93 protein-coding genes (1 of these 93 running past the window's edge) are annotated in these 115343 nt (G+C 51.0%); 76 read left to right on the top strand and 17 right to left on the bottom strand.

The features are described 5' to 3' along the window. On the top strand, window positions 1-2207 hold the 3' portion of the coding sequence (locus tag HEQ50_RS03155; RefSeq protein WP_168899081.1) for a YfhO family protein. The gene continues 355 nt to the left of window position 1, outside the view; the window shows 2207 of its 2562 coding nt (coding positions 356-2562); its start codon lies off the left edge, out of view; it ends in the stop codon at window positions 2205-2207. A gap of 137 nt (window positions 2208-2344) precedes the next feature. Here HEQ50_RS03155 and HEQ50_RS03150 read toward each other — a convergent pair whose 3' ends face one another. Further along, entirely contained in the window at window positions 2345-2617 is a 273-nt protein-coding gene (locus HEQ50_RS03150; RefSeq protein WP_168899080.1) for a hypothetical protein, read from the bottom strand. Window positions 2618-2861: 244 nt separating this feature from the next. Between HEQ50_RS03150 and HEQ50_RS03145 the strand changes: the two genes are divergently transcribed. Then, window positions 2862-3410 carry a GNAT family N-acetyltransferase gene (locus HEQ50_RS03145; RefSeq protein ID WP_168899079.1) on the top strand — a complete coding sequence of 183 codons (549 nt, stop codon included), beginning with the start codon at window positions 2862-2864 and terminating at the stop codon, window positions 3408-3410. A 59-nt stretch (window positions 3411-3469) separates the two neighbouring features. On the opposite strand, the gene HEQ50_RS03140 is transcribed toward HEQ50_RS03145, so the two are convergent. Further along, window positions 3470-4462 carry a serine hydrolase gene (locus HEQ50_RS03140; protein WP_168899078.1) on the bottom strand — a complete coding sequence of 331 codons (993 nt, stop codon included), beginning with the start codon at window positions 4460-4462 and terminating at the stop codon, window positions 3470-3472. A gap of 290 nt (window positions 4463-4752) precedes the next feature. Here HEQ50_RS03140 and HEQ50_RS03135 point away from each other — a divergent pair, with 290 nt between their 5' ends. Both HEQ50_RS03135 and HEQ50_RS03130 read left to right on the top strand, forming a co-directional pair. Further along, entirely contained in the window at window positions 4753-5937 is a 1185-nt protein-coding gene (locus HEQ50_RS03135) for a cation:proton antiporter (RefSeq protein WP_168899077.1), read from the top strand. A gap of 92 nt (window positions 5938-6029) precedes the next feature. Beyond that, window positions 6030-6494, top strand: a complete 465-nt coding sequence (locus tag HEQ50_RS03130; protein ID WP_168899076.1) for a hypothetical protein — start codon at window positions 6030-6032, stop codon at window positions 6492-6494. Window positions 6495-6653: 159 nt separating this feature from the next. On the opposite strand, the gene HEQ50_RS12875 is transcribed toward HEQ50_RS03130, so the two are convergent. The 4 genes from HEQ50_RS12875 to helD all read right to left on the bottom strand — a co-directional run bounded on the left by HEQ50_RS12875 (window position 6654) and on the right by helD (window position 11266). Beyond that, on the bottom strand, window positions 6654-6767 hold the full coding sequence (locus tag HEQ50_RS12875; protein ID WP_168899075.1) for a type II toxin-antitoxin system CcdA family antitoxin: 114 nt from the start codon (window positions 6765-6767) through the stop codon (window positions 6654-6656). Window positions 6768-6864: 97 nt separating this feature from the next. Further along, a complete protein-coding gene (locus HEQ50_RS03120) occupies window positions 6865-7461 on the bottom strand; it encodes an SdpI family protein (protein WP_168899074.1) in 597 nt (198 codons plus the stop codon). 113 nt (window positions 7462-7574) lie between these two features. Beyond that, window positions 7575-8051 (bottom strand): hypothetical protein, encoded by a 477-nt coding sequence (locus HEQ50_RS03115; RefSeq protein ID WP_168899073.1) that lies wholly within the window; start codon window positions 8049-8051, stop codon window positions 7575-7577. 908 nt (window positions 8052-8959) lie between these two features. Then, entirely contained in the window at window positions 8960-11266 is a 2307-nt protein-coding gene (gene helD / locus HEQ50_RS03110) for an RNA polymerase recycling motor HelD (RefSeq protein ID WP_168899072.1), read from the bottom strand. A gap of 522 nt (window positions 11267-11788) precedes the next feature. On the opposite strand from helD, the gene trpS reads away from it, so the two are divergent. The 16 genes from trpS (at window position 11789) to HEQ50_RS03030 (ending at window position 26592) form a co-directional block, all read left to right on the top strand. Continuing rightward, on the top strand, window positions 11789-12808 hold the full coding sequence (gene trpS / locus HEQ50_RS03105) for a tryptophan--tRNA ligase (protein WP_168899071.1): 1020 nt from the start codon (window positions 11789-11791) through the stop codon (window positions 12806-12808). Between the two features lie 20 nt (window positions 12809-12828). Then, window positions 12829-13749 (top strand): Ppx/GppA family phosphatase, encoded by a 921-nt coding sequence (locus HEQ50_RS03100; protein ID WP_168899070.1) that lies wholly within the window; start codon window positions 12829-12831, stop codon window positions 13747-13749. Window positions 13750-13761: 12 nt separating this feature from the next. Beyond that, window positions 13762-15024, top strand: a complete 1263-nt coding sequence (locus tag HEQ50_RS03095) for a hydroxymethylglutaryl-CoA reductase, degradative (RefSeq protein WP_168899069.1) — start codon at window positions 13762-13764, stop codon at window positions 15022-15024. Between the two features lie 12 nt (window positions 15025-15036). Next, entirely contained in the window at window positions 15037-16005 is a 969-nt protein-coding gene (locus HEQ50_RS03090) for an IpaB/EvcA family protein (RefSeq protein ID WP_168899068.1), read from the top strand. A gap of 597 nt (window positions 16006-16602) precedes the next feature. Further along, window positions 16603-17301 carry an NAD-dependent protein deacylase gene (locus tag HEQ50_RS03085; protein WP_168899067.1) on the top strand — a complete coding sequence of 233 codons (699 nt, stop codon included), beginning with the start codon at window positions 16603-16605 and terminating at the stop codon, window positions 17299-17301. Window positions 17302-17311: 10 nt separating this feature from the next. After that, the gene (locus tag HEQ50_RS03080; RefSeq protein ID WP_168899066.1) at window positions 17312-17638 is read left to right on the top strand and encodes a hypothetical protein; all 327 of its coding nucleotides are present in this window, start codon (window positions 17312-17314) and stop codon (window positions 17636-17638) included. An 11-nt stretch (window positions 17639-17649) separates the two neighbouring features. Further along, window positions 17650-18498, top strand: coding sequence for a DUF72 domain-containing protein (locus tag HEQ50_RS03075; RefSeq protein ID WP_168899065.1), 849 nt, complete (start codon window positions 17650-17652; stop codon window positions 18496-18498). A 161-nt stretch (window positions 18499-18659) separates the two neighbouring features. Further along, window positions 18660-20693: a methionine--tRNA ligase gene (metG, locus tag HEQ50_RS03070; protein WP_168899064.1), complete on the top strand. Its 2034-nt coding sequence runs from the start codon at window positions 18660-18662 to the stop codon at window positions 20691-20693. A gap of 746 nt (window positions 20694-21439) precedes the next feature. After that, complete coding sequence (locus tag HEQ50_RS03065; protein WP_168899063.1) at window positions 21440-22219, top strand: TatD family hydrolase; 780 nt, start codon at window positions 21440-21442, stop codon at window positions 22217-22219. Then, window positions 22206-22775 carry a ribonuclease M5 gene (gene rnmV, locus HEQ50_RS03060; RefSeq protein WP_168899062.1) on the top strand — a complete coding sequence of 190 codons (570 nt, stop codon included), beginning with the start codon at window positions 22206-22208 and terminating at the stop codon, window positions 22773-22775. The genes HEQ50_RS03065 and rnmV overlap by 14 nt, the downstream gene beginning before the upstream one ends. Next, window positions 22768-23658, top strand: coding sequence for a 16S rRNA (adenine(1518)-N(6)/adenine(1519)-N(6))-dimethyltransferase RsmA (gene rsmA, locus HEQ50_RS03055; protein WP_168899061.1), 891 nt, complete (start codon window positions 22768-22770; stop codon window positions 23656-23658). Before rnmV ends, rsmA begins: the two co-directional genes overlap by 8 nt. Before the next feature lie 98 nt (window positions 23659-23756). After that, complete coding sequence (locus HEQ50_RS03050) at window positions 23757-23993, top strand: Veg family protein (RefSeq protein WP_011667243.1); 237 nt, start codon at window positions 23757-23759, stop codon at window positions 23991-23993. Between the two features lie 211 nt (window positions 23994-24204). Continuing rightward, entirely contained in the window at window positions 24205-25059 is an 855-nt protein-coding gene (gene ispE, locus HEQ50_RS03045) for a 4-(cytidine 5'-diphospho)-2-C-methyl-D-erythritol kinase (protein WP_168899060.1), read from the top strand. A gap of 217 nt (window positions 25060-25276) precedes the next feature. Next, window positions 25277-25588: a hypothetical protein gene (locus HEQ50_RS03040; RefSeq protein ID WP_168899059.1), complete on the top strand. Its 312-nt coding sequence runs from the start codon at window positions 25277-25279 to the stop codon at window positions 25586-25588. 88 nt (window positions 25589-25676) lie between these two features. Beyond that, on the top strand, window positions 25677-26252 hold the full coding sequence (locus tag HEQ50_RS03035; protein ID WP_168899085.1) for a uracil-DNA glycosylase family protein: 576 nt from the start codon (window positions 25677-25679) through the stop codon (window positions 26250-26252). Between the two features lie 154 nt (window positions 26253-26406). Further along, the gene (locus HEQ50_RS03030) at window positions 26407-26592 is read left to right on the top strand and encodes a hypothetical protein (RefSeq protein ID WP_168899058.1); all 186 of its coding nucleotides are present in this window, start codon (window positions 26407-26409) and stop codon (window positions 26590-26592) included. A gap of 87 nt (window positions 26593-26679) precedes the next feature. On the opposite strand, the gene yicI is transcribed toward HEQ50_RS03030, so the two are convergent. Further along, window positions 26680-28968, bottom strand: coding sequence for an alpha-xylosidase (gene yicI / locus HEQ50_RS03025; protein ID WP_168899057.1), 2289 nt, complete (start codon window positions 28966-28968; stop codon window positions 26680-26682). 503 nt (window positions 28969-29471) lie between these two features. On the opposite strand from yicI, the gene HEQ50_RS03020 reads away from it, so the two are divergent. The 14 genes from HEQ50_RS03020 to HEQ50_RS02955 all read left to right on the top strand — a co-directional run bounded on the left by HEQ50_RS03020 (window position 29472) and on the right by HEQ50_RS02955 (window position 43809). After that, window positions 29472-30872 carry a glycoside-pentoside-hexuronide (GPH):cation symporter gene (locus HEQ50_RS03020; RefSeq protein WP_168899056.1) on the top strand — a complete coding sequence of 467 codons (1401 nt, stop codon included), beginning with the start codon at window positions 29472-29474 and terminating at the stop codon, window positions 30870-30872. Between the two features lie 22 nt (window positions 30873-30894). Next, window positions 30895-32052 (top strand): ROK family transcriptional regulator, encoded by a 1158-nt coding sequence (locus HEQ50_RS03015; protein ID WP_168899055.1) that lies wholly within the window; start codon window positions 30895-30897, stop codon window positions 32050-32052. 92 nt (window positions 32053-32144) lie between these two features. Then, the gene (locus HEQ50_RS03010) at window positions 32145-33626 is read left to right on the top strand and encodes a 6-phospho-beta-glucosidase (RefSeq protein WP_370520125.1); all 1482 of its coding nucleotides are present in this window, start codon (window positions 32145-32147) and stop codon (window positions 33624-33626) included. Continuing rightward, a complete protein-coding gene (locus HEQ50_RS03005) occupies window positions 33610-34527 on the top strand; it encodes an ROK family protein (protein WP_168899084.1) in 918 nt (305 codons plus the stop codon). The genes HEQ50_RS03010 and HEQ50_RS03005 overlap by 17 nt, the downstream gene beginning before the upstream one ends. A 325-nt stretch (window positions 34528-34852) precedes the next feature. Next, window positions 34853-35788, top strand: a complete 936-nt coding sequence (locus tag HEQ50_RS03000; RefSeq protein WP_168899053.1) for an alpha/beta hydrolase — start codon at window positions 34853-34855, stop codon at window positions 35786-35788. A 91-nt stretch (window positions 35789-35879) separates the two neighbouring features. Next, a complete protein-coding gene (locus HEQ50_RS02995) occupies window positions 35880-36815 on the top strand; it encodes a metal ABC transporter solute-binding protein, Zn/Mn family (RefSeq protein WP_168899052.1) in 936 nt (311 codons plus the stop codon). Beyond that, on the top strand, window positions 36815-37513 hold the full coding sequence (locus HEQ50_RS02990; protein ID WP_168899051.1) for a metal ABC transporter ATP-binding protein: 699 nt from the start codon (window positions 36815-36817) through the stop codon (window positions 37511-37513). Before HEQ50_RS02995 ends, HEQ50_RS02990 begins: the two co-directional genes overlap by 1 nt. Continuing rightward, window positions 37506-38303 (top strand): metal ABC transporter permease, encoded by a 798-nt coding sequence (locus HEQ50_RS02985; protein WP_168899050.1) that lies wholly within the window; start codon window positions 37506-37508, stop codon window positions 38301-38303. Before HEQ50_RS02990 ends, HEQ50_RS02985 begins: the two co-directional genes overlap by 8 nt. A 403-nt stretch (window positions 38304-38706) precedes the next feature. Continuing rightward, window positions 38707-39546 carry a pur operon repressor gene (purR, locus tag HEQ50_RS02980; protein WP_168899049.1) on the top strand — a complete coding sequence of 280 codons (840 nt, stop codon included), beginning with the start codon at window positions 38707-38709 and terminating at the stop codon, window positions 39544-39546. A gap of 11 nt (window positions 39547-39557) precedes the next feature. After that, a complete protein-coding gene (gene glmU, locus HEQ50_RS02975) occupies window positions 39558-40937 on the top strand; it encodes a bifunctional UDP-N-acetylglucosamine diphosphorylase/glucosamine-1-phosphate N-acetyltransferase GlmU (protein WP_168899048.1) in 1380 nt (459 codons plus the stop codon). A gap of 83 nt (window positions 40938-41020) precedes the next feature. Further along, window positions 41021-42001, top strand: coding sequence for a ribose-phosphate diphosphokinase (locus HEQ50_RS02970; protein ID WP_057732706.1), 981 nt, complete (start codon window positions 41021-41023; stop codon window positions 41999-42001). 174 nt (window positions 42002-42175) lie between these two features. Continuing rightward, a complete protein-coding gene (locus HEQ50_RS02965; RefSeq protein ID WP_168899047.1) occupies window positions 42176-42526 on the top strand; it encodes a DUF3899 domain-containing protein in 351 nt (116 codons plus the stop codon). A gap of 16 nt (window positions 42527-42542) precedes the next feature. Then, window positions 42543-43262, top strand: coding sequence for a class I SAM-dependent methyltransferase (locus HEQ50_RS02960; protein WP_168899046.1), 720 nt, complete (start codon window positions 42543-42545; stop codon window positions 43260-43262). A gap of 271 nt (window positions 43263-43533) precedes the next feature. Then, window positions 43534-43809, top strand: coding sequence for a hypothetical protein (locus HEQ50_RS02955; protein ID WP_168899045.1), 276 nt, complete (start codon window positions 43534-43536; stop codon window positions 43807-43809). 245 nt (window positions 43810-44054) lie between these two features. On the opposite strand, the gene yidA (HEQ50_RS02950) is transcribed toward HEQ50_RS02955, so the two are convergent. From yidA (HEQ50_RS02950) to HEQ50_RS02935, 4 genes are all read right to left on the bottom strand, one after another. After that, window positions 44055-44864, bottom strand: a complete 810-nt coding sequence (gene yidA, locus HEQ50_RS02950; protein ID WP_168899044.1) for a sugar-phosphatase — start codon at window positions 44862-44864, stop codon at window positions 44055-44057. 16 nt (window positions 44865-44880) lie between these two features. Continuing rightward, window positions 44881-45696 carry a sugar-phosphatase gene (yidA, locus tag HEQ50_RS02945; RefSeq protein ID WP_168899043.1) on the bottom strand — a complete coding sequence of 272 codons (816 nt, stop codon included), beginning with the start codon at window positions 45694-45696 and terminating at the stop codon, window positions 44881-44883. Then, window positions 45697-47064 (bottom strand): HD domain-containing protein, encoded by a 1368-nt coding sequence (locus HEQ50_RS02940; protein WP_168899042.1) that lies wholly within the window; start codon window positions 47062-47064, stop codon window positions 45697-45699. Between the two features lie 79 nt (window positions 47065-47143). Next, entirely contained in the window at window positions 47144-47977 is an 834-nt protein-coding gene (locus HEQ50_RS02935; RefSeq protein WP_168899041.1) for a lipoate--protein ligase family protein, read from the bottom strand. A 233-nt stretch (window positions 47978-48210) separates the two neighbouring features. Here HEQ50_RS02935 and HEQ50_RS02930 point away from each other — a divergent pair, with 233 nt between their 5' ends. The 5 genes from HEQ50_RS02930 (at window position 48211) to HEQ50_RS02910 (ending at window position 52034) form a co-directional block, all read left to right on the top strand. Continuing rightward, window positions 48211-48651, top strand: a complete 441-nt coding sequence (locus HEQ50_RS02930) for a DUF1934 domain-containing protein (protein WP_168899040.1) — start codon at window positions 48211-48213, stop codon at window positions 48649-48651. Between the two features lie 44 nt (window positions 48652-48695). Then, window positions 48696-49352: a DNA-directed RNA polymerase subunit delta gene (rpoE, locus tag HEQ50_RS02925; protein ID WP_168899039.1), complete on the top strand. Its 657-nt coding sequence runs from the start codon at window positions 48696-48698 to the stop codon at window positions 49350-49352. A 169-nt stretch (window positions 49353-49521) separates the two neighbouring features. Further along, a complete protein-coding gene (locus HEQ50_RS02920) occupies window positions 49522-51126 on the top strand; it encodes a CTP synthase (RefSeq protein WP_168899038.1) in 1605 nt (534 codons plus the stop codon). Between the two features lie 347 nt (window positions 51127-51473). Beyond that, window positions 51474-51617 carry a type II toxin-antitoxin system RelE/ParE family toxin gene (locus HEQ50_RS12870; RefSeq protein WP_168899037.1) on the top strand — a complete coding sequence of 48 codons (144 nt, stop codon included), beginning with the start codon at window positions 51474-51476 and terminating at the stop codon, window positions 51615-51617. A gap of 135 nt (window positions 51618-51752) precedes the next feature. Beyond that, the gene (locus HEQ50_RS02910; RefSeq protein WP_168899036.1) at window positions 51753-52034 is read left to right on the top strand and encodes a helix-turn-helix domain-containing protein; all 282 of its coding nucleotides are present in this window, start codon (window positions 51753-51755) and stop codon (window positions 52032-52034) included. Between the two features lie 222 nt (window positions 52035-52256). On the opposite strand, the gene HEQ50_RS02905 is transcribed toward HEQ50_RS02910, so the two are convergent. After that, window positions 52257-52676 (bottom strand): MarR family winged helix-turn-helix transcriptional regulator, encoded by a 420-nt coding sequence (locus HEQ50_RS02905; RefSeq protein ID WP_168899035.1) that lies wholly within the window; start codon window positions 52674-52676, stop codon window positions 52257-52259. 115 nt (window positions 52677-52791) lie between these two features. Here HEQ50_RS02905 and alsS point away from each other — a divergent pair, with 115 nt between their 5' ends. After that, window positions 52792-54468: an acetolactate synthase AlsS gene (alsS, locus tag HEQ50_RS02900; RefSeq protein ID WP_168899034.1), complete on the top strand. Its 1677-nt coding sequence runs from the start codon at window positions 52792-52794 to the stop codon at window positions 54466-54468. A 13-nt stretch (window positions 54469-54481) separates the two neighbouring features. Beyond that, a complete protein-coding gene (gene budA / locus HEQ50_RS02895; RefSeq protein WP_168899033.1) occupies window positions 54482-55189 on the top strand; it encodes an acetolactate decarboxylase in 708 nt (235 codons plus the stop codon). Between the two features lie 534 nt (window positions 55190-55723). Here the strand turns inward: budA and HEQ50_RS02890 are convergent. After that, window positions 55724-58057 carry an ATP-binding cassette domain-containing protein gene (locus tag HEQ50_RS02890; RefSeq protein WP_168899032.1) on the bottom strand — a complete coding sequence of 778 codons (2334 nt, stop codon included), beginning with the start codon at window positions 58055-58057 and terminating at the stop codon, window positions 55724-55726. 412 nt (window positions 58058-58469) lie between these two features. On the opposite strand from HEQ50_RS02890, the gene HEQ50_RS02885 reads away from it, so the two are divergent. The 14 genes from HEQ50_RS02885 (at window position 58470) to HEQ50_RS02820 (ending at window position 85202) form a co-directional block, all read left to right on the top strand. Beyond that, entirely contained in the window at window positions 58470-59006 is a 537-nt protein-coding gene (locus HEQ50_RS02885; RefSeq protein ID WP_168899031.1) for a TetR/AcrR family transcriptional regulator, read from the top strand. Window positions 59007-59130: 124 nt separating this feature from the next. Continuing rightward, window positions 59131-60420, top strand: coding sequence for a UDP-N-acetylglucosamine 1-carboxyvinyltransferase (locus HEQ50_RS02880; RefSeq protein ID WP_168899030.1), 1290 nt, complete (start codon window positions 59131-59133; stop codon window positions 60418-60420). A gap of 100 nt (window positions 60421-60520) precedes the next feature. Then, entirely contained in the window at window positions 60521-60772 is a 252-nt protein-coding gene (locus HEQ50_RS02875) for a type B 50S ribosomal protein L31 (RefSeq protein ID WP_168899029.1), read from the top strand. Between the two features lie 816 nt (window positions 60773-61588). After that, the gene (locus HEQ50_RS02870; RefSeq protein WP_168899028.1) at window positions 61589-62974 is read left to right on the top strand and encodes an FAD-dependent oxidoreductase; all 1386 of its coding nucleotides are present in this window, start codon (window positions 61589-61591) and stop codon (window positions 62972-62974) included. A 283-nt stretch (window positions 62975-63257) separates the two neighbouring features. Beyond that, a complete protein-coding gene (locus HEQ50_RS02865) occupies window positions 63258-64652 on the top strand; it encodes an FAD-dependent oxidoreductase (RefSeq protein WP_168899027.1) in 1395 nt (464 codons plus the stop codon). Window positions 64653-64856: 204 nt separating this feature from the next. Continuing rightward, window positions 64857-65564: a class A sortase gene (locus tag HEQ50_RS02860; protein ID WP_168899026.1), complete on the top strand. Its 708-nt coding sequence runs from the start codon at window positions 64857-64859 to the stop codon at window positions 65562-65564. 545 nt (window positions 65565-66109) lie between these two features. Then, window positions 66110-66826 carry a WxL domain-containing protein gene (locus tag HEQ50_RS02855; RefSeq protein ID WP_168899025.1) on the top strand — a complete coding sequence of 239 codons (717 nt, stop codon included), beginning with the start codon at window positions 66110-66112 and terminating at the stop codon, window positions 66824-66826. 134 nt (window positions 66827-66960) lie between these two features. After that, window positions 66961-68010, top strand: coding sequence for a DUF916 and DUF3324 domain-containing protein (locus HEQ50_RS02850; RefSeq protein ID WP_232842659.1), 1050 nt, complete (start codon window positions 66961-66963; stop codon window positions 68008-68010). Window positions 68011-68433: 423 nt separating this feature from the next. Next, entirely contained in the window at window positions 68434-70740 is a 2307-nt protein-coding gene (locus HEQ50_RS02845; protein ID WP_168899024.1) for a hypothetical protein, read from the top strand. A gap of 445 nt (window positions 70741-71185) precedes the next feature. After that, complete coding sequence (locus tag HEQ50_RS02840) at window positions 71186-73612, top strand: hypothetical protein (RefSeq protein WP_168899023.1); 2427 nt, start codon at window positions 71186-71188, stop codon at window positions 73610-73612. A 563-nt stretch (window positions 73613-74175) separates the two neighbouring features. Beyond that, on the top strand, window positions 74176-76698 hold the full coding sequence (locus tag HEQ50_RS02835; RefSeq protein WP_168899022.1) for a hypothetical protein: 2523 nt from the start codon (window positions 74176-74178) through the stop codon (window positions 76696-76698). Between the two features lie 282 nt (window positions 76699-76980). After that, on the top strand, window positions 76981-79128 hold the full coding sequence (locus HEQ50_RS02830) for a hypothetical protein (RefSeq protein WP_168899021.1): 2148 nt from the start codon (window positions 76981-76983) through the stop codon (window positions 79126-79128). Between the two features lie 668 nt (window positions 79129-79796). Next, on the top strand, window positions 79797-82055 hold the full coding sequence (locus HEQ50_RS02825) for a hypothetical protein (RefSeq protein WP_168899020.1): 2259 nt from the start codon (window positions 79797-79799) through the stop codon (window positions 82053-82055). An 819-nt stretch (window positions 82056-82874) separates the two neighbouring features. Further along, window positions 82875-85202 carry a hypothetical protein gene (locus HEQ50_RS02820; protein WP_168899019.1) on the top strand — a complete coding sequence of 776 codons (2328 nt, stop codon included), beginning with the start codon at window positions 82875-82877 and terminating at the stop codon, window positions 85200-85202. A gap of 371 nt (window positions 85203-85573) precedes the next feature. Here the strand turns inward: HEQ50_RS02820 and HEQ50_RS02815 are convergent, their stop codons facing one another. Further along, a complete protein-coding gene (locus HEQ50_RS02815) occupies window positions 85574-86032 on the bottom strand; it encodes a low molecular weight protein-tyrosine-phosphatase (protein ID WP_168899018.1) in 459 nt (152 codons plus the stop codon). A gap of 105 nt (window positions 86033-86137) precedes the next feature. Here HEQ50_RS02815 and HEQ50_RS02810 point away from each other — a divergent pair, with 105 nt between their 5' ends. From HEQ50_RS02810 to HEQ50_RS02765, 10 genes are all read left to right on the top strand, one after another. Further along, window positions 86138-86716 carry a LemA family protein gene (locus HEQ50_RS02810; protein ID WP_168899017.1) on the top strand — a complete coding sequence of 193 codons (579 nt, stop codon included), beginning with the start codon at window positions 86138-86140 and terminating at the stop codon, window positions 86714-86716. A gap of 8 nt (window positions 86717-86724) precedes the next feature. Further along, window positions 86725-87618 (top strand): zinc metalloprotease HtpX, encoded by an 894-nt coding sequence (htpX, locus tag HEQ50_RS02805; RefSeq protein WP_168899016.1) that lies wholly within the window; start codon window positions 86725-86727, stop codon window positions 87616-87618. A 73-nt stretch (window positions 87619-87691) separates the two neighbouring features. Continuing rightward, a complete protein-coding gene (locus HEQ50_RS02800; protein ID WP_168899015.1) occupies window positions 87692-88477 on the top strand; it encodes a hypothetical protein in 786 nt (261 codons plus the stop codon). A 292-nt stretch (window positions 88478-88769) separates the two neighbouring features. Then, a complete protein-coding gene (murF, locus tag HEQ50_RS02795; protein ID WP_168899014.1) occupies window positions 88770-90158 on the top strand; it encodes a UDP-N-acetylmuramoyl-tripeptide--D-alanyl-D-alanine ligase in 1389 nt (462 codons plus the stop codon). Between the two features lie 191 nt (window positions 90159-90349). Further along, complete coding sequence (locus HEQ50_RS02790; protein ID WP_168899013.1) at window positions 90350-91909, top strand: DEAD/DEAH box helicase; 1560 nt, start codon at window positions 90350-90352, stop codon at window positions 91907-91909. 454 nt (window positions 91910-92363) lie between these two features. Continuing rightward, window positions 92364-93506: a hypothetical protein gene (locus HEQ50_RS02785; RefSeq protein WP_168899012.1), complete on the top strand. Its 1143-nt coding sequence runs from the start codon at window positions 92364-92366 to the stop codon at window positions 93504-93506. Window positions 93507-94175: 669 nt separating this feature from the next. Beyond that, window positions 94176-94532, top strand: coding sequence for a holo-ACP synthase (gene acpS / locus HEQ50_RS02780; RefSeq protein WP_168899011.1), 357 nt, complete (start codon window positions 94176-94178; stop codon window positions 94530-94532). A gap of 5 nt (window positions 94533-94537) precedes the next feature. Next, window positions 94538-95662 (top strand): alanine racemase, encoded by a 1125-nt coding sequence (alr, locus tag HEQ50_RS02775; protein WP_168899010.1) that lies wholly within the window; start codon window positions 94538-94540, stop codon window positions 95660-95662. 83 nt (window positions 95663-95745) lie between these two features. Beyond that, entirely contained in the window at window positions 95746-95979 is a 234-nt protein-coding gene (locus HEQ50_RS02770; protein WP_168899009.1) for a hypothetical protein, read from the top strand. A gap of 29 nt (window positions 95980-96008) precedes the next feature. Continuing rightward, window positions 96009-96407: a type II toxin-antitoxin system PemK/MazF family toxin gene (locus HEQ50_RS02765; protein ID WP_168899008.1), complete on the top strand. Its 399-nt coding sequence runs from the start codon at window positions 96009-96011 to the stop codon at window positions 96405-96407. 217 nt (window positions 96408-96624) lie between these two features. Here the strand turns inward: HEQ50_RS02765 and cbpA are convergent, their stop codons facing one another. The 3 genes from cbpA to HEQ50_RS02750 form a co-directional block, all read right to left on the bottom strand. Further along, window positions 96625-97266: a cyclic di-AMP binding protein CbpA gene (cbpA, locus tag HEQ50_RS02760; RefSeq protein ID WP_020090453.1), complete on the bottom strand. Its 642-nt coding sequence runs from the start codon at window positions 97264-97266 to the stop codon at window positions 96625-96627. A gap of 191 nt (window positions 97267-97457) precedes the next feature. Further along, the gene (locus HEQ50_RS02755; RefSeq protein WP_168899007.1) at window positions 97458-98846 is read right to left on the bottom strand and encodes a L,D-transpeptidase family protein; all 1389 of its coding nucleotides are present in this window, start codon (window positions 98844-98846) and stop codon (window positions 97458-97460) included. 504 nt (window positions 98847-99350) lie between these two features. Continuing rightward, window positions 99351-100310: an L-lactate dehydrogenase gene (locus HEQ50_RS02750; protein WP_168899006.1), complete on the bottom strand. Its 960-nt coding sequence runs from the start codon at window positions 100308-100310 to the stop codon at window positions 99351-99353. 556 nt (window positions 100311-100866) lie between these two features. Here HEQ50_RS02750 and pth point away from each other — a divergent pair. The 11 genes from pth to dusB all read left to right on the top strand — a co-directional run bounded on the left by pth (window position 100867) and on the right by dusB (window position 115195). Beyond that, a complete protein-coding gene (pth, locus tag HEQ50_RS02745; RefSeq protein WP_168899005.1) occupies window positions 100867-101424 on the top strand; it encodes an aminoacyl-tRNA hydrolase in 558 nt (185 codons plus the stop codon). A 17-nt stretch (window positions 101425-101441) separates the two neighbouring features. Continuing rightward, window positions 101442-104975: a transcription-repair coupling factor gene (gene mfd / locus HEQ50_RS02740; RefSeq protein ID WP_168899004.1), complete on the top strand. Its 3534-nt coding sequence runs from the start codon at window positions 101442-101444 to the stop codon at window positions 104973-104975. Between the two features lie 561 nt (window positions 104976-105536). After that, window positions 105537-107117, top strand: coding sequence for a polysaccharide biosynthesis protein (locus HEQ50_RS02735; RefSeq protein WP_168899003.1), 1581 nt, complete (start codon window positions 105537-105539; stop codon window positions 107115-107117). 1 nt (window position 107118) lies between these two features. Further along, a complete protein-coding gene (locus HEQ50_RS02730; RefSeq protein ID WP_168899002.1) occupies window positions 107119-107394 on the top strand; it encodes an RNA-binding S4 domain-containing protein in 276 nt (91 codons plus the stop codon). Between the two features lie 117 nt (window positions 107395-107511). Next, window positions 107512-107922 (top strand): septum formation initiator family protein, encoded by a 411-nt coding sequence (locus HEQ50_RS02725; protein ID WP_168899001.1) that lies wholly within the window; start codon window positions 107512-107514, stop codon window positions 107920-107922. Between the two features lie 327 nt (window positions 107923-108249). Then, the gene (locus HEQ50_RS02720) at window positions 108250-108789 is read left to right on the top strand and encodes a S1 domain-containing RNA-binding protein (protein ID WP_168899000.1); all 540 of its coding nucleotides are present in this window, start codon (window positions 108250-108252) and stop codon (window positions 108787-108789) included. A 158-nt stretch (window positions 108790-108947) separates the two neighbouring features. Next, complete coding sequence (gene tilS / locus HEQ50_RS02715) at window positions 108948-110315, top strand: tRNA lysidine(34) synthetase TilS (protein ID WP_168898999.1); 1368 nt, start codon at window positions 108948-108950, stop codon at window positions 110313-110315. 16 nt (window positions 110316-110331) lie between these two features. Continuing rightward, window positions 110332-110874, top strand: coding sequence for a hypoxanthine phosphoribosyltransferase (gene hpt, locus HEQ50_RS02710; protein WP_057732807.1), 543 nt, complete (start codon window positions 110332-110334; stop codon window positions 110872-110874). 108 nt (window positions 110875-110982) lie between these two features. Then, window positions 110983-113100: an ATP-dependent zinc metalloprotease FtsH gene (gene ftsH, locus HEQ50_RS02705; RefSeq protein WP_168898998.1), complete on the top strand. Its 2118-nt coding sequence runs from the start codon at window positions 110983-110985 to the stop codon at window positions 113098-113100. A gap of 179 nt (window positions 113101-113279) precedes the next feature. Continuing rightward, window positions 113280-114167, top strand: coding sequence for an Hsp33 family molecular chaperone HslO (gene hslO, locus HEQ50_RS02700; RefSeq protein WP_168898997.1), 888 nt, complete (start codon window positions 113280-113282; stop codon window positions 114165-114167). Between the two features lie 8 nt (window positions 114168-114175). Then, on the top strand, window positions 114176-115195 hold the full coding sequence (dusB, locus tag HEQ50_RS02695; RefSeq protein ID WP_168898996.1) for a tRNA dihydrouridine synthase DusB: 1020 nt from the start codon (window positions 114176-114178) through the stop codon (window positions 115193-115195). The last annotated feature ends 148 nt before the right edge of the window (window positions 115196-115343 follow it).

Here is a 115343-nt window from a genome sequence, read left to right as displayed (position 1 = left end):
TTGCAGGAACTATGACTTTTTACTTACAAGAGCATTGGCGGACACAACATCCTCTAAATGTTGTATTTGGCTTGTCATTTGCCTTCAGTGGTTTTGTAGCATTGAATTTCTTTAACTTAATGTGGTTGGATGCTCTGATTTTTCTGCCATTGATCACTTGGGGAATTGATCGCCTGGTTGTAACGGGAAGAACTGGAGGATACTTTGGCTGGTTGCTGGTTAGCGTACTGACTGATTACTATCTGGGCTATATGACGTGTTTATTTGTTGTGGCCTATTTTGTTTACATGTTGACTGCGGATTGGCCGCACGGTCAGCCTATGAAAAAATGGTTTCAAGAACAAGTCCACCTCATTTATCGATTTATTGGTGCTTCATTACTGAGCGTTGGAAGTACGTTAATCGTTTTACTTCCAACTGTCCTTAGTATGTTAACGACACCGAAGACACAGACCCAATCAGAAAATTTTCATTTATCTCCGATGTTTGGGCTGGAATTCTTCGATCAATTGACAGTTGGTTCAGCCAATTATTTGCAGCGATTGAACCATGGACCGGCGATTTTTGTTTCGTCATTGGTCATTTTATTGGTGATCTCATATTTTGGCCTTCCTCAAGTGAAGCGCGGAGCCAAGATCCGTGCAGGACTGTTGCTGCTGTTTCTTTTCTTAGGGATGTGGTTACAGGGGTTCAATACAGTTTGGCATTTGATGACGCCTCCCGCTGGCTACCCATTTCGAAATAGCTTCTTTTTCAGTTTTGCCTTAATTTTAATTGCTAGTAGTGCCTGGCAAGCCGGGATATTTCGATTGCCAAAGTGGCTTCGTTGGGGGATACCCCTGATTCTCGGTGCACTGATGATTTTGGGAGAAGCCCTGATTCCCTTAATGCAATCTGTGATGCAACCGGGCTATTACGAAAGTTTACAGCCCCTAAATTGGACAGCTATTATCACAGGATTAATTATTCTGGGTGTTACGGCGGGAAGCCTTTGGTTGGGATCAAAGTGGTTAGTATTGTTGTATGGCGTGGTTATTATTGAATTATTTGTTAACTTTAGTTTTGCATTAGTTGGGATAGACTATGGAAGCCAGAAGCGCTATGCCAGCGCTTATACGCAAGCTGAGCAGTCTCTTCAGGCGGTGACAAAAGCAACGACAGTGTATCGAATTCGTAATGACAGGCCGACTGTGGCACCTGGATTTCAGCATCATTATAATCCCTATAACGATGCCATGTGGATGGGTTATAACGGGACAACTGCGTATAGTTCGACAGTTTCCGCTGGTACGATTACATTGGCTAAGCAGTTGGGCCTTTATACGCGTAATGAACGGCGGCTGAGCAATCAAGGGTTTACGCCGGTGACTGAAATGCTGTTTGGCATTTACGAGAAGGTATCTTCGAGTGATACTACACGCGTTGGTAGTTATAGTGGGATGGGGTTTGCGGTCAATTCCCGGCTGTTTAATATTAAGCTCGGTAATGCCGCAATTTCAAATCAAGAAAATATTTTGCAAGCACTTCGGCCAAGTAAACATGCTTACTTCACGTCGGTAAAACCTGGTCGTGACAAAGTTCGAGCTGTTTGGTGGATTCATCATCATCGCACTAATTTTGTGTACAACCATACCTGGCAGGTGACCGCGCAGGCAACTGGTAGAATTTATCTTTTTGATCCAACCAGCACGAGCAAGTATTCCACAATGAGCGTTAATGGTCATAGCGTTTCACCTAAGATGTTTACAGATGGCAATACGAGTATGATTAATCTCGGTGAGCATCATCAAGGGGAAGTTTTACGTATCAAATATGCTAGTAATCGTGCAACACCCAAAGAGATGGAAGTGGCTACTTTACCTGCAAATCGTTTATCAGCGGTTAAGCGAGCTGTCAGTGTTCACTCTTTACAGTTAAGACGACGACAGGGTCATTTACGAACTGAGTATCGAGGAACGATGACTGCGACAACCAGTAAGCCATGGGCCTACTTGAGCTTGCCACAGGAAAAAGGCTGGCGAGTGACCGTTAATGGACAATCTGTGAAGACACGGGCGATTTTAGGGGAAATGACAGCGATTCCCTTAATGAGCGGTAAAAATAGAGTCGTCATTCGCTACCACGTACCAGGCGGAATAGCAGGATTAGCGGTAACCTTAATATGTGTCGATGGATACGTCGTTCTTTGGCGGCGTAAGTGGCTATAGAATTTGTGTTAGAAGGAGAGCAACTAACACAAACTTTAAGCTGGTCAGTACAAACAAAGGAACCCGATAACTTTCCTCACGGCAAGTTATCGGGTTCCTTTTAAGTTGGGTTCTTTGTTTCTTTTGTTTTGATTGACTTAAAGCATATGTAAAATCAAAATTGCCAAACCAATCTGCAAGATCAAAATCGAAATAGCCTCAAATTCGCGGTAGAGCTTCTCGAAGCAAATACCACTGAGTGTGACCAAGGCAGATAAAATGAAGATAGCAGCCAGTGCTCCCCATAAAATACTCAAAACATGACTGGGTACGTTCACAATGGTACAGACTCCCACCGCGAGTAGCGCATAAAAATCAAAAAGGCCAATCCGAAACACTCCCCTGAGTGTAGGATGTAATAATTTAGTCAAAATCCTCGACTTCTTCCCCGAATAATAGTGTTAACAATAGTTAATCCAACCTCCGAAAATTAGATTAACATTAAAACGTTGTTAATAATTTAATTATCGCCATCTTTCATGATTTGTCAATCATTAATGGCAGATCGAAACCGGGGGCATTTGGGGATTGGGTTAGAGACTTAACCGGAACCTAATTGGGTACATCATTTTCGATCTTTGGTATACTGGATAAAATACTTGGGAGATGACCGTTATGACTGTAACTTTAGCGCCGTTGACTGCCGCAGAAGCCCCAGCCTTTTGGCAATTGGCCTATAGTGATCCGCAGGCCGAGTGGTGCAAGTGGAACGGACCATATTTCCACGACGCAATGCCCAGTGAACAAGAATTCTTAGAGGTGGTTGCGCCCCATCAGTATATCGGCAATGCTTTCCGCCAGATCATTCGGGTGGACGGTCAGTTGGTCGGAAGCGTCTCGGCTTACTATGAGGATGGGGACCTTCGCCGCTGGCTGGACGTTGGCATCGTTATTTACGCTACGGATAGGTGGCAGCGCGGTATTGGGAAGCAGGCCCTAACGCTGTGGCTCGACTGGCTGTGGCAACACGTGGATCTGCCCCACATCGGGCTCACCACTTGGTCGGGCAACGTACGGATGTGTCGGTTGGCGGAGAGCCTGGGGCTAACGCAGGAGGCCCGTGTCCGTCAGGTGCGGTATTGGCAGGGGCGTTACTGGGACTCGGTCAAGTACGGCTGTTTGCGCGAGGAGTGGGCGACCAGACAGGCCCATTTGGCCAACTAAAAATTGCTAGGTAAGCTAAAAATGACCATCCCAATTGTTTCGTGGGGTGGTCATGACGTTTACTTACTCAAGTTCTTCACGAGGTTGGGATTGTAGACCAACTTTTGAACGTGGGTCGTGATCTTTGCCATTCGAGGGAACCCGCTAAAGCCGGTTTGTTCGTGGCCGTGGGTCATGATGACCAGGATGTAGCGTTCGCCGTTGGGCAAGGTCACGATGGCCGCATCGTTATTGGTGTCGGCCAGGAAGCCCACCTTGTCAGCTACTACGGTGCCCTTCTGCGCGGCCGCCGCACCGGTTGGAATCCCCGTTCGGTAGACCTGTTGCTTCATGAAGGACAGTAGCTTTTGTCGATCGGCGGCGTGGCTAAACGGCCCCTTTTGCTGGGCGAGATCCTTCAACACCAAAGTTAGACTATAAGCCGTGGTAACAGCCGCCTGGCCACTGACGAAGGTCGGCGAATAGTAGTGTTGACTCGCCAGATAGTCGTCCAGATTAACCGGACCATAGGTGTCGATGGTGTCTTCGGCGAAGTCGTTGGCACTGTTCACAATCATCCGTTGGAAACCGTCCTCGTCCGTTGGCGTCCAGGTGTATTGGCCGGTTGCGTGCAGATGAAAGAGATAAGCAGCAACGTACAGTTTATAGGTGCTGGCTGAGATCTCGGGGGTGTGGGCGTTGGCCGAGGTGGCCAGCGCGCCGGACTTATAGAATTTCCGTGCCGTTGCTGATTTTGCGGCGGGACTCCCGGCGACTGGGCCAAGATTGTAGAAGCTCACGCTAGTCGTGCCATCGGCCGTGACTTTCTTGAGGTAGCTATGTAGTTGATGCTTGACGTGGCGTTGTTGATGCGTGATCTGTTGCGTGGTCACTTGCCGAGCTGAATCGGCCTTATCAGTGCTGGCGCGGTTGCGGTGGGCCTGCACCGTTAGCAAGCTGGCAAAGAGAATAAAGAAGATGAGCAGGCTGGTCAAGAACCGGCGATCGCGGAATAACTTAATCAGCCGACTAATGTGAATCTTGTGGCGCGGTGGTCGGTAACCGTGTTTCATTTGAAGCATCTCACTTCGATTTTAGATTTGGGTTGGTAAAGATGACGATTAATTGTAAGCGTAGTCAAATTGTAACACTAATTGTTACCGGTTAGTACCAGATTTTGGGTGATTGATTAACATTGAAAATATTTGATGCGACCATTTCGTTTGCCAGCAAGGGGACCGTAGCAGGCTGACCGCTGGGAAAATGGTCAAAATGAAAGATAGATTCCCGCGGCCTGCCCCTTTTGCGTGGTTCGTAAGTGGCGTATGATAGAGACTAATTAATTTGACGAGGAGGGATTCACGTGGCTTTTTTGGGAACGTTGTGTTTGATTTTAGTGCTAACCACGCTGGCCGGTAATTTTGCGAACCGGTTAGGGGTCCCTGCCGTGATTGGCGAGCTGTTGATTGGGATTTTGATTGGTCCAGCGCTATTGGATTGGGTTCAGCTCAACAGTTTGGTGAATTTGTTCGCCGATATCGGGGTGGTCATTCTGATGTTCTTGGGTGGATTGGAGAGTAACCTCGAACTCCTGATGAAATACCTGCGGCCGGCCATTGTCGTGGCCACCTTGGGCGTGATCTTTCCCATCACCCTGATGGGCGTGGCGTCCTGGTGGTGGGGCTTTAGCGCCTTGGAATCACTCTTTATCGGGGTGATTTTCTCGGCGACCTCGGTCTCCATCTCCGTGGCCGTTCTAAAGGAATTTCACGCGCTGTCCACGCGGGAGGGCGCGACCATTCTCGGGGCGGCCGTGGCCGATGACATCATGGGCGTGATCCTGTTGTCATTGATGATTAGCCTCTTGGCCAGCCAGGGGATCAAGGCGGCCGGGAGTCAACCGAATTTGGCCGTGGTATTGATTGAACAGGTGGCCTTCTTCGGGGGGACTTACATCCTCGTGAAATGGGTGGCCCCGTACCTCATGCACCTGAGTGAACGGCTGGTGATGGCGTCCAGTGTGACCATCATGTCGATGGTGATCTGCTTGGGGATGGCTTGGTTGGCCGATATCGTCGGCTTGAGTGGAGCGATTGGTGCCTTTTTCGCGGGGATCGCCGTGGCCCACACGCCATATCGCGCGGTGTTGGCCGATCACGTGGAACCCCTGGGCAACGCCATCTTCATTCCGGTCTTCTTTGTGAGTGTCGGGCTGAACATGACGCTGGATCATATGGCGGCCAATATGGGGATTATCGTGATTCTGACGATTCTGGCCTGCCTGACCAAGCTGTTGGGCTGTGGCCTAGGGGCCCGGTTGTGCGGCTTTTCGTGGACCAGTAGTAGCGTCATTGGGACGGGGATGATTGCCCGCGGTGAGATGGGCTTGATTACCGCCCAGATTGGCCATCAAGCGGGCCTGTTGGGCAACGCCAGCTATTCGGCGATGATCTTGGTGATCGTTCTGGCCACCGTTCTGGCCCCGTTACTCTTGAAGCAGACGTTGAAACGTATGCCCAAGGCGGCAACGGCCGCGACGCCCGAGTGATGCCGATAACGCTTGCTTTTCACCGAGCGGACGCGTAAGGTCTAAACAGGTTGACTGACACACGGTAATTGACTTCGGAGGAGGAGATACACATGGCAAAACCTTATTTTTTAATTGGCTTAGCGGCGCTATCGTTAGGTCTAGCGGCAACTGATTTGACTACGGCTAAAGCAGCCACCTGGCATGCGGGGACGCCCAAAGCCTTGCGGCATACCTGGTTCCACAACGGCAAGGGTGATAACAAGGCTTACATTACATACAGCAAGACCAAGAGCACGGGGAATCTCTTTGGTTTTGATACGGCGCGTCAACGCTATTACCGCTTGCCGGGCTATGGACTGAAGAAGCTACGTTATCAGTCGCTGGGGCACGGCGTTTATCGCTTGTCCGGTATTCAATATTCGCCCAAGGGCAGTCGGGTCCAGTTCGATGGCCAGCGGCTGACGTATAAGGTGAAGTTAAAGAAACAGACGGTTCATTTCTACAAGGGCTACGCCAACTATGGGCGTAAAACGACTTTTCCGGTCATGAAGACGCCGGTTGGGTTGACGCATTAACCGGAGAAAAAGGTTACGCATGGCAGTGGTTGAGTTAGCCCATGATGATTCTAGTGATCGATGTGTTACCCTAATTTTTAAGGGCTGAATGACAAAATATCCCGGTACTTTGAATGGTGATAAACGCCACGACTCAGAGTACCGGGATTTTTAAGTGTTTTAGGCTTTGTCGAGTTTGCGCTTTAGGACTTTTGTGAGCACAGCACTGAAATTAATCCCCCGTTCGCTGGCTGCTTGCGCGAGATCAGTTAGAATTGTTATGTTCTTTTTCACCTCTGGGGTTAACGCTTAACTTATTTTCGGCAACGGTCTAGGTGCGGCTACAATGGGCCTTGATACGTATTAAAGCAAACAAAACAGCTCACAATCATTACGGTTGTGCCTGATGATACGCATAGCTCACGGTGATGGCGACAAAGAGGATGACGCCAATCATCAGCGACATCAGGAACCAGTTGGCTTGAAAGGAACCGACAATCAGGCTAACGACGCCGACCACGAGTAGGAGCCGAGCGCCAAGGATATTGGTCTTGAGCCAGATTTCGGTAGAATTACGCGTCCACGGCAGTCGAATCCCGTAGCCGCCGTTGGGCCGGATGTAGGGCATGGGGACGCCGAGGAGGGAGAATAAAATGCCCAGTCCCGCCTGAGAACTCGCGAGGTAGGCGGTGTCGAGAGCCTGAGGGAGCAACAGGAAGAGCAGGATGTAGACGGCAAATAAGACGTTGAGATCCAGCGAGATTTGCCGCAGAACGGGCCGTTCAAAGCGGGTTTTCAGCACACGGGGTAAGAAAAGAACGGCAATGTAGGCAACGGTAAAACATAGGAGTGTCCGCAACGTTCGCAGTGGCTGGATGGGGCCCAACGCCACTCGCAGGACTTGCAACAACCAGCAAAGAATCAGCAAACCGGCGTTACTCCATTTGAACAGGTTGATTTTTGTTTGAAAATATTTGGGTAATAACATGACGGTTCCTCCCAATCACAGGTTGGTCTTGGTGATTAGGTTAACCGCATGACGGGATGAAGGACAACTGAAGCGACTGGCTTCGTTAAGTTGGAGGCCAAAGCTAGCACCCACTAAATGTTTGTCGCAAAGACAAGCCAAATAACGACGAGAAATGTCCAGAGCATGGTGCCGACAACCTTGTAGCCAGCCTTACCCGCGACATGCTGATGCCCGATTCGAAAAGTGATCATCCAAAACAGAATGAAAAATATGATAAAGGCATCGGCCCAGATGGCAGTCGCCATAAAGAAATCGGCGAAAAAGATAATGGCGACACCAAATTTTTCCCACTCCGATAAATTTTTATAGGAGAAACTGGCCTCACTATCGATATCGATGTTCTCGTTTGGACTTGTGGACTTTTTCCAATCTCGGAACATGACGATACCGAGAGAAATCACGCACCAGCCGATACATATCGCCGCTGCGATAGCGATATTTTTGGGTAGATGAAAGTCACCAATTCTCCATTTGGACAGGATGATCATGGAAAGTATATTAAGCAGAAGGGCGCTTATCGTAAGGCCCCTTATGGTCGTCAGCTTCATTAATCGATCCCCTATCAGATTGTTGTTGGCATACTTGGTCGGTTACCTTTTCTGCTAAAGGTTGAAAGATAGAAAATGACTAGACTCCCTGATGTGACAAGGATAACAACTATTATAATATGATAGTCGCGTACCGACCGCCTTACCGTTCGCCAAATTTGGTCTGGAACGCTGTGGGAAGGATCGGGAAAAGCCAAAGTGCTGTCTTTTCCCTCGCTTTGAGCCGTCAGCCCGCGTCTCAAAGACGCCATTTTCCAAGCAGAACACTTGGAAAATTCCACGGCTGAGACCAAATTTGACTCGCTCACGGCTACATGAGATGTAACCAATTAAACTGACCGGACGTTGCCATTCCAGCGATGTCACCACACGTTTAGTGGCTTTCAACCATTGTAACCGGAGGCAGGCAGAGATGTAGGCAGCCGTGACAGCGCTGTTAGCTGTGCAGCAGCTTACAGCGCGGGACGTGTTTGAAGACTGACGGTCTTGGTCAGGCTTCAAACCGAGCCGAAGGACCGCTTTTCAGGCCGCAGGCGGTCCCCACAGCGCCGGAATCTCTGGCAGCCGCAGGTGGTCGTTGATGACTAATTTAATGGCGGTAAGTCTTACTAGCTAGGGACTGGAGCGTGTTCGTGAACTTTCAACCTTTAGTTTTCTATTTTTGGCGTAACGATAGCGCCAGCATTGCCGAGAACAAGATGTATTCTTTTGGTAAAACTTGAGCTTAATTTTAGCATACTTTTCAATTTTTATAATGCGGATTATTTAGGAGGTCAGAGCCGTTCACAAGCTAAAAAAGGAGCCCGGGAAAGGTCCCAGACTCCTAGTGTCTCTATGAAGAATAGGTTTAAAACATGAATTCAGGGGCCGCGACTAGCCATCTCCTGGATTCACGTTTTTTGACAAAGTTAACTCTGAAATTCGTGTTCAATGGTGAGGTCCGCCTGTGGAATATTTTCCGAGGCGATCAGGGGAGAGACGGCACCGATGCTCAGTAGGGTCAGGTGGTGCATAGCCCGCGAGGCAATCGTGTAGAGCGTCCCGGTCAGTTGATCGTTCGGGTAGTTTTCCGCGGAGACGTTGTAGGCGATGACGCTGTCAAACTCCAGCCCCTTTGCCAAATAGATGGGCAGTACCACGACGCCCTTCGGCAGGGAACGGTCGGTGTCCGTCAGCCGGGTCAGATCGAACTGCCCGTGTAGCTGCTGATAGACGTGTTTGGCTTCGGCCGTGCTCTTGGTGAGGATGGCGACCGTACCGTTGGTGGCCAATTCCGTGGTTAATTCGCTGGCCAGCGCCTTGCCCGCAGCTTCTTCATCGTAGCGAATGACCACGCGTGGCAAGTCGCCGGGCCGGTTGAAGGCCTCAATCTGATCGCCGTCCGGCAGTAACGCCTTGGCAAAGGTGGTGATGGGGTAGGTTGACCGGTAGGAACGTCGCAACGTGATCAACCGGGCATGTTTGACGTTCAAGGCCGCATTTAACTTCTTCAACAGGGCTTCCGGTGATTCCACGGCTTTGAAGAGGGCCTGCTCGCTATCGCCCAACAGGGTCAGCTTGGCCCGCGGGAAGGCATGTTGGAGATAAATCAATTGTGCCATCGAGTAGTCCTGCATCTCATCGACGAAGAGGTGCTGCATCCGGTGATTCATCCCGCCGCCGATCAGCAGGTCTCGCAGGTACAGGAGCGGGGCCGCGTCGATCAGCGCCAACCGGTGAAATTCAATGTCGTGCTGGTAGGCGGCGATCACACGCTGCCAATCCGTTGCCGAGATGGTCTCTGGCAACGGACAACACTTCAAAAAGGCGGTGTACTGGCTGTAGGCATCGAGAAAATAACCATTGTAAATGGCGTCGTCGACGGATCGTAGCCGTTTACGGACAATCTGGCGGGCGATGAAGTCAATCTCATCATCGAGTTGTTCGAATTCGCCCAGGTGGTTGGCCCCCAGCCAGTTGTGATAGTCTTCATCGTTGAGTTGGTCGATCTCATCGCGAACCCAATCGGCCTTGGCTTCATCGGCAATCCGATGCTTGAGGCGTTTTTCCAGCACATTCTTGGTCCGTAAGAAGCGGTCGGCCGGGGCCGCAGCGGTTGGGAATTGGTCGTAAATGTCACGAATCTCTTCCTTACTGAAGAAGACCCGACCATCGAAGCGAATGTCGGTAAACTTTAAGTCATCGGCCGGACAGGTCTGACAGTAGTCGCGCACGGCGGTCATCATCGCCGCGCTCTCGCGGAAGTCGCGGAGTTGGTGATTGACCGGCTGTTGTTGGTCGGCCTCGTAGCGTTCGAATTGGGTCTGAACTTTCAAACCTTGAAAACGTTGCGTGAGAAATTCGGCGAGGGTGACCTGCCGCATGTTTCGTTCCCCTAAGCTAGGGAGCACATCACTGATGTAGTGGCTGAACAGCCGATTGGGCGAGAAGAGGACGATCTGGTCGGCCTCAAGGTCGCGGCGGCTGTGGTACAGCAGAAAGGCAATCCGTTGGAGAATCGCCGAGGTCTTGCCGGACCCGGCGACCCCTTGAACCACCAGTAGGTCGCTCTTGGTGTCGCGGATAATGTCGTTTTGTTCCCGTTGAATGGTGGCCACGATATTCTGCATGGTGGCATCGTTCTGTTCGCCCAGCGCGTGTTGGAGCATCTCGTCCCCCACGGTTTCGTTGGTGTCGAACATGTTTTCAATGTGACCGTTTTGAATTAAGAATTGCCGCTTCTTCAGGAGGTCGGTCTCTTGATCCCCGGCTGGTGTGCTGTAGGCGACGTGGCCTAAGACCCCGTTGTAGTAAATACTGGAGATGGGCGCCCGCCAGTCGTAGACCAGAAAGTTTTGGTCCTCGTCGACGAAGGAAGCCGTTCCGATGTAGAGGGACTCCGGGGTGGTTTCACCCGGGTCCTGGATATCAATCCGTCCAAAGTAGGGGGATTTTTGGAGTTCCTTAAAGGTATCGATTTGGTCTTGGATAATGTTTTGATTTTCAGTTAGCCGGGAGACCAATGCCCGTTGCTGCTGGAGTTCGGCACTGGTTTCGATTCGGTCATCGACTTCGAACCAGTTGACCGAGGTGTTTTCGCTATAGTTCTTCAGCACGTTGCGCAATTCCTGATGCGCAGCGGTATAGTCGGCCGTGGTCTTATCAATTCGTTCACCGATCTGGTCAGCCACGCGGTCAACGCGCTGTTGTTCCTGTGCTTGTTCGCTGGTGGTCAAAATGACCGCCTCCTTTGGATAGGCTAAATTGCCTAACAAGTCTAGTCATTTTTAGGGGGAATGTCAATCAAAGTGGCTGGTTTAAAAGCGGGGATGGTCGTCTAAGCGAGACGCGTCGTCACGGAATGGCTGGGTGGTTACGCTGGGTGCCCTTTGTCAGCGTATTTTTGGCCCGGACCACTGGCGTAGATGGCGCGCCAGGATGGCCGTCGTTGGGGCGTCCCAATGATAAATATCTTTGTCCGACAAGACAGTTTACTTTCATCTAAAAAACCTCTAAAATGGGTACCATGGATATGCGATAAGAGTAGGCCAATTTCAGAGAGAAACCGCCCGTGCTGAAACGGTTTCGGTGCCCAAATGGGTCGCATACAAACACTTAATCGATAATTCATTATCGCGGGGTCCCGTTAACGACAAAAGTGGTGGTCAAGATGGCCACAATTTAGGTGGTACCGCGCAGTTAGCGTCCTATTGGAGTCCTGCTCCAATGGGGCGCTTTTTCAGAAAGGAAGAACATTGATGACTAAAAAGCACGTTATATTAACAGGTGACCGACCAACTGGTAAATTACACATCGGACATTACGTGGGGTCCCTGAAGAACCGGGTCGCTCTGCAAAACACGGGGGATTACGACACCTACATCATGATTGCCGACATGCAGGCACTGACCGATAACGCCCGCGATCCCGAAAAGATTCGCCACAGCCTGTTACAAGTGGCCTTGGACTACTTGGCCGTGGGTATCGATCCCGCCAAGTCGACGATTCTGGTCCAGTCCCAGATTCCAGCCCTAAACGAATTGACCATGGCCTACCTGAACCTGGTCAGCGTTTCCCGGCTGAACCGGAATCCCACCGTCAAGACGGAAATTAAACAAAAAGCCTTCGGTGAAAGTGTCCCAGCCGGATTCTTCATTTATCCGGTTAGTCAGGCGGCCGACATTACCGCCTTTAAGGCGGATACGGTGCCTGTAGGGGAAGATCAAGAACCCATGCTGGAACAAACGCGTGAGATCGTGCGGAGCTTCAACAGCATTTACCAACAGGAGATTCTGGTGGAACCAGAGGGCTACTTCCCACCTAAGGGTCAGGGCCGGATTCCGGGGCTCGACGGCAACGCCAAGATGAGTAAGTCCTTAGACAACGCCATCTACCTGGGCGACAGCGCCGATGCTATCCAGAAGAAGATCATGTCGATGTACACCGATCCCGAACACATTCACATCGAAGATCCCGGTCACATTGAAGGCAACACGGTCTTCACCTACCTGGATATTTTCGCGGACGATACGGCAAAAGTTGCCGAATTGAAGGCACAATACCAGCACGGTGGGCTCGGTGATGTTAAAATTAAGCGGTACTTAAACGACGTGCTGCAGGCGAAATTACAACCGATTCGTGAACGCCGCGAGCAGTACGCTGCCAACGAGGATGCCGTGTACGACATCTTAAAGCAAGGTAGTGAGAAAGCCAATCAAGTGGCCGCTCAGACGTTACGTGAAGTCCGGCACGCCATTGGGATTGACTACTTCGGTTAGACTGAAACGGGGGAGAATCTATGCAAAACTTAGCCATTGTTGATCTCGGATCGAATTCGGTTCGAATGGCCGTTAATGAACTCCATGACGACGGCACTTACCGCGAAGTTAATCGCGTTAAGGCCGATAGCCGTCTGTCGGAGGGCATGGGTCCCGAGAAGATTCTCCAACCGAAGGCCATGGATCGGACGATTAGCGCGCTCGAATCCTTCCGGCCCTACTACGAGCAGCTTCCCAATCTTGTCGTCAGGGGAATTGCGACGGCAGCGGTCCGGCAAGCTCGTAACCGCGATGAATTCTTAAAACGCGTGGCCACGGCAACCGATATTAACCTAGAAGTGCTGTCTGGTGACCAAGAGGCCTACTACGACTATCTCGGGGCCGTCAACCGCTTGAAGGTGAAGGACTGTCTCCTGCTGGACACCGGCGGGGCAAGTTGCGAGCTGGTCCACGTCAAGGACGGCCGCGATGCCAATTTGATTAGCGTGCCGTTTGGCGCCGTGAATCTGTCCGAGCAATTTAGACTGGACGATCGCGTCCGGGCGGTGGATCTCTTCTCCGCGCAGGTCTTCTTACGCGAACGTCTTCGCGATATCTGGTGGCTAAATGACGCGAAGCACCTCCCACTGGTCCTACTGGGTGGGGCGAACCGGACCTTAGCGCGTATGAACCGGCAGCAACAGAAAATTCTCCACGTGGAAAATATTCACGGTTACCGGCTGACCACAGAACAGGTGATGAAGACCTTTGAGCGCCTGTTACGGGTCCCCTTGACCGAACGTAAACGAATTTCTGGCCTAGAATTAGACCGTGCCGATATTATTATCGGGGGCATGTTGCCCTTGGTAACCCTGTTACAAATGTTGGATGCCGACCGCGTCGTTTTTTCCGAAAGTGGCGTCCGTGAAGGGATTATTTCCGAATATCTCAGTCAACGTTAGGAGGCGTGTCCAATGGCGCAAACACCATTTTACCGATTACCCTATGAGACACGTCGTGATGTGGTGGCTCAGCAGGGGCATTTAACCGCACAACAATTGGCGCAAGTTGCGGCCAGACGACGGCTTGGCGATGCTGAATTGATTGAAAATTACCTGACGACTTACGGTCTGCCCGAGGGGGTGGCCGTCAATCTGCGGGTAAACGGTCAAGATATGGCGGTACCAATGGTCACGGAAGAACCGTCCGTGATCGCCGCCGCCAGTAACGGTGGCCGATTACTGCGTAGCGATACGGGGATTGTGACGACCGTGGATAATCGTGAGGTCATGGGGCAGATTGTGTTAAGCCATGTGGCCGATCGGACCGGCGTCAAGGCGTGGTTGAACGCCCACCGAGATGAACTGCTACGGGTCGCCAATGCCGTGCATCCGTCCTTATTGGGGCACGGTGGTGGCGTCCGTTCGTTACGGGTACGTCGAATTCCGCCGCACTGGATGTCGCTGGACTTATTTATCGATGTCGGTGAGGCCATGGGAGCCAATCTGGTCAATACCATCTGTGAGGCCGTCGCAGCCTACCTGAAGGACCATCTGACGGTAGACGTCTTGATGAGTATTTTAAGTAACGATGCGAGCCATAGCTTGGCGACCGCCGAAGTGGCCGTCCCCGTGGCGCAATTGGCCACTAAGACGCTTGATGGTGCCACCGTGGCTCAGCGGATCTGTGACGCCAGTGACTTTGCCCAGCACGATCCGTACCGCGCCGTCACCCACAACAAGGGAATTATGAATGGAGTGGATGCCGTGGTGCTGGCCATGGGCAATGATTGGCGGGCCGTGGAGAGCGGCGTTCACGCTTACGCGAGCCGGCATGGCCGCTATCGGGGCCTCAGTCACTGGTGGGTGACCGGCGAGATCCTGCACGGCGAATTAACCTTGCCGTTGGCATTGGGGTACGTGGGCGGCGCGACACGGGTCTTTCCGTTAGTCGTCGTTAACCAGCAGATCGCCCAGATTACCTCTGCCCGTACGTTAATGGGCGTGACCGTTGCCGTGGGCTTGGCCCAGAATCTGGCGGCCTTGCGCGCGCTCGTGACGGATGGCATTCAACGCGGCCACATGCATTTACAACTCAAATCGCTCGCCCTGTCCGTGGGGGCCACGCCCGGTGAAGTTCCGGCGGTGGTCGGGCGTCTCAGAGACGATCCGCAACCCACAACGGCGCAGGCGAAAGCAGCTCTGGCGGCTGTTCGGAGCGCAAATTTAAAGAAATAGGTGACAATTGACATGTTAAAAGCAAAAGATGTGCAACTTAACGAGGCGGTCCAGGGGCTCTTAAACCAGGTCAACGCCATTTATCCCGGCAAAGTCGAGGTTCAGTTCATTGGCGAACTGCAGGCCGGCTACGTGCGCCACGATCAGGCACAACAGATGCAGATGGGTAAGGATATTGCGATTCAGGTCGCCGACTTAACCGCGCCTAACTACACGGCTTCGCATGAACTTCTACATTTATTGATGATTCTGTCGGGCTTCCCACAGGTCTTCTTCTCACTGACGACGGGCCAACCGAAGTTAGACGAACAGCTCATGATTATGGGCACGGAACTCTATGATATCGTCAGTCACTTCGTCGTGGTCAGCGAGCAACAGAAACACGGTCTGATCACGCCGGAGATTAAGGCGCTCTACCTGGCCGGCGTCAAGGCTACCATCAAGCCAGAACCCGATCCCGTTGATGATGAGATGACGTTACGAACGCTGACGCTATTGGATGCGCTGGTGTTCTTTGGGGAAGATAACGCCAAGGTCATGGCTGATTTTGAGAAGGACTACCCGATTAGCTTGGCGGCGGCGAAGAAACTGTACGCCGTGATTACGGCCAAGCCCGTCGACTCGCCATTTACCTTACGTCGTAACGTGGTGAAATTATTCAAGGCCTTTGACGAACAATTGGAAGCGTGGAACTTACCAGGCCTGCACAACACCGAGTTCACCACGTTAACGAGTGTGTTATCGAAGCGCCAACTGGGGTTGAAGGTCAAACAAGTCTTTGAATTGTACCATTCCGATATGCATGAAAAGACGACCCAACGGCGGGCTTACGTTGGCTTTAACCGCACGGACGAACAGAACGCCTTCGTGTTGCCATCGCCAGCGCCCAAGGATGATACGCCGGACTACTTCACCAAGACCTATGATCTCACGGTGAAGGAATTGTTCGATCAACTCAAGATGCCTTACATCTTGCGCTAATCACGGATGACAGTGTTCAGGCTGACCGCCTTGCCGTTAATTGCGTAAAATGGTTGCCTGCGCCTGCCAGGGGTTCCGCCTGCTGTGGGGAACGCCTTCAGCCAAAGAGCGGGCTTCCGGCTCGCTTAGAAGCCTTGCACAGAACGCAAGTCTTCTAAGTCGTCCCACCCAGTAACCTGGCTAAGAACGCCAGCTAACTGGGCCGACACAGCTGGCTACACCCCTGGCGATCTCCGGCATGGCTGGTGATTATCAGATAAGCAACAGCGAACCAGTTCATGTAGAATTCAATATGAGCCAATTGCAATCGATTGTGTTGACAGCTATCACCGTAGCCGTGAGTGAAGCGAAATCTAGGCTCAGCCGGGGAGTTTACCAGCTGTATTTGCTGGTAAACTGGTGACTTTGAGACGATGATTTTTCGGCTCAAAGCAAGGTTCGAGACCGCCTTTTGGCTCGGACCGTCCTTCCCAGCGTTCCAGCCTAGATTTCGCGAACGGTAAGGCGGCTAGGACGACCAATGTTGTTGGATAGACTGATTAGTTCTTGATGTATTTGTGATGTTGGTACCAGAAGCTTTAAGAAAGGATGATGGGGATGGAAGCACGCTTGCAGGAAATCTTTGATCAGGCACAACACATCGTATTCTTAACCGGGGCGGGTGTCTCAACGCCGTCGGGTATTCCGGATTATCGGTCCAAAAATGGGCTGTATACCGGTCATCGGAATGCCGAATACTACCTGAGTCACAGTTGTTTGGTGCAGGAACCCGAAGTTTTCTATGACTATGTGAAGCAGAATCTGTATTATCCGGACGCCAAACCCAACGTCATTCATGAAAAGCAGGCGGCCTTGACGCGTGAGAATCGGGCTACGGTGATTACCCAAAACATCGATAATCTCTATAATGTGGCCGATACGCGGCACCTGGTCGAATTTCACGGCAACCTCTACAACGTTTACTGCCAGGTTTGCGGTGCCAAAGCCGACTGGCACGATTACCTCAAGTCGCCGTACCACGAGGCCGATGGTGGGTGGTTACGTCCCGACGTCGTCCTCTACGATGAGGGCCTGAACACCACGAACGTTCAACGCGCGGTCGCAGCGATGAATCAGGCCGATCTAGTCGTGATTGTGGGGACCTCCATGCGGGTTTATCCGTTTGCTGGGCTCCTCGACTACCGTAACCAACAGGCCAAGGTGGTCGTGGTCAATCAAGAAAAGCTAAACTTGGGCTTCGACTATGATATGGTTCAAGCGGACGCTACCGAGTTTTTCGACGCATTGCGAGTCTGAGGGTGAAACGATGAATCATCAAGAAGTCATTGCGCAATTAAGAAAAGTCGTGCGCCGGTTACGCTGGCTGAATGTCCTTCAGCTCATACCGGACACGCTGTTGGTCTACAGCATCATTCAACTGGCTTTTAGTGGTCAGCTGGTGACCCTCTTTAATGCGACCTTTAATCGACGTGAGGCCATCTTGGTGACGGTCATGTTTGCCCTGATTGACATCTGCGTAACGGGCATTCGCTACAACGATCGGGTTGCCGGTAAACGCCTGATCAGCCAGCTGACCGGGCAATTAACGGTTCCAGAAGTGAATTTAATCAAACGGTTTGAGAATTTGAAGTAGGAAGTGACGGCATGATTACGATTGGGCTGACAACCTGGAAAGAACATCCCGCTTTGATTGGTGGCGAGCAACGACCGGTGACGCTCAACGAGTACGCCGCGCGTCTGCCCCTAGTCGAGCTGGATACGCCCTTCTATGGGATTCCACGGCAGAGCACGGTGGCCAATTGGCAGGCGGCAGTACCGGATGGGTTTCAGTATATTTTGAAGGCCAATCAGGTGATGACCCAACACGATCAGCGCCAAGAACCGGCGACCATGGCGGAACGGACCACGGCCTTTGATCAATTTAAGGTCGCTGTGGCGCCACTGGTCGACCATCGGCAGTTGCGGACCGTGCTGTTTCAATTTCCGCCGTACTTCAATCGGACGACCGCCAATATTCAATACTTGCGTGACGTACGCGTTCAGATGGGCCAATTACCCGTGGCCGTGGAGTTTCGCAGTCCCAGTTGGTTCGAGGATGCGGGGATGACGACCGATGTTCTGGCCTATCTCAAGTCGTTGAAGCTGACCAACGTGACCACCGACGAGCCGCACAACCTCAACAACGGGATTCCGCTGATTGAGACGGTGACCACGCCGGAATTGGCGGTGGTCCGGTTGCACGGCCGCAATACCGAGGGCTGGTTTAATCAGGGCGCCAATTGGCGGAAGACCCGGACGCTGTATAAATACAGCGAAGACGAGCTCCAAACGATTGCGGCGTTAGTCCGGCGACTCGCCGCGCAAGCCAAGGATGTTTGTGTGATCTTCAATAATAATTCCGGTAAGGACGCGGCGCCTAATGCGTTACGGTTGCAAGTGATTTTGGGCTTGCACTGGGATAATCTGGCCCCGCAACAGTTAGACTTGTTCTAGTACGGGTCAACGTGCCGCCAGAATTTACCGAAATGATAGCTTAAAATCCCCGGGAACCGCTATGGCTCAACCGGGGTTTATGCTATACTGGATTAGAATTTAAACTGAAAATTAACCTAAAAATAATGGAACGATTTAGAGCGAGGGAAGGCTTTTATTTTATGGCAGACAAACCAACTTTTTACATTACGACGCCGATCTACTACCCATCTGGGCGGTTACATATCGGGAATTCTTACACCACGATTGCATGTGACGTGGTCGCCCGTTACAAACGCAGCAACGGCTATGACGTCTTTTTCTTAACCGGGACCGATGAACACGGCCTCAAGATTGAGGATAAGGCCAAGTCTCAGGGTCAATCGCCACAGGAATACGTGGACGGTATGGCCGATGGTATTAAGAAGCTCTGGAAGACGTTGGAGATTTCCAATGACAAGTTCATCCGGACGACCGACAAGGAACACGTGGCGGCCGTTCAGGAGGTTTTTGAACGCCTGTTGAAGCAGGGCGACATCTACTTGGGTGAATACGAAGGCTGGTACTCCGAAGACGATGAGGAATACTTCACCGAGACCCAGTTGGCCGAAGTCTACCATGATGATAATGGTAAGGTGATTGGCGGGAAGGCCCCATCCGGGCATGAAGTGTCCCTAGTTAAGGAACAGTCCTACTTCTTTAAGATGAGCAAGTACGCCGACTGGTTGTTGGACTTCTACCACAGCCATCCGCACTTCATCCAACCTGAATCACGGATGACCGAAATGATTAATAATTTCATCAAGCCGGGCTTGGAAGACCTCGCCGTTTCGCGAACTACCTTTACTTGGGGAGTTCCGGTCAAGAGCAACCCCAAGCACGTGGTTTACGTGTGGATTGATGCGCTGTTGAACTATATCACCGCACTCGGGTACACCAGCGACGATGAAACGCTGTTTAACAAATTCTGGCCGGCCAACGTCCAAATGGTTGGGAAAGAAATTGTACGGTTCCATTCCATCTACTGGCCAATCGTGTTGCATGCACTGGGCATTGAAGCTCCGGACGAATTGTTTGCGCATGGCTGGTTACTGATGAAGGATGGCAAGATGTCCAAGTCCAAGGGCAACGTGATCTATCCCGAAACCTTGGTAGATCGTTACGGCCTCGATGCCCTGCGGTACTACCTGATGCGCGCCATGCCTTATGGTAACGACGGGACGTTTACGCCCGAAGACTTCGTGGACCGCTTGAATTATGACCTAGCCAACGATCTGGGGAACTTGTTGAACCGGACCGTGGCCATGATTAATAAGTACGAAGACGGCAAGCTACCCGAATTTCAGGCCGGCGTGACGGCATTCGACGCGGATCTTGAAGCAACGTCTGAATCTGTAATTGCGAACTACCGTGAGCTGATGGACAAGATGCACTTTGCCGATGCCTTGGCTGAGATTTGGAAGTTAGTGGCTCGGACCAACAAGTACATCGATGAGACGGAACCGTGGCAATTGGCCAAGGACGACAGTAAGACGGTCGAATTAGCCGCCGTGATGGCACATTTGGCCGCAAGTCTCCGGGTCATCGCCACCTTAATCAGTCCGGTAATGACCCACGCGCCAAAGGAAATCTTTACGCAGTTAGGGCTAGATCCGGAAACGTTGGACATGGTGGACCTGAAGTTGGCTGATTTACCAGCCGGCAAGCAGGTCGTGGCCAAGGGGACGCCGATCTTCCCTCGAATTGATGTGAAGGAAGAAGTCGACTTCATCCAAGGTCAGATGACCAAGTCGGAGAAGACCAAGGGCCGGGCCGCCATGGCTGCCAAGGCCGAAGCCCAACAGGCGGCTGCACAAGAAGACGCCACGGAATTGACCTTAAATAAGCCGGAGATTCGGTTTGATAAATTTGAAAAGATTGAACTACGGGTGGCCGAAGTTAAAGCGGTCGATCACGTGGACGGGGCTGACAAGCTCCTGAAGTTCCAACTCGACGCTGGCGATCAGGGCAACCGGCAGATCCTCTCGGGGATTGCCCAATGGTATCCAGAACCACAAGTACTCGTGGGTAAAAAGGTCGTCATCGTGGCGAACTTGAAGCCACGGAAGATGCGCGGTCAGGTTAGCCAGGGGATGTTGCTGTCTGCGGAACACGACGGCAAGGTCCAATTGATCACGGTTCCGAGTGAACTGGTCAATGGTTCCTCAGTTGAATAAGCGTTAACGGAAACGTGGGCGGCGGGTCGATAAGACGCCAAGCCCACGTTTTCTTAACGCCTAATCAGGGGTCACTGCTTCCGCCTTACCGTTGCCAAATTTAGCGCACTTACGGCTACGTTGGCTGTGGACAATGGCCGACTATGAAATGAATTGACGGTCATTAAACGTTTGACTACGGGCTATCGACCAAGTCTAGGCCTATTGAGCTGTGGATAAAGCCGATGGCCAAGTGACTAAGTGCGTAAGTCAGTTGATAATTTACCGAATTGTGGGTGAAATTGTTTAGCAGGTCTGCGATAATGGCGGTAGACGGTGAAATTGTTGATAATTGATGGCTAATTTGGGGATAACCTGGAATTTAGCTGTTGATAACGTCAGGACTTGAAAAGTTGTTCACAGGTGGATAACTTTTGTGGCAATTATTTCAATGTCAGTGCAGAAATTGTGGATAATACTGGTGGTTTCAACAATTCATTATCGGTAAAGTAATGGTTATGATCATAAGTAGCCGGGAGTGAAGCGAAATTTGAGCTCAGCCGTGGGATGATTTAGACGGCGGCTGCCGACTTAATCATGGCGCCTTGGAAGCGCCGGGTTGTGGTGGTTCCAAGCGAGAACTGAGACCGCTTCTCAGGCCCAGTTCGGTCCTGCCCACCGTGTTCCAGCTCATATTTTGCGAACGGCAAGGCGGACAGCAACCACCAGATAGGATCGAGAGTTTACAGAAATAAAGGAGGTTCGTGATGAAAATTTTTGATTTACATACCCATTTAAACAGTGAAGAATTTATTAAAGAAGTCCCGCGCTACCTCAAACAGGCCGCGGACCTGGGCGTTGTCAAGATGGTCAACATCGGCTCCAACACGCAGTTGAACGCCGATGCCATCAAGCTGGCCCACCAGTATCCCCAACTTTACGCGGCGGTCGGCTGGCATCCCGAAGATTCCAAGAATTACGATGCGGCCGCCGAAAGGGTTCTGGAGGAACAACTGACCGATGACCGCGTTGTGGCGTTGGGCGAGATTGGGCTGGACTACCACTGGGACAGCTCGCCTCAGGATGTTCAACGCAAGGTGTTTGCCCGCCAAGTCGCGATTGCCAAGGAAGTCGGCAAGCCGGTGGCCATTCATAACCGGGACGCCTTCGAGGATACCTATCGGATTCTAAAGGAAGGTGGCATCGAAGAGATTGGCGGTGTCATGCACAGCTTTAACGGCGACCCCGAATGGCTCAAGAAGTTTTTGGACCTCGGGATGCACATTTCCTATTCCGGGGTCGCCAGCTTCAAGAACGCCCATGAGGTCCACGATTCCGTTCGGGCCACGCCATTAGAAGTCATGATGGTCGAGACCGATGCGCCGTACCTGTCGCCGGAACCGCACCGTGGCGAACAGAACGAACCGGGCTTTACCCGGTACACGGTCGAGGCGATTGCTAAGGAACGGGACACCACGCCGGAAGAGATTGCGGCGGCGACTTACCACAACGCAGAGGAGTTTTATCACATCCATGAAGAAGATTAAAGAAGTCCTCGTGGTGGAGGGCAAAGATGATACCAAATCCATTAATCGCGCTGTCAACGCCGACACCATTGAAACGCGGGGTTCCGCGATTGATGAGGACACTTTGGCGTTGATTGAAAAACTAGCCGATCAACGCGGGGTGATTATTTTCACCGATCCGGACTTTTCCGGCGAGAAGATTCGTAAGATTGTGGCCGAGGCCGTGCCGAACGCCAAGCATGCCTTTCTTCCAAAGGCGGAGGGCCGGCCGGATAAGGCGGGTGGCTCGCTAGGCGTAGAACACGCCAGTCCCGAGGCCATTCGTGTCGCGCTTAGCCACGTGTATACGGAGACCACGGCGGCACCGACCTTGATTACCCACGAAGACCTTATGGCGGCGGGGCTGATCGGTGGTGCAGGGGCCAAAGCCCGGCGTGAACAGCTCGGTGAGCTTCTCCAGATTGGTTACGTGAACGGTAAGCAACTGGAGAAGCGTTTGCGGATGTTTAGCATTCAGCCGACGGACTTCGCGGCGGCCGTCAAACAGATTCGTCAAAAGGAGGATTTCCATGAATAATAGCGTACCCGAAATTGGATCACCAGCACGAACCAAGGCCATTCTAACCCGCTACAAGTTAGTGGCGAAGAAGAGCCTGGGCCAGAACTTTTTGTCAGACCTCAATATCCTCAGGAACATTGTTGCTGCGGCCGACGTCACGGCTAACGACAACGTCATTGAGATTGGCCCCGGGATTGGCGCGTTAACCGAACAGATTGCCAAGCGCGCACACAAGGTCGTGGCCTTTGAAATCGACGAAAACCTGTTGCCGGTCCTGGACGAGACCCTGATGGACTATGACAACGTTAAAGTGATCAATCAGGATATCTTGAAGGCCAATCTGCCAGCCGTGATTAAGGATGAGTTCGAGGCAGGAAAGCCGCTTAAAATGGTGGCTAATTTGCCGTACTACATTACGACACCGATTCTCATGGGCGTCCTGCAGAGTGGGGTGAACTTTGATCAGATCGTGGTGATGATGCAAAATGAAGTGGCCGATCGACTAGTGGCTGAGCCAGGCTCCAAAGCTTACGGGTCGCTATCCGTGGTGATGCAGTACCGGGCCCACGTGGAGGTGGCCTTTGAGGTGCCCCGCACGGCCTTTATTCCTCAACCGAACGTGGACTCCGCGATTATTCGGTTAACGCCGCGAGAACCACTACCCGTTAAACCGTACGAAGACCAGGCGCTCTTCAAGTTCGTTAAGGGTTGCTTTGCTCACCGCCGGAAGACGTTGTGGAACAATCTTCAAGGGATGTTTGGGAAGCAGCCGGAGGTTCGTGAACGGATTGAAACGGTCTTAGATGACGTTGAAATCTCGCGACAACTACGCCCAGAACGCTTAACCTTAATAAATTTTATCGAATTAACCAACGCTTTTCACAATGAAGGGCTTATGTAACCCTTTTCAATTGCGGATTCTTGCGGATTAAGGGCCGTTGTGGTATAATTTGCGTTTTTTGTGAAACCATGGTATCATGTTTCACAGAGGTGAAGTGCATGCCAACAAGTTTAGCGAACATTAAGAACAAACTGGACGATCGTATTGGCGAAAAGTTAATGGTGATCGCACAGGCCGGGCGTAAGAAGACGACAGAGCGGCATGGAATTCTTCGGGAAACCTATCCAGCTGTTTTCGTGGTGGATTTAGACCAGGACGAGAATTCGTTTGAACGGGTTTCATACAGCTATACCGACATTTTAACGAAAAACATCGAAGTTGACTTTGATGAATAAATAATTGGGCCAGTTAGGCCTTTTTATTTTGGCTAAAATGGGAGAAACATACCAGATCTTGGGCATGGTAGGGGTTCCTGAGCACCGCTAAAGTAAGATTTAGCAGGTGTTTGGAGAACCCTTTTTATTTTGGCCACAACCATAGTATAATAGGCTTAATCAGATTCACGAGAACGGTAGGCAGTGGCCTATCTGGAATTAAGGTGAGCTCATGCAACTGATCGAAAAGGCGCCTGCCAAGATAAACCTCGGGCTCGACACCCCTTACCATCACCAGGATGGCGCGGAGGAGTGGAACATGGTCATGACGTCCGTGGACTTGGCGGACTATGTCGAAATTCAAACATTAACCAAGCACAAGCGTATTCGGGTGGCGTCAGATAGCGGCTTTTTGCCAAATGATCAGCGCAATCTGGCCTATCAGGCGGCCCACTTGCTCCAAACCAAGTTCAACGTGGGTGAGGGCGTGAATATTCGGATTAAGAAGAATATCCCGGTGGCGGCCGGCCTCGGTGGCGGTTCTTCCGATGCAGCGGCGGTTCTTCGGGGGCTGAATCAATTGTGGCAGCTGGGATTGAGCTGGCAGGAGTTGGCCGAATTGGGCCTCCAGATTGATTCGGACGTGCCGTACTGCGTGTATGGGCGGACGGCCCACGTGCGCGGTCGCGGTGAGCGGATTACGCCGCTATCGAAACTACCAGCGGCCTGGGTGGTTCTGGCGAAGCCCAAGGTCAGCGTATCGACGCCCAGCATCCTTCAGCAGATTCGCTACGATGACCTGGACCACCCAGACATTGAGGCCTTGCTACGGGCCGTGCGCAATCAAAACATTGAGGAGATGTGTGCGGTGATGGGCAACGTGTTGGAGCCACTGACGGCGCACCGTTATCCGGAGATCACCCAGTTGAAGCAACAGTTGATGAAGTTCGGCGCCGATGCTGCTCAGATGAGCGGAACGGGCCCCACCGTCTTCGGCCTGTGTAGCAAGCAATCTCGTGCGCAACGCGTGTTCAACGGGATGAAGGGCTTTTGTCGTGAGGTGTATTTGGTGCGGCCACTTCCTTAAGGGATTGATGTGACAGTAGTCTATCTGATGATTAGATTTTCGGATTACTTGGGTTCAAGGCTAACTGTGCGGCATTCGATGACAATGTTTTCGGAAGTTTTGGTGAAACGATGAATGCTATTAGGATTAACCGAAATCATCCGCAGACGCGAATACGATGCACAATTCTCTGTAGGTTTAGCTAAATAATTCAGTCTTGGTAAGGTGATAAGCTCTCATGATCAAAATTAAGATTTGGTTGAAATCGATAATTGTTGTACTAGGCATTTTCGGTATAACGATTTTAATGCTCGCAACGTCACCTATAAATGCAATCAGAATGGATATGTTAACATATGGACAATTTCAGACAGCTATGAAAGTGACGCCTAAAGTATCCACATCGCCGACTGGTTCTCTTAGAGCTGGTGGAAAGCAATATGATATTAATCCATATCATTTTCAAGGTGATGTATTTGAGGTGAATAGTTTCAACGTATACAAAATTCTATTCTTTTATTATGCAAGTCCCGCTGTTGACCCTGTTTAAGCATAAATGTGATCCTACGAGTTTAGAATATCAGACCAGAAAAGTATTGAGTCACGAGAGAAGTTAAATCGGTGAGAGGTGAACACCTATTAATGCTGATGAAATTTTCCAAGCCATCCAAGCCGATCCCCAGAATCAAGACTTCACGCAACAGGGGATTCAGCCCCTATATCACGTGGAGCGGTCGGCAACGATTCTGTTGGTCAGTCAGGCACCCAGTCGGCGAGCTCAGGCATCGATGACCTTTTGGGACGACGCGAGTGGGAACCGGCTGCGAGATTGGATGAGCGTCACGAAGGACCAGTTCTACCATTCGGGGAAGGTGGCCGTGTTGCCACTGGACTTTTACTATCCCGGCAAGCACGAACACGGTGGCGATTTGCCGCCACGACCGGGATTTGCGGATAAATGGCACGAGCCGTTACTAAGTTTAATGCCACAGATTAAGTTGACCTTGTTGATCGGCCAATATGCGCAGAAGTATTATTTGCCGCAACGGGAAAAAACGTTAACAGCAACCGTGGCCCACTATCAAGACTACTTGCCGAATTACTTTCCGTTGGTCCATCCTTCACCGTTGAATTATGGCTGGATGAACCGGAATCCCTGGTTCGCGGCCGATGTCGTGCCGGAGCTTCAGACACGCATCCATCAATTAATTTAATTGTGAAAACGGTCAAAGAATAAATAGAAATTTAAAGCGCGTCAGGTCCTAGAAATGGTGATCTGACGCGCTTTTCAATACAAATAATTTTGTAAGACGTTTGGCTGGTATTGTGTGCTGAAAACCGGCATGATAACCGAGTGAGGTGAAGAGAATGAAAATTAAGAATGAACGGGTTAATCCCCAATTGGTTGCGGAAGTGCAACAGGCCCTGGGCGCTCCTTTGACGCAGGCAGCCTTGATTCAGTTGCTGTATGGTCAACCTAAAGTGATTCGGTGTGGTGGGGAAGAGCGAGCCGCTGAAGCTGGACTTCAAACGGCGGATCAGCGCCGCCCTTAGAACCATATGATGGCCAACAAAAATCCCCGGACTACCAACGACTCACAGATCGTTAGTGGCACGAGGATTCTCAAACTTATTTAGTTATTACAGGTTAATCGTGACGTTGTCGCCAGATAAAGCAACCTTCGTGACCTTACCATTTTCGTGAACCAAGATGGTGTTCGAACCAGTCAAGCCGGTAGCACTAACCTTGAGTTCATTACCATGGCGTTCAACGGTGACCTTGCCGGCGTCGTGACCCTTTTGGTCAACGACAGTCGTGCTGGTCGTACCTTCATGCATATCGAAGAGGTGAATGTCCAAGTCCTTGGTGAAATCGTAATCGGCGTGAACGGCCTTTGGATTCCGCAACAGAATGGTGTTATCGCGGGCCAAGACTGGCAAGCTTAATTCATCGTAGTTCAAGCTGAGCCACTTGCCATCTTTGATATCGTAGAACTCGTTATCGTCAATGATGCTGGTCCACTTGCCGGCTGGCAGGTAGAGGTTGACGTGACCTTCGTGGTTGAAGACTGGGGCAACCAGTAATTGACTCCCAAACATGTATTGGTTATCCAACGTGTGGGTAGACAGGTCGTCTTGGAATTCGAACCACATTGGCCGCATAACGGGGTTCCCGTAGGCCGTGTCGTGAGCAGCTTGCGTGTACAGGTAAGGCATCAGGGACAACTTCAAGTTGACGAACTTCCGTGTGTTATCAACGGCTTCATCGTCGAAGTTCCATGGAACCCGGTAAACATTGCTACCGTGGTAACGACTGTGGGAAGATAACAGCCCGAATTGCGTCCAACGCTTGTACAGGTCTGGCGTAGGGGTATCTGGACCATCTTCGAACCCACCAATATCGTGGCTCCAGAAGGCAAAACCAGAACTCAGGAAGGACAGCCCACCGTGTAAGGTATCGGACATGTTCTTGAAGTTAGATAAGGCATCGCCACCCCAGTGTAGTGGGTACTTCTGGGAACCAACCGTTGCGGAACGTGCAAAGACAACCGCTTCATCTTCACCCTTAACTTCTTGGATCGTCTCGAAGACGGCCTTGTTGTATTGCAGGGTGTAGTAGTTGTGTTCGCGTTTAGGATCGGAGCCATCGAAGAAGACGGCATCGTCAACTGGAATCCGTTCACCAAAGTCGGTCTTGAAGCAGTCAACGCCCATGTCGAGTAAGGCCTTTAACTTGCTCTTGTACCACTTGGTTGCTTCGGGGTTGGTGAAGTCAACGAAGGCGTTGCCGGCTTGCCAGAGGTCCCATTGCCAGATATTGCCATCTTCGCGTTTAACGAAGTAGCCCTTCTTCTTGCCTTCTTCAAACATCTTCCCTTTTTGGGCGATGTATGGGTTCAACCAGACACAAACCTTAATGCCCCGGTCGTGAATCTTCTTGATTAACCCTTCTGGATCAGGGAATTCATCGCGGTCCCACTCCATGTTGGACCATTCGAAGCCCTTTTGCCAGAAGCAGTCAAAGTGGAAGACATCCAATGGAATGTTGTGTTCCTTCATGCCATCGATGAACTTCAAGACGGTTTCTTCACTGTAGTCGGTAGTGAAGGACGTCGTCAACCAGAGACCGAATGACCATGCTGGTGGTAATTGCATCTGACCGGTTAATTCGGTGTAACGGTGTAAGATTTCTTGTGGTGTTGGCCCGTAGATCACGTAGTACTGTAAGGATTGGCCTTCGGTACTGAATTGAACCCGGTCAACATTTTCTGAAGTGATTTCAAAGTCAACGGGTTGTGGCTGGTCAACGAAGACCCCGTAGCCAGCATCCGTTAAGTAGAATGGAATGTTCTTGTAAGATTGTTCGGAAGCCGTCCCACCATCTTGGTTATCGATGCGGACTTCTTGGCCGTTCTTCACGAAGTTACCGAAGCGTTCACCTAAACCATAAACCTTGTCTTCCACACCAACGGAGAGTTGTTCACGCATGTAATCAATGTTCGTTGACTTGTCGTGGATGACCCCTTGGGCCTTGTCCAAGGATTGCGTTAACAAGTGGTCGTTGTGTAAGAAGTCAAGTTGAAAGGCCGTCTTGAATGGAATCCGAGCCGTCAATTCACCGGACTTGTAGGTTAACTCCTTATCGCCCGTGGTAATGTCGACGTCAGGGTTTTGGTCGTTAATCTCATAAGAAGGCCCCTTGGTATCTTGATCGAAGTGGGTCAGCTTAACACCAATCACGCCTTCAATCGGGGAGGTCAGCTTAATCGTACTCATCCCTAAGTTAAGTTCGTCGCCCCGTTCGTTGATGAACTTGAAGGGTGCGTACAACGTCAATTGCTTGTCTGTCTTCTTATAGTCGAAGACTTCACGTGGTGATTCAATTTGGTATTGTGGTCGGTCTAGCCAGTAGCCATTCGTAAACTTCATGGATAAACACCTCTTGAATTTTTTAGGAAATTGAATTTCTTAATCGACAAACCCAGTGTACGTTGCTGAATCCAAAATGTCAACGCTTACATTTGACCTCATTTTAAACGGATAACAGGCTAGTCGCCGTGCCACCGGGGAGTTATACGGTTAACGACCAATGAAAATAAATTTTCCGGATCCACGGACCATCCGCTCTTGAATTGGGGAGACCAAACGACCACTCAAGCGAGTTATCGGTAGCTAACTTAGTTAAAACGGATTTTTATAATAGGTAATAACAAAATTCTCAAACTTTTCCAATACGGTTGAAATCTTATCAGATTGGGCCTGACGCGCCAACCAGCCGGGCATAAACGGTTGAGCGCCTTGAAAATTATATTGACAACTGAAAGCGGTTCCAGTATGCTATGCATTGAAAATTGAATTTCTTTAAACGTCGACGTTTTTGCAATATTTTCAATCTTCATCATTCGATTCATAACTTATAGAGGTGGGTACTTATGAGTGAAAATGCTCCTAAAGCCGCCATTACGACGAAGAACATGGTGCCGTGGAACGAACGAATCGCTTATAGTTTTAGTGATTTCGCCTGCAACCTGTCCTTCCAAATGGTGGGAACGTACTTAATGATTTTCTACACGGATACTTTTGGTATCAGTGCCGCAGCTGTTGGGACTTTGTTCCTGGTTGCCCGGATCGTGGATGCCTTTGATGGGCCGTTCTGGGGAATCATGATTGACCACACGCATACCAAGTGGGGGAAGAGCCGACCGTACTGGTTATGGTTCTCGATTCCATTTGCCGTCTTCTGTGTGCTGGTCTTCACGACGCCAAACTTAAGCTTGACGTGGAAATTAGTGTGGGCCTACATCACCTACATTGGGGTTGATGTCCTATACTCGGCCGTCAACATTCCAATTACATCTATTTTGCCATCATTGACCAGCAATCCCCAAGAACGGGTTACGTTATCCACGATCCGTCAATTCATGGGAACTGCCGGTGCCACCATTATTACTGGGATTACCTTAACGATGGTTGCCTTCTTCGGTCATGGTTCAACCACGAGTGCTCGTGGCTGGTTCATCTGGGCCTTGATCGTTGGGATTATCGTTGTTATTATCTTTGGTTTCGTGTTCAAGTACACGACTGAACGGGTTCAGACCAAGAGTTCCCGGAAGTCCATTCCAATCAAAGATTCTCTGCGTGCTTTGAAGCGTAACTGGCCATGGGCCATCATCATCTTCATCAACTTCATCTACTGGATGGGGATGCAGACGCGTTCACAAGTTACAGTTTACTTCTTCAAGTACAACATGCACGATGCCACGTTAGCTTCATTTGTTTTGAGTTTGCAAATCGTTGCGTTGGTTGCCGTGGTCTTAACGCCATGGACCTCTAAGTTAATCGGTAAGCGTAACACCATGTTAGCCGGGATGATCCTGGCCGTGGTTGGTCAATTACTGTTGAGCTTGGGTGCTAATAATTTGAGTGTCACGATGATTATTGTTGCCACGATTGTTGGGTACTTAGGAACTGGTTACGTTTCTGGTTTAATCGCCGTTATGTTGGCCGATGCCGTTGACTATGGTGAATGGAAGAACGGGGTCCGTGCCGAAGGGATTGTTACCTCATTCTCCAGTTTCAGTGCCAAGTTAGGTATGGGTATTGGTGGTGTGATCACCGGTTGGATTTTATCTGCCACTGGTTACGTTGCCAACCAGACCCAATCCGCAGGTGCGCTTCATGGGATTGAATTAAACTACATTTGGGTGCCACTGTTAGGCTTCGCCCTTTCCGGAATTGCCCTGTTGTTCTACCACGTAGACGGCATTGAAGGCAAGATGCAAAGTGACTTAGCTGAAAAGCATGCCCGTGAAAATGCAGAAGATGATGATTAAAAAATTAAAGTGAGTGAACGGCATGATTATCAATAAGGATGTGATGCGCGATCACAATGAGCGTTCGGTATTGCAAGCCATTGTGAATCATGGACCCATTTCGCGAAATGAAATTTCAAAGCTACTCGGCTTGAATAAGGTGACGGTGTCCGACATTGTCGGCAACTTCATCGACCGCAAGCTGGTGTCCAGTCAGGGTGAGGCCACGGCCAAAGCCGGCAGTGGGCGCCGCGCGGAACTCGTGGCCTTTAATGCCACGTACGGGTACGTCATCAATTTCAGTATTTCCGGCGATATTCTCCGAATGCTGGTGACCCAACTGGACGGTCGCGCCTTGGAACACAGCGAAAGTCCGCTGAATCAACCGACTGTGGCGGAACTCGTGGCCAAGATGGACGAGATGATTGCGCAGTTACCGACCTTCGAGGTGGATAACGGCCTGCAAGCCATGTCGATCGCCATCTTCGGCAGTGTCTACCAGAGTGAAATTGTGACCTCGCCGTTCATTGACTTCGGCGACTTCGACCTCGTGGGCTATTTCAAGCAGCACTACCACGTGCCGGTGATTTTGGAAAACGAGGCCAATCTGTCCGCCGTCTTCGAGCAGGACTTCAGTAAACAGGAACTCCAGAGCATCGTGTCCGTCAGTATTCATGAGGGCATCGGTGCCGGAATCCTGGTGAACAAGCAGCTGTATCGCGGCAACTACGGCCGTGCCGGCGAGATTGGTCAGATTGCCATTCAGAATCCGGGCCAGCCGCGCCATCGCTTAGCGAACCTCGCCAGCTTTGATAGTGAATGGTCCGAGACGGCGGTGCTACGGAAGGCGGCCAAACTAAAGGGCGTCAAGCAGTACACGTTGGCCGAACTGGTAACGGCCATGGCGCGAGATGATTCGGTCATTGTCGGTTTGCTGGAGGACTTCTGTTACTACCTGGCCATGGTGACCAGCGATTTAATCGCCGCGTATGACCCGCAGATGGTCTTCTTCAATTCGCCGATGATCGAACAGTTACCGGAGATCTTGAAGAATATCCAGATGAAACTAAGCTTCATGCCACTCGTGCCACCGCTGGTCATGTCCAAGGATGCCAAGTACGCAACCTTATTGGGTGGCGCCTCACTGGCGATTCATCAGGTATTGGAGATGCCGAACACACGCTTGATTTTTCATCATTAGACTTCACGAAAGTACGGGACGTACGGCTATTTTGGGCTGGACGGCCCGTGCTTTGCTTTAATCGCAAGTTTTAGTAGAAATTTGAGGAGGAAATAAAGTTGACGAATCAGAGTTTTCCTAAAGGATTCTTATGGGGCGGCGCCGTCGCTGCCCACCAAGTGGAAGGGGCCTATAACGTTGGTGGCAAGGGCCTCAGCGTTGCCGACGTGATGACGGCGGCCGGAACCCACGACGAACGGACGATTACGCCCGGCGTGCAGCCCGGCGAATTCTATCCCAACCATGAGGCCGTGGACTTCTATCACCGCTACCCCGAGGATGTGAAGTTATTTGCCGAAATGGGCTTTAAGAGTTTTCGAACCTCGATTGCCTGGTCACGAATCTTTCCGCAGGGCGATGAGCTCGAACCCAACGAGGAGGGGCTTAAGTTCTATGATCGTCTATTTGACGAATGCCACAAGTACGGGATTGAGCCGGTCGTGACGTTATCTCACTTTGAAATGCCGTACCACCTGGTTACCGAATACGGGGGCTTTCGTAGCCGTAAGACGATCACCTTCTTTACGCGGTTTGCCCGGGCCGTCTTTACCCGCTATCAGGATAAGGTGAAGTACTGGCTGACCTTTAACGAGATCAACAACCAGACCAACTACGACCGTGAGTTTACGTTATTCACGAACTCCGGGTTTCAAGTGAAACCGGGTGAAAATGCCGAAGCCGTCATGTACCAGGCCGCCCATTACGAAGTCGTGGCCAGTTCGCTGGCCGTCCAGATTGGGCACAGTATCAATCCGGATTTCCAGATTGGGGCCATGGTGGCCTTTTCACCGGTCTATCCCGCAACGGATAAGCCGCGCGACGTCTTCAAGGCCCAACGCGCCATGCAGGCACGTTTCTGGTTCTCCGACGTTCAAGTAGAAGGGATGTATCCAACCTGGTTGACCAAGTACTTCAAGGCTAAGCAGTTCGACCTGGACATTACGCCGGCGGATCTGGCCAACTTGAAGCGCGGAACGGTTGACTACCTGGGCTTCAGTTATTACATGTCGTTTGCCACCAAGGCCAGTGACCACGAAGACGCCCAGTTCTCCTACAACGAATCCCAAGACTTGGTGACCAACCAATTCGTCCCGCAGTCGGATTGGGGCTGGCAAGTCGATCCCGAGGGCTTGCGTTACGCCCTGAATTGGATGAACGACCGCTACCACCTGCCACTCTTTGTGGTTGAAAATGGGATTGGGGCCATTGACGAATTGACACCGGAACACCGCGTCCACGATAGTTACCGGATTGATTATCTGCGGGATCACATCGTTCAAATGAAACTGGCCATCAACGAGGATGGCGTTGATGTCATGGGCTACACGCCGTGGAGTGCCATCGACATCGTGTCGGCCAGCACCGGCCAGCTTTCGAAACGGTACGGCTTCATTTACGTCGATCGCAATGACGATGGCAGTGGGAGCCTCGACCGTTACCGTAAGGATTCCTTCTACTGGTACCAACGGGTCATTGCGACGAACGGCGCGGATTTAGGAGAGACAGTGGGTGAAGAAGATGACAGTAAAGCCTGAACCGCTTTTAGCGATTGATATTGGGGGAACCACCGTTAAATATGGTGTCTGGATGCAACAACAATTAACACACAAAAACCGCTTTGCAACGCCGGACAATTGGCCGGACCTGTTAGCGGCGATTGTTCGCGTCAAGGTGGCGTTGAAGATGCCCTTTGCCGGGGTCGCCATCAGTCTGCCAGGCAGTGTGGACACAATACTTGGTAAAATTTCGGGAACCAGCGCCGTGGCTTATCTGAATGATTTTCCGATTGTGGCCACGTTGCGAGAAGCCTTGAAGCTCCCCGTTAGCATTCAAAATGATGCGAACTGCGCCGCACTGGCCGAGACCTGGCGGGGAAATGCCAAGTCGATCAGTGACGCCGTTCTGTTGGTGATTGGAACGGGAATCGGTGGCGCGGTCGTAATGGACGGGCAATTGGTCACCGGGCGGCAGAACTTCGCCGGGGAATTTGGCTATCAGGTCATGAATGAACGGGGCGAGACGCTCAGTGAATTGGCCAGTCCCGTCCACATGGCACACCGTTACCAGCAGCTTGCCAACTGTGGTCCGGTCTCCGCGCGAAATATCTACCAGGCGGCCGCTAACGGTGATCGCCTGGCCCAACGCTGCATCGAAGACATGCTGAATTGGCTGAGCCGGGCTGCTTTTAACTTGTTTGTCGGTCTCAACCCGCAGCGCCTGCTAATTGGGGGTGGCATTTCGGAACGCCCAGGATTCGTGACGGACCTCCGGCAACGCGTCCAGCGGCTCATGCGGGTACACGGGGCACCATTGACCGTGGATATACAGCCCTGCAAGTTTCGTAACGATGCCAATCTGATTGGAGCGGTTTATCAATTTTACTTAACGAATCCCAGCCATGCCGCCGGTCAGACCGTGCCCATCCCCATGGTGTGAGACATCGCGTCAAAAAATATTGGACGCGTCAGGTCGTATAAATAGCGGGCTGACGCGTTTTTGAGTACAACGAAATTTATAAGGCGATTGACTGGTATTCGCCCGTCAAAACCGGCATGATGGTGGGTATACGAAGCAATCTGCACGGTGACGGGTCAGAATATATCGGCGTAGAATCTGAATTCAGGGGTGGAAAACGGTTCCATTCTTAGTTATGGTAGATGTAAAGGTAATCTGACGATTCTGGTCCAGTCGCGTTCATCGGGACTGAAACGCTGGAGAGACAGTGCCATAATCGAATAAGCGAAAGTGAGGTTAATCTATAATGAAAACTTGGCAAAAAATTTTAGCTGGCACGACCGCGATTGCCGCCGTCAGTGCTGTGAGTGTCTTGGGTGGCGCAGCGGTGGTCTATCAGGCCGCAACGAAGTCGTTTAGTCGTAATCGGATTAAGACCAAGCGCCGGGCGATCGCTGAGAACACGGCCGCCGACAATGCCTGGTACCTTCGCCACGATCCCGTGGAATGGACGCAAACGAGTCTGGACGGGCTAATTCTCCGCGCGAGTCTAGTGGAAGCCGAACGACCGAGCAAGCGGGTTGCCATCTTGGCGCACGGCCTGGGCCACGCGCGTGAGCAGATGATTCCCTATGCGCGGGTCTTTCACAACTGGGGGTATCACGTGCTGATGCCCGATGCGCGGGCCCACGGTGAAAGTGAGGGCCACACGATTGGCTACGGTTGGCCCGATCGCCTGGACTATACGGGGTGGATCAATCAGGTCATTGCCAAATACGGGGACGACTGTGAGATTGTCCTGATGGGGATTTCCATGGGGGCCGCGACCGTCATGGCAACGGCCGGTGAGGATCTGCCGCACAACGTGAAGGCCGTGATTGCCGACTCCGGGTACGCGTCCGTCTTGGCCGAAGCCCGGTTCCGGATTCGGCATAAATACCATTTGCCAACGTATCCGATCGTGCCTATTGCCGACCAGTATTCGCGCTTGGCTGAGGGTTACCGTTTGGCCGACGGGGACATTGCCGAACAGTTACGGCACACGCACTTACCGTTGCTCCTGATTCAAGGTGCCAACGATCAGACGGTCCCCGTGGAAAATTTGGATGTTCTGTATCGGGCGGCCGCAGGGCCTAAGGAAAAGTACCGCGACCCCGAGGCGGCACACATTGCGACCCGGGCAACGGACCCAGCGAAGTACGATCGATTAGTGGCGGATTTCCTGAATAAATATGTGGATTAAAGAAGGTTAAAGGCTGGTTGACAAGTTTTCATTATCTGGTAATATATTAAACGGTAATCATTACTGTTTACATATTTGGCGGAGAAATGAGATGAAGCGATTGAAGCATGATACACACAGTTTTCGTTGGCGCGGTCTATGGGCCGTGCTGGCTATCTTAATGGTGGGCGTTACCCTGAGTGGCTGTGGGGCGGCGACCACCACTAAGCATGCCGATAATCACATTCAGGTGGTCGCCACGTTGGGCTTTTACGGTGAAGCGGCCCAGGCCATTCTGGGTGATCGCGGACAGGTGACCACGGTGATCAACAGTCCCAGTATCGATGCCGAGAGTTATGAGCCGGACGTAAAGACGGCTAAAATGGTCGCTAAGGCTGATGTCGTGGTGGAGAATGGTCTGGGCTACGACAGTTGGATGGACCGGGTTGTTGCGGCTAACGATGACGCCCAGACGAAGAAACTGACGATTGGCACGCTCATGGGGAAGAAGACCGGTGACAATCCTCACCTGTGGACCGACCCAACGACGATGGTCAAGGTCACGCGGCATTTGGTCACCCAATTTAGTAAGCTGGAGCCCCAGCATGCGGCCGAGTTCAAACGCCGGGGGGCGGCCTATGAGCGCCAATTGGCGGTACTGCCCAAGCTGGCCCAGCAGTTGGCTAAGCGCAGCCGGCACCAACGGGTTGCGGTGAGTGAACCCGTCTTCGATCTGGCGTTAAAGGCGATGGGCTATCGGATTAGCGACGGGCATTTCGCTCAGGCGATCGAAGAGGACAGTGACCCGACGCCGGCCGATGTGACCGAATTGCAAAATCAGATTAAGCATCATCGGATTGCCTTTTTCGTTGAGAATACCCAGAATACCAGTAAGAACGTCACGGCGATGGTCAATCTCGCCAAACGCTACAACATTCCGATCGTCAAGGTTACGGAAACCATGCCGGTTCACCAGAGTTATCGCACGTGGATGTTGAAGCAGTACCAGCAAGTTCAACGCATTCAAACCAAGGAGGGTCAGTCCTAATGGAACGTGCACCCATTTTAAAATTAGAACATCTCGGGGTGACCTTTCCCAACCATCCCGTCTTTAGTGACCTCAACCTGACCATTCGGCAGGGAGAAGTCTGGAGCATTATTGGGAAGAACGGGGTGGGGAAGACCACGCTCATGCGGACCATTTTGCATCAATTGCGGCCGACGCATGGCAAGATTACCTATCTCCCCAGTCAAAAGGACGTCACGATTGGCTACGTTCCGCAATTTCGGAACATCGATGCCGATTATCCGTTAACGATCAAGGACTTCGTGGGGCTGAACCTGACCGGCTGGAAGTTGCCCTGGCTGTCGACCAAGGAACGCGCCAAGGTGACGAAAATTTTGGACCAGACCGGGCTGAAGCAGTTGGCTAAGCGACCCATTGGCCAAGCATCCGGTGGGGAAAAGCAAAAGGCCTATTTGGCGCAAGCGTTGGTTGAGGCCCCGAACCTGTTGATTTTAGACGAGTCGACGGCCAGTCTAGATCCCGTGACCAAGACGGAATTACTGGATCTGGTGGCGGAGTTGAATCAACGGCTGAATCTGACCGTGCTCTTTGTCACGCACGATATTCCAATGGCGCAGAAGTACACGCAGCACTATCTGATGCTGACGCCCAGTGGGATTGAACAGGGGCCGATTGCAAAATTAACGACGGAAAAGGTGTGGGAGGGCGAAAATGTTTAGTTATGAATTTATGCGCAACGCCTTCGCGGCCGGCACGATTATTGCCATCATCTGTGGGATCATGGGCGTCTTCGTGATCGCCCGGAATATGTCTTTTCTCACGCATACGCTCTCCGAGATTGGCTTCTCCGGGGCGGCCTTTGGGGTCTTCGCCGGTTGGGCACCGCTAAATGGGATGTTGCTCTTTACGGTCGTGAGTTCGATCATCGTGGGGCAATTGTCGGCCCGTTCCGAACGGCGCGAGGCGGCCACCAGCGCCATTTCGGCCTTGTTTATTGGTCTGGGGATTTTGTTCCTATCGTTGGCCAATAAGAATGCCAGTTACGCGACCAGCATTTTATTCGGGAGTGTCATCGGGATTAGTGCCAGTGACGTCCAGCAAATGTTGTGGCTATCGCTGTTTGTGCTGATTGTGGTCTTCGTGATCTACCGGTTCTTGAAGTTCGATTCGTTTGATCACACGGGAGCCCGAGTCAAGGGGCTGTGGACCAACGTCTTATCGATTACGTTCCTCGTCTTACTGGCCCTGAGCGTCAGTGTGGCCGCGCAGATTGTGGGGTCACTCTTAATCTTCATTCTATTGACCTTACCGGCCGCCACGGCGAAGTACTTCGCCCACACGGTGGGAGGCATGATGATTCTGGCAATTGCTTTAGCCCTCATCGGCGTTTGGAGCGGGCTGGTCTTGAGTTACGTGACCAACTTTCCGGTGTCCTTCTTCATTGCGGCGATTGAAGCGATCTTCTACTTCATCGCGCTGGGATGGCAGCGACTCCAGACGGCAGAATAGGGCGATCAGCCTTCGGAATTTGCGAATATAATGATTTAAATTAAAAGAGACTAGAGCCGCATCCGCACAACGATTAACGTTGTGTTGGGGCGGCTCTTTTGCGTCTTTACGGGGGTCATTAGTTGAGTCCTGATAGCGAAAACGGTAGGCTGAGGGGGAGCTGGTGACACCGGATTCAGCAATGTCAGGTTGGCAGTACGGACCATTGGAGATGGTCTGTCCCAGATTTTTGAGGGACCGCTTTCTACTAGCTTTCAAAACCAGCTCATCTTGTTGACTGCTTTCATTTTGGAAAAATCGGCAAAAAATTATTAATTCTTACCGAAATGTAACGAAAAACCCGAACATTTATGCTAAAATTGGGCTTACAATTAACTCTAAAGAAATCGTTGAGGTGAAGAGGTTGAAAGTCAGAAGAAGTGACCGGTTAGTCGATATGACCCGGTATTTATTAGAACGGCCGCATCAATTAGTGTCGTTGACGTTTTTTGCGGCGCGGTATGAGTCGGCCAAGTCTTCCATCAGTGAAGATTTGACGATTTTAAAGCGGACCTTCCAAGCCCGTGGCACTGGTCTGCTGGAGACCGTCCCCGGAGCTGCTGGTGGTGCCCGGTTTATCCCTTACATTTTAAGAGAAGAAGCCGAACAATTTGTGGATGAAATGATTACGGAATTGTCCGAAGCCGACCGGTATCTCCCCGGTGGCTACGTTTATATGTCCGATATTCTCGGTCGGCCAGCAGCCTTGCGGCAAATTGGGCGGATTTTAGCCACTCAGTATTTGAATCAGTCGGTCGACGTGGTTGTGACGGTCGCAACGAAGGGGATTCCGTTGGCCCAAAGCGTGGCCAATTACCTGAACGTCCCGTTTGTGATTGTGCGTCACGATTCACAAATCACCGAAGGGTCGACGGTCAGTGTGAACTATGTTTCCGGCTCGACCAAGCGGATTGAACGCATGGCCCTGTCCAAGCGGAGCGTGAAGCCTAACTCCCGCGTCCTGATCGTCGATGATTACATGAAGGGTGGCGGGACCGTGGGTGGTCTGCGTTCCCTCGTGGACGAATTTGACTCACAGCTCGCCGGAGTCGCCGTCTTTGCCGAGGGTGACTTTGACGGCCAACGGACAGTTAGCAAGTACACGTCTTTACTGAAGATTCAAACGGCGGATGAACAGATCCGCGTGGCCCCAGGCAACTACCTGACCCAGATCTTTGGTGACGATCAGAATTCATTAAATTAGGAGATATCGGAATGAGCACTAGAAATACGATTATCCTCGCAGCCGGCAAGGGTACGCGGATGAAGTCAAAGTTGTACAAGGTTCTTCACCAGGTCTGTGGTAAGGCCATGGTGGATCACGTGTTGACGCAGGTCGAGAAGACCAACATGGACCAGGTGGTCACGATTGTGGGCTACGGTGCCGATGACGTGAAGGCCACGCTGGGTGACCGCACGCAATATGCGTTGCAGGCCAAGCAATTGGGAACCGGGGATGCCGTCTTACAGGCGGAACCCCTCTTAAAGGACGAAGACGGCACCACGCTGATTGTCAGCGGAGACACGCCCTTATTCCAGGCTGAAACCTTTGAAGACCTCTTCGCCTATCACGAAGCCAAGCATGCGGCCGCAACGATCTTAACGTCAATTGCGCCCGATCCAACCGGTTATGGCCGGATTGTGCGGAATAACATCGGCATTGTCGAAAAGATTGTGGAACAGAAGGATGCCAGTTCCGAGGAACAAGAAATCCACGAAATCAACACGGGCGTTTACGTCTTTGACAACAAGAAATTATTCGCGGCCCTTCATAAGACGTCGAATGACAACGCACAGGGCGAATACTACTTGACGGACGTCATTGAAATTTTGAAGCACGAGGGCGACATCGTGGCGGCTTATAAGATGGCCGACTTCGATGAATCCATGGGCGTTAATGACCGGATCGCTTTGGCCAACGCTACGAAGATTATGCGTAAGCGGATCAACGAACAACACATGCGTGACGGGGTCACCTTGATTGACCCTGAGACCACGTACATCGACGCCGGTGTGAAGATCGGTTCCGATACGATTATCGAACCGGGCGTCCTCCTCAAGGGCAACACGGTCATTGGGGATGACTGCTACATCGGTGCTCATTCCGAATTGTGGAATGCCAAATTAGCCGATCACGTGACGGTGACCTCTTCACTACTGGAAGATTCCGACATGGCCAGCGGCTCTAACATTGGCCCGAACAGCCACTTACGACCAGAGTCTCACATTGGGCCTAAGGTACACTTGGGTAACTTTGTGGAGGTTAAGAAGGCCACGATTGGTGAGGGCACCAAGGTGGGCCATTTGACCTATGTCGGCAACGCCAAACTCGGCAAGAACATCAACGTTGGGTGTGGGGTCGTCTTTGTCAATTACGATGGCAAGAACAAGCACGAAACGACGGTGGGGGATGATGCCTTCATCGGCTCCAACTCAAACCTGGTTGCCCCGTTGACGGTGGCTGATCACAGCTTCATCGCGGCCGGCTCCACGATTACCGATGCCGTTAACCAATTTGACATGGCAATCGCGCGGCAACGACAGACCAACAAGCCCAATTATTACCAGAAACTCCCGTATCGCGGTGAAGATTAAGCTGAAGGTCTTGTGTTTCAAGACCCGATAGCATAAAATTATGGTAGTAAATTCTGGCAGATCATTTGCTATTGGAGGAAATTATGGCTACGCAATATTTTGACCCTAAATTAAAGATTTTTGCGTTGAACTCCAACAAACCGTTAGCGCAAAAGATTGCTAACGAAGTTGGTGTTGAATTAGGGAAAACTTCGGTGGACCGGTTCAGCGACGGCGAAATTCGCATTAACATCGAACAGAGTGTCCGGGGAAGCCACGTTTACGTGATTCAATCGACGTCGGCTCCGGTCAACGACAACTTAATGGAACTGTTGATCATGATTGATGCTTTACGGCGCGCGAGTGCGGCTACCATCAACGTGGTCATTCCATACTACGGTTACGCCCGGCAAGACCGGAAAGCCCGGTCGCGGGAACCAATCACGGCCAAATTAGTGGCCAACATGCTACAAACGGCTGGTGTGACGCGGGTTCTAGCTTTGGACTTGCACGCTGCCCAGATTCAAGGGTTCTTTGATGTTCCCGTGGATCACTTGATGGGTGCCCCGCTCCTGGCCGACTACTTCTTGACCAATCACTTGGACGAAGATGCGGTTGTCGTTTCACCCGACCACGGTGGTGTGACGCGGGCGCGGGCCTTAGCCGAGTTCTTGAAGGCGCCAATCGCCATCATTGACAAGCGGCGGCCACGGGCCAACGTCGCGGAAATCATGAACATCATCGGTGATGTCAAAGGCAAACGGTGCATCATGATTGATGACATGATTGACACGGCCGGGACGATTACGTTAGGGTCCCAAGCCTTAATGGATGCTGGCGCCAAGGAAGTTTACGCTAGCTGTACCCATCCTGTCCTGTCTGGTCCCGCAATCGAACGGATCAAGAAGTCGCCAATCAAGAAACTGGTTGTGACGGATTCTATCCAATTAACGGCAGACAAGCAGATTGAAAAGATTCAACAAATTTCCGTCGGTCCCCTGATTGGCCAAGCCATCAAGCGGATCAACGAAAACCGGCCGGTCAGCCCATTGTTCAAGAACCGATTCCGGAGTCACGAACAATAAAGCAGACAAAAAACTTGAGCGGCGCAGGGCGTTGGCTCAAGTTTTTTCTATAAAAATTTTGATCAATCAACCGTTAGTTGGGCATCAACCGTCGACGCTTGGTGCATTCGGCCAGAAGTCGCCGTTAAAGGGACTGAGCGTCGGACTAGCGGTAGATCGAAGGGAGTTTACGGTATGAGAAGTTGGCAGAGATGGACGACCGGCTGGCTGGGTGGTGGTCTGGTCGTGGCCCTAGCCATGCGGATCCTGGGGCAACCGCTGATGGTGATTGGTAACCTACTGTTTATGGTAGGCTTAGCGCTGGTTATCTTTGGCTTGATTTGTGTCTTAGCGAAGGGGCACCTCTTCACGGGGTGGCGGCACCGGCGTAAGAAGGGACAAGATCCCTTGCCCGGTGAAAAGGTTGGCGTGCGGCACGTAGCCAGCGTAAAGAATTCGCCCATCGTGGTTAACGGGGGCGCCCGATTCGGATTAGCAGCGGGGGCTTGCTACATCGTGGTCGGCATTGTCTTGACCTTATTTTAATTATTCGGGGGAGAAAATGAAAAAAGTAAAAACGGGGATTGACGCGCCACTTGTCCCAATTAGTTATGAACTGGTGGGACTGATATTTTTGGTTGAGGCAGTGCTGACACCACCGAATCGTGGCCGGATTTGCCTAATCATTGTCGGTCTGTTCGCGGTCATTGGCGGTCTTGTTTTTCTGCGGACATCGCTGATTGGCAAGGCGCGAATTTGGACGAAGCTGTTGGATGAGGCCGGTGTGGCGCCCGCGGATCAGGCGCTGGACCTGGGGTGTGGTCACGGCGCCGTGTTACATCAAGTAGCTGAGCGGTTGACGTTACCCGGAACCGTGACCGGTGTCGACTTGTGGCGCTCACGGGACCAGTCGAAGAATTCTCTGGCGGTGACACGGGCCAACCTCAAGGTGTGGGGGGTCTCCGATCGGGTCAGCTTGCTCACGGCGGATATGGTGAAGCTGCCATTGCCGGCGGCTAAGTTTGACGTGGTTACCGCGAGCTTTGCGATTCACAACGTCAAGCCGACCGCTCAGCGGGAACGGGCCTTGCGCGAGGCGGTGCGGGTCTTGAAGCCCGGCGGTAAACTGTTGATCGTGGATACCGGCCACAATCGCCGCGACTACCAGCGCGTACTGGCGGCCGCGGACTGTCGCATCGTGCGCTCGCGTGGCCTAGGCATCAACGGCTGGTGGAGTGGTCCGTGGATGGCCAGCTACGTGATTTGGGCGGTTAAAAATTAGGTGAATCTGAGCCCCACTGAATGGGGCTGGCGCGACCAGTCGTATTGATCAAGATTCTAGAGAATTTAAAAAAGCGTCGGGTTCTGTCGTCGAATGATGCAGGAGTCCGGCGCTATTTTGTAGACCTCAAAGCTGACGACCATAGGCTTGTGGAAGCCAATTTCTAATGGTTAGCTCCCGAAAGTTTACCAAGTTGTCGTGCAGCTGATCGAATGGTTTCCCGAAAGCCACGCTGAGGCTAAAGTGAAGGATGAAAGGGGAGCCAGGTCTATTGCGAGCAAAAAATATTGGGGCTTTAATTGGCGTGGTGTTGATCAGTGGTGCTGTCTTGGTCGTGAGTGGTCACAATCCCAATTCTAGCAGTGTGGCCGCTGCTAGGGTGACGGCGCGGGCAACCCGGCTCGCGCCACCGGAAAACAAGCGTCATTCCGTAGAACCCGTTGGTCAACTGGAGAGGACCCCGACCAAAGCCGAACGAGAGCCCATCGTTCCCAGCCGTGACGCGGGCACCACGGCACCCACGGGGACTACCGATGACGGTTCGTGAGGAAATCTGAATGCTAAGGGAAACTGTTAAGTTTGATGATAGTCGCGGCTTTGATCGCCCTTGATTGGGTGGTGAAGGCTTTTTTTGTAAAAAAATTGGACGATCATAAACGGGATCGTCCAATAAGTGATTAATTTGAGTTGTGCCGACTGAAAAAATCGGGCGATTCTCAGTCATCTAAGAGTTGAGACTAATGTGCAGTCATCTTGCTATCAGCTTGGCAGGATGCGCAACAGCCACGTTAATTAGTCTAAAGCGTACTTACGAATGGCCACCGCCACGCCATCTTCGGCGTTGGTCAACGTCACCGCTTGGGCGGCGTCCTTGATTTCGTCGATGGCATTGCCCATCGCCACGCCCAGACCGGCGTATTGAATCATGGTCAGGTCGTTGCCTTGATCACCCAGAGCCATGACTTCATCGGCCGTGAACCCTAATTTATCGGCGAGTTCACCCAGCGTGTTGCCCTTGCTAGCCTTCTTGTTCATGACTTCGATGAAGAAGGGCGTACTTTGGACGACGTAGAAGCGGTCGCGAATCTCTTGGGGCATTTCGCGATTGACGCGGTTGATCGTGTCCGGATCGTCAACGAACATGGCCTTGGAAATGGTCAGGTCGCGGTCCATTTCACCGACTTCACGGTACCGAATCAGCATCCGCACCAGGTTACTTTCAAAGATGGTGTAGCCACTGATGTCCTTGTTGGCGGTGTAGATATAGTCCGGTGTTTCGATTTGGAAATGAATCTGTAGTTTCCGGGAAAGGGCTTCGAGGTCGATGTAATCGTTGAAGCTCAGGGAATGGTTGGTCATCATCTTGCCGGAGACCGTCTGTGACACGGAACCGTTGTAGGTGATGGCGTACTGTTCGTCACCACTGAGGCCCAGTGCGTCGAGATAGGGTTGAACACCAGTCAGGGGCCGGCCGGTGCAGAGAACCACCTTAATGCCTTGGGCCGTGGCGGCCTGAACCGCCTCAATCGTGGCGGGCGCCAGTTCGTTCTTTTCGTTTAGTAGGGTCCCGTCAATATCAATCGCAATCATCTTAATTGTCATGTTGTCAATTCTCCTTTTATGCTAAGTTGGAATGCAATGCGTATTTATAAATGGCCGCCGCCACGCCATCCGCTGCGTTGGTCAGAGTCGTCACGTTGGCGGCCGCTTTGACGCGGTCGTTGGCGTTTCCCATGGCGACACCCAACCCAGCGGCGGTAATCATGGGTAAATCATTGTCCTGGTCGCCCAGCGCCATCACGTTGGCCAGTGTTAAGCCAAGGTGGTCGGTGAGGTCGCGAAGCGCGTTGCCCTTACTGGTCTGCGGATTCATCACCTCAATGAAGTGGGGATCAGTGCGAACCACGTAGAATCGGTCGGCCAGCGCCGATGGAAGCTGGAGCGCATCGATCTTAGCCACCTCGTCGATGAAGACGGCGGTGGGCATGAGCAGTTGCGGGTCCATCGCTGCGGCTTCGCAAAACCGTAGCGGTAAGTTCACGAGCTGACTTTCCTTAACCGTGTAACGGCTGATATCGCGGTCGGCCGTGTAAAGGTACCGCGGGGTGACTACGTGGAAGTGTACCTGGGACTTGCGGGCGAACGCTTCGAGATCGACGTAATCGGTGTAACTCAGCGTCCGGCTACTCAACACGCGACCGGCCACGGTTTGAACCAGCCCACCGTTGTAGGTGATGGCGTACTGGTCATCGCCGTGCAGGCCCAGCGCATCCAAATACGGTTGGACGCCGGAGAGGGGCCGGCCGGTACACAACACCACCTTGAGACCCGCGGCAATCGCGGTCTGAACGGCGGTAATGGTCGCAACGGTCAGGGTATTTTGCGGATTGAGCAGGGTGCCGTCAATGTCCACGGCAATCAGCTTGATGGTCATTTAATCAGATTCTTTCCGGTCAATCAGTTGGTGGTTTTGAATATAGCTCCCAAACTCGTCGAAGATGGGTTGGAAAATTTCCGGCGCGTCATTCCCCGGATTCAACATTTCCTTGGGGAAGAAGAACCGTTGGTCGCCGGTGAATTTCCCGCGAATGGCGTTGACCAGATCGGAAACCGTCGAGAGTTCACGCAGGCTGCCATCCGGTTCCTGAAGCTCAATTTGCGTCAGGGGATGGGTGACCTTGGGGTCGTAGGCATCGTCGTACGGCAGGTCGTAGCTGTTGTCCGTGGCCGTGTAGTAGGCGGTGTTGAAGCCCACCGACCCAATCAATTCCCGGAGGTGGGGCAGTTGGTCCCGCGTCTCGGCATCAAAAATGGCGCTCTTGAGCGGTTTACGATCCAGGAACCGGTGAGCCAGGTCGGCCAAAATCTCGTCGGGCGACTGCCGCCAGTGGGTAAAGTAGGTGGTTAGGACGCCGTCATCGAGATTGAGGTAGTCGTCGAGGTCAAATTGATGGTTGAAGAAGGGTAATAGCAGGTGGGGGATGAAGCTCTCATCGCTCTTGCCGGCCTGATACAGTTCGTTGGCGCGCCCCAATAGGTGGTCCAAGATGACCTCCATGGACCGTGAAACGGGATGGAAGTAGACCTGTTGGTACATTTGAAACCGACTGACGATGTAGTCTTCGACGGCGTGCATCCCGTTCATGGCAAAGGCAATCCCGTCCTTGTAGGGCCGCATCACCCGCAGAATCCGCGTCAAATCAAAGGTTCCGTATTCGGTTCCCGTAAAATAGGCGTCCCGTAGCAGGTAATCCATCCGGTCGGCATCGATCTGACTGGAAATCATTTGGACCACTTGTGGATTTGGATAGGTCTTTTGAATGACACTGGCCACCTCTTGCGGAAAGGTTGGACTGACCCGCCGCAGAATTTGGTTGACTTCCGTTTGCGGTGAGGTCAGAATCTCGGCCGTGATGGCTTCGTGATCGGTGTGGAAGATGTGCTCAAAGGTGTGGGAGTACGGACCGTGGCCGATGTCGTGGAGGAGCGCGGCACACAGTGCGGTCAACCGCTCCCGGTCGTCCCAGCCGCCATCACCCGGTGTTTGGGTGGGATAGTTCCGTTGGAAGTTATCGCAAATTTGCCGGGTGACCTCGTAAACCCCCAGCGAGTGGGTGAAGCGGGAATGCTCCGCCCCGTGAAAGACCAGCGAAGCCGTCCCTAATTGTTTAATGCGGCGTAGGCGTTGAAACTCTCGGGTATTGATAAGGTCTAAGATGACTTGATGCTGAACATAAATATAGTTGTGCACGGGGTCCCGGAGAACTTTCTCCCGGGGGAGCCGCGCGGTTGCATAGCTCACAGCGATTCCTCCTAACGTATTGAAATGATGAGGTTTTAGTACTTATCAAGGTGATTATTGGTTAACATAAAATAGCTGGCTAATCGGTTGCGAGCCGTGGTTGGCGGCGGGCCATCTGGGCGGTGGCCCGTTCCAGACTCGTCGTGAAACGCGGTTCCGCCATCATGGCGGCCAACTTGGCCCGGCTGACGTGCAGGCCGACCGTGGTGGCCGCCGTGATGAAGCGTTGCTCGGCATCGGCCACGGTGAGCGGCTGGTCTAGCAACGCGGCGGTCGTGGTCATGACGTCCGGATCAACGTCTGGAAAATGCCAGTCGTTGGCCTGGCCGTCGAGACCGGCCAGGTAAAAGCTGCGTACCAGATCACCACGCATGGCCTGATCGCCGGTCACACTGAGGTACAGCATGGTCACCAGGGCCTGGGTGCTTCGTCGTTGGGCGATACCGGCGATTTTACGGCCGTTAACGCTCAGGTCATAGTCGCCCGGGCAGTAGGAGCGGGTGATTTCGTAGTGTTCCAGCGCCAACTCGGGCCAAGCCGTGGCCACAAGTTGCGTCATCTGGGCGTAGGCTGCCTCAACGCTTAGGGGTGGTGTAGTTAATGGCGAGAAGAGGGAGACGTTGAGCACGCCGCCGTCCGCCACCACGGCCAGGCCACCAGAATTGCGGAGAACGTAGTCGTAACCATAGCGCTGAACGGCCCTAATCGCCGCTGTCAGCGCGGGAAGCCGTTTATCCTTGAGTCCCATGATGACGGTCGGTTGCATCGTCCAGAAGTGTAGTATTGGCTGTTTAAGGTGCGGTACCAAGTCGAGTAGGGCATTGGTATAACCGAACGCCAAATTTTTCTGATCGGCCGGAATGGGGGTCGTGACGACCTGAATCCGGTCAGCGGGTAAGTTTAAGGGGCCCATCTCTCCACCACCTTTCGTCAAGTTAATGCATGGCTCCATTATACTAGAAAACGGGGGTGCCGTCATGGTCTGGACCAATCTCATCTGACTTTGTTGTGACGTGGGATGGTTGGGAACTTCGTGCTTAGCTATTTTTAGTCGTTTTTCCGGCCACGTCAGAGCATAATAAGTGGGCTTTCCACCCCAAATGAACTATAATTAATCCAGACAATTCACGGAAAGGAAGTGTGCAGATGGATCAATTATCAGCGGGAGTGCCCGTGATGATTCACCTAGAGACCCATATCAAACAAAACGATGATGTTTCTGACTATCAATTGGATGTTGACGGTCAGCTCGTCCAGATGGGGGCCAACCTGTACTTACGGTACCTCGAACCCGATAACGATACCGGGGAGAAGTCGCCGGTGACCATGAAGTTTACGCCGGAAGGGGAGGTACATCTGACCCGCAATGCCGAGGCAGAACTGCGCCTGCACTTCATCAGTGGTAAGCGTGTCACCGCCCGGTACAGCACCCCTTATGGCATCATGCCGATTGAAACCGTGACACCTTATTTGGAGACGAGTTTTAAGGAAAGACCGTTTAGCGGTAACGTTAAGATTGATTACTTACTCTATGCCGGTGAAGAATTAGTCGGGAACTACAAGATTCGATTGCAATTTACGGCATAAGCGAGTATCATATTTCGTAGACTGTGGAAAGGACGTGCACCAGTTTGGAATTAAAAGTCTTTGAGGGCCAGAATAAAAAGGAATTATCAATGATCGAAGTTGCGCACGCGATTTTGTCGCAACACGGCGATGTGATGGCATTTGCTGACTTAGCAAACGCCGTCCAAGCTTATTTAGGCGACAGCGATGCCGAGGTTCGTGACCGGCTGTCCCAATTCTATACGGATTTAAATGTCGATGGTAGTTTCATTTCTCTGGGTGATAACCTTTGGGGACTGCGAACTTGGTATCCGTTTGAATCCATCGATGAAGCGACGGTTCACGCTGAGGAAGATGAAGATCAACCTAAGCGTAAGAAGCGCAAGAAGGTTAACGCCTTCCTCGCCGACACGACCGATGACGATGACGTGATCGATTACGATGACGACGATCCAGAAGATGATGACACGACCGCTTACGCCGCTAATGACGACGATGACGATGATAGTGCCACCGGATCAGGGCCAGATCTGGGTAAATTACAGACCGGCTTAGGCATCGATGACGATGATGAAGAAGACGATACAGAAGACATCCCTGATGGTATCGAAGATCAGCTTTCACAAATGGAAGCCCCAGATGATGATACCGACAATCTCGACTTTTCCGCCGATGACGATGAAGCCGATGATGACGACGATGACGATAGTGATCAGAAATAAATTTTCAACGTTCGCTTGACCTTCAGCCAGAAAACAGGTACTATATTTTTTGGGCTCCTTACTACTCGTAGTGAGGACAACTGAACGGTGAAGTCGCTCCCTATTCCGAATGAATAGGGAGCTTTTTTATAGTTTTAAATCCCTAAATAATCTTACAAGGAGTTTGCACATGACCAAATATATTTTTGTGACTGGCGGCGTGGTTTCATCACTAGGTAAAGGGATTGTTGCGGCATCCCTGGGACGGCTACTTAAGAATCGCGGTCTCAACGTAACCATTCAGAAATTCGATCCGTACATCAACGTGGATCCCGGTACGATGAACCCTTATCAACACGGGGAAGTCTTCGTGACTGATGATGGGACCGAGACGGATTTGGACTTAGGTCATTACGAACGGTTCATCGATAACAATCTGAACAAGTACTCGAACGTGACGACTGGTAAGATTTATTCGGAAGTTTTGGAAAAAGAACGGCGCGGCGATTATCTGGGAGCAACTGTGCAAGTGATCCCTCATATCACCGGGATGATTAAAGAAAAGATTATGCGTGCCGGCAAGACGTTGGGCGCGGACTTCGTCATCACCGAAATTGGCGGGACCGTTGGGGATATTGAATCGCAACCGTTCCTGGAAGCCATTCGGCAAATGAAGTCTGAAGTGGGTGATGACAACGTCGTTTACATTCACACCACCCTGGTCCCAACGCTTCACGCGGCACACGAAATGAAGACAAAACCGACGCAACACTCCGTCCGGGAACTCCGGAGCATTGGGATTCAACCCAATATCTTAGTCGTTCGGACCGAGAATCACATTACCGATGAGATGCGGCAAAAGATTGCGTTGTTCTGTGACGTGCAACCTTCCGCGGTCATTGAATCGATGGACGTACCAACGATCTACTCGATCCCATTGCGTTTACAAGAACAAGGCTTGGACCAAATCGTCTTGGATCACTTCAAGGTGGAAGCGCCGAAGTCCGACATGACCAAGTGGTCGAAGATGGTTGATCACATGCAGAACCTGAAGCGGACCATCAAGATTGCCTTGGTAGGCAAGTACGTGGGCTTACACGACGCTTATATTTCTGTGGCGGAAGCTCTGCAACACGCGGGTTATCCGGTAGACGCCAAGATTGACCTCGATATGATTGATGCCGAAAAGATTACGCCAGCCAACGTTGCAGATATGGTGGGTGACGCGGACGGGATCATTGTACCAGGTGGTTTCGGTGATCGCGGGATTGAAGGCATGATCACGGCTATCAAGTACGCCCGGGAACAAGACGTGCCGTTCCTGGGTATCTGCTTAGGGATGCAGGTGGCCAGCATTGAATTTGCTCGCGATGTCCTGGGTTACAAGGACGCCAACTCAACCGAAATGGATCCGGAAACGAGCCACAAGATTATTGACCTGATGGCCGATCAAACGGACGTCCACGAAATGGGTGGCACCCAACGACTGGGTCTGTACCCTTGCAAGCTGAAGCCGGGTAGTAAGGCGGCCGCCGCTTACGATAACCAAGAAATGGTCCAGGAACGTCACCGTCACCGTTACGAATTCAACAACCAATACCGTGCTGAAATGGCCGCTAAGGGCCTGGTCTTCTCCGGAACTTCACCGGATGATCACTTGGTAGAAGTCATTGAATTACCAGAAAAGAAGTTCTTCGTGGCGTCCCAATACCACCCAGAATTCCTCTCCCGGCCAAACCGTCCGGAAGGGTTGTTCCGCGACTTTATTAAGGCTGCAAGTCAGAGTGCAGAATAAGGCGATTAGATCCCGAGCATTAACGTCGCTAAGTAAAAAAGCCCGGGTTTGGCTTTTTTGCTTAACGGGGTTAAGCGCAGGGATCTGCCTTATGGCGCACGTTTCGGCTATGTCAGGTTGGAGCGAATGCTTCGAACCAAAGTAGTGGTTAAACTGATAAAGCCTGGGCTTGGCTTTTGGCCTGATTGGGGTTAAGCGTAACTAGCTGCCTGCTGGAACACGTTTCGGCTATGTAGGCTGGATGACGTAAATGATCCTAGCTAGTCTTTGTCTAACATAAAAAATTAGAGGTTCAATTCACGTTTACGAATTGGGCCTCTTTTTTGGTCGGATATTAAACGTAATCTGTGTTCTGCCGTGGAATCCTATTCAAAACTGATGGTAATCGATATATTATTACACATGGTTTTAAAAAGAAGACTAACCAAACACCAGAGAAAGAGAAGCGGCATGCACGTGAAGTTCGAAATAAATGGCAGAATAAAGAATAGTATTAAGTAAAATAAATGATGAATGTACTTTAACCTGTGATGTTGGAAGCAATATTTTTCTAAAAAGAATTAAATCTGAAGTGAGAAATGGATTTTAGATAACATAGAAATAATGAAAAGAAAGAAGAAATTAAAATGAAAACTGGCTATGTAGATACTATCATTGACGAGAGAATGAAAGACGATAGGGTCAAGGCTGATATGATGAATGAAAAGGCAAAGTTAGATTTAGCGGTTAGTCTTATGGAAGCAAGAGAGAATGCTAATTTGACGCAAAAGGAACTAGCGACACTAGTGGGGACAAGTCAAAATGCGATTAGTCGTGTAGAAAATGGAAATGGAAATCCATCACTAAGAACGTTAACTAGAATTGCAGATGCTTTAAACCAACCGTTAGACATTAGATTCGGAAGTTAATAGGGATTTACTTGTACCCCGTCAGTCAACAAGTAATCATCAGAGAAAAAATCTAGTGATCGCATCAATTTAAAATTTTGTTTTTGAACTTGTCGGAGGTTTCTTGTAAATCATTCTTGGGGCAATGCTATTTCATTTGTTTTCAATATAGTATGGAATCAAAAGCACCACAATTTCTATCTTTCAGAAATTGTGGTGCTTTTTTTCGCCGATTTTTCAGGACTATTCGTCAATAATATTGGTCACGGCCGCTTCAATCGCCGGAATCAACGGACTGTTGGCGTCAATGCCGGTTTGATCGAAGCGCGCTTGCCACCAGTTTCGGCGAATCGTTTGGACTTGATCCACGATATTTTCACCCGTGGGTGTGAGCGTCAAGAGCTGCGTCTTACCGGTGCCAGGCGTTTTGGTGAGGTAGCCTAGACCTAATATCTTATTGACCTCGCGAGTGGTTAGGCCCTTATCAATGACCAAAGTTTTGGCAACTTGATTCTGACTGATTGCGGGGTGCTCATGAATGGTGAGCAGGACACAGGCGGCCGTGGGATTTAACCCCAACGTGGCAAAGGACTTGCGGGTGTCCTTATAATATTTGCGGTGTAAGATTGAGATATCCTGCGCCAAATAACCGAGATCTTTCATTGAAAATTCAATTCCTTTCCCCGAAATGTTCTGTGTTGACAAAACAACTTACGGCCATTATGATAGATTCAAGTTGACTTGTCAACACACTACAAAATATAAGGCGGGGTTCACGGTGAAAGATACGAAGACTGGTGCACAAGCACTGATTCAAAGCATGATTAATCAAGGCATTAAGTATGTTTTTGGTATTCCAGGAGCCAAGGTCGACCAATTATTTGAAGGGATTCAGTATAGTAAGGATCCCCGGGCACCGAAGCTCATCATTACGCGGCACGAACAGAATGCGGCGCTGATTGCTTCCGGAATTGGCCGCATCACGGGCAAGCCCGGTGTGGTCGCCACTACATCCGGTCCCGGTGTGTCCAATCTGACCACCAGTCTCATCACGGCGACAGCCGAAGGGGACCCCGTCGTGGCATTAGGCGGTCAAGTGCCCCAAGACGATATTGGCCGGTTGACCCACCAGAGTATTCCCAGCAAGGAATTGTTGAGTTCGGCCACGAAGTCCAGTGTGGAAGTTCAGAACGCCAATAGTTTGTCGGAAGCCTTTGCCAACGCCTATCAGACGGCCGTTGCGCCGAAAGCCGGGGCAACCTTCATCTCCCTACCACAGAATGTGTTAAACGGAACCGTTGATCGGCCAGAAATCAAGGCTGTGCCGACCGTCGATCAGGGAGTGGCGGATGCCGCTACTGTTGATGCGATTGTGGAGAAGATCCAACACGCCAAGTTGCCGGTTATTTTGGCCGGCATGCGCGCTTCCGCTAGTGATGTGACGGGCGCCATTCGGGAATTACTGCAACACGTGGCGATCCCCGTAGTCGAAACCTTCCAAGGGGCCGGTGTGGTTTCCCGCGACTTGGTCACCAACTACTTTGGTCGTGTGGGCCTGTTCCATAACCAAGTGGGTGATAATCTCCTGAAGCAAAGCGATCTGGTCATCACCGTGGGCTACGATCCCGTGGAATACGAAGCGCGGATCTGGAATGCTGATCGGACGGGGGACGTGATTAGTTTGGACAGCGTGGTTCCCGAAATCACGACGGACTATCAACCCCAAATGGTGGTTCACGCCGACATCGCCAAGACGTTGCGGGCCATTGTTCAAAAGCTCCCAGCCGATTGGGCGTTGGCCGAAGATGTGCAGGCCGATCTCGATAAGTCCGGTGAAACCTTGGCCGACCAAGCCGAGGCGCCGACTGCCGATGATGCGCACGGCATTCACCCCTTAGCCATTATTCAAGCGCTCCAAAATAAAGTGAACGACGAGACCACAGTAACGGTCGACGTCGGCAGTTTCTACATTTGGATGGCCCGGTACTTCCGAAGCTACCAGCCCCGACACCTGTTGTTCAGTAACGGGATGCAAACGTTGGGCGTGGCCTTTCCTTGGGCCATTGCGGCGGCGCTTGAACGGCCCGGCCAACCGATTGTTTCCGTCTCTGGTGATGGGGGCTTCCTCTTCTCCGGTCAAGAGTTGGAGACGGCGGTCCGGTTGAAATTGCCAATCGTTCACTTAATCTGGGACGACGGCGCCTATGACATGGTGAAATTTCAAGAAATTGCCAAATACGGTAAGGAAGCCGGTGTCAGCTTCGGTCCGGTCGACTATGTGAAGTACGCCGAAAGCTTTGGGGCGACTGGCTTACGGGTCGATCACGCGGCTGATTTAGCCAGCACTTTGGACCAGGCCTTCCAGGCCGAGGGACCGGTCATCGTTCAAATTCCAGTTGACTATCGGGACAATTTAAAACTAAAATCATTATTGTTGAAAGATGTCTTAAGCTAAAGGGAGTAATGATATGAACGAATCAACCTTGTATCAACACGGAACCTTGGCCCTACTGGTACCGGGCCTGTTGACGGGAACGTTGACGATGAAGGAATTGCTGGCGCACGGCGATACCGGGATTGGCACCGGCGAAGGTCTGGATGGTGAGCTGATTATCTTAGATGGCAAGCCGTATCAGGTCAACAGTCGTGGCGAGGTTAACGTGGTGTCTGAGACGTTTACGTTGCCATTTGCAAACAGTCATTTTGCGGCTTACCGGCCGTTGATGACGGTGGAGAATGCTACCCAAGAAGAACTGCACGATCAAGTGTTGGGCCTGACCCACGATAACAACACGTTCTTCTCCATTCTGGTGACGGGAACCTTTACGGACGTCAAGACCCGCGCGGTGGCCAAGTCCGCACGACCATTCAAGTCATTGGCAGAAACGGCTGAGCACCAGAGCGTGTTCGACCGCAAAGAAGTGGCCGGCACCTTGCTGGGTTACTACTCGCCACAGTTGTTCGATGGTGCCGCGGTCGGCGGTTACCACGACCACTTCTTAGCGGATACCCACGATTTTGGGGGGCATTTGCTAGAATTTGGCACGGTCACGGGGGATGTGCTGGTCCAGACCTTCTCCACGTTGGAACAACACCTGCCAATTGATGACGCAGCTTACCGGGAACACGATTTCTCAAAGGATGACATCACTAGCGCCATCCATCAAGCCGAATAAATCGAATTTAGGTTAATCGAAAGGCACGCCGGAAAATCAGAAATGATTTGCGGCGTGCCTTTTTAGAATGATTGTGTCGGTGTTACTTAAGATTCGGTACCTAAAGGTTGAAAGTTCATGAACGCGCTCCAGTCCTCAGCTGGTAAGGCTTATCGCCATTAAAGTAGTCATCAACAACCACCTGCGGCTGCCTGCATCTCTGGCTGCCTCCGGTTACGGTGGTTGAAAATCCCTAAATGTGCGGTGACATCGCTGGAATGGCAACGTTCATCCAGCTTAATTGTGTACGTCACGTGTAGCCGTGAGTGAGCCAAATTTGGTCTCAGCCGTGGGAGTTTCCAAGTATTCTGCTTGGAAACTGGCGTCTTTGAGACGTGAACTTCGGCTCAAAGCGAGGGAAAAGACAGGGCTTTGGCTTTTCCCGGTCCCTCCCACAGCGTTCCAGACCAAATTTGGCGAACGGTAAGGCGGCCAGCATGCGACTATCATATCATAATGGTTGTTATCCTTGCCACCGCGGGCGACACGCAGAAGCTATTCCGAACGCAACGCCGTGGCCGCATCTTTCTTAGCTGCCATTCGTGCTGGAATGTGACCCCCAAGCATGGTTAAGACGGTACTAATCACAATCAGAATAATCCCGTGAACGGGGTTCAAATGCGCCACATTGCTCAGGTCAGTAATGCTCTTTAAGACCACGTTGATCGGGAAGGTCAGCAGCCAAGCAATCACGACCCCCAAGATCCCGGAACCGACACCTAGAATAAAGGTTTCGGCATCAAATACCCGCGTAATATCCTTCTTCCGGGCCCCTAAGGCCTTCAGAATCCCAATTTCTTTGGTTCGTTCGAGGACGGACGTGTAGGTGATGATGGCAATCATGATCATACTCGTCACCAGGGAAATTCCGGCAAAAGCGACTAAGACGTAAGTGATGGCACTCATCAAGCCACCAGTCAGGTCGGAAACGGTTCCGGCCATATCGGTGTAAATAACCTTGTCCGCCTTGCTCTTGCCATGGTTGTACTTGTCCAAGTAAGTCAGGACTTTATCCTTGTTCTTAAAGGTGTTCGGGTAGATCAGGATGCCAGAAGGGGTGGTGGAGCCACCGAGGTAGCTAATCAGGCTGGTCTTCGTATCCTTATTAACGGACTGCCCGGTCATGACGTTACTGTCGGCCTTCTTTTGGGCCTTAACAATGTCGGAATTTTTGTTGGCCTTAATGATGTTCTGTGTCAACTTGTCGCTATAAATAATTCCGGAAGACAGCACATTTTCAGAGGACTTGGACTTAACGCGTAAGATCCCGGCGATCCGAATGGTTGTGTTGTTCTTGTTATTGTAGAGGCTGTTCGTGGCCTTGTTCGGCACGTAATTGCCGGTGGGCAGGCTCTGGTAGTAGTCATTGTTGGTGACCACCTTGAACTTAGTCCCGACGATCTTGTTGTAGTTCAACTTTTGATTGTCCTTCACATCAAAGTTCAAGTTTTTCAGGGCATTGATGTTGGTCGAGTTATCCCGATCAACCAGCAGTATCACATCGTTGGCGCTCTTGGGATAGCTTCCGGCGAGAACCTTGTAGTGTTTCTTTAAGAAGTTGGTCCCACCGTCACTGGCACTGGGATATACGGACCCACCAACGCCGGTCGAGCTCGCCATTGCCGCGGACATAGCGCTACCGCTGTTGGCACTACTACTGTCCGTGTTGGAGAAGCTGACGGTCTTGGTCTTACCGTTGGTTTGCCGGAGCAGATTCATGCCCGTGGCGTAGGTGTAGGTGATGTTCTTACTTAAGTCATGGTTAATGTTTTTAACATAGTTTAAGTAACTTTTGGTAATCTTGTTTTGGTGAACGGATTTGTCCGCGTCACTGACCTTAGCCACAACTTTCGTTGACTTCGTGGTTTTCTTGTTGTTTTGCGGCCCCGTCGTGGTTGAATCCTGAGCCGTTTGCGAAATGGTGATGGGGAACTGCGCTAAGGTATTGGACTGGGTCTTGTTAATCTGGGTTTGGAACCCATTGGAGAGTGCCAGCACAATGGCGATCCCGATGATCCCAATACTGGAGGCGAAGGCCGTCAGTGCGGTTCGCCCCTTCTTCGTCCGAATGTTGTTAAAGGACAGCTTCAGTGCCGTCCAGAACGTCATCTTGGTCTTCTTTAACTTAAATTGGGCGGCATCGGTGTGCCCGTCATAGGGGTTGGAATCGTGTTGAATCTGACCATCGGCGAATTCGATGATCCGATCCGCGTATTCGTGGGCCAGTTCGGGGTTATGCGTGACCATGATGACCAGCCGTTCGGCGGAAAGTTCCTTGATCAGCTGCATGATCTCTTCACTGGTCGCCGTATCCAACGCCCCGGTGGGTTCGTCACACAGCAGGATTTCGGGTTCGTTGGCGATGGCCCGGGCGATGGCGACCCGTTGCAGTTGCCCACCGGATAATTGGTTGGGCTTCTTGTTGATGTGGTCGGTCAGGCCCACACGATCGAGGGCTTTGAGTGCCTTTTCCTTCTTTTCAGTGTTGGAGACGCCACTCAGGGTCATCCCCATTTCCACGTTGTCGAGGATGCTTAGGTGACTGATGATGTTGTAGCTTTGGAAGATGAAGCCCACGGAGTTGTTCCGGTAGGCGTCCCAATCCGCGGCGGAATAGTCCTTGGTGGAGCGGCCCTCGATGGCCAGATCACCGGAGTCGTAAATATCCAGTCCGCCGATCCCGTTCAACAGGGTCGTCTTCCCGGAACCGCTGGGGCCCAGAATGGCGACGAATTCTTGAGAACGAAATGCAACAGAAACGTCGTCGAGGGCTTTCGTGACGGAGTCGCCCACGTAGTAATACTTTTTGATATGTTTGAGTTCCAGCATTTAAAATAATCCTTCCATTTTTGTGAATTCGGCTGTTGTTCACGGTGTATTTCTGATAAACTAGACATTAATGCAACACCGTGTCTTACATCATAGAAATAAATCAGCGGTTTGGCAAGCATCAATGTAAGCAGGACTGTTGTCAAAACAACACTTTAAACACGACTGTTGCGTCAATAGCAAGTCGATTGCGTGGGGTTAGGGACCAAGGTTAGTTAAGTCACGTAACTTACCGAATACGAGCGTTGTTGGGCGACGTGAAACGATGGTCGATAGAAAATAGGCTTAAGCAAGTGGCTCTGTTCGACTGAGATTAACTTTACAGGAAGTTGGGCCAAAGCGCACGTAAAGTCGCTTATAATTAATCTGTTGACTGGTCCACTGGCTCCTGAACAGTATAGGAGTGAAAGCGATGGTTGGGGTCAAAAATAATCGGCGGGCACGGTATACGCAACGTGTGATTCAGGAGACCGTGCTCTCTTTACTGCAGAGTAAACCGATTAACGCCATTTCGGTAACCGAGGTTTGTGCCCGGGCAGATGTTAACCGGACAACGTTTTATCGGTACTATACGGATGTTTATGATTGCGTCGAAAGTATTGAGCAGGCGTTTGTCCGGTCCTTACATCCGTTGACGGGGGCGACACCTAGTCAGGCGTTAGAGCATCTCTTGACGGCGTTCTATGAAGATAAAAAATTAAGTAATCTGGTCTTCGCCGAAGGAAAAACCAAGTTGCTGGACCGGATGCAGGAGCTGATGGTTCAAAGCAAGATTCAACCGCCTTTGATTGAAGACTACCAAGACGCTTACATCGGTGCCGGGCTACAGAATATTTTGAAAAAATGGGTAAAAGACGGAATGCCCGAACCGCCGCATCAACTGACACAAATTATTATCGACACCATTTTGGCGCGGAACCTTGATGACCTTCGAGACAAGATTTTATAGGGGCTAATATTACATTTTAGCCAGAATACCGGGAAAGTATTGTCTTTTTGCCCGGCATTATTTATCATGGTATCTGACTGTATGGAATTAATATGGAAGATTATTAAGTGAGGATAGCTTCATAATGAAAAAAATGATAATTCACGGCGGCCGTCGTCTTTCTGGAGAAGTGACGATTGGTGGCGCCAAAAATAGCACAGTGGCCTTAATTCCGGCAGCGATTTTAGCTGATACGCCGGTCCGTTTTGATATGGTACCGGATATCCTTGACGTGCACAATTTAATGTTAATTCTGAAATCAATGAATGTGCATTCTACATTTGAAGATGGGGTCTTAACCATTGATCCCACTGAGATTGTGGAAGCACCGTTACCAAGCAAGGCGATTAAAAGCCTGCGCGCATCTTATTATTTTATGGGGTCCTTGTTGGGGCGGTTCCAACGGGCCACACTGAGTTTCCCGGGCGGCGACAACATTGGCCCGCGGCCCATCGATCAACATATCAAGGCCTTTGAAGCCTTAGGTGCTACGGTGGAAGAACACGAAGGGACCGTGCGCATTACAACCGGTCCTGAGGGGCTTCACGGTGCCCGGATCTTCTTAGACATGGTCTCCGTGGGGGCCACCATCAATTCGATTCTGGCGGCCGTTAAAGCAGTAGGCACCACGGTGATTGAAAATGCCGCGAAAGAACCTGAAATCATTGACGTGGCGACATTTTTGAACAACATGGGGGCCCATATTCGGGGTGCTGGGACGGATGTTATTCGCATTGAGGGCGTACCAACGCTCCGGGCGATGAACACCCATACGATTATTCCCGACCGAATTGAAGCCGGAACATACTTATCGATGGCCGCTGCGATGGGGGATGGCGTGGTCATTAAGAACGTGATCCCTGAACATTTGGAGGCTTTTACCGCCAAGATGATCGAGATGGGCGTGCCATTGGAGATTAGCGAGGACAGCATTTACGTCCCACATGCCGAGAATCTAAAGCCCATTCGCATTAAGACGATGCCGTTCCCAGGCTTTGCGACGGATCTGCAGCAACCCTTGACGCCGTTATTGTTTCGGGCAAACGGCAGCAGTGTGGTGATCGATACCATTTATCCCAAGCGAATTAAGCACATCGCCGAGTTACGGAAGATGGGCGCACACATTCGCTCCGAGGATGACATGATTGTGGTTGATCCGAGCGATGATCTCATTGGCAGTCAAGTACAGGCGGGTGAGATTCGGGCCGGTGCGGCGCTGGTCATCACCGGCTTGATGGCCAATGGGGATACAATTATCGAGGAAGCCGACAACATTTTACGAGGCTATGATCGCATCGTAGATAAACTAACAGCGTTGAATGCCGACGTGGAAATTGTGAGTAAGGCAAGTTTGGTAGAAAACGGCCAAGATTAAAGATTGCTCGAAGATGATTTTCATGGTATAATTCAACGGTTGACGATTAAATCAATCTCTGGCTCAGTAAATGAACCAGGGCAAAGGAGCGTAATACATTATGAAGCAAGGAATTCATCCAGATTACCGCGAAGTTGTGTTCCAAGACTCAAGTACTGGTTTCCAGTTCTTGTCTGGTTCAACTGCAACTTCTGACGAAACGGTTGAATGGGAAGATGGCAACACTTACCCATTAATCCGTGTCGAAATTTCTTCAGATTCACATCCATTCTACACGGGTAAGCAAAAGTTTACTCAAGCCGATGGTGCCGTGGATCGGTTCAACAAGAAGTACGGTTTGGCAAACGACTAATTATAATAAATATGATTTGTCGCCGGTGGCAGTGTTCAACTGCCGCCGGTTTTTTTATATTATCTAAAGGTTGAAAGATAGAAAACAGCTAGGACTCCTGGTGTGACAAGGATATCACCCTTTATAATATGATTGTCGCGTACTGACCGCCTTACCGTTCGCCAAATTTGGTCTGGATCACGGTGGGAAGGATCGGAAAAAGCCAAAGTGCTGTCTTTTCCCTCGCTTTGAGCCGTCAGCCCACTGCCGTCTTGTCATCAACATAGTCGAAACGTGCGTCAACAGGCAACTGGCTCCGCTTAACACTGATAGACAAATAATCCAAAGGCAGGATTATCCGCTTATCAGCGTTAATGCTCACCAGTTAACCGCCTGTAGGCACACTCTTATCAACGGCTGAGACCAAATTTAGCTCACTCACGGCTACATGGAATGTGAGCAACGATTGTGGTCGAACGTTGCCAGCCCAGCAATGTGATGGCACATTTCGTGGTTTTCAACTTCTGTAACCGGAGGCAGACAGAGATGGAGGTAGCCGTGACAGCGGTGTTAGCTGTGCAACAGCTTACAGCGCGGGACGTGTTTGGAGACTGACGGTCTTGGTCAGGCTTCAAACCGAGCCGGAGGACCGCTTCTCAGGCCGCAGGCGGTCCCCACAGCGCCGGAATATCTGGCAGCCGCAGGTGGTCGTTGATGACCAATTTAATGGGGATAAGCCTTACCAGCTGGGGACTGGAGCGTGTTCGTGAACTTTCAACCTTTAGCTTAAAATGAATCACCACAGTGTGTTAGATACTTGAAGAGGAGGGATCTTAGATGAAGGTCATTATTGTCGGCAGCACCCATGCGGGCACGAACGCTGCCATTCAAATTTTACGAGATCACCCGGACACGGACGTCACGATTTACGAACGCCACCGGACAGTCTCCTTTTTGTCGACTGGAATTTCCCTGTTTCTAGACGGACAGGTGAAGCACCTCGAAGATATGTTCTATTCCTCGCCAGCCGAATTGACGCGGCTGGGAGCTAAGGTGAAGACCCAACACAACGTTTTGCGGATTGATGCCGATCGCCAGCAGGTTGAGGTCGTCGATATGGTGACCGGTAAGATCAGCACGGTAACCTACGATCGACTGATCATGGCGACGGGGTCGACGGTCAATGTGCCACCGGTCTTTGGCGTCGAGAATGACCGGGTCCTATTATGCAAGACGTATGAGCAGGCGAAGGCCATCTACCGGGCGGCCAAAGATCAGCGACGCATTGCGATCGTGGGCGGCGGCTATATCGGCACCGAATTGGCGGAAAGCTATGCGCGGACGGGGCACGATGTGTTACTGCTACAGTCGCGTGATATCCTCCTTGATCATTATGTCGATGCGAATCTATCGGCTGAGGTCGTGGCGATTCTGAAGGCCCACGGCGTTAAGGTGGACTTAAACAGTCGGGTTACGGCGTTTGAGGAGCAAGGTGATCAACTGGTCATTACGGCGGGATCGGCCACGTATCAGGCCGATCTGGCAATTGTTTGTACCGGATTTGTCCCCAATACGCGGCTACTTCGCGGTCAGGTGAAAATGGATCGTCACGGGGCCATCCTGATTAATGATTATTTGCAGACGTCGAATCCCAATATTCTGGCCTGTGGCGATGCCAGCGTGGTTAAATTTAATCCAACTGGACAGACCGCGTATACGCCGTTAGCCACGAACGCGGTCCGGCAGGGCTTACTCGCCGGCAAAAACGTGTTTGGACCCGTGCAACGGTATTTGGGAACCCAGGCTTCCTCCGTCATCCAGTTATTCGGCCGAACCTTGGCCTCATCCGGGTTAACGTTGCGGCACGCCCAGTCGGCCGGGCTAAACGCGGCGAGCGTGACGTATCGTGGGACTTGGCGACCGTCCTACATGCCCAGCACGGCCGCACTGATGATTAATCTCGTCTATAATCGCGATGATCGGCGAATCCTGGGTATTCAGTTGTTCAGTAAGCATGAGGTTGCCCAATCGGCTAACGCGGTCTCAATTGCGATTCAGAACCGTAACACAATTGATGATTTGGCTTTTGTCGACCTGCTGTTCAATCCCAATTTTGATGCGCCCTTTAATTACTTGAATCTTGTGGCACAGTTGGCGGTGGCTCAGGAAAGGCGTCACGGCAATGATCACCCCCGATTATCGGCTGGTCTTAACCGAAAATAGATAGAGTGAAGCTGATTGAATGGGATATGCTTTGACAAATTCGGTTAATTGGTAGACAATACATTATCAGAACTAAAATGCTGGGTTGTGCGCGCCGCCGTTGCAAATAATCGGCTTAAGTCGTGATAAATCAGGGTTTAGGCAAAAAAATCATCCAATCATTGGACGAATTTAACCAGGATATCGTGATAGTATTCGCGATGCGTGACCCATCGGTTGTGGCGGCCATCGCGGCAATCAAGCATTGGTGTAAAAAGTTTCAGACTACAAGGGGGAACCATTGATGAAGGTCATTATCGTCGGTAGCACGCATGCGGGAACTAATGCCGCTATCCAAATTTTACGGGATCATCCGGAAACGGACGTCACCATTTATGAGCGGCATACGAATGTGTCATTTTTATCGACCGGTATTTCACTGTTTTTAGACGGACAAGTCAAGCATCTGGAGGACATGTTCTATTCGTCTCCCGAGGAATTGACCCGGATGGGGGCCAACGTTCTGACGCGCCACAATGTGATCAACATTGATGCGGCGCAAAAGACCGTGGACGTCGTCGATATGGATTCGGGCGAGATGACCACTGATCACTACGACAAGCTAATCATGGCGACGGGGTCCACCGTCAACGTTCCCCCAATCTTTGGGATTGACGAAGACATGGTCCTGTTGTGCAAAAACTATGAGCAGGCTAAGGCGGTCTACCAAGCCGCTAAGGATCACAACCGCATCGCCATTATTGGGGGCGGGTACATCGGCACCGAGTTGGCCGAAAGCTATGCGCGAACGGGTCACGATGTGCTGTTGATCCAGTCGCAGGACATTCTGTTGGACCATTACGTGGACCAGAATCTTTCGGACAAGGTCGTCGATATCTTACGAGACCAAGGCGTGGAGGTCGTGTTAAACAACCGCGTCACGGCCTTTAGACAGGATGATGAGGGCTTGGTGATTGAGACCCTCAACGGGGACTATCGCGCGGATGTGGCCATTGTCAGCACCGGTTTTGTGCCGAATACGGCCCTGTTACGCGGCCAGGTCAAGATGGATCGTCACGGGGCGATTATCATCAATGATTACATTCAATCATCCGACCCCGACATTTTTGCCTGTGGCGACGCCAGCGTGGTGAACTTTAATCCGACGGGGCAACCGGCCTACACGCCGTTGGCCACGAATGCGGTGCGGCAAGGCATGCTGGCGGGAATCAACGTCTTCGGCCATCTCCAGCGTTATTTGGGCACGCAAGCGACCTCAGCGATCAATATCTTTGGCCGCACGCTGGCTTCGTCCGGGCTAACGTTACGTCACGCGGATTCGGCGGGATTGCGTGCAGATAGCGTGACGTTCGAAACAACCTGGCGTCCAGAATATATGCCAACCACGGATCGGCTGTTGATTAATTTGGTCTATGACCGAGACGATCGCCGGGTGTTGGGGATTCAGTTGTTCAGTAAGCATGAGGTCGCGCAATCGGCTAATGCCGTGTCCATTGCGATTCAGAATCGCAATACGATTGATGACCTCGCCTTTGTAGACATGTTGTTCAATCCTAACTTTGATGATACGTTTAATTTCTTGAATTTAGCCGCGCAGATGGCGGTTGCCCAGGAGGCCAAACGGGGGAATACGACGCCCCGAGTGACGGCGGGCATTGATCCCGAAGTCGACGATTAGAGACAGATAATGGAAGCGATGGCCAATTAATGGGGGTCATCACTTTTTTTGATTCATCGAGGCCCGGCGTAACCGACTCAAACGGCCATCGCCCATTTTGGGGAGGGAATGGTAACCACGTCGTAAAACGAGGGGGTTCCCTTTGTTTTTGCGGCCAGTTGGGGTAGACTTTTTAAGGAAGCGTTGATTAAGGGGGAGTGCGCTATGGCAGAAAAGAAACGGCAGCCGCGTCGTTGGCGGTGGTTTTGGACAACCATCTTTATTATTTTAATCATTATCTCGCTCGGGCTCATCTTTAACGAGCAGATTAAGAACTGGTTGATTTCTTCCTATCAACCGCAGATCTCGAAGAAGTCGGTTCAAAACAACGAGAAGAAGAAAGCCTCGTACGACTTCAGCAAGGTCAAGTCGTTGGACTTTTCAACGGTAGCCAACGCGCGTTGGAATACGGCAAACATCCACGTGGTGGGGGAAATTTACATGCCCCAATCCAAGATTCACTTGCCGATTGCCAAGGGTGTGAGCAACGAGGTGTTGGCCTTAACCGCCGGAACCATGCGGCCAGATCAGAAAATGGGGCAAGGTAACTATCCGTTGGCAGGGCATCACATGACCTCGCAAACGATTTTATTTAGTCCGTTGTATTGGAAGACCCGCGTCGGGCAAAAGATTTATCTGACCAACGCCAAACAGGTTTTTGTCTATACCGTGAGCGTGCGCAAGTTTATTCCGGCCACGGATGTCAAGGTCGTCGATCAGACCCACAAAAAGATGGTGACGTTGATTACCTGTGATGCGACTGGGGCCAATCGTCTGATGATTCGGGGAAATTATGTGAAGCAGATGGCCTATAAGAACGCACCGGTTTCCGTGCAAAAGGGCTTCCACAGTGGATTTAACAACAAAAATTAAAGAAATTCCGACATTTTTTGCGTAAATGCAAAAAATGTTATTTTTTTTGAAATTTTTTGGCTTGTGAAATTTCAGCGTCAGTTTAGCGGGCCCAATCGACAAGAATCCAATAGATACAGGGTCTGAACAAGTTGGTTTAATTAATCAACCAAAACGGGGAGTGAGCAAATACCCTATAAACTAAAATGGAATATGGCTGAAATCAGTGCTCAATTTTTAAATGTAAACTAAAATCACAAACTGGACGTCATCGTAAATAGCCTTATAAAGGCCGGCACATAGGCGTTTCAGGCAATGAAAGTGTACCCTATAAACGTAATAAAAGCCCATTAAATGATCCCTTTAAAAATATTATTCACCACAAATGATTAATTGTGGACAGAACCCAACAAACGTGCTATTATAACTTATGTAATCAGATGAGTTCATCAGATGGTTCAACGAAACGCCTCTAGTTGGGGCTGAATGATTAAATAGAGTCGCGGATTTGAACAATAACTTTTAGAAGAGTAAACAATCAATCAAAGTTGAGGGAGATAATCATTATGACTAAGAAAACTGCTTTACAATTAATCGCTACTGTTGCACTTGCTGCTGGTTTTATCGGGGTTTCTGGTGTTGGCGCTAATGCCGCAACGACGGATGATGCGACAAACAAGCAAACGACTGATGCTACAGTTTCATTAACCGCCGGTGACGGTGGTGATGGTGCCCACTCCGGTACTATTAAGTTAGTCACTGCGCCAAACATGGTCTTTGGACCAGCTCTGAGTGAAGATGGTAAAACGGGTGGTACGCCTATTACAGGTGCTTCACAAACGATCAAAGCTAGTTCATTGACGGCGTCTAAAAATTCATCTAATGAACTTCCAACTGGCGTTACTGCACAACCTGGTGATGTGACCGTTGTTAACGCTGGGTCTACGGATCCTTGGAATGTCACGGTGCAAGCTTCTGACTTTACCGGGACCGGTACTACAGCTACTGACAAGACTCTTCTAGGGGCTACGATCAACCTTAAGGGTTCTGCTGTGAGTGCTAATGGTAACACCGATAACGCAGCTATTGCAGCACAACCAGCTGTTACTGCCGGTGGCGATGCAGTTCAAGTGCTTTCCGCTACTGCCGGTAACGGGATTGGGACGTGGGCGAACCGTTTGACGACTGACAGTGACTTGACCATCCAAGGTGGTAACAGTGCCGGTACCTACGCCTCAACCTTGACTTGGACGATTGCTGATACGGCATCAACGCAAGCTTAATTAATCGAATAATCATCTCAGAAGTTGCAACATTACCATAAATATTAAATTAAGAATGCGGTAGCGACAGCTACCGCATTCTTTGTTACAATGAAGAAAACGGTTTACAAAACATGATGGAGGCTGGGTTAATCATGAAACGTTGGTTGAGGATGTTGGTAACGTTAGGGACGTTGCTGGTGGCATTTGGCTGGATGCAGCAGACAAAGACGGCAAAGGCGGAAAACGTCGGTTATTCGGTCAGCACCATTACGCCGAAGAATCAGGATGATAAGAAAGTCACGTACTTTGCGCTCCGCGTGAAACCGAGTCAACAACAGAAGTTGACGATTGTGATTCACAACTCGAGCAAGTCAACCAAACAATTCCAGGTTGGCGTTAATCAGGCGATGACCAACACGAATGGGGTGGTGGATTACAGTCAGGCCAACCCCAAGCTGGATAGTTCCTTAAAGGTGGGGATCAAAGACATCTTCACCAAGGACAGCACGCAGAAGGTTACGGTTAAGGGTCAAAGTGACAAGAAGGTTTCCGTGACCTACAAGATGCCCGCTAAGAAAATCGATGGGATGATCTTAGGTGGGATCTACGTTAAGGAATTGAAGAAAAATCAGGCCAAGAGCAAGAAGAACGGGGTCACGATCAGTAACGCCTTTGCCTACGTAATTGGGGTTCGGCTCCGAGAAAGTGGTATTGACGTGGCGCCCGACATGCGGTTGCATACGGTCAAGGCCGGCCAGATTAGTGGCTTGAATCAGATTCAGGCCAATCTACAAAATCCCCGTCCCGGTCTGATGAAGGCGTTAAAAATCGTTTCCAAGGTCACGAAGCAGGGCAGCAATAAAGCCGTGTTGACGCAGACCAAGGAAAACATGGCGATGGCACCTAACACCAACTTCAACTATTCCATTCCGTGGGGCGATAAGCAATTGACTGCCGGTGATTACACCTTGACACTCGATGCTTACGCCAAGGGTGGCTACCATTGGCAATTCACCAAGAACTTTACGATTAGTCAAAAAGACATTAATTCGTTGAAGAACCGGATCAACACGCCGCAGAAGAACTACTTCTGGTGGTTTGTGGCCGGCGGAATTATCATTGTGCTCTTACTGGCCATCATCATTTACTTGTTGATGAAGAACCGGAAGAAGAATGATGAGGATCAGGATACAACGGATTAGCGACAACTCTAACTAAAAATGGTTTCTTGATTGACAGACGTCGATCAGGGGACCGTTTTTTAGTTTGCATGAAATTGAGTTTATACAGGATGTTACAAGCGACGACTTTAGCCAACTTATACCGTTCTGAGAGTCAAGACGATGTTCCGGTAGACAATGCGCAAGCCAATCGTCAAAGAACTATGAGATAGGCACTTCTCATGATTATATCATCCGATAAGTAATTGCTTACAAAAATGCTTATCATTTAAAACGATAAATGATATAATATATGTATTAAACACATGAAATAATTAGATATTGCGATGCTAAAATTCGAAATATTAAAGCTCATGTGGCGAATGACGGGTGAGGTCTGACAATCAACGATATGGTTGTGGGGCAAAGTGATGACTAGGCATCACAAAATGAGGGGGCATTTTGATGAAATCAATACGAATCACGCGGTGGCTGTTGGCACTGACGGCTGCGGCGATGGGGATGGGCGTTGCAACGAAAGCAGAAGCCATTCAAGTGGCCCCTCCTTACTATACGGAAACGACCGCTTTGGCTAACGCGCCGCAGGGGACCCCCTTGTCGGGATACTTCACGTTTCCAAGCAATAGTAATGTGAAGACTAACTCGGCAAAGGTTGTGTCCGCCACGAGTCCAGTATCGGGCTTAACCAACGATGCTGTTCAGATTACGGCTAATAGTCCGAGTCAGACGGGCGCGGTGTGGTCGACCAAGGCCTCCTTTGATTTACAACACAATCAAACGGCATCGATGTGGATCTTCGCTAGTGGGGCATTGAATAAGACCCCCGGCGACGGCATGGCCTTTGTGCTCCAGAATGGTGATACGAGCCAGTTCTCGGACAATGGTGAGGCCTTAGGTGTCTGGGGGACCGATCCGGAGTCAAAGACCAGTGATCCGGCAGCTTTAGCCAATACGGCCATTCCCAACAGTTGGGCGCTAGAATTTGATACGTACAAGAATGACTTTGAACCAACATCATCGATATTGAACGTGAGCGACTGGAATTTGGATAAGGCCGATCCATCGTCATTTGACTTGGGAACGGCGAGTGACTCGGGAACGCAGTCGACCATCGGTGGTCCGCACATTGCGGCCAACTATCCGGGAGAGGCCAGCACGTATCAGCCGATGGGGCCAAAGTATGGCTATAAAGCGGGAGATATTGCCGGCATCTTACATGCTTCCCAATACTATTACTACGGAATGACCCATCTGGGGTACATTTCCACGTCGAACAATTTAGCCAATAATGCGTGGCACCACATCACCTTGAACTATCAAGCCCCCACAGCCGTGGGTGGTAACGGTACGATGACCTACAATTATGATGATAAAGACCCGGCCACGGGATTGGCTAAGACGGCCACGGCCACGCGTTCCGTGCCCATTAATTTGAGTAAATTCAATCTCAGCGGCGGCCAATCGGCCATTCGGTGGGGCTTTACGGGATCGACCGGTGAAATGAGTGAGACCAACTTGGTCGTCTTCGACCAGATCCCCGGGCAAACGAAGACCACGGCGACCACCGCGATGACCTACATGAAGGACGGACAACCGGTGACGGTCAATAATGGCGATACGATTCCCGGTGGCGCCGATGTCACGCTTAACTATACGGCACAGCGACAGAGTGGGGACGCCGATTGGCAAGGTTTGAATGCAGAATTACAGGCACCAAATAATCTTAACCTTGCGGACACGGCTACGGTTAGTTATGCCGATGGGACCACCCGCAAGGTCACGATTGCTAAGCAAACCGATGGCTATATCCGCGTCAACTTGGCTAAAGACGGCAGCGACACCGGCCTATCATTGGCCAACCAGGATGCGGTTAAGATTGCGATTACGGGTAAAAGTCGCAATCCGACGAGTGGCACGCTGAGTAGTGGGACCGGTCTGACTAACTACTTCAAGGGAAGCAACGCGGTTTCAACGGTGGCCTCGCCGACCTTCACGATTGCGCACGCCGACATCAATATGTTGCGCTTAGTACCAGATAGCCAAACCGTGCACGTGAATCTGGGAGAAACCCCACGTGTGACCGGGAAAGTCGTCAGTGGCGATGGCTCGGCCTTGGACAACAGCGATCTGACCCTTAGAGGGTGGACGAAAAATGAAGCGAACGTAAACTATAAGCTTCCCGATATGAAGCTAAGTGATGCAAATCCCGCGTCAGGGTTTACGTTTGACATTTCCGGCGCGTTCCTGACGACGACGCCCGGTCGTTACAGCTTACATTTAGAGGTCTCGGATTCGCCTGGAAATCTGTCGAGCGCGGATATAACGATCATTGTCGGCGACCTGACGTTTGGCGAGACCTCGGGTGACCTGAGCTATCGGGCGCCATTGACCGGCAGCACGCAGATTATCCAGCGAGCCGATCCGAACTGGACCTTTAAGATCAATGATTCGCTGGCAAAAGATAGTGACTGGAAGTTATACGCCCGGGCGTCAGCGTTGACCTCCACGACGACGCCGGGAACAACGTTGGACGGACAGCTGATTTTTCAAAATGGCGGGGTAGAGCAGCCGCTATCGGCGACGACGGATACGTTAATCACGGATCATCCATCCGATGGCACCACGACGCCTGTTGACATCGCTGGTGACTGGGACCAGAATTCGGGAATTCTGCTGAAGGTCAATGGTGGCGCACAAGTTGGCGATTATCAGGGAACCGTGACCTGGACGCTTTCGAACACGGATAGTTAGGAAATGGACAATCATTTAAATGAAAAGCGGGTTGTCTCATCGGATGAGGTGGGATGATCCGCTTTTTGTTACGCGATGGGTAAATGATTGCTGATGTTACACATTTGGCGTTGTGAGCTTAAACGAATCTTAAAATGGGTGGGCGACTGATGACAAAACCGACTGTAATGGAACGCTGATAGCTCGGCATTTACCCGCTATGAGAAACGACTGTGTCGCCGACAATCTTAACCTTTGCGTGATTACCATTCGAACCCTATGATGGTATACTCTATATATGATATCAGTTCGACCAATGACTAGTGGTTGGCTGATGAACGGTTAAGACCCAACCCGTGTCCGTGATTGTTCCAGATTGATTGGGCACATGGTCGTCGGATGGTTAAGCGGCGACAAGGTTGCGGTTAGAATAGACCCGCGTGATGAACGGGTAAGGGGGCATTTTATGCAGGTTAGAAAGGGACTATTAGGAGTTGTGGCGGTGACGATTGCCGGTCTCGGGCTATGGGCACCCGTGGTCACGGCTGATGCCAAGTCAGCGGTCTACTATACGGGGGCAGCGGCACTAACCGGTGCACCACAGGGTGTTGATCTGAATGATGCTGCGAATAAAGATTACTTCACCATTAGTAATAATGCCGATGGGACGACAGGGACGAATTCTGCCCAATTGCTTGATGCTGGCAGTCCGACCGGGCTTGGCAACTCGGCGATTCAGATTTCCAAGGCTGGGGCGACCAATACGTGGGGCTCGATCTGGTCGACGGACAAGACCTTTGATCTGAGTCAGCCCGAGACGGCGTCCATGTGGATCTATGCGAGTGGTGAAGGTGCCAGTAGCATTGGCGATGGGATGGCCTTTGTTCTCCAGAACGATACGAACGGGGTCAATGCGTTCGCCCATACGAAGGTGTTTGACTCTAGCAGCAGTACGACGCCCACGGTTGATGATCCTGGGATTGGTGAAAGCATGGGGGTCTGGGGAGTTGATCCAGGAAGCTATAACCAGACGAATTTAGGCGACTCGGCAATTTCCAATAGCTGGGCACTGGAATTCGATACGGCTAGTAACGCCTATACGCCGCCATATGGTGCAGAAGTGTCCGCACCATCTGCCTTTGATTTGGGAAAGTACTACAACAGTTTTGATGCGGACGGCAATCCCACGGGTTCCGGAACAACGGTAAGCAGTACGGATAACCATATTGCTTCAAATTATCCGGCCGATTCAAGTATTTATACGGGGACGGCACAAACGGGAAAGAAAGACGCCTGGTCAAAGCCAATAACTTTTGGGAGTATTACGCTATCGCCTAGTGCTTGGACTTACGATTATTCAGCGTCGTACTACTACTACGCGATGCAACACCTGGGCTACCTCGACGAAGGGGCAACGGGATCGGGGAACTTATCCGATCACCGATGGCATCACGTCACAATGACGTACACGCCGCCCACTGGTAGTGATGCGAACGGTTCGATGACCTACACCTACGACGATAAGAATGCCGATACGGGCCAGCCACAGACACCCGCCAACTCTGCAACGGTGCCGATTATTCTGAGCAAGTTCAGTCTGGCTGATGGTTCAACGAAGGTCCGCTGGGGCTTTACGGGATCAACTGGGCAAAATACCGAGAATAGTTACGTTATCTTTGACCAGATACCGGGTGAAGCCGATACCAGTGCGACCGCGACGTTGAGTCAACAGGGTAGCGATGGGACCTATACTACGGTCGACAGCAGTACGGGTGCACTGACTAGTGGAACGCCGGTCAAACTCGAATATGACTTTAAACGAACCGGTGGAACCAAGGATTGGAAGGACGTGAATGCCGATCTGAAGATTCCTAGCAGTATATCACTGACCTCCGGGACGATTTCCAATCCAGATGGGACAGACGGCGGCAGTGTCGATCTGTCCAAGCTCAGCGGCACGGATCTTCCCGTCTCGATGGGAACGAATGGCGACGGACTCACGTTGAGTGGTACCCAATCGGGGAAGATCACCCTGTATGGCACGGTCAAAGACACCACCGCTACGGAGAGCAGTACGAGCAGTTATTTCCAAGGAAGTAACGCCTCTTCGGTCGCCCAACTAACCGGGTTCTCGGTGAAGAAGTCAGCCTTGAACATGGATATCGATGATAGTGCCAGCACGCTAAAGGTGAATTACGATAGCGGCAAGGATGCGAGTGTTGTGGGTGTTGCGGTCCCGACGGATACGACACTATCGCGTTCGGACATCACCATTTATCCCGAGTTAAACAAAGTTGCCTTGGATTCGTTTAAGATGGATGACGAGGCTTATATCAATCCTAACTATGGGAATACCGGCTTCACCTATCCGATTACGAATGACAAGCTTAAATCAGGCAAGAATACGATTAGCTTTTACGCCAAGGATACGGCGGGGGACAAATCGCCGGTGATCTCGCGGACGATTACGGCCGGAACGGCACAACTGGGCGCAATGAGTGGGGATCTGTCATTTGGCTCTTCTGCGTTGACGGGAAGTGCCAGTACGCTAAGCCGTGATGGGACTTGGAGCCTAGATGTGGACGATTCGTTGACTTCCGGAAGTACCTGGAAATTAGAAGCCGCAACGGATGGGATGTTCCAGCAGAATACGGCCACCAGCACCCCGCTGGATGGATCACTGGTTTATACGGCGAGCGATGGGACCACCGAGACGCTAGGTAGTAGTCCAACGGAAATTGCCAGTGGGACGTCAGACGGCACGACTACTTCGACGAACATTGCCCAGGACTGGACGACGGACACCGGCATTCGGTTGAAGGTGAACAGTGGAGCGGTCGAAGGCAATTATGCCGGAACGATCAACTGGTCGTTTGTTAATTCAGTTCAATAACTAATAATCGGTTATCAACGGCGTCTTCCATTGGGAGGACGCCGTTTTTGGCGGGATGAAATGGTCATCGTGGCGTCAAAGACAAGCATGAACGATCGTGTGCGAACTTAAGGCTGAACGCTAAGCAGGTGATTTCACAGCCAGACCTGTTGTGTAAAACGTATAAAGCTTAGGAAGTTGGGACGGTTTTCGACAAGCATTTTTTAGGATTTTTTAAGTGTTACATCATTTACCTTTTGTGGATAAGGACGTGGTACAACATGCACGGCAATCTAAAACAGCTAAACACAAGATGAAAGCGGATAAATGGGACGATTGCGGCGCTTTGACCGTGAATTTACACGGCGCTGGGAGAACAATTTGTTCATTAATTTAGCTTATCATTTGGATGGTATGATGGTATACTATATTTATTAGGGTAGTTAAATATTTCCGTGACCATCCGTTTGGGACGGTTATCAATTCAATCAATTATTTTGCCATTATTTTCGAGGCACAATCATCAGATTTTTAAAGTTGTAGGTTAATCACAGGTTCGGTTAAGTCCGAACAGGGGGCATAATATGACTATACGGAAGGGATTGCTGGAAATCACAGCAGCACTGACCATTGCCGGACTAGGGCTATGGGTGAGTGGTCAGACGGCTAACGCTGATCCAATAGCGTCAACGACTTATAATACAGGTGCAAAAGCGCTGCTCGATGCGCCACAAGGGGTATTCTTGGGGAGTGGAACGAAATCAAATTACTTTACGATTGATAATACGGTTTCCACGGCTTCTGGGAGCAATGCGGCTAAATTGATAGCTGCTGGTAACACAGGCGGGAGCTCCAATAGTGCCATTCAAATTTCTAAAGCCGGGACGACACAGAGCTGGGGGTCTATTTGGTCGAGCGATCAGTCCTTTGACCTAAGTAAAAAAGAAACCGCTTCAATGTGGATCTATGCCAGCGCTGAAGGAAACGCCAGTGCTAGTACGAGTGCCGGTGATGGGATGGCCTTTGTTTTACAAAACGGGGGAACCAACGTCTATTCCGGTTCCGGTGAGTCAATGGGGGTCTGGGGTGTGCCAGATTCTTTGTTTGCACAAACCAATGTTGCCAGCACGGCGATTCAAAACAGTTGGGCCTTGGAATTCGATACTTTCCCGAATGGGTCCATTCCAACGCAGCCAACCTATGACGATCTTGACTTTTTCGAAATAGGACCTAAGACGAATCCGACTTGGAACTTTACGAATCAACAACCCACGTCGTTTGATGTCAATGGGGAGACGCCCAGCGGCCAGTCACCGATTGCGGATACGCACATTGCCTCGAATTATCCGGGGAGTAGTGACACCTATGTTGAGACATCGGACTATGCCAAAGGACAAAAGAAAATGCCGATGGGATCCGTTCAGGATTACCAGGGCGACTTCTATTACTATTCGATGCGACATCTGGGCTATCTCGACGAAGGGCCTACGGGAACCAGCGGGAATTTGTCCGACCAGCGGTGGCATCACATTACCGTTGATTACACGCCACCGACCACAGCTGGTGGCAAGGGCTCAATGACCTATACGTATAACGATAAGAATCCAGATACGGGGATGCCCGTCGCATCATCAGATTACGCAACGGTTCCCATTGACCTCAGTAAGTTCAACTTAGCATCTGGACAGACGAAGGTTCGCTGGGGCTTTACAGGGTCGACCGGAGCGGCTTCCGAAAACAACTATGTGATTTTCGACCAACTTCCTGGTCAAGCGCAAACGGAAGCTACGGCTAAGCTGAGCTACTTGAATAATAATTTCGGTGATTATGAGGATGTCAACGATGGTGGATCGATTCCTGGGAACTCGACCGTGAAGTTGACCTATAACTTTGGACGGACGGATGGCGATGAAGACTGGAAATCCGTTAATGCCAATTTGTACGTTCCCAAAGATTTGACCATTACGAAGGGGACCATTGACTATCCAGACGGGACTAGTGGAACGGTAGACACCAGTGCGATCGGCTCAGCCCCAGGTGGTCAGTCCCAAGTCCTGAAGGTGCCCTTGGCTGGCAGTGGACTCACGATGAGTGGGACGCAACACGCCACGATTACGTTGACGGGAACGGCGAACAACGTCGCGACAAGTACAACCGGAGTCACCGAGGCAGCTCAGACCAGCTACTTTACCGGGACGAACGCCTCTTCATCGGCTAAATTGCCCAGCTTTAAAATTACATCCAAAGTGAACGCTGATTTGTTAATGGATACATTTAAGGATAAAGGGGTACTGAAGGTTAATTATGGTGGTGCAGACGATGCCCATGTCATTGGCACAGCGCTGCCTCATGACATAAATGCAGTTAAGGCGAAAGATATTGTGGTTCACCCGGCAATCAACGGGGTGTCGCAAGACGCCGTGACCATGGAGAGTATGCCATCGTCCGACCCGACCCTTGGCAATAGTCCATACTACTTTGACTACGATGTGCCTAATAGTAAGTTGCAGCCCGGCAATAATACGATTAGCTTCTATGCCACATATGGATCGGGGGATACCAAAATTACCTCAACGACCGTGAATGCGACCGTGGTTGCGGGAACCGTGGGCTTCGGCCATACCAGTGGTGATATGACCTTTGAGCCGACGACGTTGACGGGGAGCGGTAGTGTCCTGATTAAACGGGATAGCGACTGGAGCCTGGATGTGGATGACAACCAGATTAATACCCAAAAAGACACAGAAGATACAGAGGATACAGAAGACAAAGGAGACGCGGCACCCTGGAGCGTGACGGCTAGGACGGACGGCATGTACACGACTGGTACGGCGGTTAAAACGAAACTGGACGGTGAGCTGATCTATGTTGATGCAAAGGGTATAAGACATCACTTGGATGGTTCAGATAACCCCGTTATCGCTAGCGGCAGTGCTAGCAAAGATGGGACGGAGTTGACTACGAACATTGCTAAGGACTGGACGGATCAGAGCGGTATCATGCTGAGAGTCAACAGTGGTGCGGTACAAGGTGTTTATAGCGGTGAGATTACGTGGTCATTCATTAACTCAGTGGACACGGGGAGTACCAGTACACCAACTAGCTAAGCGTGCAGAGATTGCTGGGAAACCAGCGAACAATGATGGCTGAAATCGGCTACTTGATTTGGTACGATCAGGCCTTAAATCCAGTACTGAAAGAAGTTACACCCAGAAATGGGGGTAGCTTTTTTATTTTGACGTGAGACGATTCTGATACGAATAGGGGTAATTGATTGGTAATGTTATTTACCTAACGATAGCGGTGCTTAAATACTGGTGTGGCTGAACTTCCTCGTATACTAAAGATGAAGTGTATTGAGTGTTTTGGGGGAAGGAGTCGTGTGTCTTATGAAATTTCGGACAGGTTTACTAGGGATACTTGTCGCGATTTGGGCGGTGTTTGCCGGTGGTGGTCTGACGGGGCAGGCCGCGGATAGTACGACCGATCAGGACGCTGCGGATCTTGCGGCTGCCCAACAGAGCATGCCACAGGGACTGCCACTCAGTGACTATTTTAAGATTGGGGATTTTGATGGCGTCAATTCGGCCAAGGTCCAGGACTCCACCAATCCCAGCACCATGGGAACCCAAGCGGTACAATTGACCAACGGCACGCATCAACTGGGAACGATTTGGGCGAATAGTGCGATTGCCTTTGACCTTTCTCGAGATGAGCGGGCCTCTATGTGGATGTACTTTGGTAACAAGCAGGGGAATGCCGGCGATGGGATGGCCTTTGTCCTGCAAAATGATCCACGGGGAACCAAGGCCACGGCGCTAACCAAGGATGGTCAGCCAGCGAGTGGTGAATCGCTAGGCGTTTGGGGCTATCCGGATGATTACACCACGGAAATAGGCGGGGCGACCAAGGTGGCCAGCCAAGCCATTCAGGATAGTTGGGCGCTGGAATTTGACACCTTTGTGAATAACCAATATATGGATAATAATACGACGAAGGCCACGAGCTTTGACAATTCACTACGGTATCCTCACGTGGCATCAGGGCTTCCGGGAAATCTAAATACCTATGCGCGTAAGGCGGTCAATGTCGATCTTCAAAATTCAATTTATAACTACGCGACGGTCATGAACCATTCCGGCTTAATCCAAGGAACGGATTCCAAGTTTCTATCGAATGGCGCTTGGCACCATCTCAGTCTGAAGTGGACGGCCAGCACGGATACCATGACTTATACGCTGAACGATAAAGACCCAGCGACGGGGGATGCACAGACCGGCCAGTCCGCGTCGGTGACGATTCAGCCCAGTCAAATTGGGAACAAGACTACCGCGCTGTGGGGCTTTACGGGCTCAACGGGGGATAATTCGGAGAATAATTTGGTGACCTTCGAACAGATCCCCGGTCTGGTCAATAGTAGTGCGACGGGGACCGTCCACGACTTGACGCAAAATAAGGTGGTTGCGGCCGGCGATAGCGTCAACACCAATGATCGGCTTCGACTGGACTACCAGCTGAACTACGACTCGGGGAGTGCCCCTTGGCGTAATATTCGCGCGAACCTCAAGTTGCCAACGGGGGTTACCCCCACTAGCGGGCAGATCACCAATCCGGATGGTACGACATCGAACTTTGACGTGAGTGACCTGACCAATCAAACCTTAACGACCACGCTCCCCCAATCCTTAACGACTAGTCAGCCCAAGGCGACCGTTTCCGTCTACGCGAAGGCTAGCGGCACCGCCACGACGGTTCCCAGTTCACGGGGAGACTTCGTCGGCAGTAATGCCATTACCTCGGCTACGATGAATGGGTTCTCAGTTAAACAGCTGAGTTCCTCGTTAAGTCTTTTGCTGGGCACGTCATCGACGGTAAATGTCGATGCCAATCAAGATGCCGACATTACAGGGGTGGCCTCGGTTCTGGGCGGCAGTGTCGCCAGCAAAGGCGTCACCCTTCATCCAACCTTAAACGGCCAGGATCTCGCCACGACGACCGTTAGTCCTGGGAGCTTCTCATACACGGTTCCGGCCGCTAGTCTGAAGCCGGGGACCAACACCCTGAATCTGTATGCCAGCGATACCTTAGGCGATGTGTCGAATGATCTAAACATTACCATTGTTGTGGGGTCGTTGGACTTTGGCAAGGTCTCCGCAACCAGTACCTTTAAGCCTACCGCCTTAATCGGGACGACACAGGATATCCTACCCGCAGACGATTGGCAACTGAATGTGGATGATACCCGTACGGCGGGGAATCACTGGCAGTTGCAGGCCAGCACCACACCATTTACGGATGATGCGGGTCATCAACTGGCGGGACAACTGCGGTATCGCACGGCCAATGACGATCTGGTCTTGGGTTCGACGCCGACAACGATTGCGACGCACACGACTGATGCAACGAGTGGATCGACCACGGATGTCGCTAGTGGATGGAATGCCTCGACGGGACTCTATCTGCAAGTCGATGGTGGCGCCGTGGCCGGAACCTACACGGGGAAAGTCACGTGGACGTTAAGCAATGCACCGAGTTAGGCTGAATTCACGATATTAGAAAGCACCTTAAAGCATAGCGAATCTTCAACGAGAGTTGGGGATTCGCTATTTTTGGTTAGGAGAGACACGGTGAAGAGAGAATCTCGGGCGATTAGGATAGATGATAGGTTGTAATTAATGTGGACACTATCTTGAAAGTGGTGAAGAAAAAGCTGATCTGAAAGCTGTTACAGATAAATATTTTTGTGTGGCAGTTATGTATAAAAATAATAAGTATGTATACAGAAAATGTTAACCATGACCATTGCATAGTCACAAATTCGCTTGCTTTCGGCCTTTGTTAAAAGAGCTGTATGCTAGCCGTAACAAGTATTCATCGAAATGGTTATCAGCTGAGAATTAATGATTACTAAAAATAGTTTTTAGAGTTGTATTTCTATGTTAAACCTAATATAATGAAAGTTGTTAATAATGGAATTAGTATAGGGGAGTCGGCGTATAACTGCATACTGATGAAACACTAATTTTACGGGGATTATCGTGGGCCGAGTGACTAACGGCGAAAGTTCATTTGTTAACTTAACTTTTTGGGGCAACCATTGAACAATGGCCTTAGGGAACAAATCGCACGATTAAACAACTGGGTGACGCAACTATTATCCTGACTAGGTAATGGTACGTTTTTGGGGTTAAAGGAGCGGATGAGTTTGAAATTTAAAACGGTATTTTTAAGTGTGATGGCCATTGGGTTAGGGTTGCTTGTTGGGGGACAAGGGGTTACGGCGCAGGCACAAACTAATGTGCGTGATGTGCTACCGAAGGCACCACAAGGGGTGTCGGTGACCGATTACTTTACAGCTGGGGAGATTGGGAGTAACTCAGCGGTGTTGGCAAAAACCGGATATGGTGCCGATAAAGCCGTTCAGCTTACCAATACAACGGGACAATTGGGCACAATTTGGACGAAAGATGATTCAGAAATGAGCTTGGATTCGGATCAAACAGCCGCTATGTGGATGTATTTTGGTAATGGGAATTCCGGTTCTGGTGATGGAATGGCCTTTGTTATGCAAAATGATGACCGTGGAATAAAAGCAAGTACAACCAATGCCGCTGGGGAACCCATTGGTGGTGAAACGTTAGGTGTTTGGGGTACTGATCAGGATGATACAATGTCGGACGCGGACGCAGTTGCCAAGACGGGGATTCAGAAGAGTTGGGCATTGGAATTTGATACGTTTCGGAACAATATACCTGATAGTTTAAATAAACAAACTGGACAAGATGCTTTGGGGAAGGGAAGTTCATTTGACATTGATGATGCTTTGAACTGGAAAAATGCTCATATCGCTTCAGGTTTTCCAGGAAGCGGATCAACATACAATATGCATACGGTGCCGGTCTCAACGACGGAAAAGGTTCAAACGGGAACTTTTTGGGGACAACCAATATATACAGATGTCACGACCACAACAAATCATTACTATGCAACGATGAACCATACGCAGCCGATTGAAGGACGAACTAGCAGTTGGCTGGTAGATGGCGCTTGGTATCATGTCACCTTAAAGTGGAATGCGGCCAATGAAACGATGACGTATATCTTTGATGATAAGGACGCAACGACTGGTGCCGCCAAAGCAAATCCTGCGACTAAAACGGTTAGTGTCCCTAAGAGCACGTTTGGGACAACAGATAAAGTGCGTTGGGGCTTTACAGGGTCCACCGGTTCAAACTGGGAACCCAATATCGTTATCTTTGAGCAAGTTCCCGGTATTGTTAATGCTAATAGCACGGCCGAGATTAAAGACGAAACTGATCAAAAGACCGTGACCAGTGGTGCTACTGTTGGGGGCGGCCACAGCATGCGGGTCACCTACAACCTGTCATACACGGGCGGTAGTCAGAACTGGAAGGATATTCAGGCAAACCTTAACTTACCTGCTAACATTGATTACACGGATGGGACGATTGAGTATGGGGATAGTACGTTGCCCGTCACGAAGTTGAGTAAAGAAGAGATTGAGTCGGGTACCTTGACGTTACCAGTCAAAGAGTTATCCAAGACCAATCCAACGGCAACGATTACGTTAAACGGGGATGCAAAGGCTGGCAGTACGACGGAATTAGCGAATAAGTTTGTCGGGTCAAACGCCCTGACTGATGCGCGAACGCCGGCATTTACGGTAACCGCACCTTCAAAGACGGGTGCCTTCCATATGGCTTGGACGGGGGACAGTACATCTGGAAGCACGACGGTAGCACCGAAAACCGATGTTCCCGTGACCGCACAGCTGAGCTATGAGGATGGGAGCGTTGTGGATAATAGTAGTACGGTGATTCATCCTGTCATCGATGGTGCGGAACAGCAGCCCATCCCGCTAAAGGCAACGGACACGCCGGGGACTGTATCTTACGATGTTCCGCAAGACAAGTTGACGTCGGGACAGCCTCACACGCTGAAATTGTACGCTGAAGACGGCTACGGTCGAATTTCAGACAAAATATCGTACAAGATTACCGTTAAGGCTGGCTCACTGGATATGAGTGTTCCCACGGGGGCAACGTTTAAACAGACCACACTAACTGGGAGTACACAATTCATCCAGCCCAGTGATGATTTTAAAGTTTCAGTGAGTGACACGCGTGGTACCAATAATGATTGGACCTTATATGCGAAATCAACCACCTTTGCATCGGTTAGAATGGGAGTCTTGCCGGGGAGGCTGATTTACAAGCAAGGGAGCGATGTTTCGGATCTGACTGCCGGCTTTGTAAAGATTAAGGACCGAACAACTGAGAGTGACAATGATGTGACGGATATCACTCAGGGCTGGGATGCCAATAATGGACTGCTTCTAGAAGTTCAAGGCAATACAATTGGTGGACCGAGTCAGCACCCAGAACTTTATGGTGGAGAAATCACGTGGAGTTTTAGTGATACACCAGAAAATTCAGATGCCTAGACTTTGAAAGCTAGCCGATAGTGGGCTGGCTTTTTTTTAGTTTCCAGATATTCTGATAAAATAAGCACCCTTATCTGCTAAAATTGGTTTTAAAATTGGACTATGATTGGATTATAAATGCTGTTATATCAGCTTTAATTGACCTATTACCTGGACATTCGCTGATGTAGAGAATGTATCATAAAATTTAATCACTTTGTAGCCAGTTGGATAGTCCGACTGGCTTTTTGGTGTGACGAAAAAGTTAGCGGATTTTTGCGAGAAGTGGATGGATTAAGTGCACGTAGCGCCACCGATTTCTGAGCCGTTATGGAAAGTTAGGTGAGAATAATTGGTGATGTGAGTTGTTACAGATAATTATTTTCGGAGGCTAAATTGCATAAATTCTACAAATATACATAAAGTAGGCTATAGGGTGTACTAATGATGGCGATTCAAAATGGCGTGGTTATGGGGTGCTGAATGCTTATAAAAATAGTGTTAAATAAGCATTCACAAAAATAAATATTGTAATGAAAACATTAAGCGGTCGGACAAATCTTTGGAGTTGTATTTTGCTTCTCAGCCTAATATAATGAATGTTGTTAACAGCCGAATCAGTATAGGGGAGTCGTCTTTTCTTTTGAATAAACGCGTGGCTGATTCTACGGGGTGTAATCGGGTGTCGGTTAATCAACGATTTGAACGTTAACTGAACTTATTTACAGCACTTAAGTGATATACCGCTAAAGTACTGACACCACGATTGCAGAAATGACTGACGCATTACCATCTTGAAAAGGTGATGAGACGTTTTGGAGTCAAAGGAGTGGGTAGTCTGTGAAATCTAGAATGATATTTTTAAGTAGCATGGCCATTGGGCTGGGGTTGTTGTTTGGGGGAACTGGGGTTACGGCGCAGGCGGTTATGACCAATGATCAAATCTTGCAGACCGCCCCTAAAGGTGTTGAAATCGATGATTATTTCAGTACTGGGAACATCACTGGCAATGCTGCACAGATTAGTGCTACAGGCGTTGGCAAACGCCAAGCCGTTAACTTGACTAATGGTCCTAATCAAGCTGGGGCAATTTGGGTAAGTGATGCTGCACGGATGAATCTTAATGAGGATCAAACGGTCTCAATGTGGATGTACTTTGGCGACGGGCGCTTTTCCTCTTCTAGTGGTGATGGAATGGCTTTTGTTCTTCAGAATGATAGTAATGGGGTCAACGCTATTGCCAAGAAGGCAGACGGAACGCCTGCTTCAGGTCAATCGATGGGGGTTTGGGGAACGGACTCTCGCACGGATATGACGAAGTCAGTTGATACGAGTGCCATCGCCCGACTGGCCATTCAAAACAGTTGGGCAGTGGAGTTTGATACGACCTCTAACCGTGATATCCTACCCACGACTTCTCAGGCTAATGCGATTACTACATTGGCTAGGGGACCCGTGTCAAACTTTGATCGAGACGTGTTTGGCCCTCATGTGGCTTCAAACTTTCCGGGACAAGCTGCAACTTATCGTAGTAATCAGGTGTCTAATTACTACTATACTTCGATGGTTCATGAGGGGGTGTTAGAAGCAAATAAAAAGGGTGTCTTCACTTTCTTAGATGCCGGCTGGTGGCGTCACGTGACGCTGAAGTGGGACAGCTATAAGCACACGATGACGTACAGTTATAATGATCGTACGCCCGTAGCTGGTGAAGAACCACTGTCAGCAACGTCGGCTGAGACACAAAAACAGACGTTTACGAGTAGTGTTAATATCGACCCTGCTAAGGATCTAAACGTGGGTTCCGACGGTCTGGTTCGCTGGGGGTTCACGGGGTCTACAGGGAGTGCAAGTAGCAGTCAAAAGTTGGAAAACAATATTGTAGTCTTTGATCAGGTTCCCGGATTGGTCGATGCCGATGTTACCGCAAGTCTAGTTGACAATTCACAGGGCAATAAAAATATCGATGACGCGAGTGATGTGGTTTATACTGGCGATCAGATGACACTGCGCTATCACCTAAATTACAAGAGTGGCCGGGATTCTTGGCAAAATATTCAGTATAAGTTGAATTTACCTGGCGGAATTGAATACAGTTCAGCCAAAATCACCTACGATGATGGTAAACAAGCGACCGGCAATGATTCGGAAACTGTGAATATTAAGGGACAATCAGTGAGTGAAACCTTGGCCAGAAATTTATCCAATAACACAGACGCTGGTGAAACTAACGGGGCCACGATTACTTTGACGGGAATTGCTACTAGTAGTACGGCAACGGCGAGCTCGCCAGAAAACATTGCGGCCACAACCAGTAGGTTTGAAGGAGCGAACGCGATTACTCAGGCAACTCTTAACGGCTTCCAGATTAAGCCTAGGGATAGTATTATGACGATGGCTTTGACCGGCAAGAACATTACGCCAGGTACTAACAACCAAGCTGGGGCAGAAAACTTGAAGACAGCGGCCGATGTCACAGTTACCGGCGAGATTGAGTATAGGACCATTACGGGGGCGCCCGTAGTTGGAAAGAAGATTACGGTACGTCCACGCTATAATGGTACGAGTGTATTGACGTCGGTTGTTGCGACGGATGAAGGCGGTAACGGACTCTATAAGTTTAGCTATACCATTTCGGCGAGTGATTTGAAAAGTGGAAGTAAAAACATTATTGAGCTATCCGCAACGGATGCAGCTACCAACTTGAGTGCCGCAAATAGTTTGAAGTACGCGATTACCTTAGAAGGAACCAAGAGTATTTCTGTTGAGCAGCAATCATCGTTCAATACCGAAAAGATAACAGGAGCGGCAATGCATCTACAGGCAGATAGGAATAAATGGTCGGTTAAGGTCTACGACTCGATAGGAAAAGGTGATCACTGGACGCTTCAAGCCAGTGCAACGCCATGGAAACGATCACAGAGCGATTCTCTGGATGATCACCTAAGCTTAAACTACATTGGTGCTGACCATAAGGAGAATAGCTTAACCCAAAGTGCCGTTAATATCGAGACACATACGACGAAATCTGATGATGATGTGTTTGAAGTCACTAGTTTGTGGAATGATAGTCGGGGGCTTTTCCTCGATGTGAATCCTGCGGTGGCTGAGGGAGAGTATACGAGTAAAATTTCCTGGATACTTGCTGATGTGGAGAATGTATCATAGAATTTAGTTATTTTGTAGCCAGTTGGATAGTCCGACTGGCTTTTTAAGTGACATAAAAATAAAAGAATCCTTGTATACTTATCTGCTAAAAGCTGGATGGGATTTAGATGCCTTTTCGTTTATAAATACAGTTATATCAATCCTTTTGAATCCACTTTTTAAAGTAAATATGCTACACTAAGATGTGAACGACTTTTGCCTGACTAGGTCGGGATTGTCGAGTAGATTGTTTTCTTGAGAAGGGCATAGAGATGGCTTGATTTTCAGTAGAATCAGAAAAGACGGCTTTACCAGAGAAAATCGGGATTAATAGTGTAAAAAACGCTGTGTTCACCCCATACTATCCAAAGGGAGAACACAACGTGATTTAGTTAAGCCAGTGCCGCCAGCCAAGCCGGCAACGCAGCCGCTAATTCCCGATAAGTTAGTTCAAATTTGTGGGTGTACCACGGATCATCAATGGCCTCGCCCGTGCGACCGGGTAGAATGTCGAGGCAGAGCTTCACTTTGGCGGCATCGGTCGCATTGGGAGCCATGCGTTGCAAGTTCGCCACGTTGGCGTGGTCCATGGTGATGATGGTATCCGCCCAGTCGAAGTCTTCTGCCGTAATCGGCCGGGAACGGTGGTCACTGGCGTCTAAGCCGTGCGCCCGCAACGCTTTGAGCGCGCCCGGATGCGGGGGATTACCTTCCTCTTCGGGACTCGTGGCCACGGAAGCGACTGCGAATTGCGACGTCAAATGGCGTTGTTTTAGCAAGTCGTTGAAGATGGCCTCGGCCATGGGGGAACGACAGATGTTGCCTAAGCAAACAAAAAGCACGTGTTGCATTGGGAAACCTCCTAATTATTGGTAAAGTCAGACTGACTTGTTGGCGTCTGAAATCACCTTTTGTTATGATGAGTGTACCAGAAATTTTGAGAAGGAGTGACCGAAATGGCCTGGATTATCTTAATTGTCGTCTTAGCACTTTTAGTCCTGTGGTACGTCAGTGCTTACAACGGCTTGATTAAAACCCGGACGTATGTGCAGGAATCCTGGAGTCAGATTGACGTGCAGCTCAAACGGCGTAACGATCTGATTCCCAACTTGGTGTCAACGACCAAGGGGTATGCAAACTATGAACAAGGAACGTTGAAGAAAGTGGTCGAATTGCGGAATCAATTAACGGCCATTCCCGCCGATGACCATCAACAAACGATGGCCGTATCGAATCAACTGTCAACCACGTTACGGTCACTTTTTGCCTTGTCCGAAAACTATCCGGATCTGAAGGCGAACACGCAGTTTAAGGAATTAATGGAAGAATTAACCAACACCGAAAACAAGATTGCGTATTCTCGCCAGTTGTATAACAGCTCCGTGGCCAGTCTGACGGTGAAGATTCAATCTTTCCCCAGCAATATTGTCGCCAAAATTCACCACTTTCAGGAGAGCGATTACCTACAAGTGCCTGAAGAAGAGAAGACCACGCCCAAGGTTAATTTTGACGAGTTTAATCAATCCGATAAGTAGGCGATAACATGTTATATGACCAAATAGCCATGAATAAGCGGCGAACAGGCTACGTCATGTTTGGCTTTGGACTGCTGGTACTGGCGATTGGGGCTGCTCTCGGCTACCTCTTCTGGAACAACTGGCAATCGGGTGCCGTGATTGCCTTAGTCGTTGCGCTGGTTTACATGCTCATCATGATTAGCCAATCGACCAACGTGGTCATGAGCATGAACCATGCCCGCGAGATTACCGATGTGAGCCAAGCCCCCCAGTTGTGGCACATGATTGAGGATATGGCACTGGTCGGTAAAGTTCCCATGCCGCGGGTCTTCATCATTGATGATCCGAGTCCCAATGCCTTTGCGACGGGGAATAGCCCTGAGAAGTCGGCCGTGGCTGTGACCACGGGGATTCTCCAACGCTTAAACCGTGAGGAACTCGAGGGCGTCATCGGTCATGAGATCTCCCACGTGCGGAACTACGATATTCGGCTCCAAACCATCGCTTTAGCCCTATCCGCGGCCATTGGGATGCTGGTGAACTTTGCCAGCAACTGGCTATGGTGGGGTGGCGGTCGCCGGCGCGATGATGATCGTGATTCGGCTGGCAACGTGATTGTGATCGTGATTTCCATTGTGCTGGTGATCTTGGCACCACTGGCGGCTAGCATCGCCCAGATGGCCTTGTCACGGAACCGTGAGTATCTCGCGGACGCCTCTAGCGTTGAATTAACGCGGAATCCACAAGGACTGATTAACGCGTTACGTAAGATTGACGATAGCGAGCCCATGAAGGCGGCCGATCCGAACAGTTCGGCGCTGTATATCGGCGATCCATTTAAGCACAAACGCCGGTTGGGTGATTTGTTTTCAACGCATCCGCCAATTGCTGATCGGATTGCGCGACTTGAGAAAATGTAAAAATAAAGTAGCAGTTTTTGCACCCGTTTCGTAGTACAATTAACAATGAGACTAGGGGAAAGAGTGTAAGCATATGCGCGGAAATTTTGTGTACTTAAGTTTGGAACCCGTGACGAATATGATCTATTCGTTGGGAATATCACCAGCAGATTTTTTAAATGGGATTCCGGCGATCCCCAATCAGCTGCTTTTGCTGAACGCGGAATCGGGGAGCGATGTGGAGATTAATCCCCACACGCGCCTCATGACGGTTACGGGGCAGACCCAGATTCGGCGGTATCTTTTGGCGAAGCATGAGCATGCGGTCAAATGGTTAGATTACGCGCATGGCGATGATCTCGACTTTCTCTTGCCCGGTGAAATTGCCGAATTGCTTTACTTGGCACACATGGAGACCCACATTCGAACGCCATTTTACGCCAAGTTACAGAATAATTATGCCTATTTAACCCTGCGTGATGGGTTTTACAAGACGTATTACCGGAATTTGCCGGACTTCGATCACGTCTTAGAGGTAAGCATCAAACGCCATCTACGGGCCATGCACAACAACCGGTGGGTCTTTGCGCGGCCGTTGGCGATCAGCGATGTCCCGCATGAAGTCTTGCTTCAGTTAATCCAGGGCCTGCTGGATGGCATGATCATTGCCTTTGATCAGTTGGTTGAACGGCACCGGATCTATGTGATTCCGGTGCGCGCCATCACCCATCCAGAGCGGCAAAACACCTGGTATACGCAGGAAGAAGTGTATGCGGATTCCCGTGAGGTGGCCAGTCTGCGTTACGATCTCACCACGCGTGAATGGGCTTTGAGTATTCACGATAATCAGGTCTTTAGTGATGTTAAGGATCTTATCTAATGTCAATCAACCAACCACTGGTGGTCACGCGATCACTGGTGGTTTTGTGGCCTCATGGGCGGCGTTACGCCGATGGGGAGCTGAAATAAGCGAACGATCAAACGAGGCCATCCCGGCGATCGTTAGCGGATCAATGGATTTTATCGCGAGTTTTAATTTGGGATCGTGGAATTCATGGTATAATGAGTTTCAGTATTTTATTTCGACCGTAACTGGAGAGTTGACGACTCTTCAGAAATTAATTTGAGACGGGGGAGTCTTGCACTCTGCCCGTTACATAGGAGCATAAAACATGAAGATGCAGCTTTCTGAAATTGCTCATGCAGTGGGAGCAATTAATGATTTCGAACAATGGCGCAGTGTCAGTGTCACGAGTGTAGCTTTTGACAGTCGACACCTTCAGCCAGGTGGACTCTTTATTCCACTAACTGGGGAGCAGGATGGCCATCAGTTCATTCAGTCTGCCATTGATCATGGCGCTGCCGCAACGTTGTGGGCCCGTGACTTAGCGACCGCTCCCGCTAACTTTCCTGTGATTCAGGTTGCAGATTCGTTGAAGGCCCTGCAGGCGTTGGCACAGTATTATCTGACCAAGATCAATCCGCGCGTGGTAGCCGTCACTGGGAGTAATGGGAAGACAACCACTAAGGATATGATTGCCAGCATTCTTGCCACCCAATTTAACGTGACCAAGACCCATGCCAACTTTAACAATGAGATCGGCGTGCCCATGACGGTGCTGTCCATGGAACCCAACACCGAGATGTTGGTCGTTGAAATGGGCATGGATCGGCCGGGACAACTCGACTTCCTGAGTCACCTGGTTGCGCCGGACATCGCCGTGATTACGATGATTGGGGAAGCCCACATCGAATTCTTTGGGACGCGGGATAAGATTGCGGATGCCAAGATGGAGATTACCCACGGTCTCAGTGAAGACGGCATCCTCGTCTACAATGGGGACGAACCGTTGTTGCGCGAACGGACTCAGGACCTGAATCTCCAGCAACACACCTTTGGCCAGCAAACTGACGATGAACTCTTTGCGACCAAGATTGCGGGAACCGCGACGGACACGACGTTCACCACGAATCTCTGGCCGGACAAGACCTTCAGTATCCCTATGATTGGGACGTACAACGTCAATAATGCGCTGGCGGCTCTGGCCGTGGCGAACGTTTACCGCATTCGTCCGGAGAACGCACAGCGGGCACTCAGCACCGTTAATCTGACCGAGAACCGGGCAGAATGGGTGAAGGGGACCGCTGGTGAAGATATTCTCAGTGATGTGTACAACTCCAATCCCACGGCCGTGAAACAGGTCTTAGCGGCCTTCTCGCAGACCCCGGTTACCGGTAAGCGTTACGTGGTGCTGGGCGATATGCTCGAGCTGGGGATGCAAGCGGACACGATGCACGCCGATTTGGCGACGGCGATTGATCCAACGAAGATCAGTCACGTTTATTTAGTGGGGTCACACATGGTGGCGCTGCAACGGCGTTTAGCGCAGGAAAAGCCCAATCTGGCGGTGACCCATTTTGCCGCGGATGCCTTGCCAGCGCTTACATCAGCCCTTCAAGACGTGCTGACTGCGGACGATCAGATTTTATTAAAGGGATCTCACGGCATTCATTTGGAGCAAGTATTAGCGGCGTTACAGGATTCCCATGAAAATTCATGAAAATAATAAGCAATTCTCACAAGTCGTGGGAGTTGCTTATTTTGTTTCACCGTTGTATGATGGCTTAGTTGCTTATTTAGCGAAGCAAACATACCCCGCGTTAGCCAATCATTCATCGCATCACGGAAAACGGATTTTTTCCAAGATTTATGAGGCACTGGCGCGATGCACCTATTAGGAGGAAATTATTTTTGAAGTTTAAAGAACTGGGTCTTTCTGAAGACCTACTGAAGGCTGTTACGACAGCAGGTTACGAAGAAGCGACCCCAATTCAAGCCGAGACAATCCCCATGGTTTTGGCGGGTCAAGACGTTATTGGACAAGCCCAAACCGGGACCGGGAAGACTGCGGCATTTGCCTTACCAATTCTTGAAAAGATTGATAAGAAGAACGAAAATGTACAAGCGCTAGTTGTTTCCCCAACACGGGAACTGGCGATTCAAACCCAAGAAGAAATTTATAAATTAGGCCGGAATGAACGGGCAAACGTCCAAGTCGTTTACGGTGGTGCTGACATCCGTCGGCAAATCAAATCCTTAAAGAACCACCCACAAGTTGTTGTGGGGACGCCAGGTCGGTTACTTGACCACATCCGGCGTCACACCTTAAAGCTGGATCATGTTCAGATGTTAGTGCTGGATGAAGCCGATGAAATGTTAAACATGGGCTTCCTGGACGACATCGAAGACATCATCAAGCAATTGCCAGAGAAGCGCCAAACCATGCTCTTCTCCGCAACGATGCCACCAGAAATCAAGCGGGTTGGGGTGCAATTCATGCAAGACCCTAAGCACGTGAAGATTAAGGCCAAGGAATTAACGACCGACTTGATCGATCAATTCTACGTCCGTTCTCGTGACTTCGAGAAGTTCGATATCATGACGCGGTTCTTCGATGTTCAAGATCCCGATTTGACAATCGTCTTCACGCGGACGAAGCGCCGGGTTGACGAAATTGCCAGTGGATTACAAGCCCGGGGCTACAATGCTGCCGGAATCCACGGGGACCTGACGCAAAAGCGCCGGACCCAAATCATGAACGAATTCCGTCATGGTAAGTTGGACATCTTAGTCGCAACGGACGTGGCTGCCCGGGGGATCGATATCAACGATGTCACCCACGTGTACAACTACGATATTCCACAAGATCCAGACAGTTACGTTCACCGTGTCGGTCGGACTGGCCGTGCCGGGAAGCATGGGGTTTCCATGACTTTCGTGACGCCTAACGAAATGGACTACTTGCGTGAAATCGAAAAGCTGACGAAGGTGCGGATGCTGCCTTTGAAGCCGCCTTCGGATGAAGAAGCTCTGGTGAGTCAACTGGGTGCAGCGAAGGAAACGATCGCTGATCTCGTGAACAAGACGGATACTGAAAAGTATGCGAAGACGGCGGAAAGCCTGTTGGCGCAATACGATGCTGAAGACTTGGTTGCCGCTCTGTTGAACGACTTAACCAAGGACAACAACAATCAAGTGCCCGTTAAGATTACGCCAGAACGGCCATTACCTAAGCGTGGTGGCAAGCGTCATGGCGGTGGCGGCTACCATCACGGTGGTGGTAACCGTCGCGGCGGCAATGGCGGTGGCTACCGTCATCGTCAAGACCGTCGTGGCAACGGTGATCACGGTCATGGACATGATTCACGCAATCATGATTCACGTGGTCGCGGTGGCGATCGCAATCGTCGCAGCAATAGTGGTCGGCGTTCCGAAGGTGGCCGTGGGTTCACCATTCGGAAAAAAGACTAATTTAAAGATAATTGATTAGAAGGAAGCAACGCTCGGTTAGGCAGACCGGGGGTTGCTTTTTCTTTTGACCAAAAGTTTAGAAGCTTGGATAAAGTTGTCAATTAAAGACGAAATCGTACAAACTGTAAATGGCCTATGTCATAACGGTACACTCTTCAGAAGGGCTGGCGGGATCGCGCGGACAAAAGTAAGAGATTGCCATAGAATCGGGAGTTAGCCGGTGTGATCACAAAAAAATGGTTTTAATCGTCTAAGTTAGAGGGGGTAAAGAACGGCGATATGACGGTGGCTTTTGCTTGGTTACGAAACGAATCACCCCACAAATCAATTTGTGAGTATATATTTTTAGTTGCGCTGAGTTTGAACGTGTGCTATTATTCTCTTATCGAAATGATATGAAATAACTAATCAGACGTATCTTCCCCCAGACACCCAACCACGGAGGTTAATCAGTATGGCTAATTATTTTGATTTACACGCTGCTTCTGCACTCGCCACTAAGCCGGGGCCATTTGTGACCATGACCTTGCCCGTTACGGGCGTTCCGGCAACCGATCGGACCCAATTCAACAGTCTACTTAAGCAAGGTAAACGCCGGCTGGAGGCTGTGGCCCCCAAGCGCCATTGGGCCGCCTATGAAGAATTCTTTGCGCCGTATGAGCACGGTCCACTGACGAATGGGAGTGCCCGTGGATTACTGATTATGGCGGGGGCCACGGACAGTTACCATTATTGGCTCCATACGGCCGTGGCGCCCACGGTGACGGTGACGTATCAGCCCAACGTTCTACCGATTCTGCAGTCTCGCGATACGACCAGTGATTATGACCTCCTGCTATTGGATAGTCGGGGCTTCGAATTCGCACAAGTTCGGGATGGGCGACCGGAGTTGGTTAATCTTCCCGTCGATGCTCCCACCACGCTGGAGAAAGCGTTGGGTAGCGAACTGCGCGATCGGGGACGGTGGCAACGTTCCGCGGGTGACAGTACCCATTACAGCGGCACGGGAACACTGGATGCCAGCAAGGCGGCCGACCAACGCAACTATTTCATGGCGGTGGACGCTTACGTTAGCCAACAGTTTTCTAACGTCAATCAGGTGCCCTTGATCTTGGTTGCCGGTGCGAATAACCAAGGAAACTTTCGGAAGCTATCGCAGAACGCGTATTTAGATGCTAACGTGCGGGTCGTCCAGAATCCCAATTTAGCCGCGGCTAATCAGACGTTGGTGGCGTTAATGGTCGGCGTGAACGACCAACGCCATGTTCAGGCGAACCAGATTCGACAGGATGCCTATGATAAGATGCGCCAGCAGAAACAAGTGGTTCAGGATTTGGGTGCGTTGGCGACGGCGGCGGTTCAAGGTCAGCTGACCAAACTGTGGATTCAAGACGATGCCTTTCAATCGGGTCACCTAACGGAGAGTGGGGACGTGATGACGGCGACGGCCTTAAGTCGGCAGAATAACTTGTACAACGACCTCGCGTTGCTAGTCTCGCAGCGTGGTGGGCAGGTCGAGGTACTCCCGGCAGCTGCGATGCCAACCCGCAGTCCGATTGCCGCGCAGCTCCGGATCAGAGAGTCCGTGCAGCTGTAAACCGTGCTGATTGGCACAATCGCGTATGTCCAAAACCGGTGGAACCACCAATCACGGTGGCCCGCCGGTTTTTAGTGTCGGGTAACGAAATTGTCTGCTGGCCGCCTTGCCGTTCGCCAAAGTCTGGGCTGGAACGCTGGGGAAGGACGGACCAAGCCGAAGAGCGGTCTTGGTCCTCGCTTGGAACCGCCAAAGATCGGCGTTTCCAAGTCGCCGAGTAATGACTGGTAGCCCGCCAGTCATAACTCCCCCGGCTGAGCCCAGATTTGGCTCACTCACGGCTACATTAATTGTGAAAGTAAAATTTGACGTACCGTGATTAGTGCTGTGCTGGCCGTGCTCCCCGCGTTTTAGCCGCAGGAAGCCAGGGATGGAGCCGGCCGTGCACGTGAAGTTAGCTGGCGGTTTTTTAGCCAGGTTACTTCACTGGACGTGTTTGGAAACGTGGTTTGCGGCTCCAAACCGAGGGGAGAGACCGCCCTGTGTCTCTCACCGGTCCCACAGCAGGCGGATTCCCTGGCAGCCGGAGGCGAACGGTAAGGCGGCCCACAACGGCCAACGAGAAGAAATTGCGATTAGTTTATATTTTCCCAAACCGATTAAGTATTGGGGGTCAATTTGTCAGGGCTGTGCTAAAATATAACCTAGACATTATAGAGAGGTGACATCATGATCTACGGAACTGGTATTGATATTACCGATTTGGCACGGGTTAAGGCGGTTGTGGAAAAGCAACCGCGGTTTTTGCAGCGGGTCTTAACCCCCGGTGAATTGGCCGATTATCACAAGTTACGGGGTGGTCGGGCGGTTGAATTTATCGCCGGACGATGGTCTGCCAAGGAATCGTACAGTAAGGCCATGGGAACGGGGATTGGTCGGGCCGTTGGCTTTCAGGATATTGAGATTCGGGACAACGCTGCGGGCCAGCCAATTGTGCGTCGGCAGCCCTTTGCGGGAATTGCCCACGTCTCCATCTCACATACGGCCACCGTGGTTATGACTCAGGTTATCTTAGAAAGAGGGTAAGTGTCATGGTAGTTGGGGTACATCGTCCAACGCAACTGATCATTGATCGGTCTGCGCTACGGCACAATATTCACGCTGAAGTTGAGCGGTTAGATCAGAATTGTGAATTATTTATGGTGGTGAAGGCCAATGGTTATGGTCATGGCGCCATTCAGGTGGCACAAGCGGCCAAAGATGCCGGTGCGACCGGATTCTGTGTGGCCATTCTAGATGAAGCCTTGGAACTGCGGGCGGCGGGGTTCAATGAGCCCATCTTGATTCTCGGGGTGACGTCGCCGGCCGATGCGCCGTTGATGGCGGCGGAGAACATCTCCGTGACGGTGGCGGCGACGGACTGGTTAGCCGATGCCCAGGCTTATTTAGCACTGGCAACGTCCCTCACAGCGCCGTTACATGTCCATCTGGGTGTCGACACCGGGATGGGGCGGATTGGGTTCCGAACGGTGGCGGAATTAACAACCGCCGTTGACTTCTTGAAGGCCCACAGCGCGACGTTGGACTTCGAGGGAATTTTTACCCACTTTGCGACGGCCGACAGTCCCGATGACCGGTATTTCAAGCAACAGGTTGCCAAATGGCATGAACTAACTGATCCGTTACCGCGGCCGCGCTACGTCCACGTGTCCAATTCCGCAACGAGCCTGTGGCACGCAGATTGTAACGACAATATGATTCGTTTCGGGGTTTCGGGCTACGGGCTAAATCCTTCGGGAACGGCTATGACCTCACCTTATCCACTGGAACCAGCGATGAGCTTGACCAGCGAACTGGTCTTTAGCAAGCGGATCGCGGCCGGTGATTCGGTGGGTTATGGGGCCACTTACACGGCGACTCAGGATGAATGGGTCGGCACGGTGCCGATTGGGTACGCTGACGGCTATGAGCGGCGATTACAGGGTTTCCATGTCCTGATCGCGGGGCAGGCCTGTGAAATCATTGGGCGCGTCTGCATGGATCAACTGATGGTGCGTTTACCCCATGATTATTCGCGGGGCACGACGGTCACGTTAATTGGAAAAGATCAGGGTGCCGAGATTACCTTACAGGACGTCGCTGATTACTGTCAGACCATCCATTACGAGATCGCTTGTGGGTTTACCAGTCGTTTGCCGCGGCGGTATCTCAATTAATTCAGCGGGTTATAGTGTCCAGGGTTGCTTATTCGTGGTAAACTATATGAGTCGAGATGAATAAACAGCCTAGGAGGGAAATCATGATCCGCACACAGCAATTAAACCGACCAGCTTTACGGTTACACATTTCCAAACGCGTCCAACGTCAGGCGTTGGTGCCGCTACGGTCAGCTGCAGCTGATAAACTTTCGTTGATTGCCGGGTATCAGGCGATGGCCCTTATTAATCAGGATATTGCGCGTCTATTTACACCGTGTGAAGAAGAAGCAGAACGGTGCTTGACTCAGTATCGCAGAACACAATCACAACAATAAATTGAATAGCAGATAGGGGATGGCGGCCCATGGCCCGTGTTGAAGTCAAACGCGGTGATGTTTTCTTCGCCGACCTATCACCAGTCGTTGGTTCGGAACAGGGCGGCATGCGTCCCGTCTTAATTATCCAAAACAACGTGGGAAACCATTACAGTCCAACCGTAATTGTGGCGGCAATCACCGCCCGGATCGAGAAACCGAAGATGCCAACACACGTTGGCATCTCGGCGGAGCGAACCGGTATCGAGCGGGATTCCGTCATTTTGCTTGAACAGATCCGCACGATCGATAAACAGCGGTTGAAGGATCAGGTCACCCACTTGGATGTTAAGACGATGGCGTTGGTTGACGCCGCGTTAGCAACTAGCGTGGGTTTGGTGGATAAGTCGAAGAAAAAGCGGAATCGAAGTAACACCCGCACTACATAGAACCTTTAGTGACAGTTAAGTTCAGGACAACTTTGTTCTGGGCTTTTTTGTTTTCGCACAGCGAGGGAAAAGACAGGGCTTTGGCTTTTCCCGTCCTGCCCACAGCGTTCCAGACCGAATTTGGCGAACGGTAAGGCGACCAGCCTAGTTGGTGGCATGTTCGGAAGTGCAAAAAAAAGCCTGAGAATCATTTCCCAGGCTTCACAATCATTTTGATTTAGCTTTCGTGACGCAGGTCTTCAATTTCTGGAACATGGAATTCCTTACGTTCGAGGGCTTTAACAATCCGGTCTAACTTTTCTTCGTCGACTTCAGCGGGGAGGGTGAACATGGTCCGGTGAACCAATTCGCCTTCCTGGGCATCCAGACTGATGACGCTGGCAATCGAGGTGTACTTGGTAATGATCTTGGCCATCCCAGCCAAATCACCACGTTCACCGGCGGAAACGACGGTAATCACGTAACTGCCGATGTTGACGTTCCAGGATTGGGAGAGCATGTCCATCAACCGGGTATGCGTCAGAATCCCATAGAAGGCATTTTGATCATCTAACACGGCGATGTAAGGTAAATCCTTAATGGAGAAGAAGACGTTGAAGAAGGCGGCGTTAACCGAAATAAACTTCGTGGCGTTCTTCAGTAGTGATGTCACCGGGAGCTGCATGTCGCCGCCCCGGGATTTATGGCGATAAATGTGCATCTTATAAATGTTTCCCCGGAAGATCTGTCCGGTTTCATCCAGGATCGGCACACACCGATAGCCCGAGTCTTCTAAGACTTTCAGGGCTTGTTCCAGGGTGACGTCCTCGCGAACCGTAACTAACCGTTCTTTCGGTTTCACTAGGGATTTTAGCAGCATAACAGTGACCTCCTAAAAATTAGAAACTTCTAATAATCTCCCTTAATGATACCATAGTTTTCGCTACAAATGGTAGCACTTTTTGGTGAAAGCGAGATAAAGTTTTCGTAAAGGGGCCGGTACGTGGAAGCGCTTATCAAAAAAGCACGATCCAACCCAAAAGGGCGGATCGTGCTTGACTTAAAAATTCATTAGAAGACAATGACGGGCGTGCCGACACTGACGTTTTCGTAAACGGTCTTAATCTTGGAAGGTGGTGTGTTGACACAGCCGTGTGAGCCGTGTTTCTTGTACCACGTGCCACCGTATTGCGGTTGCCAGGATGAGTCGTGAATCCCGACGCCGGTGTCATCGATCGGCATCCAATACTTCACCTTGGAGGCGTAGTTGGAACCATTATCGTTTTGGCCGCGTAACGTGGTGTTGCGTTGCTTACTCCAAATGACCCAGACCCCAGTTGGCGTGTGATGCGCGGTCGTTGGGAGACCGGTTACCACATCCGTTGAGACCACGAGCTTGCCATTCTTGTAGACCCACATGTGCTGGTTGACTTTATCGACTTCCACGTAGGAACTGCCAATATCGGTACCATTACTGTGGTAGCCACTACCCTGAATAGCTGGGGTCCGTGACATGCCCTTGCCGGCTAAGACCAGCTTACTCAGGACGGGCGTCTCGGATTTCACCTTGATACTCCAGCCATACAGACCAGCGTTGACCTTGACCGTTCCCCGTTTGGTAGACTTAAAGGTCCGGGTCTTGTTGATGGTCCCATACTTGTGACTGAGCTTCGTCAGATAACCCCTAACGGCCGATGTGTTGGTCGTCAGCTTGCCATTCTTCAGCGTCAACCAACTGGCCAACGTTTCGGCCGGAATGGTGATTTTGTGACCACTTAACTTGTAAACGTAACTTTCCTTGGTAATCGCGGTTGCTTTGGCTTTGGCTGCCTTGAAGCTGGCGCTATTAACGGTGACCGCTGGCTTGATATAATCCTTAGAAACAGTGACGGTTTTTTCGCCTTTCTCGATGGCGTTGGTAATCGATGTAGCGACCTTGTCGGCATCTAACTGGTTACCCTTTTGTTCCTTAGTGACCACGTATTGGCCATTCTTGTAGGTGAACGTGGCACTCTTCGCGGCGGTTCGCGTCTTGTTTGCCTTGGCCGCAATCGTTGTGGCTAAAGCTTTGACACTTTGCTGATTCGCGTCGCTCGCGTTCAGCTCGATACTGTCGGCCGTGGCAGTTGTCACGTGCGCTGGCCAGGACCAGACATTTTGCTTGGCAATCAACTGTTTCAGGGCGGCTTTAGACGTCACCTTGAGATTGACTTTTTGCGTCTTAAACGTGGCGACTGTTTGACTGCCGTCCTTTAACGTCAATTGCTGATCCTTCAACGCAGATTTGAGTTTGGTGGCGGCTTGATCGGCGGTGCTCCCGCCGACATTGACCCCAGCAATCTCGGTATCCTTGAAGAAGACCTTGGCTGAGGAATAATGAACCGCTTGGCCCACGTAAATCGCACCAACCGCGATGATTGCGGTCGCGATGCCGATTATGAAGCCGGTTTTCTTTTTCATTGGGTATGACCTCCTAAAATAAGCCAGTGGCAAGAAAGTCGTTATCCTTAACGATCACGTACTAGCATAAACCTAGCTTACTTCAAACTACCTTAAATGACAATCGAGATGCCTGAATGGTAGCGGTTACAACACCGGTTTATTTTCTAATGTTAATATTTAAGATTGTTAGTGTTGACCGTTACGGGAATAAATGGCTTGGGCCTTGATGAAAGTGACCCGTTTGCTGTTCAGAAAACGGGAAACACTGGTCTGATACCGTTAAACGTGAGCTCAAGAATCGGAAAAGCTAGCTGGGCAATGACGACTTAATTTCGCAATGCGTCCTGTCATCGGGTCGATATTAGCGGTGCAACAACGTGAAAAATCTGGTAAAAAAGACAAAAAATAAAGCAAAAATAATCGTGATGCCGGTTAAATCTGGCGACAGGGGATCACCCATATTGGACAGCAAAAAAATCGCCGCTCCCGCAGGAACGACGATTTTATTTTTAATGAATTGAATTACTTGAGGGCAGCTAAACCGTCCTTGGTAACTTGCTTCAACGTAGCAGCTGACTTGGCCATCAAGTCCTTTTCCTTATCGGATAATGGGACTTCAACGACACCGGCTAAACCGTTACCGTTGATGATGGCAGGCGTACCGATGAAGATGTCATCTAAGCCGTATTCGCCGTTCAAAGCGGCACCAATAGGTAAGACGGCATTTTCGTCACGCAGGATAGCCTTGGTAATCCGCATCAAGCAGGTGGCAACACCGTAGAAAGTGGCCCCCTTCTTGTTGATGATTTCGTAAGCCTTGTTCCGCGTGTCGTCTTCGATCTTAGCTAAGTCGTCGTCAGTCACGCCTTGTTCCTTGGCGATGGCCTTCAAAGGCTTAGAACCAATCGTTGCTTCGTCGTATGCGGCGAATTCGGAGTCACCGTGTTCACCCATGATGTAGGCGTCCACGTTCCGTGGGTCAACGTTGAACTTCTTAGCCAAAGCCACACGTAAACGAGCCGTGTCCAAAGAAGTCCCTGAACCGATAACCTTTTCCTTTGGGAAGCCTGAGAACTTCCAAGTGGCGTAAGTTAAGATGTCAACTGGGTTAGCAGCAACCACGAAGATACCATCGAAACCAGAATCAACGACGGGCTTAACGATTGAAGACAAGATCTTTAAGTTCTTGTTAACCAAGTCCAAACGGGTCTCGCCTGGCTTTTGTGGGGCACCAGCAGTGATCACAACGATGTCAGCATCGCTGCAGTCGGAGTAGTCACCGGAGTAGACTTTCTTAGGAGCCGTGAAGACTTGAGCATCTTCAAGGTCTAAGGCGTCTCCAGCAGTTCTGTCTTTAATAACATCCACAATCACGAATTCTTCAGCTAAACCTTGGTTCATCATTGAGTAAGCGTATGAAGAGCCAACGGCCCCGTCACCAACGAGAACGACTTTTTGATGGTTTTTAGTAGTCAAATCCATTCATCTCCTAATAAATTTATGACATCAAGGTACGCAGAAATACCCACTCGTAAGTATAACATGTTAACTACGGTCCGACCACGACCCCGGTTGAAAATTTGTGAAAACAGCGCTTTCTTTTAGTGAAACGGTTCACCTGGGGGCGGAATCGGTGCAGTCATAGGGGGATTATGCTATACTCAAGAGTGTTAATTTGAGACGATGCATGTGATTTGAGCCAGCTGGACGGGGAGATGCTTCCGTTCAGCTATTTTGTCTCTCGCCTACCTTGAGGGGCCTCATCGTTGGGCACCACAATGGTTGCCAAGACGTGGTCGTTTATACTATCGGTCGCTGAGGTTCACGCTTACGATAGCGATATGACGAGGTATCGTGGCCAGTGGCGTTAGAATTAAGCTTAAGTCTTTCATATATTGCGGCGGCGAGGCTTGTGATGGTCGATTGCGACCCGTTATGATGAAGAGATTAGGTTGCAGTGGCTCGCGGAACCCGTTATTGACTGGGATTCGCGCATCGTCTTTAAAAATGTAAAGATAAAAGGGAGAACTTAGCAAGTATGAAAATGATCGTTGGTTTAGGCAACATTGGTCCGCAATATAATGGCACCCGGCACAACACGGGGTTCATGGTCGTTGATGAATTCGCCAAGCAGCACAACATCGCGCTGACGACGCGGAAGATGGATGCCCGTTACGGCACCGGCATCGTCAATGGCGAGAAGGTCTTGGTTGTGAAGCCAACGACGTTTATGAACGAATCCGGGCGCGCCGTTCATCCACTCATGGACTACTTTAAGATTGATCTGGATGATATTTTTATCGTGCATGACGATATGGATCTGCCCGTGGGCCACATTCGGCTACGTGATCACGGTTCTGCCGGCGGTCACAACGGGATTAAGAGTATCATTGCCCACGTGTCCAGTAAGGATTTCAAGCGCTTGCGGGTGGGTACCGGTCATCCCCAGAAGATGTCGGTCGTGGATTACGTCCTGACCAAATTCACCGCCGAACAGCAACCGCTCTTCAATCAATCAGCGGATAAGGCTGTGGCGGCGTTGGATGATTGGCTCAGTGGAACGGCATTCACTCAGTTAATGAATAAGTACAACTAAGAAGAGGAAGTTATCTCGTGAATTTAGAAGCATTTATGACGCAGACACCGGCGTACGCGACGATCCGGCAAACGTTGGGGATTGGACAACGCCAATTGGTGACCGGGCTCAACGGTTCGGCCGAGACGCTGTTTATTGCCAGTCTGCTCCACGAACAACAACGGTCCATCGTTTACGTGACGGATACGCTGTATCACGCCGGGCAATTGGTGGATGATCTCGCCAACCTACTGGATGAAGACGAGCTCTTTGAATTTCCGGTGGAAGAATTGTTGGCGGCCGAAGTGGCGACCAGCTCGCCCGAGTATCGGTCCTCACGAATCGATGCCTTACGCGCCCTGCAGAGCGACCGGCCTGTCGTGATTGTGACGGCGTTGTCCGGCTTGCGGCGCTTTTTGCCGGCGCCGGCTAACTTTGCGGCGGCGCGATTCAGCGTCAAGATTGGGGCTGACTTTGATCTCGAAAGCCTGCAGCAGCGGTTATTTGGTATGGGCTACACCCATCAGAAGCTCGTCGCGGGTCCCGGCGATTTCGCCATTCGCGGGTCCATCGTGGACATCTATCCTTTAGCGGCGGACTATCCGGTGCGGCTGGATTTCTTTGATACGGAAGTCGACTCGCTGCGGTACTTTGACCCCGCGACGCAACGGAGCATTGAAAATGTCGACGAAGTGGAAATTTTACCGGCGACCGACTTTATTCTGACCGCCGACGAACGCGCGGCCGGCGCTGATGCGCTGACGGCTGCGTTGACCCAGCAGGTGGCCCAACTCGATGAGGATGCGGCTACGACGCTGACCAATCAGGTTAAACCATTGATTGACGGGTTGCGTAAGGGGTCCGTCGATCCGCAACTCATGGAATTTGCTGATTATCTATTCCCAGAACATCACCAGCTCCTGGATTATTTACCAGACGATGGCTTGGCGTTGTTCGGGGACTATTCGCGTCTCCAGGATGGCGAACGGCAATTGCTGGAAGATGAGGCCAACTGGGCGACCGATAAACTCGCCCACCACCAGATCTTTGCCCAGCAGACGTTTGGCGGCGAATTGCGGCCGATTTTGAAGCAGGACCGACACGCGCAGATCATGCTGGCCTTATTTCAAAAGGGAATGGGGAGTCTCCGGTTCCAGGCGGTGACGAACATTGCCACCCGCGCCATGCAACAGTTCTTCGGGCAATTACCGGTCATGAAGACCGAAATCGACCGATGGCACAAACAAAAACAGACGATTGTTTTACTGGTTCAAGACGAGGAGCGGCTGGCTAAGATTGAAGAAACCTTGGATGACTTCGAGATTCAGGCCGTTTTGACCAAGGAAGAGAACCTCCAAGGTGGCCTCACCCAGCTGGTTCCCGAACGATTACGCACGGGCTTCGAATTGCCCGAGGCCAATCTGGTGGTCATCACGGAAGCCGAAATGTTCCAGAAGGTCACTAAGAAGCGACCACGACGCCAAACCATGGCCAACGCGGAACGCCTGAAGAGTTATACCGATCTGAAACCCGGCGATTACGTGGTGCACGTCAATCACGGGATTGGGAAGTTTATTGGGATGCAGACGCTGACCGTCGATGGGGTCCATCAGGACTACATGACCATCGACTACCAGGACAACGCCCAACTCTTCATTCCAGTGACCCAACTGAACCTGATTCAAAAGTACGTGTCCTCGGAAGACAAGAAGCCGCGGATTAACAAGCTCGGTGGGTCCGAGTGGGCGAAGACCAAGAGTAAGGTCGCCGCCAAGATTGAAGACATCGCCGATGAATTGGTCGATCTGTATGCCAAACGCGCGGCGGAGAAGGGCTTTGCCTTTCCACACGACGACAGTCTCCAGACCGACTTTGAGAATGACTTTCCATATGCCGAAACGCCGGATCAACTCCGAACGATCGACGAAGTGAAGCACGATATGGAAAAAGCTCGGCCGATGGACCGCCTGCTCGTGGGGGACGTGGGTTATGGTAAGACCGAAGTGGCCCTGCGCGCGGCCTTTAAGGCGGTCGAAGCGGGCAAGCAGGTGGCCTTTCTGGTCCCGACCACGATCCTGGCGCAACAACACTACGACACCATGGTCAACCGGTTCGAGGGCTACCCGATTACCGTCGAGATGTTCTCCCGATTCCGGACAACCAAGCAGATTCACCAGTCCATCAAGGACCTGGAAGACGGCCAGTTGGACATCGTGGTCGGAACGCACCGACTCCTGTCCCAAGATGTCAAGTTCAAGAATCTGGGATTAGTTCTCGTGGATGAGGAACAGCGATTTGGCGTCAAACATAAGGAACGTTTGAAGCAGTTGAAGGCCAACGTTGACGTGCTGACGTTGACGGCGACCCCAATCCCCCGGACGCTCCACATGTCTATGCTGGGGGTTCGGGACCTCTCCGTGATCGAGACGCCACCGGCTAACCGGTTCCCGATTCAGACCTACGTCATGGAACAGAATGCCGGCGCCATCCAGGATGGGATTCGGCGTGAAATGCAACGGGGCGGCCAGGTCTTCTACCTGCACAACCGGGTGGATGACATTGAAAAGACCGTCAGTCAGATTCAGGCGTTGGTTCCCGAGGCACGTGTCGGCTACATTCACGGTAAAATGACCGAGTCGCAGCTGGAAGGGGTGCTCTTTGACTTCTTGCGCGGCGATTACGACGTGTTGGTCACCACGACCATCATTGAAACGGGGATCGATATTCCTAACGCCAATACGCTATTCGTGGAAAATGCCGACCGCATGGGCCTGTCCCAGCTGTACCAATTGCGTGGGCGGATCGGTCGGAGTAACCGGGTGGCTTACGCCTACTTCACGTACAAGCCGAACAAGGTCTTGACGGAGGTCAGCGAGAAGCGGCTCGAAGCCATTAAGGACTTCACCGAGCTGGGGTCCGGATTTAAGATTGCGATGCGTGACCTGTCCATTCGGGGCGCAGGAAACCTATTGGGGAAACAGCAACACGGGTTCATTAATTCCGTGGGGTATGATCTCTATACGCAGATGTTAAGCGATGCGGTCGCTAAGAAGCGGGGCAAGAAGACCCAGCCGAAGACCGATACCACGGTCGAATTGGGTGTGGAAGCCTACCTGCCGAGCGATTACATTGAAGATGAGCAGCAGAAGATTGAAATGTACAAACGAATTCGGCAACTGGAAAGTGACGACGAGGTCGACGAGATCAAGGCGGATCTGATTGACCGGTTCGGGGAGTACCCAGAGAGCGTGGCCCAACTGTTGACGATTGGCCAATTGAAGCTGGCGGCCGATTTGGCGCTAGTGGATAAGATTCGACGGGTCAATGGGGATGTCTTCGTCACGATCTCCAAACAGGGCACCAACATTCTGGGTGGCCAGGACGTCTTTAAGGCCTTGTCGGCGACCAAGTTAAAGGCGACGGTCGCGATTAACGACGACCGCCTGCACGTCAAATTGGTCTTACAGCCGAACATGACGGTGCAGGACTGGTTGCCACAGGTCCGACAATTCATGGGCGCCTTACGGGATATCGTCCTCGAGACGACCAAGCCCAAGGCGGACGAGAAGTAACGGTCTGGTGATATGTGGTGGTTAACTGACCGCCTTGCCAGTTAAACGGATTAGACCAGTTGCCTGCGGCTGCCAGCAATTCCGCCTGCTGTGGTGGGGACCGGTTCCAGCCAAAGAGCGGGCTTCCGCCTCGCTTGGAAGCCTTGCAAAGTACGCAAGTCTCCCAAGTCGTCCCACCCAGTAACGCCGGCTAACTGGGTCGTCACGGCTGGCTCCATCACTGGCTGCCTCCGGCATCGTGTGTGATGACACTGGATATGGCGTTGGTACGACTTTACTGTCTGTCGTTGCGCCCTCATCAGTAGCCGGGAGTGAAGCAAAATATGAGCTCAGCCGTGGGATTCTCTGAGCGGTGTCAACCGGTTAGAGAATGGCGACTTGAAAACGCCGGTTTTTGGCGGTTTCAAGCGAGTTCCGAGACCGCCCTTTGGCTCGGAACGTCCTGCCCACCGCGTTCCAGCTCATATTTTGCGAACGGTAGGCGACCAGTATCCACAATTTAAATTGCAACATAGTACAATGCAACACTAAATTTGTAAGCAGCACTGAAGGAGGAAGTCGATGGGCAACCGCAATGTGAATACGACCTTGCAAGGCGCCCTGATTCTTTCCATCGCGGCGTTCATTGCCAAGCTCCTAAGCGCCGTGTACCGGGTGCCGTTTCAAAACATGGTCGGTAACACCGGTTTCTACGTGTACCAGCAGGTTTATCCGTTATACGGTATTGGCATGACCTTTGCGCTGAGTGGCCTACCCGTCTTCATCTCGAAGCTGATCGCCGAGGCACCGGATTTGCCGAGCCAACAACAGGTCGCCCGGCAAATCTATTATTGGCTGTGGGGATTGGCTTTGCTGATCTTCGGTGGCCTGATGGTGGGCGCGCCGGGGTTGGCGCAGGGCATGGGGGACCGGCATTTGGCTCCCCTGATCCAGATGGTGGCGTGGATGTTTCTCTTCATGCCGGCGTTGTCGGTCGGCCGGGGCTATCATCAAGGTCGGTTCCAAATGTTACCAACCGCCCGTTCTCAGGTGGTAGAGCAGCTGGTTCGGGTCGTGGTGATCTTGGTCGCTGCGGGTTGGGCTACCAGTCACGATTGGTCGGTCTACTGCATGGGGACCTGGGCGTTGAGCGGTGGAACCATTGCGGCCGTCGCCGCCTTGCTGGTCTTGCCCCGTTGGCGACGGCGAGACGTGATGCCCACCCACAAGGTGCCGCACATCGGTCGGCGTCTGCTGATTGAAGGCGGTACCCTGTGTTTGCTCACGGCCATGCTGGTGCTTCTGCAACTCGTCGATTCATTTACAGTTAAGAATGGACTGGTTGCCGGTGGCATGGGTGACTTGACCGCGAAGAGTCTCAAGGGGGTCTATGATCGGGCCCAGCCACTGGTTCAACTGGGCCTCGTCGTTGCGGTGGCCTTTGCGACCTCGCTTCTGCCGGCTTTAACGGCGGCACAGCAGGAGCGACGACCGGCGGCGTTTAAACGGCTGACGACCACGATGATGCGGATCGCGCTGATGGTGGCGGTCGCCGCCACCGCCGGCTTAGTGGTGCTAATGCCCTGGATTAATCGGTTGCTCTTTGGCGATACGCAGGGATCGGGGATGCTCAGCGTTTATATGCTCAGCATCATTCTGGCCACGTTGATTCAGACGTACAACAGTGTCTTGCAGAGTCAGGATCAGTACCGGCTGACGGTGGTTGCCCTGGGGGCCGGCTTGCTGGTCAAGGTTCTCTTTAATCAAGCGGCCGTTCGGCATCTCGGCGCAACGGGGGCAAGCTGGTTGACGGTGGTCAGCCTGGGGGTCATCTTCTGGGTGATCTGGTACGGCTCCGACCGCACGCTGCGTTCAGGCATTTGGACCAAGCCGTACATTCGGATTTTACTAGCCTGTACCATCTTGATGGTCTTCGGCGTTCAAGTGACCGTCACCGCGTTGGAACACTGGTGGCCGGCGCTGATGACCAGCCGGCTTGCGATTGGCGGCGGCTTACTGATTGCGATCCCAGTGGGCGTCATCATCTTTATGGGATTGGCGCTGCGGTGGCAGTTGCTATCGGTCAGGGAGTGGTTGGCGATTCCCCACGGCGAGAGTGTGTTAAGATTATGGCAACAACTTAGTCAACACGGAGGAAAATAATATGCGATTAGATAAGTATTTAAAGGTTTCACGGATTATTAAGCGGCGGTCGGTCGCTAAGGAAATTGCGGACAAGGGTCGAATTGCCATTAATGGTAAAGTCGCCAAGTCTTCCAGTGACGTGGTCACAAATGATGAGTTAGTTATTAAGTTCGGTAACAAAACGTTAACAGTGAAGGTTAATGAATTGTTGGAAACCACTAAAAAGGATGACGCCGAACGGATGTACACCATCGTTAAGGAAGATTATGCCCAAGATTTCCGGCAAAACCAGTAGCATTTAGCGTTAAATGTGACGAATGTTTTACATTATGCTAAACGTGCTAGACGGGCAAATTGAAACTTGCTATACTCAAGTTAAACTATCTGGTGAAAACTGAGGAGTGAGTGGAAGATGGCTGACGTCAAACCGAAACCGGCGAAAATCGAACGTTTAGAAAATGACTATACCCGGCGTCTGGATCACCAACAGGCGAAGGCCCACCGTCACCAATGGTTAGGAAAGCGACGGATGCGCAGAGCAACGCGGATTATGGTTGTGTTTGCGGTGTTTGCCGTTGTCCTGGGAATTCAATTGGTGCGAACCAACGCCAGCCTTCATCACGTCCAAAGTGAGGTCACGACCAGCAAGCAAAAGCTGGCGGCGACTAAAGCGACGGATCACAAGCTCCAATTGCAAATTAAACAGTTAAATGATAAGGACTATTTGGGGCGGCTGATTCGGTCGAAGTATTACTATTCGAAGTCCGGTGAAACCATCTATAGTCTGCCCGGTGACCACGCGAGTGACGTGACCGTTAAATAGTGTCCTGAAAAATCCGTCGGTTCGGCTGAACTGGCGGATTTTTTTCTAGACTGGTTTGTCGACGCTGCCGACCCTAGAACCGGAAAAGCAAGGTGTTGCCCACCAAACGCGAGTAAGCCCGACTTGGTCAATGGCTAGGAGCCAACGGGGCCTGGGGGAATATGATGATGGTTGGAAACGTGTAATCGGCTTAGAGGTTAATCTGGCGGGGGTTTCGGCGGGTAAGGAAAATTGATTAATGGACTGTCTTTTTAATGTTTAACATGTGGAATCTTGGGAAATTGTGTTATACTGAAAGCACTTATTTTAAGGAGGAACTTCTTTTTTATGGCAATCGAGGTTGGAGCTAAAGTTTCCGGAAAGGTCTCCGGAATTACGAACTTTGGTGCATTTGTTGATTTAGGCGACCACAAGACCGGGTTGGTGCACATTAGTGAGATTTCTGACGGCTACGTTAAGGATATCCATGACGTTCTGTCTGTTGGTGACGAAGTAACGGTCAAGGTTTTGACCGTTGGTAATGATGGGAAGATTGGGCTGTCGATTCGCAAGGCGACGGACCATCCGGCTGGTGACCGGCCCCACCACAGTCACAGTGAACACCGAGATCATGAGCAGCACCATGGCGGCAACTCTGCTAGCCACGGCGGTGAAAGTCATGGTCACGGTCGGCGGTTTGAAAATAACGGCCCCCGGCCACACCATAACTCAGCAAATGGTCGATTTGCGGGTCATCATTCGGCTCCCCATAAAGAAAATTTTGACGACATGATGTCAGGGTTCTTGAAGCAAAGTGAGGACCGTTTGGCAACGATTAAACGAAACACCGAAGGCAAGCGTGGCGGCCGTGGTGGTCGGCGCAGTTAGTCACTGACTAACGGGCCATCAAATTGGCGAGGGTGGGTCAGCAAGCGGTTAGCTGACAGCACCTTGCAAGTTGCGTTCGGAGATAAAAAGTCTGAGACCTGGTCCCAGACTTTTTTCATAACCGCTGAGTCATGAGCGAGAAGAGAAGAGGGCGTGTGGTGTCACTGGAGACGGATTTTCAACGGAATTGTCAGCAGCACGGTTGGGCGGACCCCCAGCAGCACGGCCTCATTGCGGTCTCGACCGGGGTGGATTCTATGGTGCTCTTGACCTTATTCATGGCGCTTCCCGTGACCCAGCGGCCGCAGTTGACGGTGGTGTACGTCAATCATCAATTGCGAGAACAGAGTGTGACCGAGACGGCCTTTCTAACCCGGTGGTGTGCCGAGCATCAGGTGCCACTCGTAACCGCGACGTGGCCGGTTGATCAGCATCCCCAGCATGGGGTTGAGGATGCCGCCCGTCGGTTTCGGTATCAGTTCTTTGCCAAACAGCTCGTGGCCCAGCAGGCTGACTGGGTGGCCACGGCCCATCAGGCGGATGAGCAGGCGGAGACCATTTTGTTTAAGCTGATTCGGGGTGGGCAGTTGGCCCAGTTAACGGGGATGCCGGCGAGTCGGCCGTTTCATCAGGGACGGCTAATTCGCCCGTTATTGCCATTCACGAAGCAGCAGCTACGGACGTACGCGCAGCAACGGCAGATTCCCTGGTATGAGGATGCCACGAATCACGAGTTGACGGCGAGTCGCAATCGGCTGCGGTTACAGTTGTTACCAGCCCTGCGTCGGGAGAATCCACAGGTGGATCGCCATTTACTCGCCTACGCGGCTCAACTGCGGACGGTGCTGCGGGTCACGGATCAGACGGTGACGGCGCAGTTGGGCCAGATTATTCGGCAACGGCGACCATTACGCGTTGACACCCAACGATTTTTAAGCCAATCGGCCGATCTGCAGGACCTGCTGCTCGCACGATTGATCAAACTGGCCTCACCCACACTAACGACGGAAGCCCCGGTGCTGGCGGCCTGTCGGCAGCTCTTAAGTAATCCGCAGCGGCCAACTGGTAGCGTGGATTTGGGACACGGTTGGCGTCTTGAAAAAAAGTATGACACATTTACGTATCAGCAATCCAAAAATTTCCGACAAAATTCCGAGGAAGTTTTTAGTTTTATGGTAGTATTAAACCAATGGCGAACGTTGGGAAATGGCTGGCAATTTGGCTGCTTTACAACGGACGCAACTACCGATTTACCAGCCAATGAGATTGTGGCCTTGACCGCCGATCAGTTCCCGCTCCGCGTTCGTTCGTGGCAGGCAACGGATCACTTACGGTTGGCCAATGGTCATCATCAGACCGTCCGGCGGGCCTTGATTAACGCCAAGGTTCCGCGCGACTTGCGGGCGAAAGTTCCGGTTTTAGTGACGGCGACGGGTGAAGTCGTGGCTGCGTTGGGCGTGAAATGGTCGGTGTTACCGCCACGGTCGCACACAAGCAACTATCATATCAAATTACAGCATGACTAGGCGAAAGGGGAACAGCATGAATAACGATATTTTAAAGGTCCTTTACAGTGAGGAAGACATTGCCGCCGCGTGCAAACGGTTAGGTACGCAACTTTCGGAAGACTACCGTGATAAGACACCATTAATCATTTGTGTCCTGAAAGGTGCTATCCTGTTCATGACGGATGTTATTCGCGATATGGATATCTATGCAACGATTGACTTCATTGATGTCTCCAGTTACAACGGGGGGACGGCTTCATCTGGGACCATCCGGTTGTTAAAGGATTTGGACACGGACGTTGCCGGGCGCGATATTATTCTGGTTGAAGATATTATCGATACCGGGCGGACGTTGAAGTACCTTGAGGACCTGTTGAAGGATCGCAAGGCCAATTCGATTCGGGTCTGCACGCTGATGGACAAACCCAGCGGTCGGGTGGTTGAAGCGAAGGCCGATTACGTCGGGTTTAATGTTCCCAGCGAGTTCGTGGTTGGGTACGGTTTGGACTACGAAGAAAAATATCGGAATCTCCCGTATGTTGGTGTTTTGAAGCCTTCCGTTTATTCAGATAAATAATTAGTCAATGATAGTCAATTGTGATAACATCTTATTTAGTCAAAAGGGCATACGCTCTAAATTTCGTTCCTATGTGAAGGCTGGGAACTGTGAGTAAGGAGGCACGACATGAATAATCGACGAAATGGACTGTTCCGTAATAGTCTGTTTTACATTGTGATTTTCTTGTTGATCATTGGTGTGGTTTACCTATTCAATGGTAACGGCAACAGCTCACAAACCCAAGAAATCCAATCGAGTCAATTCGTTAAAGATTTGAACGCGAATAAGATCAAGAAATTCTCCATTCAACCTTCCGGGGGAGTTTACAAGATTACCGGGGAATATCGGAATGCGCAAAAGCGTACAACCAACACCGGCTTTAGTCTCGGCGGCTCACAGAGCACGGCTGTGACTAGTTTCAGCACTCAGGTCTTAACCAATAATTCGACGGTTTCTGAGATTGATAAAGTTGCCAAGAATCACAATGTTAAAATGAACACCAAGGCGGAAGAGTCGAGTGGCTTCTGGATTAATTTATTAGTCTACGTTGCGCCACTAGTTATTTTCTTCTTCTTCTTCTACATGATGATGGGTCAAGCCGGCCAAGGCGGCGGCAATGGACGCGTCATGAACTTTGGGAAGAGTAAAGCCAAGCCGGCTGATAGCAAGGAGAACAAGGTTCGCTTTGCTGACGTCGCTGGTGAAGAGGAAGAAAAGCAAGAACTCGTTGAAGTGGTTGAGTTCTTGAAGAATCCGCGTAAGTTTGTTTCATTAGGTGCCCGGATCCCATCTGGTGTCTTGCTGGAGGGTCCTCCTGGTACTGGTAAAACGTTGCTGGCGAAGGCCGTTGCTGGTGAAGCGGCGGTACCGTTCTTCTCGATTTCTGGTTCAGATTTCGTGGAAATGTTCGTCGGTGTCGGGGCTAGTCGTGTTCGGGATCTGTTTGAACAGGCCAAGAAGGCCGCACCTTCAATCATCTTTATTGATGAAATTGATGCGGTTGGTCGTCAACGGGGTGCCGGCATGGGCGGTGGCCACGATGAACGTGAACAAACGTTGAACCAATTACTGGTTGAAATGGACGGGTTTACGGGGAGTGAAGGCGTCATTGTGATGGCCGCCACCAACCGTTCCGATGTGTTGGACCCCGCCTTGCTGCGGCCAGGTCGGTTTGACCGGAAGATCTTAGTGGGTCGACCGGATGTTAAGGGTCGTGAAGCGATCCTGAAGGTTCACGCCAAGAACAAGCCTTTAGCCAACGATGTTGATTTGAAGGAAATTTCTAAGCAAACGCCTGGTTTCGTAGGGGCAGACTTGGAAAACCTTCTGAACGAAGCGGCCTTACTGGCGGCACGGCGGAACAAGACCCAGATTGATGCTTCTGACTTAGATGAAGCCGAAGATCGGGTTATCGCCGGACCAGCTAAGAAGGACCGGGTCATCAGCCCTGAAGAAAGGAAGACCGTGGCGTACCATGAAGCCGGTCATACCATCGTCGGGTTGGTCTTGAACGATGCGCGCGTGGTTCATAAGGTTACGATTGTGCCACGTGGCCGCGCCGGCGGTTACGCGATCATGTTACCGCGTGAAGACCAGATGTTGATGTCCAAGAAGGATGCTATGGAACAGATTGCCGGGTTAATGGGTGGTCGGACGGCTGAAGAGTTGATTTTCCACTCCGAGTCCTCCGGGGCCTCCAATGACTTCGAGCAGGCAACGCAAATTGCCCGTTCCATGGTTACCCAGTATGGGATGAGTGATGCTGTGGGGACTGTGGCCCTGGAAAGCGCTGGCGGCCAACCATTCGCCGGTGCCGGGTATCCTGGTCAACCAACGTACTCTGAACATACCGCTAACTTAATTGATAGTGAAGTTCGTCGGATCATCGGGGAAGCACACGATACTGCCCGGAAGATTCTGGAAGAACACAAAGCAGAACACAAGATTATTGCGGATGCCTTGCTGAAATACGAAACGCTGGACGAAAAGCAAATTCTCAGCTTGTTTAACACTGGGAAAATGCCTGAAAAGGACGACAATGACGAATTTCCTAGCGAAAAGGCGGCAACTTTCGAAGAGTCTAAGCGTGAACTTGAACGCCGTGAAGCGGAACGTCAAGCTTCAACTGAAGCGAAGTTGGCTTCCAGCGCCTCAAGTGAAACGTCTTCTGAAGCGGCACCGGCTAGCTCAGCGGCTAGTTCGGCAGCGCCAGACGATCACGATGAGTCCGACCATTCCGAATAATGTAGTGACGATGTAAGGTCCGGGACGTTTGTCTCGGACCTTTTCGTGACTTAAAGGGTGATTGGCGCCGTGATTGGGCGATGACAGGACCCAGATAATCGAAGCGGGTTCTTTGCAAATTCCGAACTTTCTGGTAATGTAAGGCAGGATGACTTGTAACGAAAGGACGTTTAAATTTAATGGCAGATTATTTAGTAAAAAGTTTGATTGATGATGGGATGTTTCGGGCTTACGTGGTAGACGCCACGGAGACGGTAGCCGAGGCACAGCAGCGTCACGACACGTGGAGTTCGGCGACGGCGGCTCTGGGCCGGACGTTGATTGGGACCATGCTGTTGTCGACCTCGTTGCTTAAGGGCAAGGAGACGCTAACGGTGAAGGTCGACGGTCACGGCCCTGTTGGAGCAATTGTGGCCGACGGGAACGCCGATGGTACGGTGAAGGGGTACCTGATGTATCCGCACGTCAGCCTACCACTGAACGAGAAGCACAAGATTGACGTGAAGAAGGCGGTCGGGGTCCAAGGGATGATGACCGTGACAAAAGATCAAGGCCTGGGTCAACCCTACACGGGACAGGTTCCCTTAATCTCTGGCGAATTGGGCGAAGACTTCACCTATTACCTGGCTAAGTCGGAACAGATTCCCAGCGCCGTGGGGGTATCCGTCTTTGTGCAACCGAATAATACGGTTAAGGTTGCTGGCGGGTTCATGATTCAGGTGATGCCGGGTGCTTCGGATGCGGCGATCTCGCGGTTGGAGAAGCGAATCAAGGAAATGCCGATGGTGTCGGAACTTCTATTAGATGGTCAGAAGCCAGAGGACATTTTAAAACTGCTGTTCCCCGATGAAAAGGTTAAGATCCTCCAGAAGATGCCCGTTGGGTTCAAATGCGACTGTTCCAAGGATCGTTTCGCCAAGTCGCTAGCGGCCATTCAGCCGGAAGCATTACAGGAAATGATCGATGAAGATCACGGTGCCGAAGCGGTTTGTCATTTCTGTGGGAACAAGTACCAATTCTCCGAGGACGACTTGCGGCAGATTCTAACGGAAGCCCAAGCGAAGTAAGCATGGGAATGAGTTGGAAGATTGGGGACGTCGAGATTCCTAACCGCGTGGTCGTGGCGCCGATGGCGGGGGTGACCAATGTCGCCTTTCGCCGAATCTGTAAGGATTTTGGCGCCGGATTGGTAGAGTGTGAAATGATATCGGGCCAGGGGATTCATTATCACAATCAGCGGACGCTCCAGATGATGGCCGTTGACGCACGTGAGCATCCCATGAGCATTCAGATCTTTGGCGGTACCGAGGAGACCCTGGTTCAGGCCGCCCAGTACGTCGATCAGCAGACGCCGGCCGACATTATTGACATTAACATGGGCTGTCCGGTTAATAAGGTTGTGAATACGGATGCTGGGGCGAAATGGTTGTTGGACCCGGAGAAGGTGCGACACATGGTTGCGGCAGTCGTGGCTGCGGTTGATAAGCCCGTTACGGTGAAGATGCGAACGGGCTGGAATCAGCACCACGTTTTAGCGGTGGAGAATGCCTTAGCCGCCCAAGACGCGGGGGCCGCGGCCATTGCAATGCACGGTCGCACCCGTAAGCAGATGTATCAGGGCGACGCCGATTGGGATATCTTGCATCAGGTGGCCCAGCAGTTGACGATTCCTTTCATGGGTAACGGGGATGTTCGGACGCCCGCGGATGCCAAGCGCATGCTAGATGAAGTTGGCGCCGATGCCGTGATGATCGGCCGCGCGGTGATGGGGAATCCATGGCTGTTGCGGCGCGTGAATCATTACCTTGAGACAGGAGAATGCTTACCGGAGCCGACGGTGACCGAGAAAGTCGCAATGGCAAAGACACATTTACGGCGGCTTTGTGCGGCCAAGGGGCCAGACGAAGGGCCATTGGATTTCCGTAACCAGGTCGCTTACTATCTTAAGGGAATTCCGCATGCTGCGCGGACCAAGGTGGCGTTGACGGATGCAACGGAAGAGGCAACGATGCTGACAATTCTGGACGACTTTGTGACTAAGATTGCGGCGCGCGATCGGCAGACGCCGGTTCGGCGTTTTACAAATGAGTCCTAAGGCTTGATAATAGGGGCTTTCTAATGCGTAATCAGGAATTCAGAGAAACTTTGGTTCTAAAATATCTGTTGTTGGTAATCAATTTAATTGATTACTGGCAACGGATATTTTTGTATACTGTGTAGAGTAAAAAAAGTGTATAAAAAAG

Origin of the sequence: Lactobacillus sp. HBUAS51381 (genome assembly GCF_012641095.1) — a bacterium.
GTDB lineage: Bacteria > Bacillota > Bacilli > Lactobacillales > Lactobacillaceae > Levilactobacillus.
Note: the sequence above shows the minus strand (reverse complement) of the source record. Positions and strands in the feature narration are given on the sequence as shown.

Bases quoted from the DNA above. Each gene is read 5' to 3' on its own strand.
- HEQ50_RS03145 (WP_168899079.1), top strand. From the start codon at position 2,862: ATGACTGTAACTTTAGCGCCGTTGACTGCCGCAGAAGCCCCAGCCTTT.
- HEQ50_RS03140 (WP_168899078.1), bottom strand. From the start codon at position 4,462: ATGAAACACGGTTACCGACCACCGCGCCACAAGATTCACATTAGTCGG.
- HEQ50_RS03130 (WP_168899076.1), top strand. From the start codon at position 6,030: ATGGCAAAACCTTATTTTTTAATTGGCTTAGCGGCGCTATCGTTAGGT.
- HEQ50_RS03120 (WP_168899074.1), bottom strand. From the start codon at position 7,461: ATGTTATTACCCAAATATTTTCAAACAAAAATCAACCTGTTCAAATGG.
- HEQ50_RS03115 (WP_168899073.1), bottom strand. From the start codon at position 8,051: ATGAAGCTGACGACCATAAGGGGCCTTACGATAAGCGCCCTTCTGCTT.
- trpS (WP_168899071.1), top strand. From the start codon at position 11,789: ATGACTAAAAAGCACGTTATATTAACAGGTGACCGACCAACTGGTAAA.
- HEQ50_RS03100 (WP_168899070.1), top strand. From the start codon at position 12,829: ATGCAAAACTTAGCCATTGTTGATCTCGGATCGAATTCGGTTCGAATG.
- HEQ50_RS03095 (WP_168899069.1), top strand. From the start codon at position 13,762: ATGGCGCAAACACCATTTTACCGATTACCCTATGAGACACGTCGTGAT.
- HEQ50_RS03090 (WP_168899068.1), top strand. From the start codon at position 15,037: ATGTTAAAAGCAAAAGATGTGCAACTTAACGAGGCGGTCCAGGGGCTC.
- HEQ50_RS03085 (WP_168899067.1), top strand. From the start codon at position 16,603: ATGGAAGCACGCTTGCAGGAAATCTTTGATCAGGCACAACACATCGTA.
- HEQ50_RS03080 (WP_168899066.1), top strand. From the start codon at position 17,312: ATGAATCATCAAGAAGTCATTGCGCAATTAAGAAAAGTCGTGCGCCGG.
- HEQ50_RS03075 (WP_168899065.1), top strand. From the start codon at position 17,650: ATGATTACGATTGGGCTGACAACCTGGAAAGAACATCCCGCTTTGATT.
- metG (WP_168899064.1), top strand. From the start codon at position 18,660: ATGGCAGACAAACCAACTTTTTACATTACGACGCCGATCTACTACCCA.
- HEQ50_RS03065 (WP_168899063.1), top strand. From the start codon at position 21,440: ATGAAAATTTTTGATTTACATACCCATTTAAACAGTGAAGAATTTATT.
- rnmV (WP_168899062.1), top strand. From the start codon at position 22,206: ATGAAGAAGATTAAAGAAGTCCTCGTGGTGGAGGGCAAAGATGATACC.
- rsmA (WP_168899061.1), top strand. From the start codon at position 22,768: ATGAATAATAGCGTACCCGAAATTGGATCACCAGCACGAACCAAGGCC.
- HEQ50_RS03050 (WP_011667243.1), top strand. From the start codon at position 23,757: ATGCCAACAAGTTTAGCGAACATTAAGAACAAACTGGACGATCGTATT.
- ispE (WP_168899060.1), top strand. From the start codon at position 24,205: ATGCAACTGATCGAAAAGGCGCCTGCCAAGATAAACCTCGGGCTCGAC.
- HEQ50_RS03040 (WP_168899059.1), top strand. From the start codon at position 25,277: ATGATCAAAATTAAGATTTGGTTGAAATCGATAATTGTTGTACTAGGC.
- HEQ50_RS03030 (WP_168899058.1), top strand. From the start codon at position 26,407: ATGAAAATTAAGAATGAACGGGTTAATCCCCAATTGGTTGCGGAAGTG.
- yicI (WP_168899057.1), bottom strand. From the start codon at position 28,968: ATGAAGTTTACGAATGGCTACTGGCTAGACCGACCACAATACCAAATT.
- HEQ50_RS03020 (WP_168899056.1), top strand. From the start codon at position 29,472: ATGAGTGAAAATGCTCCTAAAGCCGCCATTACGACGAAGAACATGGTG.
- HEQ50_RS03015 (WP_168899055.1), top strand. From the start codon at position 30,895: ATGATTATCAATAAGGATGTGATGCGCGATCACAATGAGCGTTCGGTA.
- HEQ50_RS03005 (WP_168899084.1), top strand. From the start codon at position 33,610: ATGACAGTAAAGCCTGAACCGCTTTTAGCGATTGATATTGGGGGAACC.
- HEQ50_RS03000 (WP_168899053.1), top strand. From the start codon at position 34,853: ATGAAAACTTGGCAAAAAATTTTAGCTGGCACGACCGCGATTGCCGCC.
- HEQ50_RS02995 (WP_168899052.1), top strand. From the start codon at position 35,880: ATGAAGCGATTGAAGCATGATACACACAGTTTTCGTTGGCGCGGTCTA.
- HEQ50_RS02990 (WP_168899051.1), top strand. From the start codon at position 36,815: ATGGAACGTGCACCCATTTTAAAATTAGAACATCTCGGGGTGACCTTT.
- HEQ50_RS02985 (WP_168899050.1), top strand. From the start codon at position 37,506: ATGTTTAGTTATGAATTTATGCGCAACGCCTTCGCGGCCGGCACGATT.
- glmU (WP_168899048.1), top strand. From the start codon at position 39,558: ATGAGCACTAGAAATACGATTATCCTCGCAGCCGGCAAGGGTACGCGG.
- HEQ50_RS02970 (WP_057732706.1), top strand. From the start codon at position 41,021: ATGGCTACGCAATATTTTGACCCTAAATTAAAGATTTTTGCGTTGAAC.
- HEQ50_RS02965 (WP_168899047.1), top strand. From the start codon at position 42,176: ATGAGAAGTTGGCAGAGATGGACGACCGGCTGGCTGGGTGGTGGTCTG.
- HEQ50_RS02960 (WP_168899046.1), top strand. From the start codon at position 42,543: ATGAAAAAAGTAAAAACGGGGATTGACGCGCCACTTGTCCCAATTAGT.
- yidA (WP_168899044.1), bottom strand. From the start codon at position 44,864: ATGACAATTAAGATGATTGCGATTGATATTGACGGGACCCTACTAAAC.
- yidA (WP_168899043.1), bottom strand. From the start codon at position 45,696: ATGACCATCAAGCTGATTGCCGTGGACATTGACGGCACCCTGCTCAAT.
- HEQ50_RS02935 (WP_168899041.1), bottom strand. From the start codon at position 47,977: ATGGGCCCCTTAAACTTACCCGCTGACCGGATTCAGGTCGTCACGACC.
- HEQ50_RS02930 (WP_168899040.1), top strand. From the start codon at position 48,211: ATGGATCAATTATCAGCGGGAGTGCCCGTGATGATTCACCTAGAGACC.
- HEQ50_RS02920 (WP_168899038.1), top strand. From the start codon at position 49,522: ATGACCAAATATATTTTTGTGACTGGCGGCGTGGTTTCATCACTAGGT.
- HEQ50_RS02910 (WP_168899036.1), top strand. From the start codon at position 51,753: ATGAAAACTGGCTATGTAGATACTATCATTGACGAGAGAATGAAAGAC.
- HEQ50_RS02905 (WP_168899035.1), bottom strand. From the start codon at position 52,676: ATGAAAGATCTCGGTTATTTGGCGCAGGATATCTCAATCTTACACCGC.
- budA (WP_168899033.1), top strand. From the start codon at position 54,482: ATGAACGAATCAACCTTGTATCAACACGGAACCTTGGCCCTACTGGTA.
- HEQ50_RS02890 (WP_168899032.1), bottom strand. From the start codon at position 58,057: ATGCTGGAACTCAAACATATCAAAAAGTATTACTACGTGGGCGACTCC.
- HEQ50_RS02885 (WP_168899031.1), top strand. From the start codon at position 58,470: ATGGTTGGGGTCAAAAATAATCGGCGGGCACGGTATACGCAACGTGTG.
- HEQ50_RS02880 (WP_168899030.1), top strand. From the start codon at position 59,131: ATGAAAAAAATGATAATTCACGGCGGCCGTCGTCTTTCTGGAGAAGTG.
- HEQ50_RS02875 (WP_168899029.1), top strand. From the start codon at position 60,521: ATGAAGCAAGGAATTCATCCAGATTACCGCGAAGTTGTGTTCCAAGAC.
- HEQ50_RS02870 (WP_168899028.1), top strand. From the start codon at position 61,589: ATGAAGGTCATTATTGTCGGCAGCACCCATGCGGGCACGAACGCTGCC.
- HEQ50_RS02865 (WP_168899027.1), top strand. From the start codon at position 63,258: ATGAAGGTCATTATCGTCGGTAGCACGCATGCGGGAACTAATGCCGCT.
- HEQ50_RS02860 (WP_168899026.1), top strand. From the start codon at position 64,857: ATGGCAGAAAAGAAACGGCAGCCGCGTCGTTGGCGGTGGTTTTGGACA.
- HEQ50_RS02855 (WP_168899025.1), top strand. From the start codon at position 66,110: ATGACTAAGAAAACTGCTTTACAATTAATCGCTACTGTTGCACTTGCT.
- HEQ50_RS02850 (WP_232842659.1), top strand. From the start codon at position 66,961: ATGAAACGTTGGTTGAGGATGTTGGTAACGTTAGGGACGTTGCTGGTG.
- HEQ50_RS02845 (WP_168899024.1), top strand. From the start codon at position 68,434: ATGAAATCAATACGAATCACGCGGTGGCTGTTGGCACTGACGGCTGCG.
- HEQ50_RS02840 (WP_168899023.1), top strand. From the start codon at position 71,186: ATGCAGGTTAGAAAGGGACTATTAGGAGTTGTGGCGGTGACGATTGCC.
- HEQ50_RS02835 (WP_168899022.1), top strand. From the start codon at position 74,176: ATGACTATACGGAAGGGATTGCTGGAAATCACAGCAGCACTGACCATT.
- HEQ50_RS02830 (WP_168899021.1), top strand. From the start codon at position 76,981: ATGAAATTTCGGACAGGTTTACTAGGGATACTTGTCGCGATTTGGGCG.
- HEQ50_RS02815 (WP_168899018.1), bottom strand. From the start codon at position 86,032: ATGCAACACGTGCTTTTTGTTTGCTTAGGCAACATCTGTCGTTCCCCC.
- HEQ50_RS02810 (WP_168899017.1), top strand. From the start codon at position 86,138: ATGGCCTGGATTATCTTAATTGTCGTCTTAGCACTTTTAGTCCTGTGG.
- htpX (WP_168899016.1), top strand. From the start codon at position 86,725: ATGTTATATGACCAAATAGCCATGAATAAGCGGCGAACAGGCTACGTC.
- HEQ50_RS02800 (WP_168899015.1), top strand. From the start codon at position 87,692: ATGCGCGGAAATTTTGTGTACTTAAGTTTGGAACCCGTGACGAATATG.
- murF (WP_168899014.1), top strand. From the start codon at position 88,770: ATGAAGATGCAGCTTTCTGAAATTGCTCATGCAGTGGGAGCAATTAAT.
- HEQ50_RS02785 (WP_168899012.1), top strand. From the start codon at position 92,364: ATGGCTAATTATTTTGATTTACACGCTGCTTCTGCACTCGCCACTAAG.
- acpS (WP_168899011.1), top strand. From the start codon at position 94,176: ATGATCTACGGAACTGGTATTGATATTACCGATTTGGCACGGGTTAAG.
- alr (WP_168899010.1), top strand. From the start codon at position 94,538: ATGGTAGTTGGGGTACATCGTCCAACGCAACTGATCATTGATCGGTCT.
- HEQ50_RS02770 (WP_168899009.1), top strand. From the start codon at position 95,746: ATGATCCGCACACAGCAATTAAACCGACCAGCTTTACGGTTACACATT.
- HEQ50_RS02765 (WP_168899008.1), top strand. From the start codon at position 96,009: ATGGCCCGTGTTGAAGTCAAACGCGGTGATGTTTTCTTCGCCGACCTA.
- cbpA (WP_020090453.1), bottom strand. From the start codon at position 97,266: ATGCTGCTAAAATCCCTAGTGAAACCGAAAGAACGGTTAGTTACGGTT.
- HEQ50_RS02755 (WP_168899007.1), bottom strand. From the start codon at position 98,846: ATGAAAAAGAAAACCGGCTTCATAATCGGCATCGCGACCGCAATCATC.
- HEQ50_RS02750 (WP_168899006.1), bottom strand. From the start codon at position 100,310: ATGGATTTGACTACTAAAAACCATCAAAAAGTCGTTCTCGTTGGTGAC.
- pth (WP_168899005.1), top strand. From the start codon at position 100,867: ATGAAAATGATCGTTGGTTTAGGCAACATTGGTCCGCAATATAATGGC.
- HEQ50_RS02735 (WP_168899003.1), top strand. From the start codon at position 105,537: ATGGGCAACCGCAATGTGAATACGACCTTGCAAGGCGCCCTGATTCTT.
- HEQ50_RS02730 (WP_168899002.1), top strand. From the start codon at position 107,119: ATGCGATTAGATAAGTATTTAAAGGTTTCACGGATTATTAAGCGGCGG.
- HEQ50_RS02725 (WP_168899001.1), top strand. From the start codon at position 107,512: ATGGCTGACGTCAAACCGAAACCGGCGAAAATCGAACGTTTAGAAAAT.
- HEQ50_RS02720 (WP_168899000.1), top strand. From the start codon at position 108,250: ATGGCAATCGAGGTTGGAGCTAAAGTTTCCGGAAAGGTCTCCGGAATT.
- hpt (WP_057732807.1), top strand. From the start codon at position 110,332: ATGAATAACGATATTTTAAAGGTCCTTTACAGTGAGGAAGACATTGCC.
- ftsH (WP_168898998.1), top strand. From the start codon at position 110,983: ATGAATAATCGACGAAATGGACTGTTCCGTAATAGTCTGTTTTACATT.
- hslO (WP_168898997.1), top strand. From the start codon at position 113,280: ATGGCAGATTATTTAGTAAAAAGTTTGATTGATGATGGGATGTTTCGG.
- dusB (WP_168898996.1), top strand. From the start codon at position 114,176: ATGAGTTGGAAGATTGGGGACGTCGAGATTCCTAACCGCGTGGTCGTG.